The organism is Microbacterium horticulturae (genome assembly GCF_029094505.1).
GTDB lineage: Bacteria > Actinomycetota > Actinomycetes > Actinomycetales > Microbacteriaceae > Microbacterium > Microbacterium horticulturae.
Genome location: NZ_CP119108.1, coordinates 3,253,647 through 3,367,595, shown reverse-complemented (window position 1 = coordinate 3,367,595; position 113,949 = coordinate 3,253,647). Strand labels below are relative to the sequence as shown.

104 protein-coding genes and 3 pseudogenes (2 of these 107 running past the window's edge) are annotated in these 113,949 nt (G+C 67.6%); 52 read left to right on the top strand and 55 right to left on the bottom strand.

The genetic code is table 11. The features are described 5' to 3' along the window. On the top strand, positions 1 to 896 hold the final stretch of the coding sequence (locus PU630_RS15970) for a bifunctional copper resistance protein CopD/cytochrome c oxidase assembly protein (RefSeq protein ID WP_428982012.1). Its footprint begins 1,096 nt before the window's first position; the window shows 896 of its 1,992 coding nt (coding positions 1,097-1,992); the start codon falls outside the window, past its left edge; its stop codon occupies positions 894 to 896. Positions 897 to 1,136: 240 nt separating this feature from the next. On the opposite strand, the gene PU630_RS15965 is transcribed toward PU630_RS15970, so the two are convergent. Beyond that, on the bottom strand, positions 1,137 to 2,306 hold the full coding sequence (locus PU630_RS15965; RefSeq protein ID WP_275278048.1) for a hypothetical protein: 1,170 nt from the start codon (positions 2,304 to 2,306) through the stop codon (positions 1,137 to 1,139). Positions 2,307 to 2,428: 122 nt separating this feature from the next. Here PU630_RS15965 and PU630_RS15960 point away from each other — a divergent pair, with 122 nt between their 5' ends. After that, positions 2,429 to 3,787: an ATP-dependent DNA helicase gene (locus PU630_RS15960; protein ID WP_275278047.1), complete on the top strand. Its 1,359-nt coding sequence runs from the start codon at positions 2,429 to 2,431 to the stop codon at positions 3,785 to 3,787. 51 nt (positions 3,788 to 3,838) lie between these two features. On the opposite strand, the gene PU630_RS15955 is transcribed toward PU630_RS15960, so the two are convergent. Both PU630_RS15955 and PU630_RS15950 read right to left on the bottom strand, forming a co-directional pair. After that, the gene (locus tag PU630_RS15955; RefSeq protein WP_275278046.1) at positions 3,839 to 4,492 is read right to left on the bottom strand and encodes a biliverdin-producing heme oxygenase; all 654 of its coding nucleotides are present in this window, start codon (positions 4,490 to 4,492) and stop codon (positions 3,839 to 3,841) included. Between the two features lie 361 nt (positions 4,493 to 4,853). After that, positions 4,854 to 5,159, bottom strand: coding sequence for a DUF2470 domain-containing protein (locus PU630_RS15950; protein ID WP_275278045.1), 306 nt, complete (start codon positions 5,157 to 5,159; stop codon positions 4,854 to 4,856). Between the two features lie 101 nt (positions 5,160 to 5,260). On the opposite strand from PU630_RS15950, the gene PU630_RS15945 reads away from it, so the two are divergent. Continuing rightward, positions 5,261 to 6,553, top strand: coding sequence for a serine hydrolase domain-containing protein (locus PU630_RS15945; protein ID WP_275278044.1), 1,293 nt, complete (start codon positions 5,261 to 5,263; stop codon positions 6,551 to 6,553). A 62-nt stretch (positions 6,554 to 6,615) separates the two neighbouring features. Then, positions 6,616 to 7,407 (top strand): annotated as a pseudogene (locus PU630_RS15940) (EamA family transporter); the annotation flags it as partial. 382 nt (positions 7,408 to 7,789) lie between these two features. On the opposite strand, the gene PU630_RS15935 reads toward PU630_RS15940, so the two are convergent. Genes PU630_RS15935 through PU630_RS15925 form a run of 3 tightly spaced genes read right to left on the bottom strand, consistent with a single transcriptional unit; the run spans position 7,790 to position 9,629 of the window. After that, on the bottom strand, positions 7,790 to 8,527 hold the full coding sequence (locus PU630_RS15935) for a hypothetical protein (RefSeq protein ID WP_275278043.1): 738 nt from the start codon (positions 8,525 to 8,527) through the stop codon (positions 7,790 to 7,792). Further along, entirely contained in the window at positions 8,524 to 8,994 is a 471-nt protein-coding gene (locus PU630_RS15930) for a DUF6114 domain-containing protein (protein WP_275278042.1), read from the bottom strand. The genes PU630_RS15935 and PU630_RS15930 overlap by 4 nt, the downstream gene beginning before the upstream one ends. Positions 8,995 to 9,032: 38 nt before the next feature. Continuing rightward, complete coding sequence (locus tag PU630_RS15925; protein ID WP_275278041.1) at positions 9,033 to 9,629, bottom strand: DUF6230 family protein; 597 nt, start codon at positions 9,627 to 9,629, stop codon at positions 9,033 to 9,035. A gap of 101 nt (positions 9,630 to 9,730) precedes the next feature. Here PU630_RS15925 and PU630_RS15920 point away from each other — a divergent pair, with 101 nt between their 5' ends. The 5 genes from PU630_RS15920 (at position 9,731) to PU630_RS15900 (ending at position 13,818) form a co-directional block, all read left to right on the top strand. Beyond that, positions 9,731 to 10,327: a TetR/AcrR family transcriptional regulator gene (locus PU630_RS15920; protein ID WP_275278040.1), complete on the top strand. Its 597-nt coding sequence runs from the start codon at positions 9,731 to 9,733 to the stop codon at positions 10,325 to 10,327. Between the two features lie 280 nt (positions 10,328 to 10,607). After that, positions 10,608 to 11,096, top strand: coding sequence for a universal stress protein (locus PU630_RS15915; protein ID WP_275278039.1), 489 nt, complete (start codon positions 10,608 to 10,610; stop codon positions 11,094 to 11,096). 4 nt (positions 11,097 to 11,100) lie between these two features. After that, entirely contained in the window at positions 11,101 to 11,550 is a 450-nt protein-coding gene (locus PU630_RS15910; protein ID WP_275278038.1) for a fluoride efflux transporter FluC, read from the top strand. Beyond that, positions 11,547 to 11,921 carry a fluoride efflux transporter FluC gene (locus PU630_RS15905; RefSeq protein WP_275278037.1) on the top strand — a complete coding sequence of 125 codons (375 nt, stop codon included), beginning with the start codon at positions 11,547 to 11,549 and terminating at the stop codon, positions 11,919 to 11,921. Before PU630_RS15910 ends, PU630_RS15905 begins: the two co-directional genes overlap by 4 nt. A 19-nt stretch (positions 11,922 to 11,940) precedes the next feature. Further along, positions 11,941 to 13,818 carry a penicillin-binding transpeptidase domain-containing protein gene (locus PU630_RS15900; protein ID WP_275278036.1) on the top strand — a complete coding sequence of 626 codons (1,878 nt, stop codon included), beginning with the start codon at positions 11,941 to 11,943 and terminating at the stop codon, positions 13,816 to 13,818. Between the two features lie 13 nt (positions 13,819 to 13,831). Here PU630_RS15900 and PU630_RS15895 read toward each other — a convergent pair whose 3' ends face one another. After that, entirely contained in the window at positions 13,832 to 14,605 is a 774-nt protein-coding gene (locus PU630_RS15895; RefSeq protein ID WP_275278035.1) for a helix-turn-helix transcriptional regulator, read from the bottom strand. Positions 14,606 to 14,682: 77 nt separating this feature from the next. Between PU630_RS15895 and ilvD the strand changes: the two genes are divergently transcribed. Then, positions 14,683 to 16,596, top strand: a complete 1,914-nt coding sequence (ilvD, locus tag PU630_RS15890) for a dihydroxy-acid dehydratase (RefSeq protein WP_275278034.1) — start codon at positions 14,683 to 14,685, stop codon at positions 16,594 to 16,596. Between the two features lie 122 nt (positions 16,597 to 16,718). After that, complete coding sequence (locus PU630_RS15885; protein WP_275278033.1) at positions 16,719 to 17,333, top strand: YdcF family protein; 615 nt, start codon at positions 16,719 to 16,721, stop codon at positions 17,331 to 17,333. A gap of 81 nt (positions 17,334 to 17,414) precedes the next feature. On the opposite strand, the gene PU630_RS15880 is transcribed toward PU630_RS15885, so the two are convergent. After that, the gene (locus PU630_RS15880; protein ID WP_275278032.1) at positions 17,415 to 17,855 is read right to left on the bottom strand and encodes a MarR family winged helix-turn-helix transcriptional regulator; all 441 of its coding nucleotides are present in this window, start codon (positions 17,853 to 17,855) and stop codon (positions 17,415 to 17,417) included. 66 nt (positions 17,856 to 17,921) lie between these two features. Here PU630_RS15880 and PU630_RS15875 point away from each other — a divergent pair, with 66 nt between their 5' ends. Together PU630_RS15875 and PU630_RS15870 are read left to right on the top strand one after the other, a co-directional pair. Further along, on the top strand, positions 17,922 to 19,517 hold the full coding sequence (locus tag PU630_RS15875; protein WP_275278031.1) for an FAD-dependent monooxygenase: 1,596 nt from the start codon (positions 17,922 to 17,924) through the stop codon (positions 19,515 to 19,517). Further along, on the top strand, positions 19,514 to 20,389 hold the full coding sequence (locus tag PU630_RS15870) for a cyclase family protein (protein ID WP_275278030.1): 876 nt from the start codon (positions 19,514 to 19,516) through the stop codon (positions 20,387 to 20,389). The genes PU630_RS15875 and PU630_RS15870 overlap by 4 nt, the downstream gene beginning before the upstream one ends. A gap of 33 nt (positions 20,390 to 20,422) precedes the next feature. Here PU630_RS15870 and PU630_RS15865 read toward each other — a convergent pair whose 3' ends face one another. From PU630_RS15865 to PU630_RS15825, 9 genes are all read right to left on the bottom strand, one after another. Further along, entirely contained in the window at positions 20,423 to 20,668 is a 246-nt protein-coding gene (locus PU630_RS15865) for a DUF2249 domain-containing protein (RefSeq protein ID WP_275278029.1), read from the bottom strand. After that, positions 20,665 to 21,492 carry a class I SAM-dependent methyltransferase gene (locus tag PU630_RS15860; protein WP_275278028.1) on the bottom strand — a complete coding sequence of 276 codons (828 nt, stop codon included), beginning with the start codon at positions 21,490 to 21,492 and terminating at the stop codon, positions 20,665 to 20,667. The genes PU630_RS15865 and PU630_RS15860 overlap by 4 nt, the downstream gene beginning before the upstream one ends. A 1,404-nt stretch (positions 21,493 to 22,896) precedes the next feature. Beyond that, the gene (locus tag PU630_RS15855; RefSeq protein WP_275278027.1) at positions 22,897 to 24,084 is read right to left on the bottom strand and encodes a M20 metallopeptidase family protein; all 1,188 of its coding nucleotides are present in this window, start codon (positions 24,082 to 24,084) and stop codon (positions 22,897 to 22,899) included. Then, positions 24,084 to 24,851 (bottom strand): ABC transporter ATP-binding protein, encoded by a 768-nt coding sequence (locus PU630_RS15850; protein ID WP_275278026.1) that lies wholly within the window; start codon positions 24,849 to 24,851, stop codon positions 24,084 to 24,086. Before PU630_RS15850 ends, PU630_RS15855 begins: the two co-directional genes overlap by 1 nt. Beyond that, positions 24,848 to 26,608: a dipeptide/oligopeptide/nickel ABC transporter permease/ATP-binding protein gene (locus tag PU630_RS15845; RefSeq protein ID WP_275278025.1), complete on the bottom strand. Its 1,761-nt coding sequence runs from the start codon at positions 26,606 to 26,608 to the stop codon at positions 24,848 to 24,850. Before PU630_RS15845 ends, PU630_RS15850 begins: the two co-directional genes overlap by 4 nt. Before the next feature lie 3 nt (positions 26,609 to 26,611). Next, positions 26,612 to 27,652, bottom strand: coding sequence for an ABC transporter permease (locus PU630_RS15840; protein ID WP_275278024.1), 1,041 nt, complete (start codon positions 27,650 to 27,652; stop codon positions 26,612 to 26,614). 5 nt (positions 27,653 to 27,657) lie between these two features. Beyond that, complete coding sequence (locus PU630_RS15835; protein WP_275278023.1) at positions 27,658 to 29,250, bottom strand: ABC transporter substrate-binding protein; 1,593 nt, start codon at positions 29,248 to 29,250, stop codon at positions 27,658 to 27,660. Positions 29,251 to 29,294: 44 nt separating this feature from the next. Next, positions 29,295 to 30,878: a hydantoinase/oxoprolinase family protein gene (locus PU630_RS15830; RefSeq protein ID WP_275278022.1), complete on the bottom strand. Its 1,584-nt coding sequence runs from the start codon at positions 30,876 to 30,878 to the stop codon at positions 29,295 to 29,297. Then, positions 30,875 to 31,990, bottom strand: a complete 1,116-nt coding sequence (locus PU630_RS15825) for an S-methyl thiohydantoin desulfurase family protein (protein ID WP_275278021.1) — start codon at positions 31,988 to 31,990, stop codon at positions 30,875 to 30,877. Before PU630_RS15825 ends, PU630_RS15830 begins: the two co-directional genes overlap by 4 nt. Before the next feature lie 73 nt (positions 31,991 to 32,063). Between PU630_RS15825 and PU630_RS15820 the strand changes: the two genes are divergently transcribed. Continuing rightward, a complete protein-coding gene (locus PU630_RS15820) occupies positions 32,064 to 33,539 on the top strand; it encodes a PucR family transcriptional regulator (RefSeq protein ID WP_275278020.1) in 1,476 nt (491 codons plus the stop codon). Between the two features lie 10 nt (positions 33,540 to 33,549). On the opposite strand, the gene PU630_RS15815 is transcribed toward PU630_RS15820, so the two are convergent. Further along, a complete protein-coding gene (locus tag PU630_RS15815) occupies positions 33,550 to 34,713 on the bottom strand; it encodes a CaiB/BaiF CoA transferase family protein (protein ID WP_275278019.1) in 1,164 nt (387 codons plus the stop codon). Positions 34,714 to 34,891: 178 nt separating this feature from the next. Between PU630_RS15815 and PU630_RS15810 the strand changes: the two genes are divergently transcribed. Next, entirely contained in the window at positions 34,892 to 36,793 is a 1,902-nt protein-coding gene (locus PU630_RS15810) for an alkyl/aryl-sulfatase (RefSeq protein ID WP_275278018.1), read from the top strand. On the opposite strand, the gene PU630_RS15805 is transcribed toward PU630_RS15810, so the two are convergent. From PU630_RS15805 to PU630_RS15770, 8 genes are read right to left on the bottom strand one after another with little or no spacing between them, the layout of a single operon-like run. Further along, the gene (locus PU630_RS15805; RefSeq protein WP_275278017.1) at positions 36,794 to 38,380 is read right to left on the bottom strand and encodes an amidohydrolase; all 1,587 of its coding nucleotides are present in this window, start codon (positions 38,378 to 38,380) and stop codon (positions 36,794 to 36,796) included. It abuts the gene before it with no gap. 7 nt (positions 38,381 to 38,387) lie between these two features. After that, on the bottom strand, positions 38,388 to 39,845 hold the full coding sequence (locus PU630_RS15800) for an amidohydrolase (RefSeq protein ID WP_275278016.1): 1,458 nt from the start codon (positions 39,843 to 39,845) through the stop codon (positions 38,388 to 38,390). Between the two features lie 8 nt (positions 39,846 to 39,853). Then, positions 39,854 to 40,879: an ornithine cyclodeaminase gene (locus PU630_RS15795; RefSeq protein ID WP_275278015.1), complete on the bottom strand. Its 1,026-nt coding sequence runs from the start codon at positions 40,877 to 40,879 to the stop codon at positions 39,854 to 39,856. Beyond that, complete coding sequence (locus PU630_RS15790; protein WP_275278014.1) at positions 40,876 to 41,520, bottom strand: FMN-binding negative transcriptional regulator; 645 nt, start codon at positions 41,518 to 41,520, stop codon at positions 40,876 to 40,878. The genes PU630_RS15795 and PU630_RS15790 overlap by 4 nt, the downstream gene beginning before the upstream one ends. Beyond that, positions 41,517 to 42,347 carry an HTD2 family dehydratase gene (locus PU630_RS15785; RefSeq protein WP_275278013.1) on the bottom strand — a complete coding sequence of 277 codons (831 nt, stop codon included), beginning with the start codon at positions 42,345 to 42,347 and terminating at the stop codon, positions 41,517 to 41,519. Before PU630_RS15785 ends, PU630_RS15790 begins: the two co-directional genes overlap by 4 nt. Beyond that, entirely contained in the window at positions 42,344 to 43,573 is a 1,230-nt protein-coding gene (locus PU630_RS15780; protein WP_275278012.1) for a CaiB/BaiF CoA transferase family protein, read from the bottom strand. The genes PU630_RS15785 and PU630_RS15780 overlap by 4 nt, the downstream gene beginning before the upstream one ends. Continuing rightward, positions 43,570 to 44,550, bottom strand: coding sequence for a hydroxymethylglutaryl-CoA lyase (locus PU630_RS15775; protein WP_343075845.1), 981 nt, complete (start codon positions 44,548 to 44,550; stop codon positions 43,570 to 43,572). The genes PU630_RS15780 and PU630_RS15775 overlap by 4 nt, the downstream gene beginning before the upstream one ends. Then, on the bottom strand, positions 44,547 to 45,827 hold the full coding sequence (locus PU630_RS15770; RefSeq protein ID WP_275278011.1) for a hydroxymethylglutaryl-CoA reductase, degradative: 1,281 nt from the start codon (positions 45,825 to 45,827) through the stop codon (positions 44,547 to 44,549). Before PU630_RS15770 ends, PU630_RS15775 begins: the two co-directional genes overlap by 4 nt. A gap of 183 nt (positions 45,828 to 46,010) precedes the next feature. On the opposite strand from PU630_RS15770, the gene PU630_RS15765 reads away from it, so the two are divergent. Continuing rightward, positions 46,011 to 46,859, top strand: a complete 849-nt coding sequence (locus PU630_RS15765; RefSeq protein ID WP_275278010.1) for an alpha/beta fold hydrolase — start codon at positions 46,011 to 46,013, stop codon at positions 46,857 to 46,859. An 89-nt stretch (positions 46,860 to 46,948) separates the two neighbouring features. Beyond that, positions 46,949 to 48,871 carry a helix-turn-helix domain-containing protein gene (locus tag PU630_RS15760; protein WP_275278009.1) on the top strand — a complete coding sequence of 641 codons (1,923 nt, stop codon included), beginning with the start codon at positions 46,949 to 46,951 and terminating at the stop codon, positions 48,869 to 48,871. On the opposite strand, the gene PU630_RS15755 is transcribed toward PU630_RS15760, so the two are convergent. The 11 genes from PU630_RS15755 to PU630_RS15705 form a co-directional block, all read right to left on the bottom strand. Further along, a complete protein-coding gene (locus tag PU630_RS15755) occupies positions 48,858 to 49,280 on the bottom strand; it encodes a cupin domain-containing protein (RefSeq protein ID WP_275278008.1) in 423 nt (140 codons plus the stop codon). The genes PU630_RS15760 and PU630_RS15755 overlap by 14 nt on opposite strands. Positions 49,281 to 49,291: 11 nt before the next feature. After that, positions 49,292 to 50,068: an ATP-binding cassette domain-containing protein gene (locus tag PU630_RS15750; RefSeq protein ID WP_275278007.1), complete on the bottom strand. Its 777-nt coding sequence runs from the start codon at positions 50,066 to 50,068 to the stop codon at positions 49,292 to 49,294. Then, the gene (locus PU630_RS15745) at positions 50,065 to 50,934 is read right to left on the bottom strand and encodes an ABC transporter ATP-binding protein (protein WP_275278006.1); all 870 of its coding nucleotides are present in this window, start codon (positions 50,932 to 50,934) and stop codon (positions 50,065 to 50,067) included. The genes PU630_RS15750 and PU630_RS15745 overlap by 4 nt, the downstream gene beginning before the upstream one ends. Beyond that, on the bottom strand, positions 50,931 to 52,508 hold the full coding sequence (locus tag PU630_RS15740; protein ID WP_275278005.1) for an ABC transporter substrate-binding protein: 1,578 nt from the start codon (positions 52,506 to 52,508) through the stop codon (positions 50,931 to 50,933). Before PU630_RS15740 ends, PU630_RS15745 begins: the two co-directional genes overlap by 4 nt. A 7-nt stretch (positions 52,509 to 52,515) precedes the next feature. Further along, positions 52,516 to 53,490 (bottom strand): ABC transporter permease, encoded by a 975-nt coding sequence (locus tag PU630_RS15735; protein WP_275278004.1) that lies wholly within the window; start codon positions 53,488 to 53,490, stop codon positions 52,516 to 52,518. Then, positions 53,487 to 54,437 (bottom strand): ABC transporter permease, encoded by a 951-nt coding sequence (locus PU630_RS15730; RefSeq protein WP_275278003.1) that lies wholly within the window; start codon positions 54,435 to 54,437, stop codon positions 53,487 to 53,489. Before PU630_RS15730 ends, PU630_RS15735 begins: the two co-directional genes overlap by 4 nt. 169 nt (positions 54,438 to 54,606) lie before the next feature. Next, positions 54,607 to 55,731 (bottom strand): N-methyl-L-tryptophan oxidase, encoded by a 1,125-nt coding sequence (solA, locus tag PU630_RS15725; protein ID WP_275278002.1) that lies wholly within the window; start codon positions 55,729 to 55,731, stop codon positions 54,607 to 54,609. A gap of 122 nt (positions 55,732 to 55,853) precedes the next feature. Continuing rightward, positions 55,854 to 56,255, bottom strand: a complete 402-nt coding sequence (locus PU630_RS15720) for a periplasmic substrate-binding domain-containing protein (RefSeq protein WP_275278001.1) — start codon at positions 56,253 to 56,255, stop codon at positions 55,854 to 55,856. Between the two features lie 74 nt (positions 56,256 to 56,329). Beyond that, complete coding sequence (locus tag PU630_RS15715) at positions 56,330 to 58,273, bottom strand: helix-turn-helix domain-containing protein (RefSeq protein ID WP_275278000.1); 1,944 nt, start codon at positions 58,271 to 58,273, stop codon at positions 56,330 to 56,332. Positions 58,274 to 58,311: 38 nt separating this feature from the next. After that, positions 58,312 to 59,091, bottom strand: a complete 780-nt coding sequence (locus tag PU630_RS15710; protein WP_275277999.1) for an enoyl-CoA hydratase/isomerase family protein — start codon at positions 59,089 to 59,091, stop codon at positions 58,312 to 58,314. Next, positions 59,079 to 60,356, bottom strand: a complete 1,278-nt coding sequence (locus tag PU630_RS15705; RefSeq protein WP_275277998.1) for a CaiB/BaiF CoA transferase family protein — start codon at positions 60,354 to 60,356, stop codon at positions 59,079 to 59,081. The genes PU630_RS15710 and PU630_RS15705 overlap by 13 nt, the downstream gene beginning before the upstream one ends. A 124-nt stretch (positions 60,357 to 60,480) precedes the next feature. Between PU630_RS15705 and PU630_RS15700 the strand changes: the two genes are divergently transcribed. The 7 genes from PU630_RS15700 to PU630_RS15670 are packed head-to-tail and all read left to right on the top strand — an operon-like array spanning position 60,481 to position 67,770. Beyond that, positions 60,481 to 60,717, top strand: a complete 237-nt coding sequence (locus PU630_RS15700; RefSeq protein WP_275277997.1) for a hypothetical protein — start codon at positions 60,481 to 60,483, stop codon at positions 60,715 to 60,717. Further along, positions 60,710 to 62,518: an ABC transporter ATP-binding protein gene (locus tag PU630_RS15695; RefSeq protein ID WP_275277996.1), complete on the top strand. Its 1,809-nt coding sequence runs from the start codon at positions 60,710 to 60,712 to the stop codon at positions 62,516 to 62,518. The genes PU630_RS15700 and PU630_RS15695 overlap by 8 nt, the downstream gene beginning before the upstream one ends. Continuing rightward, positions 62,515 to 64,248, top strand: a complete 1,734-nt coding sequence (locus PU630_RS15690) for an ABC transporter ATP-binding protein (protein WP_275277995.1) — start codon at positions 62,515 to 62,517, stop codon at positions 64,246 to 64,248. Before PU630_RS15695 ends, PU630_RS15690 begins: the two co-directional genes overlap by 4 nt. A gap of 28 nt (positions 64,249 to 64,276) precedes the next feature. Next, positions 64,277 to 64,942, top strand: coding sequence for an MptD family putative ECF transporter S component (locus PU630_RS15685; RefSeq protein WP_275277994.1), 666 nt, complete (start codon positions 64,277 to 64,279; stop codon positions 64,940 to 64,942). Continuing rightward, on the top strand, positions 64,939 to 65,583 hold the full coding sequence (locus tag PU630_RS15680) for an MptD family putative ECF transporter S component (protein WP_275277993.1): 645 nt from the start codon (positions 64,939 to 64,941) through the stop codon (positions 65,581 to 65,583). Before PU630_RS15685 ends, PU630_RS15680 begins: the two co-directional genes overlap by 4 nt. Positions 65,584 to 65,602: 19 nt before the next feature. After that, positions 65,603 to 66,310: an energy-coupling factor transporter transmembrane component T gene (locus tag PU630_RS15675; protein WP_275277992.1), complete on the top strand. Its 708-nt coding sequence runs from the start codon at positions 65,603 to 65,605 to the stop codon at positions 66,308 to 66,310. Further along, positions 66,307 to 67,770: an ATP-binding cassette domain-containing protein gene (locus tag PU630_RS15670; protein WP_275277991.1), complete on the top strand. Its 1,464-nt coding sequence runs from the start codon at positions 66,307 to 66,309 to the stop codon at positions 67,768 to 67,770. Before PU630_RS15675 ends, PU630_RS15670 begins: the two co-directional genes overlap by 4 nt. A 500-nt stretch (positions 67,771 to 68,270) precedes the next feature. On the opposite strand, the gene PU630_RS15665 is transcribed toward PU630_RS15670, so the two are convergent. After that, a complete protein-coding gene (locus PU630_RS15665) occupies positions 68,271 to 69,134 on the bottom strand; it encodes an SDR family NAD(P)-dependent oxidoreductase (RefSeq protein ID WP_275277990.1) in 864 nt (287 codons plus the stop codon). Positions 69,135 to 69,433: 299 nt separating this feature from the next. Beyond that, positions 69,434 to 69,808: a YoaK family protein gene (locus PU630_RS15660; protein ID WP_275277989.1), complete on the bottom strand. Its 375-nt coding sequence runs from the start codon at positions 69,806 to 69,808 to the stop codon at positions 69,434 to 69,436. A 625-nt stretch (positions 69,809 to 70,433) separates the two neighbouring features. On the opposite strand from PU630_RS15660, the gene PU630_RS15655 reads away from it, so the two are divergent. Then, complete coding sequence (locus PU630_RS15655; protein WP_275277988.1) at positions 70,434 to 71,753, top strand: YibE/F family protein; 1,320 nt, start codon at positions 70,434 to 70,436, stop codon at positions 71,751 to 71,753. Between the two features lie 16 nt (positions 71,754 to 71,769). On the opposite strand, the gene PU630_RS15650 is transcribed toward PU630_RS15655, so the two are convergent. Both PU630_RS15650 and PU630_RS15645 read right to left on the bottom strand, forming a co-directional pair. After that, positions 71,770 to 72,597: a M56 family metallopeptidase gene (locus PU630_RS15650; RefSeq protein ID WP_275277987.1), complete on the bottom strand. Its 828-nt coding sequence runs from the start codon at positions 72,595 to 72,597 to the stop codon at positions 71,770 to 71,772. 2 nt (positions 72,598 to 72,599) lie between these two features. Continuing rightward, the gene (locus PU630_RS15645) at positions 72,600 to 72,983 is read right to left on the bottom strand and encodes a BlaI/MecI/CopY family transcriptional regulator (RefSeq protein WP_275277986.1); all 384 of its coding nucleotides are present in this window, start codon (positions 72,981 to 72,983) and stop codon (positions 72,600 to 72,602) included. Positions 72,984 to 73,078: 95 nt separating this feature from the next. On the opposite strand from PU630_RS15645, the gene PU630_RS15640 reads away from it, so the two are divergent. The 9 genes and pseudogenes from PU630_RS15640 (at position 73,079) to PU630_RS15600 (ending at position 85,329) form a co-directional block, all read left to right on the top strand. Then, complete coding sequence (locus tag PU630_RS15640; protein WP_275277985.1) at positions 73,079 to 75,157, top strand: cytochrome c oxidase assembly protein; 2,079 nt, start codon at positions 73,079 to 73,081, stop codon at positions 75,155 to 75,157. Next, positions 75,154 to 77,409 (top strand): heavy metal translocating P-type ATPase, encoded by a 2,256-nt coding sequence (locus tag PU630_RS15635; protein ID WP_275277984.1) that lies wholly within the window; start codon positions 75,154 to 75,156, stop codon positions 77,407 to 77,409. Before PU630_RS15640 ends, PU630_RS15635 begins: the two co-directional genes overlap by 4 nt. Positions 77,410 to 77,456: 47 nt before the next feature. Beyond that, positions 77,457 to 78,113: a DUF5134 domain-containing protein gene (locus PU630_RS15630; protein WP_275277983.1), complete on the top strand. Its 657-nt coding sequence runs from the start codon at positions 77,457 to 77,459 to the stop codon at positions 78,111 to 78,113. Positions 78,114 to 78,135: 22 nt separating this feature from the next. Continuing rightward, a complete protein-coding gene (locus PU630_RS15625; protein ID WP_275277982.1) occupies positions 78,136 to 78,843 on the top strand; it encodes a YcnI family protein in 708 nt (235 codons plus the stop codon). Beyond that, the gene (locus PU630_RS15620) at positions 78,840 to 80,495 is read left to right on the top strand and encodes a copper resistance CopC/CopD family protein (protein WP_275277981.1); all 1,656 of its coding nucleotides are present in this window, start codon (positions 78,840 to 78,842) and stop codon (positions 80,493 to 80,495) included. Before PU630_RS15625 ends, PU630_RS15620 begins: the two co-directional genes overlap by 4 nt. Before the next feature lie 336 nt (positions 80,496 to 80,831). Beyond that, positions 80,832 to 81,865 (top strand): annotated as a pseudogene (locus PU630_RS15615) (IS110 family RNA-guided transposase). 216 nt (positions 81,866 to 82,081) lie between these two features. Next, complete coding sequence (locus PU630_RS15610) at positions 82,082 to 82,543, top strand: hypothetical protein (protein ID WP_275277980.1); 462 nt, start codon at positions 82,082 to 82,084, stop codon at positions 82,541 to 82,543. Positions 82,544 to 83,523: 980 nt separating this feature from the next. Continuing rightward, positions 83,524 to 84,186, top strand: a complete 663-nt coding sequence (locus tag PU630_RS15605; RefSeq protein ID WP_275277979.1) for a ParA family protein — start codon at positions 83,524 to 83,526, stop codon at positions 84,184 to 84,186. Positions 84,187 to 84,249: 63 nt separating this feature from the next. Beyond that, positions 84,250 to 85,329, top strand: coding sequence for a DNA N-6-adenine-methyltransferase (locus PU630_RS15600; RefSeq protein WP_275277978.1), 1,080 nt, complete (start codon positions 84,250 to 84,252; stop codon positions 85,327 to 85,329). Positions 85,330 to 85,368: 39 nt separating this feature from the next. On the opposite strand, the gene PU630_RS15595 is transcribed toward PU630_RS15600, so the two are convergent. Next, positions 85,369 to 85,833, bottom strand: coding sequence for a hypothetical protein (locus PU630_RS15595; protein ID WP_275277977.1), 465 nt, complete (start codon positions 85,831 to 85,833; stop codon positions 85,369 to 85,371). Between the two features lie 287 nt (positions 85,834 to 86,120). Here PU630_RS15595 and PU630_RS15590 point away from each other — a divergent pair, with 287 nt between their 5' ends. Next, positions 86,121 to 86,291 (top strand): hypothetical protein, encoded by a 171-nt coding sequence (locus tag PU630_RS15590; RefSeq protein WP_275277976.1) that lies wholly within the window; start codon positions 86,121 to 86,123, stop codon positions 86,289 to 86,291. An 83-nt stretch (positions 86,292 to 86,374) separates the two neighbouring features. Here PU630_RS15590 and PU630_RS15585 read toward each other — a convergent pair whose 3' ends face one another. The 8 genes from PU630_RS15585 to PU630_RS15555 form a co-directional block, all read right to left on the bottom strand. Continuing rightward, positions 86,375 to 86,947, bottom strand: coding sequence for a hypothetical protein (locus tag PU630_RS15585; protein ID WP_275277975.1), 573 nt, complete (start codon positions 86,945 to 86,947; stop codon positions 86,375 to 86,377). A gap of 675 nt (positions 86,948 to 87,622) precedes the next feature. Next, a complete protein-coding gene (locus PU630_RS15580) occupies positions 87,623 to 89,497 on the bottom strand; it encodes a zinc-ribbon domain-containing protein (protein WP_275277974.1) in 1,875 nt (624 codons plus the stop codon). Beyond that, positions 89,497 to 90,660: a TniB family NTP-binding protein gene (locus PU630_RS15575; protein ID WP_275277973.1), complete on the bottom strand. Its 1,164-nt coding sequence runs from the start codon at positions 90,658 to 90,660 to the stop codon at positions 89,497 to 89,499. Before PU630_RS15575 ends, PU630_RS15580 begins: the two co-directional genes overlap by 1 nt. 98 nt (positions 90,661 to 90,758) lie before the next feature. Then, entirely contained in the window at positions 90,759 to 92,621 is a 1,863-nt protein-coding gene (locus tag PU630_RS15570) for a hypothetical protein (RefSeq protein ID WP_275277972.1), read from the bottom strand. Continuing rightward, complete coding sequence (locus PU630_RS15565; protein WP_275277971.1) at positions 92,605 to 93,360, bottom strand: TnsA-like heteromeric transposase endonuclease subunit; 756 nt, start codon at positions 93,358 to 93,360, stop codon at positions 92,605 to 92,607. Before PU630_RS15565 ends, PU630_RS15570 begins: the two co-directional genes overlap by 17 nt. Positions 93,361 to 94,045: 685 nt before the next feature. After that, positions 94,046 to 94,201: a hypothetical protein gene (locus PU630_RS15560; RefSeq protein WP_275277970.1), complete on the bottom strand. Its 156-nt coding sequence runs from the start codon at positions 94,199 to 94,201 to the stop codon at positions 94,046 to 94,048. A gap of 288 nt (positions 94,202 to 94,489) precedes the next feature. Further along, on the bottom strand, positions 94,490 to 95,236 hold the full coding sequence (locus tag PU630_RS17445; RefSeq protein ID WP_428982011.1) for a glycosyltransferase family 2 protein: 747 nt from the start codon (positions 95,234 to 95,236) through the stop codon (positions 94,490 to 94,492). A gap of 26 nt (positions 95,237 to 95,262) precedes the next feature. Beyond that, positions 95,263 to 95,976 (bottom strand): hypothetical protein, encoded by a 714-nt coding sequence (locus PU630_RS15555; protein ID WP_275277969.1) that lies wholly within the window; start codon positions 95,974 to 95,976, stop codon positions 95,263 to 95,265. 625 nt (positions 95,977 to 96,601) lie between these two features. Between PU630_RS15555 and PU630_RS15550 the strand changes: the two genes are divergently transcribed. The 3 genes from PU630_RS15550 (at position 96,602) to PU630_RS17455 (ending at position 98,291) form a co-directional block, all read left to right on the top strand. After that, positions 96,602 to 96,967, top strand: a complete 366-nt coding sequence (locus PU630_RS15550; RefSeq protein WP_275277968.1) for a hypothetical protein — start codon at positions 96,602 to 96,604, stop codon at positions 96,965 to 96,967. Positions 96,968 to 97,592: 625 nt separating this feature from the next. After that, complete coding sequence (locus PU630_RS15545) at positions 97,593 to 97,985, top strand: hypothetical protein (protein ID WP_275277967.1); 393 nt, start codon at positions 97,593 to 97,595, stop codon at positions 97,983 to 97,985. Positions 97,986 to 98,135: 150 nt separating this feature from the next. Further along, positions 98,136 to 98,291, top strand: a complete 156-nt coding sequence (locus tag PU630_RS17455) for a hypothetical protein (RefSeq protein ID WP_487345449.1) — start codon at positions 98,136 to 98,138, stop codon at positions 98,289 to 98,291. On the opposite strand, the gene PU630_RS15535 is transcribed toward PU630_RS17455, so the two are convergent. Further along, entirely contained in the window at positions 98,267 to 98,491 is a 225-nt protein-coding gene (locus PU630_RS15535) for a hypothetical protein (protein ID WP_275277966.1), read from the bottom strand. The two genes, PU630_RS17455 and PU630_RS15535, sit on opposite strands and share 25 nt — an antisense overlap. 200 nt (positions 98,492 to 98,691) lie before the next feature. Here PU630_RS15535 and PU630_RS15530 point away from each other — a divergent pair, with 200 nt between their 5' ends. From PU630_RS15530 to PU630_RS15505, 6 genes are read left to right on the top strand one after another with little or no spacing between them, the layout of a single operon-like run. Then, complete coding sequence (locus tag PU630_RS15530; protein ID WP_275277965.1) at positions 98,692 to 99,780, top strand: adenine-specific methyltransferase EcoRI family protein; 1,089 nt, start codon at positions 98,692 to 98,694, stop codon at positions 99,778 to 99,780. After that, positions 99,758 to 100,780: a DNA adenine methylase gene (locus PU630_RS15525; protein WP_275277964.1), complete on the top strand. Its 1,023-nt coding sequence runs from the start codon at positions 99,758 to 99,760 to the stop codon at positions 100,778 to 100,780. The genes PU630_RS15530 and PU630_RS15525 overlap by 23 nt, the downstream gene beginning before the upstream one ends. Before the next feature lie 2 nt (positions 100,781 to 100,782). Further along, a complete protein-coding gene (locus tag PU630_RS15520) occupies positions 100,783 to 101,340 on the top strand; it encodes a hypothetical protein (protein WP_275277963.1) in 558 nt (185 codons plus the stop codon). An 8-nt stretch (positions 101,341 to 101,348) separates the two neighbouring features. Further along, on the top strand, positions 101,349 to 102,530 hold the full coding sequence (locus tag PU630_RS15515; RefSeq protein ID WP_275277962.1) for an AAA family ATPase: 1,182 nt from the start codon (positions 101,349 to 101,351) through the stop codon (positions 102,528 to 102,530). 44 nt (positions 102,531 to 102,574) lie between these two features. After that, positions 102,575 to 103,834: an McrC family protein gene (locus PU630_RS15510; protein WP_275277961.1), complete on the top strand. Its 1,260-nt coding sequence runs from the start codon at positions 102,575 to 102,577 to the stop codon at positions 103,832 to 103,834. 8 nt (positions 103,835 to 103,842) lie between these two features. After that, the gene (locus tag PU630_RS15505) at positions 103,843 to 104,949 is read left to right on the top strand and encodes a PIN domain-containing protein (protein ID WP_275277960.1); all 1,107 of its coding nucleotides are present in this window, start codon (positions 103,843 to 103,845) and stop codon (positions 104,947 to 104,949) included. Between the two features lie 409 nt (positions 104,950 to 105,358). On the opposite strand, the gene PU630_RS15500 is transcribed toward PU630_RS15505, so the two are convergent. Further along, positions 105,359 to 107,176: an ATP-dependent nuclease gene (locus tag PU630_RS15500; protein WP_275277959.1), complete on the bottom strand. Its 1,818-nt coding sequence runs from the start codon at positions 107,174 to 107,176 to the stop codon at positions 105,359 to 105,361. A 311-nt stretch (positions 107,177 to 107,487) separates the two neighbouring features. On the opposite strand from PU630_RS15500, the gene PU630_RS15495 reads away from it, so the two are divergent. Then, positions 107,488 to 108,021 carry a DUF1643 domain-containing protein gene (locus PU630_RS15495; protein ID WP_275277958.1) on the top strand — a complete coding sequence of 178 codons (534 nt, stop codon included), beginning with the start codon at positions 107,488 to 107,490 and terminating at the stop codon, positions 108,019 to 108,021. 10 nt (positions 108,022 to 108,031) lie between these two features. Here PU630_RS15495 and PU630_RS15490 read toward each other — a convergent pair whose 3' ends face one another. Continuing rightward, positions 108,032 to 108,235 (bottom strand): hypothetical protein, encoded by a 204-nt coding sequence (locus PU630_RS15490; protein ID WP_275277957.1) that lies wholly within the window; start codon positions 108,233 to 108,235, stop codon positions 108,032 to 108,034. A gap of 199 nt (positions 108,236 to 108,434) precedes the next feature. Here PU630_RS15490 and PU630_RS15485 point away from each other — a divergent pair, with 199 nt between their 5' ends. After that, positions 108,435 to 109,940 (top strand): hypothetical protein, encoded by a 1,506-nt coding sequence (locus tag PU630_RS15485; RefSeq protein ID WP_275277955.1) that lies wholly within the window; start codon positions 108,435 to 108,437, stop codon positions 109,938 to 109,940. On the opposite strand, the gene PU630_RS17440 is transcribed toward PU630_RS15485, so the two are convergent. After that, positions 109,937 to 110,110 carry a helix-turn-helix domain-containing protein gene (locus tag PU630_RS17440; RefSeq protein WP_428981966.1) on the bottom strand — a complete coding sequence of 58 codons (174 nt, stop codon included), beginning with the start codon at positions 110,108 to 110,110 and terminating at the stop codon, positions 109,937 to 109,939. The genes PU630_RS15485 and PU630_RS17440 overlap by 4 nt on opposite strands. 82 nt (positions 110,111 to 110,192) lie before the next feature. Further along, positions 110,193 to 110,531, bottom strand: a pseudogene (locus tag PU630_RS17435) (recombinase family protein); the annotation flags it as partial. Between the two features lie 675 nt (positions 110,532 to 111,206). Between PU630_RS17435 and PU630_RS15475 the strand changes: the two are divergent. The 6 genes from PU630_RS15475 to PU630_RS15450 all read left to right on the top strand — a co-directional run. Continuing rightward, positions 111,207 to 111,482 (top strand): hypothetical protein, encoded by a 276-nt coding sequence (locus PU630_RS15475; RefSeq protein WP_275277953.1) that lies wholly within the window; start codon positions 111,207 to 111,209, stop codon positions 111,480 to 111,482. A 463-nt stretch (positions 111,483 to 111,945) separates the two neighbouring features. Next, positions 111,946 to 112,275: a hypothetical protein gene (locus PU630_RS15470; RefSeq protein ID WP_275277952.1), complete on the top strand. Its 330-nt coding sequence runs from the start codon at positions 111,946 to 111,948 to the stop codon at positions 112,273 to 112,275. Positions 112,276 to 112,471: 196 nt separating this feature from the next. Then, on the top strand, positions 112,472 to 112,972 hold the full coding sequence (locus PU630_RS15465) for a hypothetical protein (RefSeq protein ID WP_275277951.1): 501 nt from the start codon (positions 112,472 to 112,474) through the stop codon (positions 112,970 to 112,972). 151 nt (positions 112,973 to 113,123) lie between these two features. Beyond that, the gene (locus PU630_RS15460; protein ID WP_275277950.1) at positions 113,124 to 113,408 is read left to right on the top strand and encodes a hypothetical protein; all 285 of its coding nucleotides are present in this window, start codon (positions 113,124 to 113,126) and stop codon (positions 113,406 to 113,408) included. A gap of 270 nt (positions 113,409 to 113,678) precedes the next feature. Then, on the top strand, positions 113,679 to 113,852 hold the full coding sequence (locus PU630_RS15455) for a hypothetical protein (protein WP_275277949.1): 174 nt from the start codon (positions 113,679 to 113,681) through the stop codon (positions 113,850 to 113,852). Positions 113,853 to 113,861: 9 nt separating this feature from the next. After that, positions 113,862 to 113,949, top strand: partial view of a hypothetical protein gene (locus tag PU630_RS15450; protein WP_275277948.1) — the 5' portion only. Its footprint extends 71 nt past the window's final position; 88 of the gene's 159 nt are visible here — the first part of the coding sequence; the start codon lies at positions 113,862 to 113,864; its stop codon lies beyond the right edge, outside the window.

Sequence of the window (113,949 nt, the reverse complement as noted above, 5' to 3'; positions counted from 1 at the left end):
TCGTGTGCGCGTTCGGCGCCTTCTTCTACCTCGCCGGCGTCCGTCGGCTGCACCGGCGCGGCGACAAGTGGCCGGTTCAGCGCACGGTGTTCTGGCTGCTCGGGCTCGCGCTGCTGGCGTGGGTCACCTGCGGGCCGCTGAACGCGTATCAGGACTACCTGTTCAGCGTGCACATGATGGGGCACATGCTGCTGACGATGGCGATCCCCATGCTGCTGGTGCCGGGCGCCCCGGTGACGCTCGCGCTGCGCGCCATCGACAAGCGCCACGACGGCACGCGTGGCGCCCGCGAGTGGATCATGTGGGCCGTGCACAGTCCGTACGCGAAGGTCATCACGAACCCGATCGTGGCGGCGGCCATCTTCGCCGGGTCATTGTGGATCTTCTACTTCACCGACCTGCTGCGCTGGGCGATGTACGACCACCTCGGCCACGAGTGGATGATCGTGCACTTCCTCATCTCGGGCTATCTGTTCGTGCAGTCGCTGGTCGGCATCGACCCGGTGCCGTCGCGGCTGCCGTACGCGATGCGCATCGTCATCCTCATTCTGGTGATGGCCACGCACGCGTTCTTCGGCATCACGATCATGATGCACAGCGGGCTCATGGTCGCCGAGTGGTTCGGGTCGATGGGGCGCACCTGGGGCGCGACGCCGATGGCCGACCAGTACGTGGGGGGCGGCATCGCCTGGTCGGTGGGCGAGATCCCGACCCTGATCCTCGCGGTGATCGTGGGCATCGAATGGGCGCGCAACGACGAGAAGGTGCAGAAGCGCCGCGATCGGCACGCCGACCGCACCGGCGACGCCGAGCTGGTCGCCTACAACGAGCGGCTCGCTGCAATGGCCGATCGCGACGCGCGCGCGGCCGAGCGCGAGGCCCGGCTCGGATCCTGAGCCCTGGCCTCATGAGGTGCTCGGGCGCCCCCCTGGCGCCAAATTCATATGAACTCGGGCGCCCCCTGGCGCCAAATTCATATGAATCTGTCCCACGCACATCAAACTGCCGACGGTTTGATGTGCGTGGGACGGTTCCATATGAATTCGGAGGGGTGGTGAGGGGGGCGACGGTGGCGAGCGCGCGTGAGGGCAGTGAGGGGATGCCGCGGGCCGGTGGCCGCGCCGGCCGGCCTCAGATCACGAGCCGGGTTCGCTCACCCGGATCGAGGCGGCGCCGTTCGCGCTGATGTCGATGGTCCCCACGAGGGTGAACGGCACATCCTCGTCGAGGTGCGTGATCGACCCGTCGTAGATCGACTGGATGTCGACCACGATGTGCGCCTTGCCGTCGGTCTCGGGGATCGCCCACCCTTCGCCTGACGGTACGACGTCGACCTTCGGCGCCTGGTCGATCGACCAGTGCGGCAGCCCCGCGAGCCGGTTGTGCACGACGTAGCCGAACGGGCAGCCGGTCGGCTGCAGCACCTGCTGCGTCGCGCACTGCTCGAGGAAGTCGTCGACGCGGTCCTGCACGACGGCGACGAACTTGTCGGTGGGCTGAGTCTGCACCTCGACGGGCACATCCTTCATAGGGGCGTCCGAGAGAACGGCCACGCCCTGGGAGTACGAGATCGTCGTGTCGACCCGTATCGAGTACACACCGGGCGAGAACACGAGCATGGGCACGGGGTCGGCCGGGTCGACGGCGGTCCCGGCCAGGGCGACCTGCCGCTTGTCGAGGCGGAAATCGTTCACCTGGAACGTCATCGAGCCGTGCACGCTGAGGTCGATCACCGCCAGCGGGCTGCGGGCGAAGCGCCACACCGGCACGAACCCCGCCCAGCCGTCGGAGGCGATCTCGAACGTCGTGACGCCGGCGTACCGGCCGGCCTTGTACGTCACCGCGACGGCCGTGTCGCCGTCGTCCTCCGGCGTCTCCGAGACGATCTGCACATCGGTGAGGCTCGACAGCGCCGACTGCCGCAGCAGCACCTCGGAGGAATCCTTCGGCAGGCCGGCCTTCTCGAGATCGGACCGGTCGATCGCGACACCCGGCACCTTCAGCGCATCGGCGGCGTGGCCGTTCGCCAGCAGCGACAGATAGTGCTGCACGAATGCCGACGGGCTGTAGAGGGCGCGGTAGACGAAGAAGCCGCCGACCGCCAGCGCCGCCAGCAGTACGGCGACCGTGAGTCCGACCGCGATGAGATCGCGCACCGGGTGGGCGTTGCGCGGGGGGATGCCGGGGGCCGGCGACGCCTGCGTGTGAAGCGCAGGCGGGGGCATGGTGGTGGCGCCCGCCGGCATCGCCGGTGGGCCGGAGGGTGTGCCCGGGGGCTTCGCGGCGTCCAGCGCCTCCTTTTCCACGGCTCCAGTCTAGGAAAGAGGCCCGGTCCGAGCCTGGGGAATGACGCAGAACGCCGCACACGTGGGACGCGGTTGTGGAGAACCGGGCGGGATGCGGCATCCACCCCCGTACCATTGATCGGGTGACCGCTCCCTCCCTCTCCGCCGAGCAGGAGGAGGTGTTCCGCCTCATCGAAGACACCCGTGACCACGTGTTCGTGACCGGTCGCGCGGGCACCGGCAAGTCGACGCTGCTGCAGCACCTCGCCTGGAACACGCAGAAACAGGTCGCGGTCTGCGCCCCGACCGGTGTCGCGGCGCTGAACGTCGAGGGGCAGACCATCCACTCGCTGTTCAAACTGCCGATCGGGCTCATCGGCACCAAAGACGAGCCGCAGTCCGACGCGACCCGCAAGCTGCTGAACGCGATCGACACGCTCGTGATCGATGAGATCTCGATGGTGAACGCGGATCTGATGGATGCCGTCGACCGGGCCCTGCGCACGGCGCGGGGCCGGCGCGCCGAGCCGTTCGGCGGTGTGCAGGTCGTCATGTTCGGCGACCCGTACCAGCTCGCTCCGGTGCCGCCGCGCGGCGACGAGGCACGCTATGTGAGCGACCATTACCGGTCGTTCTGGTTCTTCGACGCGCATGTGTGGGCGGGGGAGGCCCCCGACTCTTCGGGTCTGCTCGATCTCGGGCGGCATGGCGCCGAGCTGCACATCCGCGAGCTGCGCGACATCCATCGTCAATCCGATCCGGGGTTCAAGGCGATGCTCAACGCGGTGCGGCACGGTCACGTGACCGCTGACATCGCGAAGGTGCTCAACGACACCGGCGCACGGCGCCCGCCCGAGCAGGTCGCGGGAGAGCCGCCGATCATCACGCTCGCCACGCGCAACGACCGGGTCACGGCCATCAACCAGAAGCATCTGAACGCCCTGCCGGGGCGCGCGCAGACGGCGATGGCCGACGTGAGCGGCGACTTCGGGCGCGGCGACGCCTATCCCGCCGACGTCGAGCTGCAGCTGAAGATCGGGGCGCAGGTGATGTTCCTGCGCAACGACGTCGCGTCGAAGGGCGGGCCGCCGCGCTGGGTGAACGGCACGATCGGCACGGTGACGCGCATCGCGGGCGACACCGTGCGGGTGGACGTCGACGGCGAAGAGCACGACGTCGAGCCCAGTGTCTGGGAGAAGTTCCGCTACGCGTACGACCCGCGCACGAAGGCGCTGACCCGCGACATCGCGGCCGAGTTCACGCAGTTTCCGCTGCGGCTGGCGTGGGCGGTGACGATCCACAAGTCGCAGGGCAAGACCTACGACCGCGCGATCATCGACCTCGGCGCGGGAGCCTTCGCCCCCGGGCAGACGTACGTGGCGCTGTCGCGGCTGACCTCACTCGACGGGCTGTACCTGACGCGCCCGCTACGGCCGCGCGACATCCAGGTCGACCCGGACGTGCAGCGGTTCATGGCCGGGGTGCGGGCGGGCGCGGTCTGAGGACTTGATGCGGGTTTGCGGCTGCGGCCCGCGCGTCTGGCGGACCGGGACTCAGGCGACGAGCTCGTCCTTCGCGGCGGCGAGGTCTTCGAACAGCTCGGTGTTGAAGCGGTAGGCCAACAGCACCTCGTCGATGACGCGCTCGCGTTCGACGTCGTCCCAGGGGGCGGCATCCAGCTGTTCCCGGTACACGTTCTTGAACTCGGCCGGATCGGCGATGTCGTCGAAGAGGTAGAAGCCGATGCCGTTGGTCTCGAAGCCGAAGCGGCGCTGCATGACGCGCCCGATGAACAGCCCGCCCGACAGGTCGCCGAGGTAGCGCGTGTAGTGGTGCGCGACGAAACCGCCGGCCCACACGGCGCCGACCTGTGAGATCCGCTCGACGTAACGGCGGGTGGCCGGCAACGGAGCGATCTGGTCGCGCCAGTCGGGCCCGATGAGGAACTCGAGGTCGGCCTCGATCGCGGGCAGCCGGGTCAGCCGGTCGCTGATGAAAGGTGCTGCGATCGGGTCGTGGCGCATCCGCTCGGTCGCGGCTTCGAGGGCTGCGTAGACGTACCAGTGCTGCACGACGAGGGCGATGTAGTCCTCGCGGGTGCCTTCGCCGCGGAGCAGGTCGGACATGAAGCCGGAGTGCTCGCTGCCGGCATGGGCAGCACCCGAGCGCTCGCGCAGTGCGGACGAGAAGGAGATCGGCTGCGACATGCCTTCAATATAGCTGAAGATAAGGGTTACCTAAGCTAATTCTCCTTTGGCCCGCGCAGGAGTCGGCTCCGCGGCATCCCGTCGTCCCTGCTTCCGTCGTCACAGATGACGGTTCTGAGCGACGAAAACGGTCATCTGTGACGACCGAATCGTCGCTCCGATCTTCCGTCGTCACAGATGACGGTCCCGCTCCGAAAAATCGGCAATCTGCGACGACCGAACGAGAGGGACACCGGTGTGCCGGCGCGCGAAGGGTGCCGAGTGCGCGCGGCAGATGGCGATGGATGCGCGGCCCGGCACCGCGGCCCGGCAGCGGCGCGCGCGCCTGGCTTCAGTGCGAGCGCGGCGCCCGCGCCGGGTCTCAGTGCGAGCGCGGCTCCACGCCCAGGCGCGCGCACGCCTCGCGGTAGACGAGCACGACGGCCTTGCGCACGGCCGGGCGCTCGGTGATCGGGCCGCCGGGCCAGGGGACGCGCACGGTGGTGGCCGCGGCATCCACCCCCGTCGCCTCCCACTCACCGGCCTCGCCGTCCAGCCCGATCATGCGTGCGGAGACAGCATCGGGCTCGCCGAACGCGCGCACGATGAGCAGATTGTCATCGGTGTGATCGCCGTTCATGTGGGTCAGGATTGCTGTTACGGCGTCAGTGTCGAAGACATGGGGCATGCCGAAAGCCTACGTAATTGCGCGTCACCTGCGCCCGGCGAGCACAGAGCCGGCGCGCAAGGTGTGTTTGAATGCTTATTGCACGATCACGGGGGGTGAGGATGCAGATCCGCTCCGGAATGAAGCGCGCGACGGCCATCGTCGCCGCCGCGGTCGCGCTCACCCTCGGACTGGCGTCCTGCTCGGGCGACGCCGCTGCCGGAGGTCTCGCGACTCTCGCGCCCGACAAGACATTGCCCTCCGACACGCAGAAGGCGCTGCAAGGCGCGGTCGAAGACGCGATGACCGCCACGGGCTCATCGGGCGCGATCGTCGGCGTCTGGGTGCCGTGGAGCGGCAGCTGGCAGAAGGGCCTGGGAACCGTCTCGCCCGACAGCAAGACCCCGGTCGACGTCGACATGACGTTCCGTGCCGGCCCGATCACCCGTGCGATGACCTGTGACGTGCTCTACGCGCTCGATGACAAGGGAACCGTCAAGCTCGACGACCCCGTGACCGACTATGTCGGCGGGATGCCGCGGTTCACCGACGTGACGCTCCAACAGTTGTGTGACGGCACGAGCGGGCTGGGGTCGTACGACACCATGCTCGGGGGCCAGTCGGTGACGAACCCGACGCGCGTGTGGGACCCGCGTGAACTGGTCGGCTACGGCGTCGGCGAAGTGTCGGGCGAGGTCAGGCCCGGCGTCTCCTACCGGGATTCTGACGCCGGATACCAGCTTCTCGGCCTCGCGCTTGAGCGGGCCAGCGGCAAGACCATGCGCGAGCTGTACGAAGAAGAGGTCTTCGATCCGCTGGACATGACGCACACGGAGCTTCCGGGAAGCGCCGCAGGCTTGCCGGTCGTCGATTCGTCGACCGCGCTGCACGGCTTCTACCTGGCCTCCAAAGACAAGTCGGGCGCGTACGAGTGCGCGAAGCAGACCGATGTCAGCGAGGCGTCGGCCAGCTACGGCGGCTCGGATTCGGGTGTCGTGAGCAACATCACCGACCTCGCCACCTACGTTCACGCGCTGGCGGCCCGCACCCTCGTGAAGAGCAAGACCCGGTTCGCCGAGCCACTGCCCGTGTCGTCGTCGGCACCGACGTGGTTCACGACCAGCGGAGGCGCCGTGCAGGTCGGCAGCTTCATCGGCGGGTACGGCTCTGTGCGCGGCTACCTGACCGCCGCATTCTCCGACCCCCACAGCGGGCTCACTGTCGCTGTCGTCCTCAACAACTCGTCGGCCGGTGCTGACGTCGTCGCGGCGCTGGCTCGCGAACTCGCTGCCATCGCGGTGAAGGCCCCGGCGGCGTCGGGGGAGAAGGCCGTGGCGGTGGGCTTGCCCTGGACCGCCGAGCAGTCGCACGACGTCGTCGCCGGCGAAGCTATCTGCTCAGCACCCAAGAAGTGAGCGCGTCGACGCGCTCGAGCGCGTTCTGGGCCACGGGGCTCGTCGTCGTCGGCGAGCTGTGCATGGATGCCGGCGCCGCCATCGCCGTGCTCGTCTTCCCCTCCGTGGGGCCGCTGGGCATGGTGATGCTGCGCCTCGTGTTCTCAGCGCTCGTGCTGCTGGTGCTGACCCGCCCGCGGATGCGCGGGCGCACGCGATCGGACTGGCTCGCCGTTCTCGGCTACGGCGTCGTGCTGGCGACGATGAACGGGCTGTTCTATCTCGCCTTGCAGCGGCTGCCGTTGGGCGTCACCGTCACGATCGAGGTGCTCGGGCCTCTCGTGCTCTCGCTCATCATCAGCCGCCGAGCGAGCGCCTGGCTCTGGGCGGGGATCGCATTCATCGGCGTGCTGTGCCTGGGCGGCGGAGGATGGGACCGCATCGACCCGCTCGGCGTGCTCTTCGCGTTGGGCGCCGCGGCGAGCTGGGCGTTCTACATCCTGGCGGCGTCGCGCGTGGGGCGGCGGTTCGCGAAGCTCGACGGCCTCGCCATCGCCATGGGCATCGGTGCGCTGCTGTCGCTGCCGTTCGGCATCGTTTCCGCGGGCTCGGCGCTGTTGCGCCCCGAGGTGCTGGGCCTGGGCGCCGCGGTCGCATTGCTGTCGAGCACGATCCCGTATGCGTTCGAGCTCATCGCGCTGCGCCGGCTGCCGGCATCGGCGTTCGCGGTGCTGATGAGCATGGCGCCGGCGACCGCGGCGCTGGCGGGCTTCGTGCTGCTGGGACAGGATCTCGTCCTGTTCGAGCTGATCGGCATCGCGCTGGTGATCGTCGCGGGCGTGGGCGCGGTGCGTTCCGGGGTCTCGGAGGCCGCGGCATCCCCCACCGAACCCCCGGTCGTGACCGGCCCTCTGACCCTGCCGGGTGCGATGGTCGCCGATCCCTCCGGTCCGCTGGCCGGCCTCAACGGGCCGCTCACCGGGCCGATCGAGACGCTCCCGCCGCCCGACGATCCCGAGGAGCCCTTCGCCCAGCCCCTGGCGTGAGACGGTGGGCCGGGCCCGGCACCGTGCGGCGGTCGGTGAGAGTGCAGCGGGTGGACGAGGGAGCGGGTGGTTCCCTACCTCTCGTCCACCAGTTGCACTCTCACGGGTTGGACGGGCTGGGCGGGTTGGGCGGGTTGGACGGGCTGGGCGAGGCGGCCGGGGTGCGGTGTGCGGCGGTGACGGGCGGGATGCCGCGGGCCGCCGCATCCCGTCACTCGTGCATCTGCTGGTCGGTGTTCGTGTAGGTGATCGAGTCCGCGCTCGAGCCGACGAGGCCCAGCGTGACCCGCAGCAGCTTCGGGGTGATGCCGTCGGCCGGGGGCGGGGTGTCGGCTCCGAGGGTGTACGACTTTCCGCCCGCGGTGGTCGCCGTGAGGGAGTTCACGTACACGTTCACGTTGCCCTCGAGCGTCATCGTGTCGGCGGTCGTCACGAGCTTGGGTCCGGTCGCCGCGCGCACGGTGAGGCTGAATCCCGTGATCGTGATGCGGTCGGCCCGCAGGCGGATCGCCGCGATCTTCTTGCCGTCGGCGAGGGTCAGCCTGACCAGCGCGATGCCCTTCAGTCCCGAGAACGACAGCGAATCCGAGCCCAGCTGCGCCGGAGGCTGGGTGAAGATCTGGCTGTCGTCGTCCTTGATGAGCGACCAGGTCTTCGGTGCGGCGTCGGCGTCATCCTTCGGCGCGTCTGAGTCGTCGCCCTTCGCGCCGGTGCCGTCGTCGTCACCCGGATCGGCGGTGGCCGACGCACTCGGGCTCGGCGTTGCGGTCGCCGACACACTCGGCGTCGGGGTGTCGCTCGGCGCGGGCGTCGGATCGTCGCACGGCCAGATCACCGGGATGCAGATGTGGGCGGATGCCGGAGCCGCCGTCGCCATCGACGTTCCGGCGAGAAGGCTCCCGACCACCGCGGCCACCCCGACCAGTGCACCCGCCCGTCGGCGGCTCATGCGTCTGCGCCCGCCGTCGGGGCCGTCTCACCCGCACCCGCGCCGGCCTCACCCGCACCCGCGCCGGCCTCACCCGCACCGGCCGCGCCTGCCTCGGCCTTCGCGCGCTTCGCGGCCCGCGGCATCCATGCCACCACCATCACGCCGCCGACGCAGCCCAGCAGCATTCCGAGCACGAATCCGCCGAGGTTCACGCCGACGAGCGAGTAGACGGCCACGACCAGCGCGAGCACGCCGTAGAAGATGTGGTGCGCGGGCATCGCGACGGCCAGCGCGCCCAGCAGCACGAGCGCGATCGGGATCACGGTCGCCTGAAAGCCCTCGATGCCCAGCTGCACCCGGATATGGCCGAGGTCGAGTTGCCCCGAGAAGAACATCTCGACCCCGGAGAGCATCACAAGCACGCCGCCGATGAACGGGCGGCGCCGGCACCAGGCGACGAATCGCGACCACGCCGTGGAGGTCACGGTGTCACGTCGTCGCTGCTGCCGGTGCGTCACGGTGCTCAGAAGCACCCCTTCGACCCGTCCGTGAGCTTCAGCGACATGCCGCTGAGCGTGAACACCGATGCCTGGGTGCTCCATGCCGTCTGCTCGAGGTTCTTGATCGTGACGGTGTCGGCGTCCTGTGCGAAGTCGCCGGCCGATCCCTTGGCCTTCGTGTTGACGGTCGACGCGTCCACGCCGATGCGGATGTTCTTGAACTCGGAGTCGCCGCGCAGACCGGTCATGCCGATTTGGAGGTCGGATGCCGTGGCCGGCGTCTTGCCGCCGCCCGCGGTGATCAGCAGGCCCACTTTGCCGAGCGGGGTGTCGGTGATGACCGACTGGCACAGGTCGGTGAGCGTCGCCGACTTGATGTTCGCGATGGCGACGGCGTGGTTCGCGCCCTCGGTGTCTTGTGCGACGCCGGCGTACTGCGAGAACCCGGAGCCGTCCAGCTGCGAGGCGCTGATCTGGAACTGCGTGCCCGACACGGCGAACGAGACGGGTACGGCTCCCTGGGCGACGCCCGATGTCAGCAGGGTGACGGCCGCGGCGACCGGAACGGCGGTGAGGATGACGCGCCCGTGGTGCGAACGGGCGAAGCTGCGGAACGACATCGGACCTCCTGGTTCTGGCGCGACGTCGTCGTCGCGTCCGGGGACGAGCCTAGAGGCGTTATTGACAACTAGTCAACAAGCCGGAGCATTAGGCTCCTTTCATGTCCGAGGACCGCCGCCGCCGGCTCACCCCGCAGGAGCGTCGGGCGCAGCTCGTGGCGCTCGGCGTCAACTTTCTGGCATCCCGTCCCCTCGACGAGCTCACGATCGAAGAGCTCTCGGAGCAGGCCGAGGTGTCGCGGGGCCTCGTCTTCCACTACTTCGGTTCGCGCCAGGGGTTGCACCGCGAGGTGGTCCTCACCGCGCGCGACAGCCTGCTGCGCGCCAGTGAGCCCCGGCCCGAGCTGCCTGCGCTCGAGCGGCTGCACGACACGCTCGCCCGCATCGTCGTGTTCGTGCGCGAGCACCGCGGCACGTTCTACTCGCTCGTGCGCGGCGTTGCCAGCGGCGACCCGGCGATCCGCGAGGTCATCGACCAGTCCCGCGACGAGAACGCGCGTCGCCTGCTCGACGTGTTCATCGAGCTCGGGATGCCGCAGACCGAGCTGCTGCGCGTCGCGCTGCGCGCCTGGGTCGGGTTCACCGAGGAGGTGCTCGTCGAGCTCGCGGTGGAGGCCGAGCGCCCCGTCGAGGAGATCGTGGACTTTCTCGAGCGCAGCGTGCACGGCGTGGTCGCCGCCGTCGGTCGCGGGCGCTGACCCGCTGCCCGCGGCATCCCGGCCCGTCCGATCGGTGAGAGTGCAACGGGCGGACCAGAGAGAGGGAGACAACCGCATCCTCGTCCGCCCGTTGCTCTCTCACGGGCAGAGGGGACGGAAGGCGGGATGACGCGGCCCGGCGTGTGGCACACTGGACCCAGGCGGTGGTGGGGCTCACCGCGAACAACCTCGGCGCCGCCGACAACGGTCCCTGTCGCAGACGCCGCGCGTGCACGGCGTGCTCGGCGACGGGACGGGAGCGCGGATGCAGGAGGACACCATGGCAACGATCCTCGTCGGAGTGCAGAAGGGCCTGCCCGACGCCGTCCTGCGCGAGGCCGCGCGCCTCGCACACGACCTCGGCGCCGATCTCGTCTGCGCACACGTCGACCTCGAGCGATACACCGTGGGCGAGCAGCTCGACGGCACGGCCGTGACCCGCTCGATCGACCCCGACCTGCCCGACGAGCGCGAGGGCGAGTTCGACGCATCGCTGGCCGCACACATCGACGACGTACTCGCCGGCAGCGGGGTGGAGTGGACCGGCCGCGAGCTGGCCGGCGACCCCGGGCACGCGCTCGGGCGGCTCGCCGAGGCGGTGAATGCGCGATACATCGTCGTCGGCACCCGCGAGGCGACCATGCGCGAGACGCTGCGTGAGTTCTTCCAGGGGTCGGTGGCCAGTCACCTCGCGCATCGGCAGCATCGGCCGGTGCTGGTCGTTCCGCTGAAGCCGGTGGCAGGCTCCGAGCCGCTGCCCTGGGAGTGACCGCGTGACATCGCCCGCGAACACGCGACCCCTGCATCTGCGCTGGTCGTCGGTCGGCCTCGTGGTCGCCGGCGGCTTCATCGGCACGCTCGCACGCTACCTGCTGTCGATCGCCCTGCCCGAGTGGGGTGGGATGCCGTGGCCCATTCTGCTCATCAACGTCGTGGGTGCCTTCCTCTTGGGCTGGCTCCTGGCGGCACTCGCCCGGCGCGGTCCCGACGTCGGACGTCGCCGCGCCGTGCGCCTGTTCGCGGGCACCGGCGTGCTCGGCGGGTTCACGACGTACTCGACGTTCGCCGTCGGCACCGACGGGCTCTTCGTCACCGGCGACGTCTGGCCCGGCGTGCTCTACGCCGTCGCCACCGTCCTCGTCGGAGCCGCGGCATCCCTCGCCGGCATCCTCCTGGGGGCCCGTGATACGCGCGCACGTGGCGTCGAGGATCCCGACTCGTGACGGGCATCTGGCTTGCGCTGGCGGTCGCGCTCGCCGGCGGTGTGGGCGCGGCGTGCCGCATGACGCTCGACGGCGTGATCAAGGAGCGGGTGCGCGTGCCGTACCCGCTCGGCACGACCGTCATCAACGTGTCGGGGTCGCTCGTGCTCGGCTTCGTCACGGCCATGGCGGCAGGGCTGGGCCCGTGGGCCGTGGTGCTGGGCACCGGCCTGCTCGGCGGCTACACGACCTTCTCGACCGCGAGCTACGAGACCGTGCGTCTCGCGCAGGAAGGCCGCTGGCGCGTCGCGGTGGCAAACGGATTCGGGATGCTGGTGGTCGCGCTCGCCGCGGCGGCGCTGGGCCTGTGGCTCGGGGGGCTCGCCGCCTGATCTCATATAGATTGCCAGGGTGCCGATCTCTTCTCCGTCCCGGTGGACGTTGCGCCTCGCTGCGGCCGCGACGCTCTGTGTTCTCGCCTCTTCGCTCTCCGCGTGCACCGCCACGAACGAGCCCGATACGGCGGCACTGCGCAAGGCGCTCGTGTCGGGAGACTTCAGCCATGTGCGGCTGAGCGGCGCATCGGCGTCGCAGGCGCAGGAGGAGTACTCCGGCATCGTGAAGGGCCTGGGCGATATGAAGCCCACGGTGAAGATCGACGCCCCCGACATCGAAGACGACCGCGGCACCGCCGTTGCCCACTGGAGCTGGCCGGCCGGTGCACAGAAGTGGACCTACACGACCACGGTGAAGACGACGAAGAAGGACGGCGAGTGGTACGTGGACTGGTCGCCGGCGATCGTCCAGCCCGACCTTCACACCGGTGACGTGCTGCGTCGTACGACGCAGGCTCCTCCGCGCGCAGACATCCTCGGCAGCGATGGCGACGCGCTGATCACGAGCCGTCCGGTTGTGACCTACGGCATCGACAAGAGCCACATCACGCTGGACCAAGCGCTCGCATCGGCGCGCGAACTGGCGCCGCTCGTCGGAGTCGACGCCGACGACTTCGTGGGGCGGGTGAAATCGGGTGGCGAGAAGCAATTCGTGCAGGCGATCACCTATCGCGAGGCCGACGTCCCGTCGGGGGCGGCCCATGCAACCGACATCACCGGTGTGCTTGCGATGCCGGGTTCGATGCAGCTCGGGCCGTACCGGGGGTTCGCGAGTCCACTGCTCGGCGCGGTCGGCCCGGTCACCGCAGAGATCATGGAGAAGAACCCCGGTAAGTACGAGGCGACCGACACGGTCGGGCTCAGCGGACTGGAGCAGCGCTACGACGAGCGCTTGAGGGGAACGGTGGGCGTGCAGATCAGCCGGGTGCCGCAGGCCGGAGACCCGACCACGCTCTTCACGGCAGAGCCGAAGCCCGGAGAGCCGCTGCAGACGACCCTGGACGAACACCTGCAGACCATCGCCGAGTCAGCGCTGAAAGACATCGGTCCCGCCAGCGCCCTGGTGGCGATTCGCCCGAGCGACGGAGCGATCCTGGCGGCGGCCAACGGTCCGGGAACGGGCGCGTTCAACGCGGCGATGAACGGGCAGGTGCCGCCCGGGTCGACGTTCAAGATGTTCGACACGCTCGCACTCCTTCGCGCCGGATTGACCCCCGACTCGAAGGTCGACTGCACCGACGAGGCCGTCGTCGACGGCTACAAGTTCGTGAACGACTCCTGGTATCCCTCGTCCGCAACCGGAAAGATCCCGCTGAAGACGGCGATCGCCCAGTCGTGCAACACCGCGATGATCAACGCTCGCAACAAGATCGGCGACGTCACCGACGCCGCCCAGAGCCTGGGATTCGGCATTGCGGACGTTCCGGGCGTCGACAGTTTTCCGGGTCAGATCCCCGAGGCCGGGTCTGTCACCGAGGCCGCCGCCGACGTGATCGGCCAGGGCAAGGTGCTCGCCTCGCCCGTGGCCATGGCCGCCGGCATCGCATCGATCCAGGCCGGCCACACCGTCGTTCCGACGCTGTTCCCCTCGCAGCAGGGAAAGGTGCCCGACTCCGTGACGCCCCTGAGCACCGAGGAGGCCCGGCAGCTGAAGACGATCTTCCGGCAGCCGGTCGTAGACGGCACCGCCGTCGTTTTGAAAGACGTGCCCGGCACGCCCGTCATCGCGAAGACCGGCACCGCCGAGTTCACGCAGGACGGAAAGTCCGAGGTCCACGCGTGGATGGTCGCGGCCCAAGACGACCTTGCGGTGGCCGTCTTCGTCGACACGGGCAGCAGCGGTGCCGACACCGCGGGCCCCATCGCGAAGGAGTTCCTGACCGCGGCCCGCTGAGCCTGTCTCCGGGCTACACCGGCGTGTAGAGCACGACCTGCAGGTCGGGGCGGTCGGACGGGCGCAGCTGATGGTGCTCGAACGTCGCGGCCCGGCCGTCGGGCAGGTGGAACACGCGCTCGCGGGACTCGAAGCCGCCGATGTCGTACGACTCCCACCCGGCACGGAACTCCGGGCTCGCCTCGACGAGCGCCTGCACGAGCTGCGCCACATGCGGCCCGGGCGACCGGGCCACCTCGGCGCGGAACTCGGCGAGAAAGCACCGGCTGGTGACATCCCAGTCATCCAGCAACTGCCGCACGTACGGGTCGGTGAACACGAGCCACAGCAGGTTGCGCTCGCCGCGGGCGACGTCGGCGATCGGCGGATACAGCCGCTCATACGCCGCGTTCCATCCGGCCATGCCCCAGTCGGGCGCGAGCGCATAGGCCGGATGGGGGAGGGCGTCCATGAGCCGCTGCACGTGTGCCGGCGCCTCTTCGACCCGCGCCGGGCGTGGCGGGGCGTAGCCGGCGAGATCGAGCACGTAGCGTCGTTCGGCTTCGGTGAGCCGCAGGGCATCGGCGACCGCGAGCAGCACCTGGCGGGAGGGGTGGATGTCGCGGCCCTGCTCGAGCCACGTGTACCAGGTGATGCTCACCCCCGAGTCGACACTGACCTCTTCGCGGCGCAGCCCCGTGGTTCGTCCGCGCGTGCCCGGCGGCAGGCCGAGCGCTGTGCGGTCGAGCCGTTCGCGGCGCGAACGCAGGAACGCACCTAGTTCACGACGCCGCGGATCGACCACCATCACACCAGGCTAGTGGTGTCAGCACTAGTACCAGCGGCGTCTGCCGCGGCATCCCACCACCACCCCATAATCAGGGAATGCCCGTACTCCGCTCCCGCACTGTCACCCATGGCCGCAACATGGCCGGCGCCCGCGCGCTCATGCGCGCCTCGGGCGTCGACGCCGGCGATTTCGGCAAGCCGATCATCGCTGTGGCCAACAGCTTCACCGAGTTCGTCCCCGGTCACACGCACCTGCAGCCGGTCGGCCGCATCGTGTGCGAGGCCATCAAGCAGGCCGGCGGCATCGCCCGCGAGTTCAACACGATCGCCGTCGACGACGGCATCGCGATGGGGCACTCGGGCATGCTCTACTCGCTGCCCAGCCGTGACCTCATCGCAGACTCGGTCGAGTACATGACGAACGCGCACCAGGCCGATGCGCTCGTGTGCATCTCGAACTGCGACAAGATCACGCCCGGCATGCTGCTGGCGGCGTTGCGTCTGAACATCCCGACCGTGTTCGTCTCGGGCGGCCCGATGGAGTCGGGCCGTGCCGTGCTGCAGGACGGCACTGTGCGCACCCTCGACCTCGTCGACGCGATCAGCGAGGCCGTGAACGAGAGCATCTCGGATGCCGACATCCTGCGCATCGAAGAGTCGGCCTGCCCCACGTGCGGCTCGTGCTCGGGCATGTTCACCGCGAACTCGATGAACTGCCTCACCGAGGCCATGGGCCTCGCGCTGCCGGGCAACGGGTCGGTGCTGGCCACACACACCGCCCGTCGCGCGCTGTATGAGCGGGCCGGTTCCGTGGTCGTCGACATCGCGCACAGGTACTACGACGACGATGACGACTCGGTGCTGCCGCGCAACATCGCGACCCCCGAGGCGTTCGACAACGCCATGGCGCTCGACATCGCGATGGGTGGATCGACCAACACGATCCTGCACCTGCTCGCCGCGGCGCACGAGGCCGGCGTCGCCTACGGGCTCGACGAGATCGACGCCGTCTCGCGCCGGGTGCCGTGCCTGGCGAAGGTCGCGCCGAACGTCGCGGGCGATCGCACCTATTACATGGAGGATGTGCACCGGGCCGGCGGCATCCCGGCCATCCTCGGCGAGCTGCGCCGTGGCGGGCTGCTGCACGAGAACGTCCACGCGGTGCACGCGCCGTCGCTCGGCGAGTGGCTCGACGCGTGGGACATCCGCGGCGGCGCGGTCAGCGAGGAGGCGCGCGACGTGTGGTTCGCCGCTCCCGGCGGCAAGCGGTCGTCGACCGCGTTCAGCCAGTCGGAGCGGTGGCTGGCGCTGGATGAGGATGCCGCGGGCGGCTGCATCCGCGACGTCGAACACGCGTACTCCGCCGACGGCGGGCTCGGCGTGCTGCGCGGCAACATCGCCGTCGACGGCGCCGTCGTGAAGACCGCCGGCGTCGACCCGTCGATCTGGACGTTCTCTGGGCCTGCGGTCGTGTGCGAGTCGCAGGAAGAGGCGGTCGAGAAGATCCTCAACAAGCAGGTGGGCGAGGGCGATGTCGTCGTCATCCGCTACGAGGGGCCCAAGGGCGGACCGGGCATGCAGGAGATGCTGTACCCCACCTCGTTCTTGAAGGGCCGCGGTCTGGGCAAGAAGTGCGCGCTCATCACCGACGGCCGGTTCTCGGGCGGTACCAGCGGCCTGTCGATCGGTCACGTCTCGCCCGAGGCCGCGTCGGGCGGGGTGATCGCGCTGGTCGAGGACGGCGACACCGTCTCGATCGACATCCCGAGCCGCTCGCTCGTGCTCGAGGTGCCCGACGAGGTGCTCGCCGACCGGCGTCGCGCGCTGCTGGCGGCCGGCGGATACCGGCCGCGCACCCGCGTGCGCGAGGTGTCGGCGGCGCTGCGCGCGTACGCCGTGATGGCGCAGTCGGCCGACAAGGGCGCCGTGCGCGACGTCGATGCGGTGGAGCGCGCCATGGCACGGGTCGCGGCCGACGACGCGCTCGTGGAGGACGTCGCGAACGCCTGACCGGGTCGGCCGCTCGTTCGCACTGATTCTCGTTCGTTGAGCGAGCGAAGCGAGTCGAAACGTCTGCCCCGGTGCGGCGTCATGTCGACTCGTCGCTTCGCTCCTCGCTCAACGGACGGTGCATGCGCGCCTACGCTGGTCTCGTGCGCGCCCGACTGATCGCGATCCCGCTGGGGGTGCTCGGCGGCGTGCTCGCCTGGGGCGAGTACCTGAACTGGCGGGCGAGTCGGCGCGAACTCGGGCCGGGTGTGCCGCACCCGCGCAGCGAAGCGGTCGTCGTGCTCGGCTTCGGCAACAAGGGGCGCCGCGCGAACCTCGTCAATCGGTATCGCGTGCGTGCCGGCATCCGGTCACTCGATGGGCCAGATGCCGTGCTCGTCGTCTGCGGAGGAGCGGTCGAGGGCGACGACCCCGAGGCCGACGTCATGGCACGCTACGCGCGCGACGCTCGGGGCTACGCCGGCCGGCTGCTGCGCGAGCGGGCGAGCGGGACGACCGAAGAGAACATCCGCAACGCGATCCCGATGATCGAGAACGCCGATGTCATCAAGGTCGTGTCCGACCCGCTGCACGCGCTGAGGGGGCGGACGTACCTCAGGATGCTGCGTCCCGACCTCGCCGCACGACTCGTGCGCGGTCGCGAGTACCGCTTCGGCGAGCTGACCTGGCTGAAGCCGTTCGCCGCCGTCGCGGGGATGATCGGGCTGCGCCGGGTGCGGCGCGAAGCGGCCGAATGACGATGACGTGCCGTCCTTTGGGACGGGATGCTGCGCGCCGGCGTGCTCTCGAGATCAGTGGGTCGCGTGGACCTTCGGTCGTCAGCCGGGCTGCACCTGGCTGAGGGTGCTGCGCAATTCGGTCACCGTCTCCGTTCCGAGCCGCCCGCCCAATTCGTCCTCGAGGTCGTGGAGAATCCCGAGGGCGACGTGCCGGCGCCGGACGCCGGCACTGGTCAGGCTGACCAGGGTGCTGCGCGGGAAGCCCGGACCCGGCGCGCTGCGCAGCAGACCCTCATCGATGAGCTGGGTGACGGAACGGTGCATGGTCTGCCGCGTCACATCCGCCCTGCGCGCCAGCTCAGAGATGCTCAGCGCCGTGTCTGCGTCGAGATGACTGAGCACGGTCGCGTGGGCCGGTGTGATCGGGTCGACGCCGGCTGCCGCCAACCGCGCCAGGAACTCGTCGCCGAACCAGCGTGCCGCTCGGTGCAGAAGCGCAAGCAGGGGCAGGTCGGCGTCGGGCTGCAACTCAGCGCTCATCGTGCACGTCTCCTTCGCGGGTGTATTCTGCAGTGTCAGTATAGCTAACACTGGAGGTGCGAAGGGATGACGACTTTCGATGAGGATGTCCTCGTGGTGGGGGCCGGTCCGGTCGGTCTGATGGCCGCGTCGCTCCTGGCCCGGTCGGGGGTGAAGGTTCGGCTGGTGGATGCCGCAGCCGGCCCCGCGACGACGAGTCGAGCACTGGGCGCGCACGCCCGCAGTCTCGAGATCTACGACCAGCTCGGGCTGCTCGGCGAAATCGCTCCCCACGGAACGCGGGTCAACGCGTTCATACGCCACCAGGGTGGTCCCGCGAATCGGGTCGATTTCCGTTTCGACGGGTTGCCGACGCGATTCCCGTTCATGTTCAACATCGATCAGGTCATCATCGAGCGCGTGCTTCGAGCGGACGCCGCGGCAGCCGATGTCGCCGTGGAATGGAGCACGAGACTGGAGTCGTTCGAGCAAGACGACGAGGGCGTCACGGCCGTGCTGTGTGGGGACGGCGACTCGGGCGGTGGCGTGCGTGAGACGGTGCGCACGCAATACCTGTGGGGCTGCGACGGCGGACACTCGACCATTCGCAAGTCGCTCGGGCTGCGGTTGGAGGGCGAACCTGCCCACACCTGGCTGATCGCCGACGCCATAGTGCACACCGACCTCGACCGCGACGGCGTGCACTGGCTGTTCCCCGGTGACGGCGCGCTCATGCTGTTCCCCTTCCCCGAACCGGGCAAGTGGCGGCTGCTGGACACCAAGGGCGAGGGCGATCCTGACCGCCCCGACCAGATCGCCCGGCAATTCTCCGAGAAGCTCTCTCGGGCGTTGGGAGACCAGACCATCGTCGAGCGTCCCAGCTGGACATCGAAGTTCACCATCCAGCAGCGGGCCGTACCGGCGATGCACGTCGGACGCTGCTTCGTCTCCGGCGACGCGGCGCACGTGCACTCCCCGGCATCCGGACAGGGCCTGAACACCGGCATCCAAGACGCGTACAACCTGGCCTGGAAACTCGCCATGGTCATCCGGGGTGACGCCGATCCCGAGTTGCTCAGCACCTACGACGCCGAACGCGTACCCATCGGCCGCGCTCTGCTCTCCTCGACGAGCGAGGTCATGGAGAACGCCATGGTGCCCGCGGACGGTGATGACGTCGACGTGCGCGAGACGGATCGCGATTTCGCGCGTCAGCTGATCCGCAACATGTCGGGCCTGACGATCGGCTACCCCGACAGCCCGCTCACCGTGCCGGCCGGCGGAACCGCCCAAGGGCCTCGACCCGGCGAGCGGCTCACTCAGGTCTCTGCTGAAGACGCCCAATCGCCCGGCTGGACGATGTTGCGCGCGGCGCTGCGGAACCCGGGCTGGCACCTTCTCGTCTTCGCCGGCGGTGGGATCGACGCGGTCAACGCCGCGATGCCCGCGTGGGTGGACGAGGTGACGATCAGCCGCCGCCAGGATGCGGCGGTGCGGGACCTCGACGGCTGCGTCCACGAGACCCTTGCTGCCCGGGCCGGCGACTGGATCCTCCTACGGCCCGACGGATACGTCAGCGCCCGCGGCACCGGTGAGGAGCAGCTGCGCGCCGCCGTCGAGGTGCTGGCAGGTGTGCACGGCCAGACGCGGACGGGCCTGCGTACCAGAACGGTGGACGCGTGAACGAGGCCGGTCTGCCGAGCAACTGGGGGCGTTGGGGTGCCGAAGACGAGATCGGCACGCTCAATCTGATCGACGACGCCGCACGAGCTCGGGCTGCGGCCGAGGTCCGCGAGGGCACCTCGGTGAGTCTCGCACGGGCGACCGCGCCCGCGCCGCTGACGACCGGTCTCACGCCCGTCGGAAGCCCCGCGACGGTACCCGCCGCGGTCATGCAGGTCGTCAACTTCAACGGCATCCGCCCCACAGCCGTGACCGATTCACTGCTCGTCAACACCCACAACGCCGCTCTGACGCATCTCGATGCGCTCTGCCACATTCCTGCCGGAGACAAGGTCTACCCGGGTGTTCCGCTCGAACAGGCGATCACCCCCACGGGCGTCCGTCATGGCTCCGCCGACCACGCCGGCAAGGGCATCGTCACCCGGGGAGTGCTTCTCGACCTGGCGCCTCGGCGTGGCAGCATCCCCGCCGATCACCGGGTCAGTGGAGCGGATCTGGATGCCGCGCTCGACCGCGCCGGCACCTCGGTGCACCCGGGCGATGCGATCGTGGTGCGCGCCGGCTGGGACGTGAACCAGCCGATGGGGCGGCCGGTTCCCGGCCTCGACCTGAGCGCCGTCGCCTGGCTCGACGAGCACGGCGCGGCGCTTTACGTCGGCGACATCGGCGACGCGCGACCCCCGGTCTTCCCCCTGCCGATGCATCAGGTCGCGCTGGCGCGGCTGGGGCTTCCGCTGATCGACGCCGCCTGCCTTGATGAGCTCGCCGACCTGTGCTCAGCACGGCAACGATGGAGCTTCATGCTCGTCGTGGCGCCGCCGCGCATCACCGGCACCGCGGGCCTCGCGGTCAATCCGATCGCGGTGTTCTGAGCGCGGCGCGCGAGGCGCCCCGCCGATGTCGGGTCAGGCAGTAGCAGTGCGCGTGATGCGTGCCCGCCAGAGCTCGGGGCCCGACTCGAGGTCTTCCCAGCCGGAGGTGCCGGGGCGTTCGGCCTGCAGCATGTAGTGGATGCCGCGCGGGTCGTGATTGGCCACGAGCACGAAGCTCGCCTGGTCTGTCAACGCGTCGAACGCGCCCATCGCCATGTCGGCGCAGCTCATCTCGCCGCGCACCCGGGCGTCGACGATCTGCTCCTGAGAATCGGTCATGCTCTCTCCTCTCGCCGGACGGCCACGATCGCGATGGCGGCGATGTGGTCTTCGTTGCGCTTGAATGCCGCGCGCATCGTCAGCATGCGCCGGCGGACGTCGGCGTCACGCAACACGTTCCGCGCGATGCGCAGCGTGCCGCGTACCCCCTCGTCGGCGACCAGGCGTCGCAGGTGCAGCAGGCGCATCGGCGCATGTTCGAGTCGCTGGACGTCGAATCCATGCGCGGCGAACAGAGCGCGCCACTCGGGTGTGGTCTGCGGGCGGGTATTGACCTTCTGCGAACGCACCAGCGAGAGCCGCACGTCGTCAGCCTGGGCTGGGGTGATGTCGTCGGGCACCAGGGCGAGCTCGTGCACCGCATAGCAGCCACCCGGCCGCAGGATGCGCGCGACTTCATCGAGGATCTCCCCTCGGTGCGCGTTGGTGTGCATCGTGAGCATCGCCTCGGTCAGCACGACGTCGCATGAAGCGTCGGGCAAGCCGGTGCTCTTCGCATCACCGACGATGACGCGCCCGCGCTCGCCGATAGCGTCGGCGGCGAGAGCCGCGGCCGACGCGTCGTCTTCCACGCCGATGTACGACGCGGGATGCCCATCCAGCAGCATCCGCGCCGTCAACCCCAGACCCGGGGCGAGCTCGACGACGTCGGAGCCGCCCAGCGGCAGCATCCCGACCAATCGCTTCGTCAGCTTCACTCCGCCCGGGCGCAGCACCTTCTTGCCGACCCTGGCCAGCAGCCAGTGCGCGGGCACGGCGTCGGCGGGGCGATCGCCGAGTGGGATCCCGGACGAGCGAGGGGTGGATGCCGCGGCATCGGTCATGCTTCCACGCTAGCGGCGGCTGCGGGCTCGAGGGCCGGAGAGGGCGACGAAGGTCACGGGGGCCGTGCTGGCAGCGTGGGCCCGCCCGGGGCGCATTCGATCCGACGCCAGCAACGCAAAAGACTCGCTGCGCCGCCTACGGCGACACATCGAGTCTTTGGATGTGGATTCTCACACAAGTTGAGACCGCATTGATCAATTCGCAGAATGTTGAGACTGGTGGCTTCGGATCCTCGGCTCCTCATGTCGTAGGCCCAATTCGCACGGTAGTTGAGAATTACACGAGCCCAAATCCCAGATCAGCGGCAAGAGTTGTAATACTCATACTGCCCGGTTGTCGGCATCTGCATGGTTGCAATGGGTTTCCCGTCGGCGGGCTGGCGGATGTTGACAAACGACCACTGGGATGGATGGGCGATTCACTGACGGGCTGCTGCGGTATGGGGTCACCGAATGGCTGAGGGAACACCCGGCTGCTTGAACTGCGCATGGACGGGTATGGAGCATCTGGAACTGCCTGCCGGATGCCGGGTTTTCTTCTCGTCCGACCACCACTTCGGGCACGCTCGCATCATCGAGCTGTCCAACCGGCCCCACCGGACCGTCGACGAGATGAACTCTGACATCATCCGTCGCACAACACCCTGGCCACCGACGACGACGAGTTCATCGCCCTGGGAGGCTTTTGCCTGGGCACCTTCGACGCGTCCCCGGCCGCGGCGGCGCCCTCCACAGTCGGAAGTACCTGGTCCTCGACCCGATGAACCTGCTGCGGGGCGTGTTCGCATGGGCGGCCGCGGAACTGGGTCGTGCGCTCGCATTCAAGGAGTTCTCGACGTCCGCCGGCCGGTCTGTGAGGACCAGGTAGTTCTCCTGACGCGTGTTGCATCGGGGGAGGCCCTCGATGTTATCTTCGACCGTCAGGGACAACCTCCGTCCCGTTCTGCTCGTCGATGTACCCCTGGAAGGCGAACCAGAATGGGGATGTTAAACGCACGAAGCGCGGGACGGTCGTCATTCGGCCAGGGTAGAGGCCGCCACCGGCGCGGGCACGCTGCATAGGGCGGTCATGAACTTCGGAACCTATTTGGTCACCGCGGGGTCGTCATCCTCATCGCCGCCGTGCTCAGCCTCGTGCTGGGGGTCGCGCACGTCATGCGCGGAGGCTCACCCGCCGGCGCCATGGCGATACTGTTCGGCCTCATCTTCATCGCCATTCTCACTTCAGCGATGACTGCCCGTATACGAGCAGGTGCCCCGATACGGGGGAGGGGGTGCACTTCTCAAGATGCACCATCGAGTGTCTGCTCGCTTCCCGTAGTTCGTCTGTGAGCATGTCTGGAACTTCGGAACATGCCCTTTCGGCGCGCGAAAACGATGAGTGGAGCGCGCATTCCGCGTCGGTCAGCTGTCCGCAGTCCGCTCCAGCCGTCGCCACGCCAGCTGCGCCATGATCGCCGCCTGGGTTGCCAGCAGAGTGTCATCGAACCGCGCGCGGTCGGAGTGCAACGGCGCGGACCCGCCTTCGGGCTCCACACCGAAGAAAACAAGAGTCCCCGGGATCTCCTCGAGAATGTAGGCGAAATCCTCCGACGCCATCGAGGGCTCGGCCAGCCGCACGACGTCTTCCGGCCGTTCATCGAGCAGGCTCAGCACCCATTCCGTCTCGCTGGGATCATTGACCGTGACCGGGTAGGAGTCGATGAACTGGACGTCGACGCGGCACCCGTGCGCTTCGGCTATCGCCGTGACCAGTGCGGGCAAGTCGGTGCGGACGGTTTCCAGCGCGGTCGGAGACAGCGTGCGGATGTTCGCCTCGAGGTCGACAGTTCCTGCCAGGACGTTGCCCGCCTCGGCATCGGAGTGCAACCGCGTGATGGAGATCACGGCAGGATCGGTCGCGGCGATCCGCCGCGCGGCGAAGGTCTGGACGGCGAGGATGATCTCCGCGGCGACCGGGACGGGATCGACAGCCTGGTGAGGACGCGCGGCGTGCCCGCCCGTTCCGCGCACGCTCATCTTCATTCCGCTCGCGCTGGCCATCATCGGTCCGGGCCGCGTGATGAGCCGACCACGTGGCGTCTCGCAGTCCACGTGCGTCGCGTATGCGGCCACCGGACGGGTGCCGGATGCGGTTACCAGGCCCTCTTCGATCATCATGCGTCCTCCGGCGAAGCCTTCTTCTCCGGGCTGGAAGGCGAACACCACGGTGCCGGCAAGCTCGTCGCGGCGGGTGGCGAGCAGCCGTGCTGCTCCGAGCAGCCCCGCCATGTGCAGATCGTGCCCGCACGCGTGCATGGCGCCGTTGTGCGACGCGTAGGGCACTTCGGACCGCTCCGCGATCGGCAACGCGTCCATGTCGGCCCGCAGCAGCACTGCCGGCCCGGGGCGGGCGCCACGCAGCACGGCGGTCACCGACGACAGTGATCGCCCGGTCATGATCTCCATGCCAAGCCCGGCGAGTTCGCGAAGGATGACCTTCTGCGTCGCGGGCAGATCCAGCCCGACCTCCGGCTGCGCGTGCAACTCCCGGCGCACCGCGACGAGGCGATCCGTTAGCATGCGGGAGTCCGCGTCGAAGATGTCATCCATCACAGCTCCATCCTTTCGCCGAGCACCGGCACCGATTCGAGCAACTCCGTTGTGTAGGGGTCGCCCGGGGTCTCGGTGAGAGATTCCGTGGGCCCCGACTCGATAAGCCGTCCGCCACGCAGCACGCAGATCTCGTCGCTGATGTAGCGGACCACGGCGAGATTGTGCGTGATGAAAAGCATCGAGAGCCCGAGCTCGGCCTGCAGTTCACGCAACAGGTTCAGGATCGCCCCCTGCACCGAGACGTCCAGGGCGCTGGTCACCTCATCGGCGACGAGCAGGGTGGGCTCCCCGGCCAGCGCGCGTGCGATGGTGACCCGCTGCCGCTGGCCCCCCGAGAACGCCCCGGGACGCTCGCCGGCACGATCCGGATCGAGATGGACCTGGGTGAGCAGTTCGCGTACACGCGCGATGCGCGCAGGCTTCGACCAGCGCCGGCCGGTCGCGCGCAGAGCCTCCGCGATCGAGTCACCCACCGGCATCCGCGGATCCAGCGCAGAGAACGGGTCCTGGAAGACGAGCTGCACCTGGCGTCGCGAGCGTCGCGCCGCAGCCGTGCGCCCGATCGCCGAGACGCCGTCGATGCGGATGTCACCCTGTGCCGGTTGCACGAGTCCGACCACGGCCGCGGCGATGGTGCTCTTGCCCGACCCGGATTCGCCGACGAGACCCACGGTGCGCCCGGCGCCCACCGTGAGGCTCACGTCCTCGACGACCGGAGTGTGCCCGTACCGGATGTGCAGGTGCTCGATCTCGAGCGCGTTCATGCGGGCACCTCGGAGACGGCGGCGATGTCGGGAGGTATCACCGGGAGCGGACGGCTGCGGTCCGAGCGCATGTCGGGAAGGCAGGCGATGAGTGCGCGCGTGTAGGGATGCTTCGCGTCCTGCTGGATCCGCCGCGCGTCCACCTCCTCGACGATGTGCCCGTCCTTCATCACCAGGATCCGGTCGCAGAACGCCGAGACGAGGGCGATGTCGTGTGAGATGAAGACGATGGCAGCCCCCGTCTCCTCCTGGGCGCCGCGCAGCACCCGCATCACCTGGCGCTGGACCGTGACGTCCAGAGCGGTCGTCGGCTCGTCGGCGATGATCAGCCGAGGGCGAGCAGTCATCGCCATCGCGATCATGGCGCGCTGCCGCATGCCGCCGGAGAACTCGTGTGGATACTGCGAGAGCCGTCGCCGGGCGTCGGCGATTCCCACCGCCTCGAGGGCGTCCATGGCGCGACGGCGCGCCTGGCCGACGGACATGCGCATGTGCACTTCGGGGACCTCGGTCAGCTGGCGGCCGATCGTCAGCGCGGGATTGAGCGAGGTCAGCGGATCTTGGAAGACCATACCGAGCTCCACTGCGAGGCGTGCGCGACCGGACGCCGACAGGTGGGTCATGTCGATGTCGTCGAAGGTGTGCCCCGACGTCGTGACGACGGCGGGACCTTCGAGCAGGCCGGCCATCGCCATCGCGGTCAGGGACTTCCCCGATCCCGACTCACCGACGATTCCGACGGTCTCACCCGGCATGATCCGCAGGTCGACTCCGTGCACCTGCTCGATGAGGGTCCCGTCCGGCGCCGGGAACGAGACGTGCAGGTCCGCCATGCGTGCTATCGAACCGTCGACGGCGCCGCGACCGCCATGGGCGGGTATGACTCTGCGACGACGGCCTGCAACGGCAGCGAGGGCCTGAGCGCGCACCGCACGGCCGCCGGCACCCGGGATCTGGGCGAACGCCTCGCTGATGAGGGTGAACACGACGCCGGCCAGCACGATGGCAAGGCCCGGCCCCAGCGCCGCCAGCGGATTCACGTAGATCCGCTGCGTCCCCTCTTGCAGCATCCGGCCCCAGTCGTACTGCGGAGCCTGCACACCCAGGCCGAGGAACGAGAGCCCGGCGAACGACAGCAGTGCGACGCTGGCCGCCGCGGCGGCGTTGACGACGAGCGGCGCCAGGATGTTGGGCAGCACATGGCGGAACAGGATGCCGATGGGGCCGACGCCGACCACGCGCGCGGCGCGCACGTAATCGCGACCGGAGACGGACGAGGCCAGGTTGTAGACGAGTCGCGCGTGTCCGGGGATGCCGGCGATGCCGATCGCCATCATGGCCGTCGTGGCGCTCGCGCTCCAGATGACCGTGAAGAAGAGCACCAGCAGCAGCCAGGGGAAGGCGAGCAGGATGTCGAGCAGGCTCATCAGAAGCCGCCGCGGCGTGCGCGGCAGGATAACCCCGACCAGGCCGATGACAAGCCCTCCCACGAAGGCGATGACCGTTGCACCGATCGCCAGGACGAGCGAGAGCCGCGTGGCGGTCATGACCCGCGCAAGGATGTCGCGTCCCAGCTCATCGGTTCCGAACGGGTGGGCCGCGCTCGGGGAGGCGAGGCGTGTGCCCACGTCCACGGCGTCGGCGGCTGCCCGGAAGATGATCGGACCGAAGATCGCCGCGAGAACCAGCAGGAGTGTGCCTGCTATCGCGAGGATCGTCACGGCGCGCGGCCGTCCGCGCGTTGTCTGCACTGCCATGTCTCAGCCCTCCGTGATCGATGACCGCGGGTCGATGGTGACGAGGATGATGTCGACGACGAGATTGACGCCCAGCACTATCAGCGCGTACACGATCACCGCCCCCTGGACGACGGGATAGTCCTTCGCACTGACCGCGGATACCAGCGTGGTTCCCATTCCGGGCACGGCGAAGACAGTCTCGATCAGCACGGTGCCGGCGGTGAGCCCGGCGAGCACGAGACCGCCGACCGTGAGCGAGGCGGTCACGATGTTGGGCAGCGCGTGGCGGAGGTGGATGAGCCGCGCCGGGAGCCTCTTGCTGCGTGCCGTGGTCATGTAGGTCATCCCCAGGACCGCGACCATCTCGACCTGGACGATGCGGGCCAGATACGCCATCGGACCCAGCGAGAGTGCGAGCACGGGAAGCACCGCCTGGGACAGGTCGCCCCAGCCGGCCGCGGGCAACCAGCCCAGCGTCACAGCGAAGAGGGCCACGAATCCGACGCCGAGAAGGAAGTCGGGGACGGCGATGAGCACGCCCAGGATCGCCGACAGTCCCATGCTCCCCGCCCTCCGACGTCCGGATCGCGACCAGACCGCGGCGGCGATGCCCACCGGCAGCGCCCCGAGCACGGCGACGATGAACGACACCGCGCCGAGTGTGAGCGTCACGGGGAAGCGCTGGGCGAGGATGTCCGCCACCGGCCGATGGGTGCGGATCGAGACCCCGAAGTCCCCGCGCAGCAGACCTCCGACATAGTCGACGAACTGCATGCCGAGGGGCTTGTCGAGTCCGAGCTCGCTGCGCGTCGCCGCGACGAGCTCGGGGGTCGCATCCGGTCCCAGCACGGCGCGCACGGGGTCGCCGGGAATCAGGTGGATGAGGAAGAAGGATGCCACCACGACGACGATGAGGGCGATGGCCAGTCGACCGATCCGACGCAGCAGGAAGGCTGCCCGAGGGGACAGCCTTCCTGTGCGCCGACGAGCGTCCGACCGCACCGCGAGAGCGGCCGTGGTCGTGTCACGGACCTCGGTGGTCACGAGCGTCGGATCGGCCATCGTGGCTACTTCAGCATCCGGATGGTGGTCGGCTGCAGCTCGTTCGGCTTCTCGAACACCGCGCCTGACTGGTAAGTGGGCAGGGTCTGGTCGGTGAGCGGGAAGACGTCGACCCGGTCGATGAGCTCCTTCTCCGCATCCTGCCAGATCGAGCACGCCTCATCGGCATCGGCGGTCTTCTTCGCCTTCGCCGCCAGGGCGTTGTACTCGGGGTTGTCGACGAACATAAAGTTGAGTCCGCCCTTTTCAGGCGTCGCCCCGGCGAAGAACGTGGAGAGCACGACGGGACCACCCGGTGCTATCTGGATCCATCCGGTGTCCCAGTCGAAGGTCGAGTACAGCTGGTCCGACCAGTCCGCCGCGTCGTTCGCCGACAGCTTTGTGGTCACACCGAGCTGGTTCCACGTCTTCTGCACGAGTTCGGCGGCAGCGGCGTGCGACGAGGTCGCCGCGTCGTAGATGAACTTGATGGTCAACGGCTTTCCGTTCTTGCTGCGCTTGCCGTCGGCTCCCTTCGACCAGCCCGCTTGATCGAGCAGCTGGGCCGCCTTGTCGAGGTCGGTGTCCGGCAGCGTCCAATTCGGCTTGTCCGCCACGCAGAGGAACGGGCTCTTGGTGATCAGTGATACGGCCGGAATCTCGGCGTCGTCGGCGACCACGGGAGCTATCTCCTCACGGTTCAGGGCGAGCGTCAGCGCCTCGCGCACGAGCGGATCGCTGAAGGGTCGCCCGTCCCGCTCGTTGAAGAGCATCTCGCCGACGGAGTTGCGTACATCCGCCGAGCTCAGTCCCGCGGCATCCAGTCTGCTGCGATCGGCTCCCGCTACCGATGCTGCGTTCAGGTCGCCGGACAGCAGCAGGTTCGCGCGCGTGCTCTCGTCCGGGATCACCTGCAACCGAATCGTGTTGGGCAGGCCGACGGTGTCGCTGGTGACGTCGTCCGGTCCCCATGTGTAGTCGTCGCGCTTGGTCAACGTGTATGTGTCGCCGGCCTTGACCGATGTCAGCTTGTACAGGCCGGTGCTGTTGGCCCCGTCGGAGAGTGTGGAGGTGTCCTTCAGTCCGGCTGCGCACACCATCGCTATGGTGCCGACGTTGACGGCGAGGAAGGGGTTCGTCTCTTTGCTGGTGACGGTGAGGGTGTTGCCGTCGGCGGTCGCCGACACGCTCTCGTCGATGGATGAGCCGTACGAGAATGTGGCGTTGTCCGGGTCGGCATTGTAGTTCAGGTTGTCGGCGGCTGTCTGGGCGGTGAACTTGGTACCGTCGTCGCAGGTGATGCCGTCTTTGATCGTGAAGGTCGCGGTGGTGCCGTTCTCGGTCCAGTCCGAGGCCATCCAGGGGACCTGTTTGCCGTCCGGGTCGATGTACATGAGGCTCTCGTACGTCAGCGCGACGAAGTCCCACGTCTCGAATTGAACGGCCTTGAACGGGTTCAGATCGCCGGGGTCGTTTCCGACCGCGAGCGTGAAAGTGCCGCCGGAGACGTACTCGTCCTTTCCGCCGGTTCCGGTTCCGGTCGACCCGGAACACGACGCGAGCGACAACGCGAGAGCGACGAGTCCGGCGGCCACCGGCAGAGCGATACTGCGCTTCATTGCATTTCTCCTCATTCGGGTGGTGATGGTGCAGGTCTTACGGATCAGGGGAGGGCGGGCATCGTCGTCCCGAGCCGGGACAGCGGGCCTGCGGCCTTCACGGAGACGTTGACGGCCGGATGCGTGGTGTACGAGATGGGTGTCTCGAGGACCTCGACCACCTCGACCTTGAGCGGATCGGCCCCGGCCTGGATGGCCTTCGCTATGGCGGCCTCGGAGGCGGCCTCAATGGCGGCCTCTCGATCCTCGATGTCGGCAATGTGCTCGGCTCGGCCTCCGGCCAGAGAGATTGCCGCACCCACCGCGTTGGCGACGCCGGCGTGGGCGGGCCGGATCACCTCGGTGGCGATGCTCAGCTCGTCGGGGACGAGGAAACCGCCTCCGCCGACGACGACGAGTGGCAGATCCATCCGGCCGAGGGACAGCTGTTCGACGGCCGCTTCCAGACGGTCGGCGACGAAGGCGAGGGAAGCGGCCAGCGCGTCCCGAGTGCGCCCGTCCACCGTGGGCAGTGACCTCCCGGGAATGGGGCTGGAATTCAGAGCCGCAGCGTCTGTCAGGGTCGGTATGGAGCCTCCGAACAGCAGTCCTTCGCGGTCGATGCGGTATCCGACCGACCCCGGCCCGACCCGTCCGCTTGCCACATCGACGATCGTGCCGCCACCGATGCCGACGGAGAGGATGTCGGGCATACGGAAGTTCGTCTGCACGCCACCGATCTCGCGCGGCAGTGTGGATTCCCGCGGGAAGCCGTTGACGACGACGCCGAGGTCGCTGGTGGTGCCGCCCACGTCGACGACGATCGCGTCCTGTGCACCCGACAGGTAGGCGGCGCCGCGGATGGAATTCGCCGGTCCGGACCCGATGGTCAACACCGGGAAGTTCTCGGCGAAATCCAGCGACATCAGAGTGCCGTCGTTCTGCGCGAAGAACGTGACGGCATCCAGCCCCTGCTCCTCGACGACGGCCAGTAGGGCATGGGTGACGTCGTGCGCGACACGGTGCAGCGCGGCGTTGAGCACCGTCGCGTTCTCGCGCTCGATCAGCCCCGTGGGGCCGATGTCCTGGCTGAGGAAGATGCGCGCGTCCGGGCCGATGTGGTCGCGGATGATCGCGTCGACCTCGCGCTCCTGGTCGGGGTACGACGGGCTGAAGACTCCGGTGACCGCCACCGCATCGAAGCGACCTTCTATCGAGTCGAGGAAGCGCAGCAGTCCGTAACGGTCGAGTGGCATGATCGGTGTCCCGTCGAGCATGTGACCGCCGCCGAGCATCGCCGACCCGGCGAGCACGTGGTGCGAGAGATCGTCGGGCCAATCGCTCAGCGGGGGCCACTCCGTTCCGGAAGGCGCCCCCAGACGTACCACGGCGACCCGAGCGAGCGAGCGGCGCGCCACGATGGCGTTCGTCGCATGGGTGGTGCCCAGCATGACCCGCTTGACGGCGTGTCGTCGGTCGTCGATCTCGTCCAGCACGCGGGCGACACCGGCGCGGATGCCGCCGACGACGTCTGCGGTCGTCGGCTGCTTGGTCGCCGCCAACACGGTTCCGTCCTGGTCGAGGACGACGGCGTCGGTGTTGGTGCCGCCGACGTCGACGCCGATGGATAGTTCGCGCTCGTGGGTCACCGGGTGCTCTTCCGCTCGAAGGGGACATAGGGCAGGTCGTAGCCGAATGCTCGCGGGCCGGCCAGCTCCAGGCCACGATCCGTGCGCCACAGCGGGTCGCACGCCCAGGCGATGACGGCGACGCGCTGACCGAAACGGATCATCTCGGTGGAGATGGCGTGCCCGGTCTCGGCGTCGAGGATCGAGATAAGGTCAGGCACGCTGGCCAGCACCTCACCATCCTCGAGGGCGACCAGGTTCTCGTTCTGCAACTCGATCCGCTGCAGCCGGCCCCGATCGGAGCCGGTGCCCGCTATCGTCAATGAGCCGCGGACGAAACCGCCCTCGGTGCGCCGGGCGACGTCGACGATCTTGCCGGTGATGAGTGTGTCGGCGCCGAGGACGTCGGCCACCGCGGAGACAGGACTCGAGGCCGTCAGCAGTGCCTGACCGACGGAGACCGCGCGGCTGATCGTTCGCGGGATCACCGCTCCGGGCGCGGTATCGGCGCTCAGCGGGTAATGCGCGGCCATGACGATGCCGCCGGAGGCGACCACGCCGGCCCGAGCGTGCCGCTCGAGCCACTTCAGATCGATCGGGCGCCGTACTTCCACGTTGCCGACCACGTCGGCCTGCACCGAGAACTCGCATCGCACGCCGGCGACGTTGGGCGAGATCATGGTCGCTTCGGGAAAGGCGCGACCCATGCCGTCCGCATCCAGCACCTTCACGCCCAGGCGCGCCGCCCAGCCCAGTGGGGACACCCCGTTGCTGCCACCGATCTCGGCCGGCATGATCGCCGTGATCTTGCGTCCCAATGTGCGCTGCGCCTCTCGCAGCAGCGTCTCCGGCTGCGCCGTGGACGACAGCATCTCGATCCCGACAGTGGGAGCACCCACGCCCGACATCATGATCACGGCGTCGTCCTCCGACAGCTCTTCGACGCCGATGAGCTGTACGGGTCCGAAGTCGCGCAGCGTGCGCTCCACGATGCGCGACGCATTGTGCACGGCGCCGCCGCCACCGGTGCCGAAGATCGCTGCACCGGCCGCAAGCGCCGGAACGTCCTCCGGGCCGACCTCGGTCAGGGCCGGTACGAGCGTGGGCGTCGACCCATCGGGATGAGGAACCATGCAACGACCATAGAAAGCCATCACGCCCAAGACAATGTGTCCACAACACTGAGAAATCCTCTAGATTGTGCTCGTGCCACAACGCACGATCGCTGATCTGCTTCGCCAGTCCGACCGACTCGGACTGCGCCTGGTCGCCGGCCCGGCCGACGCCGAGCCGGTGACGGCCGTGGAGGTCTTCGACCTCGCGGCGCTGCCCGCATCCACACGCGGAACGCTCGCCATCGTCAGCGGCGACATCCCCGCCCCGTATCTCGTCGACGTGGCCCTGCGGCGAGCCAGTGCGCAGCGGCTGGCGGGGATCGTGTTCCCGCGCGGATTCACGCTCGCCGTGACCGCCGCTGCTCTCGCTGACAGCGGAAGTGTGGCCGTCCTCACATCCGAGGGGGAATCGGCGCCCGATCTGGCCGTGGCCATCGACCGGGTCCTCGTCGGCGGCGCGGCGGAGGCGATGACCCGTGCCGGTTTCGCCGTGGAGCGCGCCATCGTGGCGGCCGATGGGGCCGCGCCGACGCCCGAGAGCATCCTCGCCGCCGCCTCGGACGCACTGGGGGTGACCCTCGCGATGGACGACGATCCCGGCGCGGCGTGGACCGACACCTCGGCGATCTTCGTCGGAGAGGTGCCGATCGCGCGGGTACAGGCGCTGGAGCCAGACGAAGCGGCGGCCACGGCGATACCGGTGATCGCGTCGCTGGTGTCGCGCTCGATCCAGCGGCAGATGCGCGACAGATTCGGCCCGAACCAGTCGCGGGCAGACCTCATCGTGGAGTTGACGATGGCCGAGGCATCCCGCGTGGATGCATTCATCGCTCCGGCCGCCCGACTCGGCCTTCCGCTCCAGCTCGCGCACGCTGTCGCCTGGATGCGTCCGCGGCATCGCTCGGATCCTGAGCTGCGTCCGCCACGCAGCATCCAGCCCGCCGTGGAGCTCTTCGCGATGCGGCTCTTCGACGACCGCGGCGAACTCTGGCACATCGCTCACATCCAGGATGACGCGTTCATCGTCTGCACCGAGGAACATGGTGCCGGCGATCATCAGCGACGACTCCGCGAGACCGCCGCTCTGGTCCAGGAGTACGCGATATCGCTGGCGGGCCCCGAGTGGACGTACACGCTCGGACTCGGTACTCCGCAGGGAGGACCCGGCGGTCTACGACAGTCAGCCGCGGAGGCTCGCGTCGCCGCCGACACCGCCGTCGCCGCCGGTCGTCTGGGAGGCGTCGAGACGACGGACGTGACCGGGCTCCGCCGGGTGCTGCTCGACTTCTACACGTCGCCCACGAGCCGAAGTCTGCTCGATGACGTGCTGCATCCCCTCGACGAACTCGGCGGCGAGCGGGCGATGACCGAGATCCGGACGCTGCTGGCGTACTTGAGCACACGGAACTCGCTGGCCGAAGCAGGGCGGATCCTGATGCTGCATCCCAACGCCGTCGCGTATCGGATGCGGCGTATCCGGGAGCGTCTCGACCTGGATCTGGATGACCCGGACATCCGTTTCGCGGTGGAGCTCGCCTGCCGCGTGAGACTGCTGGCCGAAGCGTGAGCGGTGGCTGTCACAGACCCAGCTGTGCGCGCAGTGCGTCCGAGTGCTCGCCGAGGCGCGGCGCACGGGGCAGCCGTCCGGTGTTGTTGACCCCGAGTGCGGACCGGGCGATCGAGATGCCCTCGTCCTCGTAGACGAGATCCAGAGCCGCCGACTGCTCACCGCGTGCCGCGTCTTCGGGCGTCCGCACGCGCGCAACCAGCACGCGCTCTCGGCGAAGTCGCTCGACGAGCTCGTCGAGCGGAAGACGCGCCGTCACCTGGGCGAGAACCGCTTCGAGCTCGGCTCGACCCTCAACGCGATCGGCGTTCCCACGCCAGCGCGGACCGCCCAGTTCGTCCTCCAGGTCGAGAGCCCGCACAAGCCGGGCGAACATGGCATCGTTCGTGGCACCGAGCACGACGTGGCCGTCCGCGGCGCGGAAGGACCGATACGGCACTATCGACGGGTGCGAGCTGCCCCACGGCCGCGCCGGTGGCCCGCCCGCAGAGGCTGCCGCTATCACGGTTCCCAGCGAGCTGATCGCCGTGGCGAACAGCGAGACCTCCAGCCGGCGCCCGCGTCCGGTCCGTTCACGCTCCAGCAGCGCGGAGAGCACGCCGTTGATCATCGACATCCCGGTGGCGATGTCCACCATCGCCACCCCGGAGCGCACCGGATCGGCGCCCTCGTAGCCGGTGACGTACATCAGTCCCGACTCCGCCTCCACGGTGACAGCGGTCCCCGGGTCGGCCGACAGCGGACCCGTGGACGAGAAGCCACTGATCGAGGCGTAGACGACACGTGGATGACGTGTGCACACGCGTTCCGGCCCGACGCCGAGCCGCTCGGCCACACCGGGGCGGAAGCTCTCGACGACGACATCCGCCGTGCCGATGAGTGCGTCGACGACCTTCCGGTCGGCCGGATCGGTCAGATCCAGAGCAATGCTGCGCTTGCCGCGATTGATGGCGTGGAAGTATGCGCTCGCGCCGTGCACGAACGGTGGCGCCCAATGCCGCGTCTCGTCGCCGATGTCGGGCTGCTCGACCTTGATGACATCGGCGCCGAGCTCGGCCAATGTCATGGTGGCGTAGGGCCCCGCCAACAGACGAGTGAAATCGATGACTCGGATGCCGCGCAAAGGTCGGAAGACGTCTGCATCTTCGTGCGCCTCGTTCTCACGCCGCTGCATGGTCCTCCTCGCGCTCGCGACGGGACGGCGCCGCAGCCGTGTCAGCGACGATAACGGGATCCGCAGCTCTGGCGGCATGGGCTTTTCGTACATATCGGGCGGTCTTCAGGCGGTCGATGGACCATGGGACCCGCGACGCGCGTCGTCGTAGCCTGGCTGCGACGAGAAGGAGGACGACGTGAGTTCTCACCGTGGGGCGGCGGCCGCGACGACGGTCGCGAGCAACCGGACCGCCGCCGCCGCTGACTGGCTCGCCGACGATCGCGACGATGTGGAAGCCGGGCGCGGCTTCCTCGCGACGACCGACCCGCTCACCCTTCGCGATGAGCGCGGTCACGTGGTCTGGGACCTCACCGCATACTCGTTCCTCGACCAGGATGCGCCCGACACCGTGCACCCGAGCCTGTGGCGGATGGCGCGTCTGAATCGACGGCACGGCCTGTTCCGGGTGACCGAGCACATCTACCAGGTGCGCGGCTTCGACATCTCGAACATGACCGTGATCCTCGCCGAGAACGGCTATATAGTGATCGATCCGCTCACCACCGTCGAGACGGCACGCGCCGCGATGGATCTGGTGCGCACCCAGTTGGGCGACCGCCCCGTGACGGGGATGCTGTACACCCGTTCGCACATCGACCACTTCGGCGGCGCGGGCGGGGTGATCGATGGTGAGACCGCCACTCGGATTCCCGTGATCGCGCCGGAGGGGTTCGTTCACCACGCTGTCGTCGAGCACGTGAACTCGGGGGTCGCCGTCAGTCGCCGTTCGCAGTTCATGTTCGGCAGGCGCCTCCCGCCCGGACCACGTGGTCAGGTCTCGGCGGGGCTGGGAATCACGCTGCCCTCAGGCCGGATCAGCCTCGTTGAACCGAACACCATCGTTGAGCGCACCGGCGAGGAGCTCCGGATCGACGGCGTGCGGATGGTGTTCCAATTCACGCCGGGCGCAGAGGCGCCGACCGAGGTGAACATCCATCTGCCCGACCTGCGGGCGCTGTGCATGGCTGAGACGGTCGCACACCACATGCACAACCTGTACACGCTCCGCGGCGCGCAGGTACGCGACGCGCTCGCGTGGAGCCGGTACCTCGATGAGGCCATCCAGCTGTTCGGGGACGATACCGACGTCATGTTCATCAGCCACCATTGGCCGGTATGGGGCCGGCAACGTGTGCGCGAAAGGATCGCGGAACAACGGGACCTCTACCGCTACATCCACGACCAGACCTTGCGATTGGCCAACCACGGTCTGACCCCGACCGAGATCGCCGACGTCCTGACCCTGCCGCCGGAGCTGGACCGCGCCGGCAATCGTGGAAATTACGGTTCGCTCAGTCATAACACGAAGGCCGTCTACCAGCGCTACCTCGGCTGGTACGACGCGAACCCCGCGAATCTCGACCCGCTTCCCCCGGCGGAGCTCGGGCGGCACTACGTCGCAGCGCTCGGTGGCCCCGATGCTGTCTGCGCCCTTGCGGCAGAAGCTGTGGCGCGCGGCGAGTTCCGCTGGGCTGCCGACGTCCTCAAGCACGCCATAGCGGCCGGGCCGTCGCATGCGACGGCCCGGCACCTGCAGGCAGACGTCTTCGAGCAGCTCGGCTACCGGAGCGAGTCGGGACCGTGGCGCAACTTCTACCTCCTCGCGGCCGCAGAGCTGCGCGGCGATGCCCCTCCTGCGGCGACGTTCCAGGCTTCGAACGCGGAGATGGCGCACGGAATGGACATGGGACTGCTGCTCGACTTCGTCGCCATCCGGGTGAACGGCCCGCGCGCGGCCGGGCGCAGCATCCACTTCACCATGTGCGTTACGGACCGCCCCGATCAGGACCGTCAGGTCCGGCTCGAGCGGGCCGTGCTGTGGCATGGGCCCGTCAGGATCGACGCCGAAGGGCCGTGCCTGATCGCGGCGCACGAAACGCTCGCGCGATTGTCCCTGGGCTCGCTCACGCTGGAGGGTGCCCTCGCGTCGGGCGAGGCACGGATCGACGGCGAGGCCGGGCCGGTTCAGGAGCTGTTCGGGCTTCTCGACGATTTCGCCGGAGACTTCTCGATCACCGACCCGCACGCCGCGCCGTGATCAGCGTGCGAAGACGCGCTCTCCCCGGATCCAGGTCTCGGCGACCCGGACGTCCGCGATCTCGTCTTCGGGAACCGTGAACACATCCCGGTCGAGCACGGCGAAGCTGCCGTCGAAGCCGGGCGCTATCACGCCCACGCCCGCCAGCGGGGAGAGCAGCCGCGCACGGCCGGTGTACAGCAGCACCGCCTGCGCGACGTTGATCGCGGCATCCGGGCCGAAATCCGCGCCGTTGTACGCATGGCGCCGCACAGCTGCCTCGATCGAGAGCATGACATCATCGGCGCCGCTCCACGCGGTGGCCGGGCGGTCCGATGACAGCGCCAGCGGCTCGATCGCGCCGTACAACCGGCGGATCGGATAGGCATCGGCCCGCGTGCGCAGTGCCTTCTCATACCCGTCGTATTCGGCGAAGAAGAAGACCGTGTGCGTCGCGATCCCGAACGTCATCCGCGCTTCGCGCAATCGACGCACATACGCGTCCGTGACGACCGTCGCATGTTCGATGCGCACCGAAGGGATGCCGTCGAGCCACGGCTCGTCGCCTCCGAACAGGTCCACGACACGATCCAGCGCCTGATCACCCATCGCGTGCACCGCCAATTGCACGCGGTTGCGGCGGGCCCACTCCGCCGCCGCGCGCACCTCGTCGTCACCGACCAAGCGCAAGCCGTGGTCGCACGAGTCGGGATATGGTTCGTGCACCCACGCCGTGCGGTTGGAATAGGCGCCATCCAGGACCACCTTGACTCCCGCGACGCGCACCTGTCCGTCACGGTCGGTGGCGTGCAGATCCACCAGCGGTGCGGACGGGTCCCACCCGGGGTACAGCGCGACCCGCGTTCGCATTCCGGCCGCCGCCGCACGGCGGAACACGGCAAGCGGATCGTCGATGCGTGTGGAGAGAAGATCGCACACGGCCACGATCCCGCGGGAGGCGAACTCATCGGCGATCGTCACCAGCGCGGCGACCATCTCCTCATGGCGTGGCGACGGAATGTGCTGGGCGACCGCCTGCACCGCCGCGATCTCGGTGAGCACCCCCGACGGACTGCCGTCGGCATTCCGTTCGAATCGGGCTCCGGCCGGGTCCAGTGTCGCAGCCGCGATCCCGGCGATCCGCAAGGCAACGGAGTTGCAGACCGCGGAGTGCGCGTCACAGCGCCACACGAGCACGGGCTGATCGGTCGAAACCCGGTCGAGGTCCGCCGCGGTGGGCATCCGTCCGCCGGGGAACTTCGTGTCGTCGAATCCTCGGCCCAGGATCCAGGTGCCGTCGCCGGCGCCGACGTCGGGGTGCTCGCGCAGCCGCGTGACAAGCTCGTCGATGGATGCCACGACCGGCGGGAAGCACTCGACCTCGGTACCGTGAGCGACCATCAGTGCCGGATGCGTGTGACTGTCGATGAGTCCGGGAAGCACCGTGCGTCCACCCAGATCGGTCGACGGCTCACCCGCGACCTCGGCCGCATCACCGACCCAGCCGAATCGGCCGTCCACGACACGGAAGGCGGTGGCGAAGTCGTCTTCGCTCGCACCGGTGAACACCTTCGCGTGGGTGAAGAGCTGTGCGTTCGTCGTCGTCATCCCGGGTTCACAGCCCGCGCCAGGTGAACTCGCCACCGCGCAGTGTCGCCGCCACCGGCATCGCGCGCACCCCGTCGCGATCGCACGCGTAGGGATCCCGTTCAACGACGACGATGTCGGCGGGCTCGCCTGCCGCGATGGTCGTACGACTGCTCGCGGTGAGTGCGACCCCCAACGGCAGGCGCTGTTCAGGATGCCACGCCTCGCGGTCGCCGCGACTTCGGGAAGTGGCCGCCGCGATCGAAACCCAGGGGTCCAGCGGGGCAACCGGCGCATCTGAGCCGAGTCTCAGCTCGGCGCCGGAATGATGCAGCGAGCCGAACGCGAAGGCACGGGCCGTGCGACCAGCCCAGTGCGCGTCCGCCACGTCACGATCGTCCATCGCATGTTCGGGCTGCACGCTGGCGGTCAGACCGAGCTGCGCGAAACGCGGGAAGTCCTCTTCGCGCACGAGCTGCGCGTGCTCGATCGTCCCGTGCATCCCGAGCTGCTCAAAAGTGTCGAGCACCTCACTGTTGGCGCGATCGCCGATCGCGTGCACGGCGGCGCCGAGCTTCGCCTGCTGAGCGCGGGCCAGCAGGCGGCGCAGTTCCGGGATCGGGACGCTCTCCACCCCGCACGCGTGCGCGGAGGACGGATCCAGGCCGGGGTACGGATCCCAGCACCACGCCGTGCGGGTGTTCAGCGAACCGTCGACGACGATCTTGAGTCGTCCCATCGTGACCAGACCGGACGGCTCCAGGGGCTCACCCGTGCGGCGGCCGTCGCCGATCACCTGCTCGAGCCGATCGGGCCAGACGGCGGCCTCGACACGCAACGCCGTCACGCCGGCCGCGACGCGCGCCGGCCACTCGGCCGCGTTGTCGGCGTTCTCGAACTCGACGATTCCGACGATGCCGCGGCGTGCCGCCGCCTCGGCCGCTTCACGATATGCGTCCACGGGCAGCGCCGCGGACTGGTCGATGACCGCCAGCGCGCCGATCCACGGCCGTTCCCGGACCAGACCGGATTCGTCGAGGCGCAGCCCCAGGCGCGCCGCGGCGCGGGTGTTCATCCATGCGCAGTGCAGATCACCGCTGATGAGCACGACCGGGATGTCGGAGACGACCGCTTCCAAATCTGCGAGTCGCGGGGGCAGCGGCCACAGTCCATCGCGGAAGCCGTAGCCGATCAGCATTCCGTCCAGAAGCGGCGCGCCTTCCGCACGGGCCGCTCGCACGATTTCGAGGACATCCTCGGCACTGTGGGTGCCGGTCAGGTCCACGCGCCGACGACGGATGACGTGCTGCGTGAAGTGTACGTGGGCATCCCAGAGCCCGGGGCCGACGAAGCGCCCCTGCATGTCGACGAACTCTCCGGCGGCGGTTCCCGCAGGGCGGATCCGGTCGATCCGCCCACCGTCGATCACGATGTCGACGGGGTCGCCCCCGCCATAACGGCGTGCATTGCGCAGGGTCAGTGTCATCATTCTCCTCAGACGGGAACGGGTGCCGTGGTCATGCCGTAGAGATCCTTCGGGTCCTCAGGCGCCGCGACGAGATCGATCTCCTTCGCGAGATCGGTGCCTGCGACGCTGTCGCGCAGGAACCGCAGAGCGGAGAAGTCCTCGATCGCGAAGCCGACGGAGTCGTAGATCGTGATCTGCGCCGCGTCCGTGCGTCCGGGGGCAGCGCCGGTGAGTACTCGCCAGAACTCGGTGACGGGGAAGTCGGCCGCGACGTTCTGGATCTCGCCCTCGATCCGCGTCTGGGGCGCATACTCGACGAACACGGGCCCGCGTCGAAGGATCTGCGGGTCGAGTTCGGTCTTGCCGGGGCAGTCGCCGCCGATGGTGTTTATGTGCGTTCCGGGCACGACATCGGCGTCGGTGAGCACCGTGGCGTTGGTCTTGTCCGCGGTACAGGTCGTGATCACATCCGCTCCGCGTGCGGCCTCAGATGCCGACGCACACACCTCGATCTCAAATCCCGCGGGTGCCAGGTTCCGCACGAACTTCGCCGTGGCGGCCTCATCGACGTCGAACACGCGGAGCTGCTCGATGCCGAGCACACCACGGAACGCGAGCGCCTGGAACTCCGCCTGGCTTCCCGCGCCGATCATGGCCATGACCTCGGCGTCGGCGCGAGCCAGTCGACGAGCCACCATCGCCGACGTGGCAGCGGTACGCAGGGCCGTGAGCAACGTCATCTCCGAGAGGAACACCGGATAGCCGTTGTGCACGTCGGCGAGCACCCCGAACGCTGTCACCGTCTGGTACCCGCGTGCGGGGTTGAAGGGATGCCCGTTGACGTACTTGAACGCATACACGTCGGGGTCGCTGATGGGCATCAGCTCGATCACTCCGAACGGCGTGTGGCTCGCGATGCGGTGCGTCTTGTCGAACGACATCCAGCGACGGAAGTCTGCTTCGACGTATTCGGTCAACCGGACGATGAGGGCCTCGGGTCCGTGGCGGTGCACCCAGCGCACCATGTCTGCCACTCCGACGAACTGTGTCATCGCCCGTGCTCGAGTCGGTCGGCGTTGACGCGCGTGATCCTGTCGGCGAGAGCCGCATTGCTGTACGGTCCCTCGGCACGCAGGGCATCGACGATGTTGCGGACGACGCCGGGAGACTTGTCCTGGCTCATCTTTTCCTTCGCTTCGAAGCGAGTGACCCGCATTCGGAACCCGACCGTCCCGTGAACGATCCGGGCTGCGTACTCCGCATTCTCGAGCGTGCCGTTCATCCGGAACGGCACGGGCAGCGCATCCTCGAAGCGATCCACGAGACGCTCCAGAACGGAGAGGTTGTCCTCGTCCGAGAGGATCTCGGCCACGCCATACAGGTGGGCGACGGCGAAGTCCCATGTGGGCACCGCCGGCGAGGTCCGGTACCAGCCGGGCGAGATGTACCCCTGCGGGCCCGAGACGATCACGAGCGTCTCATGCGCGCCGAGCTCGTGCAGGCGCTCGTCAGGACGCCCGACGTGGCTGAGAAGCACGATCCCATCGGCCTCCTCGTCGAGCAGCATGGGATAGTGCGATGCCACGATCCCGCGACCGGGCACCGAAGTGATCATCGTCGCCCACGGATTCTCCCGGACAAGATCGCGGATGCGCTCCACATCCTCCAGGGCGTAGTCGGGGTTAGGCCTCATCTGTTCTCTCCGCTCCATGTCATCACGGCTGTGGCGACGACGATGTCGTCGTCGTCCACCGCCGTGATCCGGGTCGTGTCGTCCTCGGTTCGGCCGGCGAATCGAATGCGGCGGTCCACCAGAACCGGCGCCACCGCACGCACGGACAGCGAGGCCGCCTTCCGCCCCGGCTCATGCCGACGCGCGGCATCCATCAGCAGGATACGAGTGAGCGGCCCGTGGACGAGTAGATCGGGCAGCCCCTCCTGCTCGCGCGCCCAGGCGCGGTCGTAATGGATGAGGTGGGTGTTGAAGGTGAGCGCCGAGAAACGGAAGAGCTGACGCGCATCCCATGCGCCGGCATCCACCCACTCTGCGGCCGCGGCGGCTTGGAGATCACGACGCGGGGCACGAACCGGCGCATCCGCGTCGTTCTGCTCGAGGAAGACGTCGTGCCACACGCTGCGCACAGCCGCCTTCCCATCGACCGCATACTCCCGGACGAGGTCTGCGAAGATGAGACGCCCGTTCGACCCGTTCTTCTCTACGACCTCGCCGAGCGAGGTCGTCTGGGTGACGCGGGCGCCGAGGGGGATCGGCCGCAGAAACTCCGTGTCCTCTCCGGCGTACATCCGACGCGGCAGGTCGAACGTGGGCATCACGCCGTCGCGAGCGGGCGTGCCGTCCGGGCGAAGATCGGCCAACGCGACCGCGAACGGGAAGTACACCCCCTCCCATGCCGGCGGCAGCCGATCCCCCGGGCGCAATGGCGCCTCGTCCGCAGCGAACGTGCCCCGGTAGGCCTCCGCCGTGGACGCGTCGATCGACTCCGTGCGCCGAACGCTCACGGCAGCACTCCCGCGGCCCGCAACTCGGCGATGCGCCGAGCGTCGTAGCCGGCCAGCTCGATCAGGACCTGATCGGCGTGCTCGGCGAGCCGATTGGCGGTGCGGGCCGGCGTCGCCGGGGTCGCGCTGAGTTTGATCGGCTGACCGAACATTCGCAGAGTGCCCAACTCCCCATAGTCCGCCTCCACGATCATGTCGCGCTCGGCCGTCCCGGGGTCGTCGACCACCTCACCAATGTTCTTGATCGCCGTCAGCGGCACCACATCACCGGCCATTTCCTCGAGCTGCGCCTTCGTGAACCCGGCCAGCCAACCGGCGACGATCGGCTTCACCTTCCGCTCGTAGACCTCCGGATCGATCCGCTTGCGCATGGTGTCGATCTCCGGATCGTCGGCGACGTCGGGCGTTCCGAACAGTCCGCATGCGGCCCGCCAGAGCTTGTCGGTGTAGGCACCGAAGAACACCTGCCCGTCGGCGCAGTCGAACAGCTCATACGGGCGCACCCAGGTGTGCTGGTTGCCGTGCGGTTCGGCGACGGCCCCCGTGACGGTGTAGTCGACGACCGCCGTCTCGGTCAGCGCCATGATGCTGTCCACCTGGGCGATGTCAACGAGCTGGCCTTCACCGGTGGCCTCCGCGTGTCGGAGTGCGGCGAGGGTCCCGATGACCGCGAACATCGTCGCCGACAGGTCACCGATCGTCGCCCCCACCCGGACGGGGGGCCGATCGGGATATCCGGTCATCGACCAGAGACCGCCCGCTGCCTGAGCGGTGTTGTCGAAGGCCGGGCGGCGACTGCGTGAGCCGGTCTGGCCGTAGCCGGAGACGGCGGTGTACACGATTCTCGGGTTGACCTCCCGCAACACCCCGTAGCCGACGCCGAGCTTGTCCATGGTTCCCGGGCGGAAGTTCTCGAGGACCACGTCGGCGGAGCGCACGAGGTCCTTCAGCACCTGGACGCCTTCGGGCGTTGCCAGATCGAGCCCCACACCGAGCTTGCCGCGGTTGTACTGCGCGTAATACGCGCTGAACTCTTCGTCACCGTGTGTGAGGTAGGGAGGGAAGCTGCGTGAGACGTCCGGATCGCGCGGGTTCTCGATCTTGATCACGGTCGCCCCGAAGTCGGCGAGCATCTGCGCCGCATAGGGGCCTGCGAGCACCCGAGACAGGTCGAGCACCACGACGCCGTTCAGTGCTCCGGGCGCGGTGGTGATCTCGTTGGTCATTGCATCGTCTCCTTCGGCGTTATGGACGCGGTCTCGCCCGCCCCGGCCGCGGCCAGCGCGGTGGCCACGTTCGAGGGGGCGCGGACGCCACGGATGCGGGAGAGCCACAGCGTGGTGGCCGCCAGCGCGTGCACGTCGATCCCCGTCTGGATGCCGAGTCCGTCAAGCATCCACACGAGGTCCTCGGTGGGGAGGTTACCGGTCGCGCCCTTCGCGTACGGGCAGCGTCCGAGACCACCCACCGCCGCGTCGAACTCGGTGACGCCCGCCTGCAAGGCGGCGTACACATTCGCGAGCGACTGCCCATACGTGTCGTGCAGGTGCAGCGCGAGATCTTCCACCGGGACTCCGGCGGCGATCGTCTCTGCCACGACCCGGGTCGTCAGCCCGGGTGTCGCGACGCCGATCGTGTCTCCGAGGGCGATCGTCGTGCATCCTGCATCGTGAAGCCGCCGCGCAGCCGTGGTGACGAGGTCGACGGCCACCTCCCCTTCCCACGGGTCGCCGAAGGCCATCGACACGTAGCCTCGTACGGGCATGCACGCGGACACCGCGGCGACGACGACCTCCTCGGCTCGCACCAGGGCGCCTTCACGGGTCGTGTTCAGATTCGCCTGTGCGAACGTGTCCGTCGCACTGACGACGACGGAGACCTCGCGCAATCCCGAGTCCCGCGCCCGCTGCAGCCCCTGCAGGTTCGGCACGAGCGCCACCCTCCGCGCACCCGCGGGCGCCTCGACGCCGGCCGCGACCTCGGCGGCGTCCGCCAGCTGTGGGATCCATGCGGGAGGCACGAAGCTGGTGATCTCCAGGTCTCGGACGCCCGCGTCGAACAGCCTGCGACACAACTCGATCTTGACGTCCGCGGGGATGATGTCCGCCTCGGCCTGTAGACCGTCGCGGGGGCCTACTTCGAAGATCCTGACGTGAGCCGGCAGACCGGCTTCCGGCTCGGTACGCGGAATCGGCATCGTCATGCGCCGGTCGCTCGACCGCGCAGCTCGGCGAGCACTTCGCGCGCATCTTCGACACGGATGCGATGCTCGGCGACGATGCGCTCCGCCACAGTCGAGATCTCGTCGACCGTGGCCCCGGCACTCGCCGCTATCGTGCGCGCGTGCAGCGTCATGTGCCCGCGCTGAATTCCTTCGGCGGCGAGTGCTCGGCACGCAGCGAGGTTCTGGGCGAGTCCGACCGAAGCGATGACTGCCGCGAGCTCCTGGGCCGTCTGCACGCCGAGCAGCTTCACCGCCGCCTGTGCGGTCGGGTGTGCGCGGGTCGCGCCGCCCACAAGTCCGACCGCGAGCGGAACTTCGAGGGTGCCCACCAGATCACCGTCATCGTTCTTCTCGAACTGCGACAGAGCGCGGTAGTTGCCCGTGCGCGCCGCATGTGAATGACACCCCGATTCGACGGCGCGCGTGTCGTTCCCGGTGGCAAGTACGACGGCCGTGATGCCGTTCATGATGCCCTTGTTGTGCGTCGCGGCGCGATACGGATCGGCTTCGGCGAAGGCGCTCGCGGCCACGATGTCGTCGACCACCTGCGCCCCGCCGAGCAGTTCCGCATCGAAGACGCCTCGCGCGCGGGTGAGGCGCTGGTCGGCCTTGTTGGTGAGGATGCGAAGAAGCGTGCGGGTGCCCGCGATCTCCGCGATCCGCGGGGCGATGGCCTCGGCCATCGTGTTGACGGCGTTGGCGCCCATGGCGTCGCGGACATCGACGTGCAGATGGAGGATGACCTGAACGCCGGCACGCGTCGGCACCGCGCGGACGGTCACGTCGAAGGCGCCGCCGCCGAGCGAGACGAGCATCGGATCCTGCGCATTGGCCAGGGCGAGCAGTTCGCTCTTCGCCTCGAGGAGTGTGAAGCGGGTGGCGTGCGGGTCGTCGGCGTCGAGGACCTGGATCTGTGCCATCATCACGTCGCCGGTGTACGACGTCGTGAAGCCGCCATGCCCGCGAGCGATCCGCGCCGCATTCGATGCTGCGGCGACCACACTCGGCTCTTCGGTGGCCATCGGGATGAGCCGGTCGGCACCGTCGATCGTGAAGTTCGTCGCGACCCCGACCGGGATGGCGATGGTGCTGATCACGTTCTCGATCATGTGGTCGGCCTGAGCCAGGCTCAGACCGGCATCGGGCTGAAGTGCCGCGAGGTCGTCGGGATGAAGTCGCGCTGCGTCGGTCACGAGTTGCAAGCGCTCAGCGGGTGAGTGATCGCGCAGTCCCGCGATCCGGCTGTTGACGGGCATCGGCCACCTTCCTTCGCATACCGCGACCGATCCTCGGCGTTGCGGCTCACCACGAGGTTAAGAGCGCGTTACGCCTGCGACGATGGGCGAATTACTCATAGCCGGACTGATCGTGTGTGCATTCATCACACCCATTTGCCCCTGGTTGGCTCCTAGACTCGATCACGAGCAAAGGAGGCGCCGATGCCCTACGCCGAGTCCGACGGGATCCGGATCTACTACGAGACGTTCGGGGCGGAAGATGATCCGTTGCTCGTGCTCATCTCCGGCGGTGGCGCCCAATTGCTGAGCTGGGACGAGCGATTCATCGCACTGCTCACGGACGCGGGGGTGCGGATCGTGCGCTTCGACAACCGCGACACCGGCTTCTCGCAGCGCTTCGGCGGCCCCACCGACATCGACGGCGGATACGGCCTCTCCGACATGGCCGAGGATGTCCTGCGGGTGCTCGATGATCTGGAGGTGTCTGCCGCGCATCTGGCCGGACACTCGATGGGCGGCATGATGGCGCAGATGCTCGCCATCGAGCATCCCGAACGTGTGCGCAGCCTCGGCCTGCTCTCGACCATCCCCGGTCGCAGTTCGCGCTATGTGCTGCACGGCGAGCGTCCGGAGCTGCTTCGTCCGCCGCACAGACTCACCCGCGAACAGGCGGTCGCCTTCGCAGAGGCCGCCGTCGCGGCATCCCCCCTCCATCGGTACGACCCGCAGGTCGCCTGGCATCGCGCCCGCGCCGGCGAGGCCTACGACCGCGGGTACGCGCCGGAGGGTTACGCACGACAGTGGGCCGCCCTACGACGCGCGCCCGAGCGCCTGGAACGACTGCGCGGCCTGAGCCTGCCGACCCTGGTGCTCCATGGCCGCGAGGACGACGTTCTGCACTGGCATGCCGCTGTGGACATGGCCGAGGCCATCGCAGGGTCGGAGTTACAGGTGCAGCCGGATATGGGACATCTGATTCCACATGAGCTGTGGCCGGAGTTGGCGCGCGCTCTCGTGCGGACGGTCAGACGCGCCGACGACGCTGCCTGAGAGGTGACGGCCTGCACCCGGGAGTTGATATGAACGTCGCCATGCCGGACACTGAAATCCCTGCGATGCCGCCGACGAGGAGGCAGCATATGGACGAGGATCCACGAGCCGACGCGATAGCGATCCTCATCGAGGCCGCACACGATGGGGATCGCCTCACTCCGCGAGCGGTGAGCGATGCGCTGCACCTGCTCGGACTCACGGGAACGACGGCCGACGACGTCACGGATCGGGTGCACCGCGCCCAACGTGAAGTGGCGCGCCTGCGGCGCCGCGAACATGAGCTGTCGGCGCTGTTCACCAGTGCGCGCGAGCTGGCCGAGCTGGCCGACAGCGATGCGGTGCTCGCCCGGCTCGTACAGCGCGCGCACGAGATGATGGGCGTCGACGTCGCCTACCTGTCGGAGTTCGATCCGGTCACCCGGGAACTCCGCGTCCGTGCCACCAGCGGATCGGTCAGCCCGTCGTTCCAGGCGCTGCGTGTGCCTCCGGGACGAGGCCTTGCCAGCGTTGTGGTCGAAACGCGCAGCGCCCGGTGGGCATCGGACTACTCCGCGTATGCCAGAGAGCGTCATGACTCGGGCATCGACGACGCGGTCTCTGCGGAGGGTCTCGTCTCACTCATGGGTGTTCCGATGCTCACCCGCGACGATGTGCTCGGCGTCCTGTTCGTCGCCAATCGGGAGGAGAAGTCCTTCACGCCCGAAGAAGTGGCTCTTTTGTCGGCGCTGGCCGACCACGCGTCGGTCATCCTGCAGACCACCCGAACTATGCGTGAATTGCGCGAGTCGGAAGATGCATCCCGTCGCACGCTGGAGAGCTTGACCGCGCACCTCGTGGAACGCGACCGGGCCAACACCGTGCACCAGGAGCTCGTCCAGGCGGTGCTCGCCGGCGGTGGCTTCGGCCCCGTGGCCGAGACCCTCGCCTCGGGATTGGGCCGCGCGGTGGCCATCCTCGACGCTCACGAGCAGATGATCGCCGCGGCGGGCCCGCCCTTGCCGGAGGGGATGCTTCGGCTCGATGAGGTCGTGCGCGCCGCCATCGCCGACAGCCGCCGCTCCGGGCACTGTGTGGCGATCGAGGGCGAGGGGGTGCGTGCGGTGGCCGCCCTGTCTGCAGGGGCACAGCACTTCGGCGCGCTTCTGCTCGGCGACGGCGATTTCGAGCTGGGCGCCGTTGACTTCCGGACCATCGAGCGTGCGGCGCAGGTGGGCGCGCTGCTCGAGCTGCAGCAGGAGGCGGCATCCGGAGCCGATCACCGCGTGCGCAGCGAACTGCTCGCCGACCTGCTCGACGATGTGCCCGAGCGTCGCGGCGATGTGGAGCGTCGGGCACGGCGGCTCGGTGTCGATCTGTACGCCCTGGACAGCCTGCTGCTGCTGGCAGTCCCCGGGGATCAGCAGTCCGTGGCTGCGCGGGCACTGTCCCGGCGACTCGACGAGTGGGCGCTGGTCGGGGAGTATCGCGGTTATGTCGTCGCCGCTTTCGCATCCGACCGACCGCACCCCGACATCGAGACGCTGCGCGCGCACGTCGCGCGAACGATCCAGCATCCCGTGTTGGCCGTCGCATCTCCCGAAAGGACCGGCGAGCTGCAGGGCGCATTCCTGGGCGCGATGCGCACGGCGCGCCTGCTGGCGGCACTGGAGGTGCCCGAATCGTCTGTGCGGACTGAGGACTTCCTGCCGTACTCGGCCGTGCTGGACACGGATGCGCGGTCTCTGTCCGCATTCCTCGATGACACGATCGGAGCGGTGCGCCGATACGACGCGGAGCGCAATGCCGATCTGCTGGGCACCTTGCGTGCGTTCGTGCGGAGCAACGCCAGCCCCACCCGCACCGCCCGAGTGTTGAACTTCCACACCAACACGATCCTGCAGCGCCTGGACCGGCTGGATCAGGTTCTCGGCACGGACTGGCGCGACGAGGAGCGGATGTTCCGGATCGGTATCGCGGTGCGTCTGGACCAGCTTCGCGAAAGGCTCCGGCGCGACCTCAGTCGTCCGTGAGTGCGAACATCTCTTCTCCCGCTTGCACGAAGGGGTTGCCGCTGGGCGGCCCGAACACCAGGATCAGGTCGGCGGGTGCGTCGGACTCGTTGCGCACCCCGTGCAGGTCTCCCGACGGCGCATAGAGAGCGTCGCCACGACGCAGCACTCGACGGTCGTCATCCGATGTCACGACCACCTCTCCTGCGGTGACGATGTAGATCTCGTCCGAGCTCTCGGTCGAGCAGCTGTCCGGATCGCCGGACAGGTGAAAATGCTGCCCCTCCTCCGCACCCGGTTCGAGGTGATAGAGCATCACCGAGGTGGGCAGGTGGGTGGTCTGCTTGAAGTACCACTCGATGCCGATGCGACCTTCGCCGCGATACAGCTTCCAATCATGGGCGTTCTGCCCCAGGCGTTGAACCCGCATGGCGCTCTTGTTCACGTGCGGTAAAGAACGGGCATGGACTCCAGCAGTCCCTGCGTGTATGGATGCCGCGGCGCGGTCATGACCTGCTCGCCGCTGCCGGATTCGACGATCCGCCCATCGTGCATGACCGCTACGCGATGGGCCATGTGGTGGACGACCGAAAGGTTGTGCGTGATGAACAGGTACGTGACCCCGGTCTCCTCCTGCAGCCGGACGAGAAGGTTCAGCACCTGCGCCTGCACGGAAACGTCCAATGCAGAGGTCGGTTCATCCAGTACGACGAACTCCGGTTCGGCGACCATGGCGCGTGCTATCGCGATCCGCTGCCGCTGCCCGCCGGAGAACTCATGCGGGTAGCGTGCGACCACGTCGGAGGGAAGTCCGACGCGTTCGAGCGATTCGAGGATGCGACCACGCCGCGCTCCAGTGCGGACTCCCGCGGCGATGAGTGGCTCGGCGACAGACCGCGCGATGGTGAATCGCGGGTCGAGCGAGTCGTTCGGGTCCTGGAAGACCATCTGCACTCGGCGGCGATGACGCCGCAGTGCGGGCCCGCGCAGGTTCGTGACATCCGCTCCGTCGAAGTCGATCCTGCCGGCAGTGGGGCGCCGCATGAGCAGGACGGCCCGTGCGAGCGTGCTCTTGCCCGATCCCGACTCGCCGACCAGCCCGAGGGTCTGGCCCCGGCGGACGTCCAGACTGACGTCGTCGAGCGCGGTCATGGCCTGCTCGCCGTGGCCGAACCGTTGTGTGAGACCTTCGACCTGCAGCACGATGTCCTCACTCATGATGCCTCCTCCAGCTCCGGTGGAATCTCGGCGAAGTCGTTGTCTGCCGGGATCACGGCCAGCGACGTGCGCGGCGGCACCGACGGACGCGGAATGCTCTCCAGCAGCGCGCGAGTGTATGGATGCCGCGGCTCGGCCAGAACGCGCTGCGACGCGCCCGATTCCACCACGCGACCGCGGTACATGACGGCGACGCGCTCGCACAGCTGGTCGATGACGCCCAGGTCATGACTGATGAAGAGAACCCCCATGCCCGTCTCGTCGCGCAACGTGCGGATCAGTGCGAGGATCTGCGCCTGCACGGTGACATCGAGCGCCGTGGTGGGCTCATCAGCGACCAGCAGCGCGGGCCCGGCGGCGACGGCGATGGCTATCACCACACGCTGTCGCTGCCCGCCCGAGAGCTGATGGGGGTAGTAGTCCAGACGCCGCTCGGCGTCGGGCATGCGCACCAGCTTCAGAATCTCTAGTGCTCGCGCGCGGGCACGGCGTTTGTCGGCAGCGCCGTGGATGCGCAGGACCTCGGCGATCTGCGCGCCGATGCGCATGCAGGGGTTCAGAGCCGACATCGGCTCCTGGAACACCATGGATGCCGTGGCGCCCCGGACCTCGGCCCAGTCGCGTTCAGTGGCATCTTTCATCTCCGTGCCGCCGACCCGCATGCGGGTCGCGGTGACCCGGGCCGAGTCGGGCAACAGGCCCATCATCGCCAAGGCGATGCTGGACTTGCCGCTGCCCGACTCTCCGATGACGCCGACGATCTCTCCCTGCCCGACGCGCAGGGAGACGTCGATGACCGACGCCGCGGCGCTGCCGTACGCGATGGTCAGGCTCTCCACGTCGAGAGCGTCGGCGGGGGTGCTCATTCGGTCAGCCAGCTCTGGGCGAGGTGGAACCGCGAGTAGTACGTGTCGCTCTTGTATCCGTGCAGCCGGTTGCTGTCCCACACCTCGTAGTAGACGGGAACCGCGGCCGGCACGAATTCGAGCACCTTGTCCGCCGCCTCCTGGGCGAGCTCGTCCACGAGCTTCGCGTACGCGTCGGGATCGGCGGTCTTCTTCGCCTCTTTCAGGAGGTCGCGTGCGTGCTCGGCATCGGGATTCCCGTCCCAGTGGTTGTACACACCGCCGGGCAGCAGGACCGGCTCGAGGTAGAAGACCGCTGATGCGCGCGGGCTTCCGGGAATCGCCACGAGATCGGTCCATGACTCGCCCGAGGTGAACACGGGTGCAATTTCGGCCAGCGGCGTCGCCTCCAGCTTGAGGGTGATCCCTGCCTCGGCCAGCTGCTGCTGCATCATCTCGTAGACCGGATGGTGGGCCTGGGCGACGTCGCCCATATAGCGCAGGGTGATCTGCGGATTCGGCTGACCGGCCTCTGCCAGCAGCTTCTTCGCCTCGGCGACATCATGCGTGTAGTACGGCAGACCGTTCGCGTCGGGCGCCCCGCGGTCGCCTGCGGGCGGTACGAAGGAGATACCGGCCATCCCCATCATGGCGGTGTCCACGAGCGCCTTCCGGTCCAGCGCGAGCGAGAAGGCGCGACGCACACGAAGGTCGGACAGCGGGCCCGACTCGGGGTTGATGTAGATCGCGAGGTTCTGCCGGTACGCGGCATCCCCGAGCGTGTATCCGGCCTGCTCCGCCTGCGAGGCGAGGGTGCCGTCGAGGAAGGATGCCGCTTGGACGCTGCCCTGCTGCACGGCCGCGAGCATCGTGGATTCGTCGGGGTAGAGCTCGAAGACCACCGTGTCGATGTACGGACCGGACTCCCCCCAGTAGTTCGTGTTCTTCTCGAACGTCAGGCTGACACCTTGCTTCCAGTCCTTCAGCTGGAACGGCCCCGTGCCGAACGTCTGCGTCTGACGCTGTTCGTCCGTGGCCTTCCCGTACCCGTCCTTGCTCACGATGTAGAAGGTCTGGCGCGCCGACACCGCGTCCAGGAATGTGCCGTCGGGCTGGCTGAAGTGGAACGTGACTTCGAGATCGCCGGTCTTCTCCACACTGTCCACGCTCGACAGATAGGTGGCGTTGGCCGCGCCGGGCTTCATCCGCTCCTGGAAGGAGTACACGACGTCGTCGGCGGTGAACGGGGTGCCGTCCGCGAAGGTGACGCCCTTGCGCAACTCGAACACCCAGGTGAGATCGTCGGGCTGCTTCCACGATGTCGCCAGGGCCGGGATGACCTTGCCGTCATCGTCCTGCGCCAGCAGGGTGTCGTAGGCGACGGCGTTGATGGTCTCCGCGGCGACCGTCGTGGCCACCATCGGATCGAGTCCGCCCGCGTCCGGCTCCGCAGGAATACCCCAGGTGAGAGTGCCGCCGGGAACGGGCGTGCCTTCGTCGGCGCCGGAGGGCGAGGGTCCGGAACCGGCCGCGCACCCGCCGAGCATGACGGTCACGGCCACCAGGGCCGCGCCCCACGCGAAGAGCTTCTTCATTGCTGTCTCATTTCTGTGATGGTGTGAGGGAGATGTCTGGATCGGTCCGCGAGGATGCCCCCACCAGAGGGTTCGACGACCGTTCGCGCGCCGTGCGGCGCCGGCGCCCGAGCGAGAACGCCGGTTCGCGTCGCGGTGCCAGGAAGTCCTGCACTCCGTCGGCCAGCAGGTTCCACGCCGCCGAGAGGAGCACGATCACCAGGGAGGGAAGGATGATCAGGAGCGGCTGCAGCTGCATGAACCGGGTGAACTCGCTGATCATGCGACCGGCCGAGGGCGCCGGCGCCTGAACGCCCTGGCCGAGATAGCTCAGCGCCGCTTCGATCAGGACGACCTGCGAGGCAACCGACGCAAATTGCACGAACAGCGGAGTGAGGACATTCGGCAGGAGGTGCTCTGCCACCACCCGCGATCCGCGCACACCACTGATCCGTGCCGCAAGCACGAAGTCCCGCTCGCGCAGAGCGATCACCGGAGCCCGCATGACGCGGGCGAATCCGGGCGCGTAGATGAACCCGAGTGCGAGGATCAACGGCCAGGGTCCGTTTCCGATGACCACGCCCACGACGAGCGCGACCAGGATCGCGGGCAGGGCGAGGAGCACATCGACGACGCGCATGATCACCGCATCCACCCATCCGCCCACGTAGCCGGCGATCAGACCGAACGCCGTGCCCACCGCCGCGGCGAGCAGGGCCGCCGCTCCCGAGATGAAAAGACTCGTCCGGGCTGCCAACGCGAGACGGGTGAAGGTGTCGCGGCCGAGGTTGTCCGTGCCGAGGATGTTCTGTGCGGTCGGGCCGCTCAGCGGCGGCCCGGCGGTGGCGACCGGGCTGTAGGGCGGCCACAGCGACATCCACCCCGCGAGGATGAGGATGACGGCGATGATGCCGGCTCCGCCCCAGAACGACGGACTGAGCCGACGGCGTGAACGGCGAGCCGGGGTCACCGTCGATTGCGCTATGGCCTGGGTGACAGTCATCGTGTGTGAACCCTCACTCGTGGGTCGATGAGCGGATAGACGAGATCGACGACGAAGTTGATGAGCACGTAGATCGCGCCGATGAGGAGGACTGTCGCCTGGATGATCGGGTAGTCGGACGCACGGATGCCGGTCAGCAGGAGCGAGCCCATGCCGGGCAGGGCGAAGACCGCTTCGATGACGACCGTTCCGCCGACTAGGGCGGCCAGTTCGATGCCGACGACCGTGGTGACGGGAATGAGCGCGTTGCGCAGCGCGTGGCGTCCGACGAGGCGCCCGGGAGAGGCGCCCTTCGCACGAGCGGTACGGACGAAGTCCTGCCCCAGCGTGTCCAGGAGTGACCCGCGCGTGTAGCGAGCGAGCACGGCCGCCATGACCAGGCCGATGAGGAAGGCGGGCAGCACCAGCATCCCCAGCGCACGTAACGGGTCGCCTGCCGCACCGGCATATCCGATGATCGGCAATCGCAACGTCAGCGAGTTGACCAGGATGAGCACGGTGCCTAGGACGAACGGCGGCGCCGCCATGAGGACGAACGAGGTGCCGCGGACGACGCCGTCCGCGGCACCTCGGTGACGCGTTGCCGCGAGGATGCCCGCGGGGACGCCCATCAGGATGCCGAAGACCGTGGCCAAGGTGGCCAGTCCGAGGCTGACCGGCAGCCGCGCGGCGATCAGGCTCGAGACGGAACTGGGAACGGTGAGGGCGCGTCCGAAGTCACCGTGCAGGACGCCACCCAACCAGACGAAGTACTGCGTGATCCACGGCTGATCGAGCCCGAGCTCATGACGCAGCTTCTCCAGCGCGACCGGATCGGGGTTCGCCGGATCGGCGAAGGCGGCGAGGGGATCGCCGGGGATGATCCGCACCATCGAGAACACGAGGACGGACAGCACGAGCAGGACGAAGAGGGAGGTCAGCACCCGCGAGACGATGTACCTGGGCATCAGGCGCTCCCCTGGCCGCATCCGGCAAGACCACGAGGTGGAGCCGGACGCCCCCGACGATCGCCGAAACCGAGGAGAGTCACCCTTGACATAGCCGCCACGCTAGTGAGCACCTCACGTACGCTTGAACGGGGCAACCGCCTACAGAACCGGGATCATGATGGATGAATCATCCATGGCTAGCCGGAACGGCGAATGCTGAGATGTCGTCCGTGGCCCGGCCGTCGAGCGCAAGCTCAGCCAGCACCCTGCCGACCGCGGGGGTGAACTTGAACCCGTGCCCCGCGCACAGCGCGAGCAGGATGTCGGGATGGGCCGGCAACGGACCAAGCGCGAACCGACGATCCGGCGTGAGTGCGTACTGGCACGTCACTGTGCGCACTCCGGGACCGGCACCCGGAATCAGCCCGTGCACGAAGGCGTCGAGTTCGGCCGTCAGTGCCGGATCGGGGACATAGCTGCGCTCCTGCGGTGCCATGCGGTTCTCGGACACATCGCGTGCGGCCTTCACCGTGGGTTCGCCGTACGTCGGGAACCCGTAGTAGCACTGCTCGTCCTCCCAGATCCACACCGGGAAGCGCTCCCGATCGTAATCATCGGGCTGCTCGGGGTGGAAGTACGTCACCTGCTCCTGCATGACGTCAAGGGGGATCGAGCTGCCCAGGGGCTCGAGCAGTGCGTTGGTCCACGCATCCGTCGCCAGGACGACCTTTCGCGCGTGCACATCGCCGGCCGTGGTGTGTACGATCACACCGTCTTCCACAGGCGTGAGCCGGTGGACCGTTGTGCGATCGCGGATGCTCGCGCCATGTACCCGCGCGCGCAGCTGCAGAGTTGCCACCGTGCGAGCGGCGTGGACGATGCCCGTGTCGGCTGTGTAGACGATCTCGACGCCTTCCGGAACGCGGAACTGAGGCCAGCGAGCTCGCACCTGCTCGGGCGTGAGCAGTTCGAAGGGGACGCCGGCCTCGCCCAGAGCCGCGGTGAAGTCGGATGCGGAGTACGGGCCGCGCACGGGCAGGAAGACCAGCCCGCCGGTGACTGTGAGCAATCGCTCTCCGGATTCCTGCTCCAGGTCCGCCCAGTCGCGATAGGCGGATTGTGCGAAGCGCACATAGGCGGCGGCGCCGTATGACGTGCGCACGATCCGGGAGGTGTCGTGCGATGCGCCGCGCACGTGTCCCAGGTCGAACTGTTCGAACGCGACCACGCGCGCGCCGCGGCGCGCCAGATGATACGAGGCGGCGCTGCCGAGAGCTCCCATACCGACAACCGCGACCTCGAACGTCTCCATGCCCCGCTGCTCCTCTCACCGCCGTCTGCAGGTCAGTATGGTCGGCGCGAGAAGGCGCTCCTATGGGCGGAAGTTCCATGGTGCGCAGGCCGGAGTGTGTCTCCGCCATGCAGCGGCGGCCCTCATTCGCCCAGCGATATCTTCAGATAGTTCTGGAACGACGGAAACCTGGGCACGAAGTAGTTCGTCACGTTGCTTCCTCCCAGGAACGCGCTGCGTGTGTAGAAGAGCGGAACCGTCGGGGCATCCTGCATGATGCGCTGGTCGATGTCGCCCCACATCATCGCCGCCGCGTCGGGATCGGCCTCTGCGAGCGCTGCCTTCATCATGGCGTCGACCTCGGAGCTGCTGTAGCGCGAGAAGTTGCTGCCTCCGTCGATCACGCTCGAGTCGTAGCGCAGTTGGATGCTGGCTGCTCCACTGGGGTAGTCGGGCACCCACCAGCTCAGCAGGAGGTCGTAATCGGGATTGCCGCCCATGACGTCGCCGTACATGGCTGTGAAGTCGAGAGGGTGGATGTTCACGGTGATGCCAGCCCGATCCAGTCCCTGCTGCAGGAGTTGTGGTCGGACCTCATCTCCGCCGTGGTGCGTACCGCTCACCGCGGCGATGAGCTCGCGGCCGACTGACTCGCCCGCGCGTCGGCCCGAATGGAGCGTCTGAGACGCTCGAGCCGTACCGCGGACTGCAGGCGGAAACGAAATTCGGGGACGTCCATGTCCTCAGACAGCAGTGAGCGCACCCGCTCCAGCCGCTGCTGCACGGTGTTGACATGGATATGCATCCGCTCGGCGACGATGCCCCTGCTCTCACCGCTGTCGAAAAACGCCGCGAGCGTGTCGAAGAGCACGGTCCCGCGCTGCGCATCCCAGGAGAGGACCGGACCGATGACGTCGCCGATGAACGTCTCTACAGTGCGCGGGTCGTGCGGCGCGAGCGCGTGGTACGGGGCGAATGCATCCGAGGACACCGTCGCGGCGGCCACGCCCAGAGCCGGAAGGAAGTCCAGATCTGCCGTCAACCTCGCCACCACGGAGCGAAGGTCGGTCGGCAGCATCCCGTCTCGCACACATGCGACGGCGACGATCGCCGGGTTCCGCAGAGCATCGGCCATCACTTGCCGCACGCGCTCGGTCGCCGCAAGGACGTCGCCGGTCGTCCACGCGATGACCAGGACCCGTCCGACGAGCGCGACCAGGCCCCCTTCGCCGATGGCGCGCTCGGCGATCTGCACCGCCGTGGATCCGTGCGGACCGAGTTCGGAAACCGCCACCCCGGTGAAATGCGTCGGTGGTGCGATAAGCGCGGGATCGGACCGGGCATCCCCGCCACCCTCGATGGTCGCCGACAACCATCGGGCACGGCGCTCGGCGCGGATGGCCGTGACCGCGTCCTGTTTGAACGACACGAGTGCCGCCACGTGCGCGGCCCGTTCCAGCGTCCGCCGCGCGACGTCATCGGGGAGTCGCTGAGCCTCTTTCGCGATGATGGCTCCCAGGACGCGATCGGCCCCGAGGATGGCCGTGACCAGCCAGACGTCGTCGCCGGACCGGATGTCGGCAGCATGTCCGCTGGACTGACTGCGGTTGATGGCACCGACCAGTGCCGCCCGCGGTGGCAGGTCCTCGTCGTCCGCTCCGAGACCGACGTCCAGCGGTCGCCCGCGAGCATCCAGTGCGAGCACGCGTCCCCCCAGCCGGCGGGCGAGCGTGGAGACCACGTCGACGACGGTCCCCCCGGAGATGACGGCACCGGTGAGCTCTTCGTGCACGACCCCGGCCAGCTCGGTGGCGGCGAGGTGCCGTTGCAGTTCGAGATACGACTGTTCGGCGTGCTCCTTCGCCGCCTCGGCCACGGCCAGCACCCGCGCATTGTGGAGCACCGCAGCGGCGTGATCGGCGAAAGCGGACAGCAGCAGGACTTCGTCGGGCGAGGACTCGTACGGGAACCTGTTGCACGCGAACAGGGCACCCAGCACTTCATCCCCCACGGCGAGCGGCACGCCGAGGAAGGAGACGAGCCCCTCCGCGCGCACGGCGTCATCGATCTGCGGATCGTGCGGCGCGTCATCCATCGCGTCATACCGTGCCACCCACACCGGCTCGCGCGTGCGAGCCACCATGCTCGCCAACCCGAATCCCGCGGGCACGAGCAGATCTCGGAACTCGGGCGTCACGGTGCCTTCCGAGTAGCGGACCCGCAATTGTCCGGAATCAGCCTCGAACTCGGACAGGTAGGTCACGTCGGTGCCCATCAGCGCGTGCGCCCGCTCGACGAGACGATGCAGGACCTCCCCGACATCCCGCAGCCGGACCAGCTCGCGAGCGGTCGAGAAGAGCGCCTCCAGCTCGGTCGCGCGCCGCCCGAGCCGAGCCTGGCGTGATTGCGCATCGTGCACCGCGGCGAGGATGGCGTCGCGATCTGGGGTGTCGAGCCCTTCGATCTCGCTCCGCAGGGTATCGGGAGTCCGGCCCGGTTCGGAACCGGCCGCGTCGAGAACGGCGCGCGCGAATGCGACCGTCTCCCGCGCTTCCGCTGTCATCGCCAATCACCCCTGCCGTGATCCCCGCTTTGGGGAGTCTACGACGCGTGCGAGGGGAACTCTGCTCGCCGTCGTTCCGCGAAAGCGGCCAGCCCTTCGCGAGCATCCGCGCTGGTGAAGGCCTGTTGCCCGAGCACGGCCTCCTGCCGGAAGGCGTCCTCCGTCCGAAGATCGGCCAGCTCTCGCACGGCGCGCTTGATCGTCGCCATCGCCGTCCAGCTCTTCGCGAGCAACTGGTCCGCGAGCTCTCCGGCCCTTTTCATCAGCTCGGTGCCGGTGACGACCTCGTTGACCAGACCCGCGCTCCTGGCTTGTTCCGCATCGATCCGACCACCGCGCAGCATGAGGTCCATCGCCCACGGGTACGGGATCTGACGCACCAGACGCACCAGTGTTCCTCCGGCGGGCACGACGCCCACGCCAGCCTCGGGCAGTGCGAAGGTCGCATGCGCGGCTGCGATGCGGATGTCGGTCGACAGCATGATCTCGAATCCTCCCCCCAGACAGAATCCGTTGATCGCCGCGATCACGGGCTTGTCCAGACGCGAGTGCTTCTGATGGGCGGCATCCCACTCGCTGATGTCGAAGCGACCTTCGGTCAGGGCCGGAATCGACTCCTCCAGGTCAGCGCCGACGCAGAACGCCTTGGGACCGGCGCCGGTAAGGATCGCCACCCCAATGCGTGGGTCATCTCGCACCTGTGCGAATGCCTCACCTAGCTGCTCGTACATCGCCAGCGAAAGAGCGTTGAGCTTTTCGGGCCGGTCGATCGTGATCACGCCGATCCCATCGGAGCGCTCCAGCGTCACCCCGCCCATGCGATCGTCCCGCTTCGCCGCAGTCGTTCGATCTCGTCAGGCTCCATGCCTGCGAGATCCTGTAGCACCCGCGCGGTGTGCTGGCCCATCGCCGGCGCCGCCCCCCGCGTCCGCGGCGGCGTAACGTCGAGCTTCACCGGAGAGCCGAAAGCCCGCAGCGTGCCGAACCCGTCGTACTCGGTATCTACGATCATGTCGCGCGCCGCGATGTGCGGATCCTCGACCACTTCACCGATGTCCTTCACAGCACTCAGTGGCACGAGATCGCCGGCCAGGCGCTCGAGCTCGTCCTTCGTGCGGTCACGGAACCACCTCTCCACGATCGGCCGCACCCGTTCGCGATAGACGTCCTCGTCAAAGCGCGCCGCCATCATGTGCAGACCGGGGTCGCGCTCGAATTCCCCAGGCTCCCCGAACAGCTCGCACGAGATCTTCCAGAATTTGTCCGTGTACCCGCCGAAGAACACGAACCCGTCCTTGCAAGCGAACGCCTCATAGGGCCGTACGAAGGGGTGCTGGTTTCCCAGCGGGCGCGCGACCTTGCCCTCCACTGTGTAGCTGACCACGGCATTCTCGGTGAGGGTGAGCACCGAATCCTGCTGGGATATATCCACGAGCTGACCCTCGCCTGTACGCTCCGCATGCCGAAGAGCGGCCAGCACCCCGATCACGCCGTACAGGCTGGCACTGAGATCGCCGATAATCGTCCCCACACGGATGGGTGGCCCGTCGGGGGCCCCGTTCATCGACCACAGGCCGCCAGTCGCCTGCGCACTGTTGTCATAGGCCGGCCGGGCACTGTACGGACCATGCTGACCGTACCCGCTCAGCGCCGCATAGACCAGGCGCGGGTTGATCTGTCGCAGCCTCTCGTATCCGATTCCCAGGCGGTCCATCGTGCCGGGGCGGAAGTTCTCCACCACCACATCGGCCTGTGCGACCAGACGCTCAAGCGTCGCCGCGCCCTCGGCGTGTCGCAGGTTGAGCGTCACTCCCAGCTTGTTCCTGTTGAACTGCGCGAAGAACCCGCTCATCTCAGCGCCGTCGTCACCGCTCATCATCGGCGGGAACGTGCGTGTGTAGTCGGGATCGTCCGGGTGTTCCACCTTGATGACCGTCGCCCCAAGGTCTGCCAGGACCATCGAGCAGTACGGCCCCGCCACCACTCGAGTCACGTCGACGACGACCACGCCGGCGAGCGAGCCTTGTGCCGCATCGTGCCCGCCCAAGTCCGCCAAACGAGCACGCAGGTCTTCGTCGATCATCGTGTGCCTCCAGGCGATGCAACGGGCAGGGTGCTCCCAGGTGGCACGGGTACGGGCGTCATTCCGAGGTTCCTCTCGTCGATGAGATCGGAACCGATGCTCTCAGCTCTCCAATTGCCTAGATATGGGTACCGAAGACATGTTGGAACCCTCCTCCATGTCATCCGCGCACATGCCTCCCGTCGGCAAGGAAGTGCCGCGTTTACCACGCGACGAAGCGGCAGTAGCGATCGCGCTGCCGCGTGGGGTGGTCGCCCTCGGCGAGGGAAAGGGTGTCATGGTCTTCGCACCGGAGGCAGTGTGTACTATTGATAATTATTCTCAACAAGCCCGGGAGGAGCGGACGCATGTCGATGGCTGAAACACAGACCGCGGGGGAGCCGGCGATGACGGGCCGGGCGGCAACGAGTGGATCCCGGGAAGGCTTCTTCGACGCCGTGCGCAGCAGTCTCGCCGCCATCGTCGTGTTGAGTGTCATGGGGGCGGCGAGCAGCGTCATCCCGTTCATCGCGATCGTCGAGTTGTCGCGCGTATTGCTGTCCGCGATCGACGGTGCGCAGGTGGACGCCGCTCGTGTGTGGGCGATCGTGCTGGTGGCGCTGATCGCGATGGTCGTCAGCTTCGGCACGGCGTTCCTGTCCGGTGTCGTCGGGCACTTCGCCGATGCAGAGCTGCAGCACTCGCTGCGCTGGAGGATCATCCGCCATCTCCAGCGCCTGCCGCTGGGCTGGTTCGACCAGCGCAGCTCGGGGTCAGTGCGAAAGCTCGTGGAGAACGACGTCGTCGCGCTGCACCAACTGGTGGCGCATTCCATCCAGGACATGCTGACCGCGATCACGGTGCCGGTGATCAGCCTGATCTACCTGTTCGTCGTGGAGTGGCGGATGGCGCTGGCCGCCCTGGTGCCGCTGGTGCTGATCGTGCTGCTGTATCCGCTGATGATGCGGGGCGTCGGTGAGAAGTACGCACAGTACGACGCCGCCACTCATGCTCTCTCCGGCGCAACGGTCGAGTTCGTGCAGGGCATCGCGGTCGTGAAGCGGTTCGGACAGGTCGGGCGCAGCCACCGCCGCTACCGGGACGCGGCCGGCGAGTACGTGCGGTTCGTGGGGGAGTGGACGCGGGAGACCGCGGTCGTGTTCACGATCGTGGAACTGCTCGCCTCGCCTGTCGTCGTACTGGCCTGGCTGCTCGTGGCCGCTGTGTGGCTCCTGGCGAACGGTCGCGCCTTCCCGATCGACGTGCTGCCTGGGCTCCTCCTCGGGCTGGGGCTGACCGCGCCGCTGATGAAGCTCGGCGCTTCCGGGCAGTTCCTGCGCAACGCGACCAAGGCACAGCAGTCGCTCGCGGCGTTCTTCGCCCTGCCGCCGGTGCCGGCCCCGACGCAGCCGGCAACGCCGGCCGGACACGACCTCGTGGTGACCGACGCATCCTTCAGCTACGACGGCGAACACCGGGTGCTGCATGAGATCGCGGCGAGCTGTGCCCCCGGCACCGTCACCGCGCTGGTCGGCGCCTCGGGCTCGGGCAAGTCCACCCTCGCGAAGCTCGTTCCGCGGTTCTACGACGTCGACGCCGGCGCAGTCGACATCGGGGGCGCGGACGTGCGCCAGGTCCCTCCCGGCGAGCTGTACCGGCAGGTCGGGTTTGTTTTTCAAGACGTGCAGCTGCTGCGCGCGAGTCTGCGTGACAACATCCGCCTGACCCGCCCCGGCGCCTCTGACCAGGAGGTGGAGGCCGCCGCGCGTGCCGCGCAGATCCACGACCGCATCGTGCGCTTCGAGCGCGGTTACGACGCCGCGGTCGGCGAGGACGCGAACCTCTCCGGCGGGGAGGCCCAGCGGGTCACGATCGCCCGCGCGTTGCTGGGCGACGCGCCGATCCTCGTGCTGGATGAGGCGACGGCGTTCGCCGACCCGGACTCGGAGGCGGCGATCCAGCAGGCTCTCTCGACCCTCGCGGCCGACCGCACCGTCCTCGTGATCGCCCATCGGCTGCACACCATCGTCGGTGCCGACCAGATCCTCATGCTCGACGGCGGGCGGATCATCGAGCGCGGCACACATGGCGAGCTCGTCGCGAGCGAGGGACGGTTTGCCTCGCTGTGGGGCGACTACCAGGCCAACCATGCCCGTTCACTCCCGGAGGGAGCGCAGCGATGATCCGGCGAATGCTGCACTACTGTTCGCCTCGTGCCCGGCACCTGGTGATCGCGGAGCTGAGCGTCGTCGTGGTCGCCGCGCTCCTGCAGGGGTTCGCGTTCCTGCTGCTGGTCCCGCTGCTGCGTTCCCTGTTCCTCGGGAACCTCGACGCGGCATGGGGGTGGGTGATCGTCGTCGCCGGCGCCGCGGTCGGCTACGTCGTCGCGTCGTGGTTCGCGAGCCAGATCGGCATGAAGGCCTCCACCGCCGTGCTCGGCTCCCTGCTGGAGCGCCTCGGCGACAGCGTCGTCTCGCTGCCGGTGGCCTGGTACTCCACCGACCGCACAGGCCTCATCACGGGCCTTGCCACCCAGGGGGCGATGTTCGTCTCCACGATGCCCTACGCGATCCTGCGGCAGATCCTCGCCGGCTTCATCGCGCCCGCGACCGTGCTGGTCGGGATGTACGTCTTCGACTGGCGGCTCGCGCTGGCGATGACGGTGATGGTGCCAATCATCGCGCTCGGCTACCGCTGGCTAAGCCGTCGCATCGGCCGCGGCGACAAGGCGCACTCCGTCGCCGTGGCCGACGCGTCCAACCGCGTCGTCGAGTTCGCCCGCGCCCAGCCCGCGCTGCGCACCGCGGGGGAAGGCTCCATCGCGGACCGCCTCGTCGACCAGGCGCTCGAGCGTCAGCACCAGCAGTACCGGGGGCTGCTGGTCACCGGCGGCGCCGCGATCGCACTGTTCGCGGGCCTCGTGCAGCTCTCCATCACCGTGCTCCTGATCGTCGGCGCGTTTCTCGCCGTCGGCGGAGCAGTGGACATCGCGACACTGATCGCGCTGCTCGTGCTCGGGGTGCGGTTCAACGAGCCGATCGTCACCGCGGGCGACCTCGGCGGTGGCATCGCGGTGGCGCGCACCACGATCGACCGCCTGGATGAGCTCGCAGCGGTGGTCCGGCTGCCGGAGCCCGAGCAGCCGACCGAGCCGATGGATTTCGGCGTCGAGTTCCAGGGCGTCACCTTCGGTTACGGCGGCGAGCCGGTCCTGCAGGACCTCTCCTTCACCGCCCCGGCCGGTGGGATGACCGCGATCGTCGGCCCGTCCGGCTCCGGCAAGACCACGATCACCAAGCTCATCGCCCGCTTCTACGACCCCGAGGCCGGCACGGTGCTCATCGGCGGCATCCCGATTCCCCAGCTCGGCACCGCCCTCGTCGAACGCGCCGTGGCCCCCGTCTTCCAGGACGTCTACTTGTTCGACGACACGATCCTGAACAACGTCTGGATCGGCAACCCCGACCTTTCCCGGGACGAGGTCATCGCCGCCGCCACCCGGGCTCGCGTGGACGAGATCGTCGACCGACTTCCCGGCGGCTGGGATGCGCGCGTCGGCGAAGGCGGCTCCAACCTCTCCGGCGGCGAGCGGCAACGCGTCTCCATCGCCCGCGCCCTGCTCAAAGATGCTCCGATCGTTCTGCTGGATGAGGCCACGTCCGCGCTGGACATCGGCAACGAGATCTCGATCGGCGACGCCATCGACGCCGCTCGCGTGGGCCGCACGATGATCGTGGTCGCGCACCGGCTCCAGACGATCATGACCGCGGACCGGATCATCATGCTCGACGGTCACGGCGGCATCCGCGAATCCGGCACCCACGCCGAGTTGCTCGCCGCAGGCGGGCCCTACGCCCGCTACTGGCGCGAGCGTGTCGACGCCGCCGGCTGGCAGCTCGCTCCCCACGACTGAACCCGCACCCCCCTGAAGGGACCTCACCATGACCGATGAACCCGTGCCCGTCCGCACCGCCGCGTCGCCACCCGGCGCGCGGCGCGCGGAAGTCGAGCCTGCGCGGTTCTCGTTGCGGTTCTCCGCACGTGACCTGCTGAGCGTGGCGATCTTCGCGGTGATCTATTTCGTGATCGTGTTCGTTGTCGCGATGCTCGGCATAGTCAGCCCGCTCGTGATGCTGATCACCCTGCCGCTGAGCCCGATCGCGGCCGGCGTCCCGTACATGCTGTTCCTCACCCGTGTCCGCCACGCCGGCATGGTCACCCTCTTCGGCGTGGTCGTCGCCCTGATCTTCCTGATGATGGGTCACCCCTGGCAGAGCACTCTGATCACCATCGCCGCGTCGCTCGTCGCGGAGCTGGTCCTGGCGGCCGGAAGGTACGAGTCCAAGTGGGCGGCGATCTGGGCCTACACCGTGTTCTCGGTCTGGTTCATCGGACCCTGGGTGCCGTTCTTCCTCGACCGCGACGCCTACCTGCTCGCGGAGAGCAAGGGCACCATGGGCTCCGCCTACATGACCCAGTTCGCCGACACCGTCACCATCCCGGCGGTGCTGATCATGGTCGCCGCCTCCATCGTCTGCGGGTTCCTCGGCGCGCTGCTGGGCACCGCGACGCTGCGCAAGCACTTCCGCAAGGCGGGCCTCGCATGAGCACCGAAGCGCAAACCACCGCCCCGACGGACGCCGCTCTTCAGCGGCCGCGGTTCTCGCTGCGGTTCTCCGCCCGCGACCTGCTGCGGGTCGCGATCTTCGCGGTGATCTTCATCGTCGCGACCTACGTGATCGGGATGCTGGGTATCCTCTCCCCTCTGGTGTGGCTGGTCATCGTCTTGTTCCAGGCGATCGTCGGCGGGGTGACAGTGATACTGTTTCTCACCCGCGTCAAGCACGCCGGGATGCTGACCCTGTTCGGGATCGTGGTCGCCCTCTTCTACCTGCTCAGCGGCAACACGCTGCTCAGCACGGCCGGGATCATCGTCCTCGCCCTGATCGCCGAGCTCATCCTCTGGGCCGGCCGCTACCGGTCGAAGTGGGCGACGATCTGGGCGTACACGGTGTTCGGGCTGAGCTTCTTCACCCCGTTCCTGCCGCTTCTGACCGACCGGCAGGCCTACTTCGCGTCCTCGAGCTGGACGCAGATGGGCGACGACTACGTCCGCGCCTCCGACACGCTCCTGTCCACCCCCGTGATCGGGAGCCTGGCCGGCGGAACCCTCGTCGCATCGTTCCTCGGCGGGCTGCTCGGCTCGGCGATCCTGCGCAAGCACTTTGTCCGCGCCGGCCTCGCCTGAGGTCCAGACCCTGCCGGCGGTGTCGCTGCGCCGGCTGGGTCTGGACCCGCGCACCAAGATCGTCCTGGTCATCGCGTGCAGCATCGCCGTGATGAGCCCCGCCGGGAACCGGTTCGTCCCTTACGCGCTGCTGCTCGCCATCGGCCTCGCCGTGTGGGAGGGGGAGTGGCGTAGGGCTGCCGGGCTGCCGATGGTCGCCGCCGCGATGTGGATGCTTGGCTGGCTTCTGCCGGTGTGGTGGCCCAACCCCCTCACCGCGATCATCTCCATCGCCTGCGTCTACCTCATCCGGTTCCTCGTCGCGATCGGCGTCGGTGCGCACCTCATCGCCACCACCTCGTCCACGCAGCTGGCGGCGGCGTTCCGTACCTGGCGGATCCCGCGCCCGATCTCGGTCACCCTCGCCGTCATGCTGCGGTTCTTCCCCGTTGTGGGCACCGAGGCAGCCGCGGTCCTCGACGCGATGCGACTGCGCGGCCTGATCGGGGTCCGTGGCTTGATGCGCCACCCCGTGCTCAGTGTCGAGCGGTTCACGGTCCCGATGATCGCCGCGAGCCTGCGCGCCAGCGAAGACCTCTCCGCCTCCGCAATCCTGCGGGGACTCGGCTCGCACCGCATCCCGACCTCCATGAACGCGCCCCGCTTCGGCGCCCCCGACCTGGTCCTCGTCCTGCTGGTCGCAGCTCTCGCCGCGGCGGCCCTGCTCCTTCCCGCGCCGCTGACATGATCCGCCTCGACCACGTCAGCTGGACCTACCCCCACGCCGAGACCCCCAGCTTGCGCGACCTGGATCTGCGCATCCGCCCCGGCGAGTTCGTCATCCTCTGCGGGGCGAGCGGCTCTGGGAAGTCGACCGCCCTGCGGCTCATGAACGGACTCATCCCGCACTTCCATGACGACGGTGTCCTCACCGGAACCGTCACCGTCGACGGGATCGTCACCGCCGACGCGGAACTGGATGAGATCGGCCTGGTCACCGGGAGTGTCCTGCAGCACCCCCGCCGCCAGTTTTTCACCGACACCGCGCCGGAGGAGATCGGCTTCGCGATGGAGAACTTCGGTGTCGCGCCCGAACGGATCCGGCATCGGGTCGCCGAGCTCGTCGACACCCTCGCCGGGCACCTGCCGACCGGCCAGAGCCTGCAGGAGCTCTCCGGCGGCCAGCAGCAGCAGGTCGCGATCGCCGCCGCCCGCGCCCACGAACCCCGCATCCTGCTGCTGGACGAACCCAGCTCCAACCTCTCCACCGACGCCGTTCACCGCCTCACCGACACCCTCCGGACACTAAAGGACGAAGGCGTCACGATCGTCATCGCCGAGCACCGGCTGCGCTATCTCCAGGACCTCGTCGACCGGGTCCTCGTGATGCGCGACGGGACCATCGATGTCGAATGGACCGCCACCCAGTTCCGTGCCGTCCCTGACGAGGACCTCGCCCGCGAAGGCCTCCGCGGCATCGCGCGGTCCGTCCAGCTGCCGGAGATCCCGGCCGCCGGCGCCAGCGCCGCCCACCCGATCGCGTCCGAGCGAGTGCCGTCCGCCGCGCTCGAGCTCGCCGGGATCCGGTGTCGGTTCGGCGGCCGTCTCGTCCTCGACCTCGACCGCGTCGCCTTCGCCGCCGGGGAGGTGACCGCCATCCGCGGAGTCAACGGCGCCGGCAAATCCACGCTCGCCCGCATCATCACCGGCCTGCAGCGCAGCTCCGGCTTGGCCTGGCTGGACCAAAAGCGGCTGTCCCGTCGCGGCCGCCAACGGGCGAGCGCGATCGTCATGCAGGACGTGCAACGGCAGCTGTTCACCGAGAGCGTCGAGGCTGAGATCGAATTTGCCGACACCAATACCGAACAGGTTCCCGCCGGCGCAGAGGTACTCGCCGCGCTCGACCTCGCCCACCTCGCTGAACGTCACCCGCTGTCCCTGTCCGGTGGCCAGCAGCAACGTCTCGTCGTCGCTGCCGTGCGGGTGGCCGGGCGGCACATCGTAATCTTCGACGAACCCAGCTCCGGCGTCGACCGCCGCCACCTCCAGTCGATCTCCGAACAGATCCGCCAGGTCGCCGCCGATGGCGCCGTGGTCCTGCTCATCAGCCACGACGAGGACCTCCTCGCCATCGCGGCTGACCGCCAGCTCTCCCTCACTCTGCTGAGAACCGCTGCATTCAGCAACCGGCTCCCCACGCGTATGTGAGCCTCTTCGAAGGAGGCGCGCGACGGGACGTGCGACAACGTCGACGACTGGAACTCCCTGCTTTGCCACACAGTGGACGCGCATGCAGCCTTGCCTTCGCCGTGGTGAGCGCCCGCTCCCGCCACCGTCGCGCCCGGTGGGGCGCGACCGCGTCCCCGAGACTCAACGCCTGTTCCCGTCGCGCCCGACAGCTTTGCCACAACTACCTGCGATAGCGGGTCAGGTCGGAGCGCGCTCGTGCCTGGCGACTCCGCGCGCAAGCAGTGTGGATGGACAGACACCACTCCCCCCTCAACAGCCGATGACAAGGGAGGACACTGGATGAACGTCATCACCGTGACCGAGCGCGAACTGGTCGTGGGGCTCGAAGTCCGGCTCTAGGTCGAGCAGCCGGGAGTAGAACGCCCTGGCCGCCGCGGTCTCGCCGCTCGGCACGTGGACCTGGAGGGTGATCCTGCGGTCCGCGGTGCGGTCGGATGCCCGGTCAGGTCAGCGCCGTCTCACGCGGTGATGTTCGCGCTGTCGCCCCCGGTGGCCGCGAAGCTCGTGCCGGAGACCATCCGTGCGCCCTCGGAGGCCAGGAAGACCACGAGCGGGGCGACATCCTCCGGCTCGACCCAGGGCACCCCGAGCGGGAGCTTGCCCCGCTGCGCATCAGCCGCCGTCTTCTCGTCCTCCGCCACGTCGCCGGTGGGCTCGTGGCCGCCGGTGCGGATGATCTGCGCGTAGCGGTCCTCGTGACGGGTCAGGGGGGTGTTGATGAGCCCGGGAATCACTGCGTTGACGGTGATGCGGTGCTTGCCGAGTTCCAGAGCGGCGGATTTCATCAATCCGATCAGCCCCCACTTCGAGGCTGAGTACCCGGATCCGTCGAGGGTGCCGTGCTGGCCCTGTGTGGAGGAGGTGATGATGATCCGCCCGCTGCCGCGCTCGATGAGCAGCGGTGCAGCGGCCCGGAGGACGTTGGCGGTGCCGGTGAGGTTGATGTCGATCTGGTCGTCCCAGAGCTCGTCGCTGATGTCCAGGAACGAGGCGAAGCCCTGGATGCCGGCGTTGGCGAAGACCACGTCGATGCCGCCGAAATGGCCGACGATCTCATCGAAGCCCTGCTTCACCGCCGCGCGGTTACGTTGGTCGAAGACCACCGGCAGCCAGACAGCGCCGGCCTTCTGAACGAGCCTTCCCGTCTCGGCGAGGTCGGCCTCGGTCGCGGGCTCGTAGTCCATCACGGCGCTGGCCTGCGCGGCGATGTCCGCACCGGCGACGTCGTAACCGGCTTTGGCGAAGGCGACCGCTGTGGCGCGGCCGATGCCGCGGGCCGCGCCGGTGATGACTACGACCTTCTTGTTCTGGTTCTCGCTCATGACATTTCCCTTCTCGTTCTAGTCCATTGTCTGGTTCGTCATGAAGTCCGACTCCTGAGCGCCCGCGCCTCGCTGTGTCTGGCCGCTGCGAGCAATCCCGCACCGAGGCCCATGCACGCCCCGGCGACAAGGAGCGCTGAAGCGCCGGACGACCCCTTCATCAGCAGCGCACCGATTGCGGCGCCGGCTCCTCATGGACACGACCGATCCGGCGCGGCGCACCCATCTCTCATCGTGGCCGTTTGCGAACGGGGAGTCGAGGGCGAAGTTGACCAGGGCGGAGGTGATCACCACGGTGGTCACGCCGGAGATCCGCGCCCCGCGCAGCCACAGCCCGGGTGCCCATCGCAATCGCGCGTACCGCGGTCAAGCCGAGCAGCCACCCGCCGTGGAGCGATTCCAGCAGCAGCCAGACGATCCCCCAGCGCCGTACCAGGCCTGAGCGTCAGGTGCGTACTCGGCAGCCGCGTCGCATGCGTCCGTCCGCGCACGATGCGCCCTGCGACGACTGTCCCGGCGAGGAAGCCGGCCAGCGCGAGGGCGTTATTCAGCAGCGGCACCTCGCCGGAGCTGGTGAGCCCGAAGCCGACGAAAAGTACGTTGCTGGTCATGCTCCCGGTGAACACGTGGTCGAGCGCGAGGTAGCTGACCGCGTCCACGACCCCGGTCGCCACGGTCAGTGTGAACAGGCCCGCCAGGTGGGCGCGTCGGAGTCCCTCGGGTTCATCGTCTCAGTCGAAGAGCCGCAGGAACACGTTGGTCTGTCGTCGTGGCTGGCGCGGTAGTTCGCGAGGCCCGAAGAGTTGTGCAGTCCCCGCCGTACCGCAATCGCATCAGCGGGAGCTCATCGCTGTTGGCAAGTTCGGCTGACACGTACGCGAACGCACCGCGGAAGCGGGTCTCGATTCTGCGGATCTGCGACCGGTTCTCTCTGGGGCGTGCGGTGAGCCGTTGGGACAGGGACGTCTGAGCGGGCGCGACGCAGGAAGGGGATGTCGTAGTGAGCGGGTCTCCAGTTGTCTTGGATCGACCTGCCCAGCCACGACCAGTCACCGGTGTTGACGCGATACCCGGCGCGTATCCAGACTTCCGACTGACTGCCGGAGCAGCACGCGATGGCCCCTGGCCCGATCGGCCCGGGGAAGAGCAGTTTCCGGTGCTGTCGCCGCGGCGTAGAGCGATCATCCGAGTAACGTGTGACGCGCTCACCCGGAGGTACAAATGAGTCACACTCATTCCCACGCCCGCTCGCAAACTGTCCGCACTGCGGTCGCGCGTGTGCCGAGGAACGTCTTGTTGGTGGTCCTCTGCACCGTGGCGGTCGCCACGATGATCGGGCTCATCGCGCTGTGGCCGCACGGCGGCCGCGCGACCGTGTCATCCGACGCCGCACAGTTCGCGGCCAAGGGGACGACGTTCCCGAACGCCGAGATCGTGTCGATCACCCCGCAGTGCCCGGATCTGGGAGAACCATCCTCTTCCCAGCCCGATACGGAGACCTCCGCGTGCGAACTCGCAGAAGTCAGGATCCTCAGCGGTCGACGGGCGAACACGACGGCCACCGTAGAGCTCCAGGGACCGTTCGCCGGCGCGGGACTGCGGCCCGGGGACACCCTGGAGCTCATGGTCAGCCCGCCGGTGGCCGGCATCGACTCGTCGGATACCGGTGGCGTCGATCCGGAGGTCTCCGTCTTCGGGATCGTGCGCACCGCACCCCTTGCGCTCTGGGTGGGGTTGTTCGTTCTCGTCGTGGCGGCGGTGGGCTTGCTCCGCGGAGTGCTCGCGCTGGTCGGTCTCGCCTTCAGCGGTCTCATGATCGTCGCTTTCATCCTCCCCGCGCTTCTGGGCGGCGGCTCGGGGATGGCGGTCGCGCTGACAGGCGCCTCAGCGATCCTGTACGTCGTGCTCTACCTCGCCCACGGTCTCTCCCTGCGCACGAGCGCCGCTCTGGCCGGGACGCTCGCCGGAGTGCTGATCACAGCCCTGATCGCGCAATTGGCCGTCGGCACCAGCCGGCTCAGCGGAATCGGGGACGAGGAGGCGAGCTTCCTGGCAGGGATGACCTCACACATGAACTTCCAGGGACTGCTGACCTGCGCAATCATCATCGCCGGGCTCGGGGTGCTGAACGATGTCACGATCACTCAGAGTTCGTCCGTCTGGGAGTTGCGCGCGGCGGCTCCGCATCTGCCCCGCCGCCACATCTTCACCCGCGCGATGCGGATCGGTCGCGATCACATCGCGTCGACCATCTACACGATCGTCTTCGCCTACGCGGGCGCATCGTTGAGCGTGCTGCTCCTGCTGTACATCTACAACCGGCCGCTGCTCAGTCTGCTCAGCTACGAGGACATCGCGACCGAAATCATCCGCACCCTGTGCAGCGGCATTGGGCTCGTCCTAGCGGTGCCGATAACGACCGCGATCGCCGCACTGCTGCTTCCGGCCGACACCCCCCGGGAGAACCGAGAGGGCGAGCAGGACGCCCTTGCTGATGTGCCTCCGGAATCCACCTCCACCGCCGAGTGGCTGCGGGCGCTGAAGGCGCCCCCAGATGCAGCGGAAGAGGCACCCGCTTCTCCGACAACTGCGAGAGTTACGCCCTCATCCCCCGGGTGATGGTGCCAGCTGAGGCTCAAGCGTCGGCAGTGCATGCGCGACCAACCGAGGAGTACACCGGCGGCAGCGATGCGGGCCTCGACGACGACCTCCAACGGCGATGCGTCAGACGCTCGGCACGCAGATCCATGTACGCATCCCCTGTCTCCTTCGCCAGCCGTGCCAGCGCGTTGGCCAGGTGCACTGCGCCGGCCTTGTGTGCCGCGTCATCGTCGGCGATGAGTTCGATCAGCAGCGCGGTCGCGCCGCGTAGCCGTCGAGTGGCAGCGTTGCGTGGCAGGCACGCGATATTCAGGTCGGCAAGGCGCTGTGCGAGGTGGTGGTGCTGCCTCAGGTGCGCCTTCTCATGCGCGACGACAGCGTGCAACTGTGCTGGGGTGAGCAAGGAGACAAGGCTCGTGGTGACCACGACGATGCCACGAGCGCAGGGGATGCTGCATGCGAAGACCTCGTCGGATCGACAGACCCTGAGCTCCGTGCGCGTATCCAGCAGCCGCGCGGTGTGTGGCAGCGCGAGCACGGCGCCGCGGTTTCGCCTGGACGCGTCCGCGACATCGTCGCCCCCGGCGACGACGAGCGTGCCAGCGCCGCCGACCGCAGCCAGCGCCGCCCACCCCGCGACACTGATGACGACGGCGAATTGTCCGGCACCGGCGGTGACCGTGAGGGTGGCCACCACAGCGGCGACGACAGCCGCGGCAGCTGAGAGCAGGCCGCAGAGGAAGGCGATGTGCCACAGGCTCAGAGCCAGACGTGGACGGCGAACCTGCCATCGCCCGAGGGTGAGCACGCGCGGGCTGAACCAGGCCGTGCCAATCGCGAAGAAGAGGAGAAGAACGGCCACGATCACGGCTTGCGCTCTCGCTTGCCGGGTCGCAGTGCCGCCCGCAGCAGCTCCGCGTCGCCCTGGTCGAGGTCTCCGGCGAACTTGAGGAGAACGGCGCGACGGTCTTCGTTCTGCTCGAGCGCCAGCAGCATGGCGGCGCTCGCGCTCTCCGCCTCGCTCTGCGCTGCCGCGAAGCGGACTCTCCGTGGCGACTGCTGGAGACGCACCACGTGTCCCTTCTCGTACAGGCGGTCCAGCGCCGTCAACACGGTCGTTCCGGCCGGGGTGTCTCCTTCGAGCCGTTCACGCACCTCGTTCGCGCTCAACGGGGCGTCGCTGCGGCGCAGAACAGCGAGGACCGCCGCTTCGAGCTCGCCGCGTTGCCGCGTTCGGACCCCGGCCATGTGAACCTCCCGTCGATGATTCTACAAGTTGTGGAGTACTGTGTCCTCGACCGCTTAGACTACAAGTCGTAGAGCTATGCGGGAAGGATGAGTGCATGAACAAGACCGCGGCGACCCGTGCCGCCGCCGCGACACCCGACTCCAGCGAATTGCCTGCCTACGAACGCGCCACCATCTCTCGCAATCGTACGGTCGTCATCGCCGTTGCCGCTGTAGCAACCGTCATCGCCGTCGCCGCGCCCGCGCTGACCACGATTCTGCTGGGTGCGGAGCCCTACACGAAGCTCTTCCGCGACTATCCGGGCGCGGTCACCGCCGTGACCGCGACGGTCCTGCGCACAGCGACGGATCTGGCCGGCTGGATCACGGTCGGCTCGCTCGTCGTACTGATGTTCCTGCTCGGGCGGCCCGGCCGGGGGCGGCTGGATGTGGATACCGAGCCGGAATGGCGTATTGCCCGGATCTCGGCGCTGTGCTGGATGATCTTGTCCTTCCTGATGATCGGGGTGGACGCCGCCGACGCCAATGGCGCCCCGCTGTCGCGCTTGCTGGTCCCTGGTGGGTTGAGCTATCTCGTCCAGGCCACCTACCTGCCCGGCGCCTGGATCGTCGTGTTTCTGCTGGCGACCGTCACCACTCTGGCTGTCCAGTTCGCGCAACGCTGGGCCGGGTTGCTGGCACCGCTCGTGATGTCGGCCGTCGCCATGCTGGCACCTGTCGTGGTCGGGCAGGTTCTCGTCGGGCCGGGGCACGACTACGGTTCGGATGCCGCAACCGTGCAGACGATCGCGGCGGCAGCGCTGTTCGCGCCGGTGGCACTGCTGGCGGCGAGAGTGTCCGCCGGGCGGCTCTTGCGACCCGTGACGCTGCGGCGCACGTGGCTGCTGGCGGCGGGATGCTGGGTGCTCGTGGTGCTGTGCGACATCGTCGACGCGGCCTTCCGACTCGCCGGCCCGGGAACGGGCAACCCTACGTGGGTCCTCGTCGGGCTGCGCGGGGTGGTCCTCGTGGCCGGCGGCGGCGTGCTGTTCAGCCTGTGGTGGCGCCGACGGCAGCTCACCGACCGCGTGCTGTGTCTGGCCCTGGGTGCCGGAGTGGTCATCGCCGCCGCTTACGCGGGTGCGAGCGCGGCGATGCTGCGTGTGCCGCCGCCGGTCTATTTCACTCCGACGAGCGTCGAGCAGCTGTTCTTCGGCTATGACCTGCCGAGCGCGCCCACGATGGCGACGCTCACGGTCGATTGGCGGCCGAATCTGCTGTTCCTCGCGATCGCAGTGGCTGCGGTGGGCGTTTACCTTGCCGCGGTCATCCGGCTGCGCCGCCGCGGCGATGACTGGCCTCTCGGGCGCACAGCATCGTGGATCGTCGGCTGGGCGATCGTCGTGGTAGCGACGAGTTCGGGAGTCGGCAAGTACGCCGGAGCGAGTTTCGCCGTGCACATGGCTGACCACATGACGCTGAACATGCTCGCTCCGGTGTTTCTCGTGCTCGGCGGCGTGATCACCCTGCTGCTGCGCGCCACCGCACCGACGAGGAGGACTGAGCCCGCAGGAGTGCATGAATGGCTCACGGTTGCCTTGCAGTGGGACGGAATGCGACTCGTGTTCCATCCGCTACGCGTGTTCATCGCGTACATCGCGACCTACTACGTGCTGTATTTCACGCCGCTGTTCGAGACGTTCATCCGCTACCACTGGGCGCATCGGCTCATGGACGTGGAGTTCCTGCTGGTCGGTTACCTCTTCTTCGCGCTCATCATCGGCGTGGATCGGCCCCCGCGGCCCCTCCCGCCGATCGGCAAGCTGGGCTTCGCACTGGCGGCGATGCCGTTCCACGCGTTCTTCGGCGTGATCCTGATGACCGCCAGTACGCCGGTCGCCGACAACTTCTATCGCACCGTTGCATCGGCGTGGATGGGGGACCTGATGGCGACGCAGTACGTTGGCGGCGGTATCGCGTGGGCCGGCGGTGAGATCCCGCTGTTGATCGTGGTCATCGCCCTCGGCATCCAGTGGGCGCGGCAGGACCAGCGCGAGGCGCGCCGCAAGGACCGGCACCTGGACACCGGTCTGGACGACGACTTCGACGCATACAACAGGATGCTGCAGGAACTCGAGACGCGATCGCACAGGCAGGCGACCCCGGCCCTGCTGGATCAGGAGGAATCACGATGAGCACATCTCTCGTCACCGCGGAGCCGACAGCGGCTCCGGTCGTCGAGCTGTCGGTCGGCGGGATGACCTGTGCCTCCTGTGCGGGCCGCGTCGAGCGTGCCCTGAACCGGCTCGACGGGGTGTCGGCGTCGGTGAATTACGCCACCGAACGGGCGTTGGTGTCCGGCCTTGCCCCCGAGCGCGCCGACGCTGCGGTTGCGGCGGTGCGCAAGGCCGGGTACGACGCGGCCGTGCGCGTCGACGGGGACGACGAATGGTCGCGCCGCGCGGCGCTCGAGCGCATCGGATCGTTGCGGCGACGTCTGCTGCTGGCCGCGCTGCTCGCGTTTCCGCTGATGGATCTCACTCTGGTGCTCGCCCTCGTGCCTCGGCTGCGGTTTCCGGGATGGGAACTGCTGTGCGTCGCGCTGGCGATACCTGTCGTCGTGTGGGCGGCGTGGCCGTTCCACCGGGCGACGCTGCGCAACCTCCGCCACGGCTCGGTGACGATGGACACGCTCGTTTCGCTCGGCATCGCCGTCTCGTTCGGCTGGGCGGTGGCGACACTGTTCTTCGGCGAGGATGCCGGCGGTTACTGGATCGGCTACGGTATGACCCCGGCGGGTGCCAGCTCGATCTACCTCGACGTGGCCGCGGGCATGACCACGTTCCAGCTGGCCGGACGCTACTTCGAGACCCGCTCGCGGCGACGGGCCGGGGACGTCCTCGATGGCTTGGCTCGGCTCGCCCCCGACCGCGCGCGCGTGGTCCGAGACGGCGTCGAGACCGTCGTTCCCACCGCCACCGTGCGCGTGGGAGAGCTGGTCGTGGTGCGCGCCGGCGAGACAGTGCCGGTCGACGGGACGGTCGTCGACGGGCGCGCGGGGGTGGACACCAGTTCGCTGACCGGAGAGCCCCTCCCGCGTGACACCGGCCCCGGAGACGACATCGTCACGGGCACCATCAGTCGGGACGGGCGCGTCGTCGTGCGCTCGACGGCCGTCGGCGCACACACGCGACTGGCGCAGCTGACGGCCATGGCCGAGCAGGCGCAGAGTTCGAAGGCGCGGGTGCAAGCCCTGGTCGACCGGATCGTGCGGTGGTTCGTGCCGGCCGTCATCGCGGCGGCGATCGTCGTGACCGCCGCGTGGCTTGTCGGCGGCGCCTCGGTCGGCCATGCCATCGGCGTCGGCATCGCCGTGCTGATCATCGCGTGCCCCTGCGCTCTGGGGTTGGCCACGCCGACCGCGCTCATGGTCGGCGTCGGGCGCGGCGCGCAGCTGGGCATCCTCATCAAAGGGCAGGCGGCGCTGGAGGCCTCCGGGCGCATCGACACCATCGTGCTCGACAAGACCGGGACCGTGACGCTCAGCACGCCCCGCGTGACCGGCGTCGAGGTGGCGCCCGGGGAAGATCGTGTTGCCGTGCTGCGGCTCGCGGCCGCGATCGAAGCCGGTTCCGAGCATCCCATCGCCGCCGCTATCACGACCGCCGCCGCAGGCCGGGTCACCGACCTGCCCGAGGTGCGCGACTACCGGACGCTGCCGGGCCGCGGTGCAGCAGGCCTGGTCGACGGTCGCGCGGTGAGCGTCGGCAGTGCAGGGCTGCTCGACGACCTGTGCATCACCGTGCCCGCCTGGGCGACGGACACGGTCGAGACCGCGGAACATGACGGGCGCACCGTCGTCTTCCTCGTTCGCGACGACGAGGTGATCGCCCTCTTCTGCATCGCAGACGATGTGCACCCGAGCGCGAAGGACGCGCTGGTCCGCCTGACGCGGATGGGACTGCACCCGGTTCTCCTCACCGGCGACAGCACGGCCGCGGCACGGCGCGTGGCCGGCGAGCTCGGCATCGACGACGTGCGCGCCGAGGTGCTCCCGGACGAGAAGGCCGACGTCATCGCCGCACTGCGCGGTCAGGGGCACCGGGTGGCAATGGTCGGCGACGGCATCAACGACGCGGCGGCACTGGGAACCGCCGATCTGGGAATGGCGATCGCCACCGGAACCGACATCGCGATCCGCTCCGCCGACATCATCCTCGTTCGCGACGACCTGACCGTCATCGCCGACGCCCTCGCCCTCGCGCAGCGCACACTGCGCACCATCCACGGAAACCTGGGCTGGGCGTTCGCGTACAACGTCGCAGCAATCCCGATCGCAGCCGCGGGATTGCTCAACCCGCTCATCTCCGCGGCCGCGATGTCGCTGTCGTCGGTACTGGTGGTGTGGAACAGTCTCCGGCTGCGCAGCGCCCGCCTGCACCGATAGTGCGAGGAGCAGCATCCAATTGTCTCTACGTGTTGTAGAGTTAACGCATGGTTTCCGACCCGACTCTCGCCTGGGCGCTCACCGTGTACTTCACGGCGACCGGTGTCTGTTCGGTCGCCGGGCTGATCTCCTCTCGGCGAGCCGTCGACCGTGGCTCGTATCTCGCGCATCTGCTGATGAGCGTGTCCATGGCGATCATGCCGTGGACGTGGTCGATGGCCGTTCCCACGGTGCTTCAGGTCGTCGTGTTCACCCTGGCCGCGCTCTGGTTCGTCGCGCTGATGGTGTTCCCTGCGCACGGCGGTGCGGGTTCCGGCCACCACGGCCCCCTCGCCCTCGGCTACCACGCTGCGATGATGATCTCGATGGCGTGGATGAGCGCCCTCATGACGATCACGATGCCGGGCGGCACGGCAGACCATTCACACGAAGCCGGTGAGATGCCGGGCATGGCGATGCCAGGCATGGCGATGCCGAACATGACCACGCCCGTTGCCGGCACTGCCGGGCAGCAGCCGGTGTGGGCGGTCGTCATCACCTTCGGATTCGTCGCGATGTTCCTCGCCGCGACCGTCTGCTTCCTCGTCACCCTCGTCCGCGGCGCGGGGCCCACGGTCGGCGCCCCGCTTCCACCCGTGATCCAGGCGCTGTCGAGCCTGGTCATGGCAGTCGGCATGGGAGCGTCCTTCCTCCTCATGTCCTGAACCCACGAAAGGAAATCACGCCATGACAGCATCCACTCCCCGACGCAGGCGCGGCGGCATCCTCGGCGGCATGCTGGCCGCCGCCGCCCTCATCGTCGCCGTCGCCGCTCCGGCATCCGCGCATGTGCGGGTCGACGGAGACGCCACCGCCGGCGGCTATGCGGTGCTCACCTTCCGTGTGCCCACCGAGTCGGAGACCGCCTCGACCACTCAGCTGAAAGTGACCTTCCCCGAGGACACGCCGATCACCTCCGTGTCCACCCAGCCGAAGGCGGGGTGGACCGCTCACGTGTCCACCGCGGACCTGGCCACTCCCGAGAAGGATGCACACGGCAACGAGCTCACCGCCTACGTCACCTCCGTGACCTGGACGGCGACCGGTACCGGCATCAAGCCCGGCGAGTTCGACACATTCGCCGTCTCTGTCGGCCCCATCCCCGACGTCGATGTACTCACCTTCCCCGCCGCGCAGACCTACAGTGACGGCACCGTCGTGAAGTGGGACGAAAGAGCGCAGGGCGACGCCGAGCCGGCTCATCCCGCTCCGACCCTCACCGTGGCACCCGCCGCGACCACCGAGACCGCCGCGGCCGACCCGACTCCCGCCGCGAACGGCGGCTCGAGCATCGGGCTGGGCGTGACCGGGATCGTCACCGGCGCGCTCGGTCTCGTCCTCGCCGTCATCGCTCTGGTGCGCAGCGGCCGCCGAAAGGATCCGGACGCGCCGTGATCGCCGCGACGACGCGGCGTCGGGTGAGCCGGGCGGGCTCGCACCGCGCCCGACTCGTCGCCGTCGTCGTCGCGCTGTTCGTGCTGTGGCAGCTTCTGGCGGGAGCGATGCCGGCATCGGCCCATGCCGTGCTGGTCACGTCCGACCCGTTGGACGGCGCCCGCCTCACCACGGCGCCGACCCAGGTGACCTTCACGTTCGACGAGACAGTGCAGTTGCCGGCCGACGGCACCACGGCTGTGGCAGACGACGGCACCGACGTCGCCCGCGGCAGCGGCCGGCTCGCCGCAGACGGGCGCACGGTGCTGGTGCCGATCGCGCCCGGTCTGCCCGACGGTGCGTATACCGTCGGCTACCGCGTGGTCTCCGCCGACGGGCACATCGTCGGCGGAGCCGTCCGCTTCGGTGTGAATGCCGATCCAGATGCCGCGCCGGCACCCGTCGAGGCATCCGGTGCCGATCCGCTCCAGGTGGTCTCGGGCGCCGCGCAGGGCGCTGTCTACCTCGGCATCATCCTCGCGATCGGAACGACTGCGGCGGCGTTGGCGATCTGGCCGGAGACGGTGCGTCGTCGTCGCGCCCGGGCCGCACGCTGGCTCGGATGGGCGCTGCTGGTCGGGGGAACTCTCGTTCGGCTGCTGCTGGCAGGCCCAGTCGCGACCGGAAGCGGCTGGGCGGGTGTCGTACGCATGGACGGCATCCGCACGACGCTCGCCGAACCGACCAGCCTCGCCGAACTCGTCCGCCTCATCGTGCTGCTCACGACGATCAGCATCGTCGTGCGTCCTGAACGCCAGGGACGCCTCACGCGACTGATCACCGCCGGAACGGCCCTTGCGGTGCTGGCCACCGTTGCCGTCGACGGTCATGCCGCCAGCGGTTCGGATGCATGGCTCGCCGTGCCGGTGACAGTGCTGCACCTGGCGGCGATGGCGTTCTGGGCGGGGGGACTCCTCATTCTCGTGACCCTCCTGGTCGGCCGGCTTGAGGCCACACCACGCGAGCTGGCTCGCCTGCATCGGTGGTCGATCGCAGCCTTCGCCAGCGTCGGCACGCTGCTGGCGACCGGCGAGTACATGGCGTGGCGACAGCTCGTGCCGCTGGCGTCGATCAGCGACACCGCATATGGGCGCACGCTGCTGGTCAAGCTTGCGCTGGTGACCATCGCCCTGGGTGCCGCCGTGGCCTCACATCGTCGGCTGCTACGGCACGCGCTCAGGCCGAGTCGACGCCGTGTGCGCGCGAGCGTCGCGATCGAGGCATCCCTCACCATCGCTGTCATCGCGGTGACGACGCTCCTCGTCGCGCTGCCGCCGGCACGCACCTCGTATGGCCCAGCCACGACGATCACTGCACCCGCCGGCGACGACATCGCGCAGATCACCATCGGCTCCACGCACACCGGAGTGCAGCACCTGACCATCGCACTGCGGGACCCCGACGGGAAGCCAGTACCCGCTCGCTCGGTCACCGGCACCATCAGCGCCGACACGCTCACGGGCATCACCCTGAAACTCAAACACGACGACGACACCACGTGGACTGGAGACGTGATCGCTCCCGTCAGCGGAGTGTGGACCATACAACTGTCCGTCGACCTCGGCGGTGCCGGAACATACGCGACAGCCGCCAGCTATCGAGTCTGGGGATGACAGTGAGCCGTCTGTAAGTCTCGTAGTGGCTGGCCTGGCGTCGGCTGGCAGGGTTGGTGTTGGTGCTCGGCTTGGTTGTAACTCGTGAATCGTCTGGCCCTTCTGCTTTCGAGCAGGGTGCCTTTCCTGGGATCTGTCCGGCCCGGTGGGTGCCGGCGCCGACCCTATCCACTTCGATGGCTTGATCAGAAGCTTGCCCGACCGTTAGCGGCGGTCGTGGCCCATTACAGGCCTGCCTCGAAGTGACCTTCCCGGGTCGACGCCAGCAGTGACGTCAACCCCGTGGAAAGGATCACAGTCACCATGACCATCGTTGCGAACGCATTCACGTAGGTCATCGGCGCGGATACGCATGCGAAGACGCCCACGCTCGCCGTCGTCGAGGCTCACACTGGCGCGAGGATCGACACCCGGGTGTTCTCGACGACACCAGCGGGACTGTCCCGAGCAGTCGCCTGGATCGGGCGTCGAACGGGTGGCTTGGCGGATGTGCTCATCGCCGTCGAGGGGATCGGGTCCTATGCTGCGGGGCTTGCCCGTTGCTGCCAGGACGCTGGCTTCCGGGTCGTGGAGTCGTTCCCCGACGCCAGCGCGGGAGCGGCGTGGCCGGCGCAAGAGCGACGAGATCGACGCAGAGCTCAACGCCCGCTCCGTCCTCAGCGTCGATACTGAGCAGCTCCGTGATCCGCGTCAGGACAAGAGAGTCCGCGCCGCGCTGCGGGTGCTGATCAGCGCTCGCGACCTCGTCAACCTCGAACGGACAAGGTCCATCAACGCCCTAATGGCGTTGTTGCGCACGGTCGATCTGGGAGTCGATGCCCGGACCTCCCTGACCAAGAACCAGTTCGCCGTCATCGGTGCGTGGCGGGCACGGCGGGAAGATCTGGAAGGCGACAGCCCGCCGTGAAGCGATCCGGTTAGCCAAGCGGGTGATTGCTTGCGACGAGGACCTCACCGGCGATCGGGACGAGATCACCGCATTGGTTGCGGCCAGCGATGGTTCCGCTCTGCTCGATGAGGCTGGCATCGGTGCTATCAACGTTGCCGTGATCATCGCGGCGTGGTCGCACCCCGGACGGGTCCGTTCCGAAGCCGCGTTCGCTGTGCTCGCCGGAGTGAGCCCCGTGCCCGCCTCCAGCGGGAACACCACCCGGCACAGGCTCAATCGCGGTGGCGACAGGCGCCTCAATCGCGCACTGTCATCGATCGTCCCGACACGGATCTCCCGCCATGCACCGACTCGCGCTTACGTCGAGCGGCGACGCGCCGAGGGCCGCACGGCGAAGGAAGTCCGCAGATCACTCAAGCGCCACCTCGCCCGACACCTCTACCGTCGCCTGACCCACGAAGACGGACTTGACAGGACATAGAAGCATCCCAGGTTCTCGGTCGCTTGTATGCGGGGAGCGGCTCTCGGGTAAGCCAGCCTGAGAAACCTAACTAGCGGTCCCATCTCTCTTGAGAATCCACACCGATTGCCCGCCCGGCGACCGGGAGAACTGGGGGCAGGGCACGATCTTTCGGACACCGCGCATAGAGGTGTCGATGCTGCGCACCTATCGCGGCACTGACGAAAGGTATTTTCCATGTCACTTGCACTGTTGTTCAGCACTGAACTGTCTACGACTGTCGACGGGGAGCGTCCTTGGTATCGCTTCACTGGAGACCGCGACGCACGCATTCTTGACGACGGGACCATGGTGCTCGGCATTGAAGATGGGGACCACACCGAAGAAGCCTCGGAAGTTGTCATGCAGTGGGCTGAGGCGAATGGGTTCTCGCTCGAGGGTATCTCGCCGAGGCTGGCGCTGACCGGCCTGCTCTGGACGACCATCATGCTCGCTGTTCAGGACGCTCCCGACTACGAGGACATCTGCGATGCCATGCGCGAGCGCAAGGGACCCGGGCCAGTGCCGGTCCCTGACTTCCGTCTCGCTATCGGCTCGGCGTTCGTCGCGGCCCGTCTCCTCGAAATCTTCGACCGTCCGCGCACCGACGAGGAGAACAAGGCCGCGTTCGACCGACGCACCGGCGGGCGATACGCATAAGTGACGCGGGCCTAGGCCTGGGGCTGCCCGTGTTACGGGCAGCCGCGTCGGCTCGGCCGAAGGAAGCATCGGAGCGGGAGGACACGGTTGAGAGGCGCATCCGCTGGTGCCCACTTCTAGCGCCGAACCAGATCCGGCCGTTCATGAAAGAATAATGTCGGCGCGTCTCCTTGCCGGGCGGGTGACTCGCACATGACTGGCGACTTCTGGGTGCGACAGGGAGCGAGCCGCTCGGCACACTTGACACCCCCATCCGCGCCGTGCGGTTTCTCGCATACCCCACTCGATCTCAGGGTATGGCGCGTCAAGGGGGTCAAGGGATATGAGTTGTGGCTCATCAGTGGCACCTATTTCGCGTCGCTGCTCCGGGTCGCATAGGCGAGAACCCGGCGTATCTCTTTGCCTCGGTCATCGTCGAGCCTGATCGTGGCGAGTGCGGCTCTTTGCCTGTAGAACCAGTGCGCGAGTGCTGATTCGCGGCCCTCATCCCCGCCTATTCGGGGAAGCCGGCCAAACGTGTCGACGAATTTCTTGAGTTCTTCTGCCCGTTGCTCCCAAGCATCATGACGGGGGTCCTCACTCCAGCCCGGAAGCTTCTCCAACGCTTCCCGCTTCTCGGCAGTAAGCCGAGTTGCACGCCGCTGCCGGGCGGCCCAGGCGACGACGGCCCGCGGGAATCCGTCGCTGAGCCTTGGCAAGCGCCCAAGCGTTTGGGCGGCCGCGGCGACTTGCCCATAGCGGGTCCACCAATCCGGCCGTGCGGGCTGGGGCATGTTCGGTGCGCATGTGTTCACGGAGGAGTCCATGCGCGGTCCTCGCAGGAAACTGTGACACCACCGAGCGGCGGGGTGCTTGCACTTGATCCGACACGAGCGCGACCGGCTCGGTAGCGTGACCAAGCGCGCGGTCAGCGGACGTTCGCGGCGGCGACGTCAGCACCGCGCTGGCGAGCGGCAGAGGCGGAAGGCAGGGGACAGGTCTTGAGGATCATCGTCGTTGCAGGGCAGAAGGGTGGCATTGGGCGAACGACGGTGACTTTGAACCTGGCGGCCATTGCCGGCAGGTATCAGCGGGTCATGGTGGTTGATGCCGACGCGCGGATGCAGGCACAGAGTTGGATGAGCGCCGTTGATGGCGAGACCGAATATGAGCTGCCTTGCGACTACACCGCGTCGGTAGACCCAGGAGCCCTCCGGCAACTCCGCAGATTGGAGGAAAGCTACGACTTGCTCTTCGTCGACACAAGCGCAGACACGGAGATCAACCCGGCTCTGGAGGCTGTGTTGGATGTGGCGGACCTTGCGATCGTGCCTTTCATTTCCGGCGCCGTGAATGTGGCTCCGCTGCGCCGAACGGTCGACGAGTATCTCCGCCCACGGGGACTATCATTTCGAATCTTGTTGAACATGATCGATGGCAGGAGCCGTTCCCAGGGCGCGAATCTCCGGCGGGTAGTGGAGAACGACTTGAACTCCCCGCTGTTCAGCAGCCACGTTCGTCTATCCCCAGGGCTTGCTTGGGGAATCGATAGAGCAGGGAGCCTGAGACCGCCTATTCCAGGCGACATCTCTGCGGCGACAGACTTCTTGCCGGTGGCGCTGGAGCTCCTGCACGTGTTGGAACGAGGTCGCCGGCATCCGTAGTGGCTGCTCTCGCGGCCTGGTAGTTGCCGAGGCTGACGGAGGGGATGCCGGCATGATGGTTGTGTGGTTGAGCTCGCCTTTCATCCCCTCGCCAATATTTACCCGTTGATGGCTGCGGATGAGCTTGCCGAGCTCGCCGAGTCGATCAGTCGTAATGGTTTGCGTGAGCCGGTGGTCTTGCATGCAGATGGGACGGTGCTTGATGGTCGAAACCGCCTGTTGGCATGTCGCGTTGCACGTGTGTCGCCGCGATTTGTGTCCTTCACTGGAACGGATCGGGAGGCGCTCGAGTTTGTGGTCGACACCAATTCGACACGCCGTCACCTCACGCAGAGCCAGCGTGCCCTCATAGCTGCACGGCTCGTTGGATTCCGGCATGGCGGCGACCGTACCGCGGCCAGCTCGTCGCAGAAGCCGCTCACGCATCATGACGCTGCCGAACGGCTCGGCATCAGCGAGAGGACTGTGCGCGACGGCAAGCTCGTCCTCGACCATGCTCCCGCGGATCTGGTTGACGAGGTGGAGAAGGGGCTGCTGGCGGTGCGGGCGGCAGCGGAGATCATTCGCGCCGCGGGCAAGGACCGGGCACTTGTGGCCGAGTATCACCGGCTCCGTCGCGCCAGCGGCAGCGAGGAGTGGTACACACCACCGCACATCCTGCGGCTCGTGGAGGAACTGCTCGGACACATTGACCTTGACCCGGCGTCCAACATGGGGGATCCGTGGGTGACCGCTGGTCGTCATTTCACCCGTGTCGATGATGGGCTCAGCCAGGCGTGGGAAGGAAGAGTGTTCCTCAACCCGCCGTGGAACAGTCAAGGCTCGCCAGGGAAATGGGTCGCCAAACTCGCGCAGGAATATGAGCAGGGAGCGGTGACGGAGGCCGTGTGCTTGCTGCCCGCTCGCGTGAACACCGCTTGGATCGACCGATTGGCGCCCTACCCGCGGGTGTTCGTGCGAGGGAGGTTGCGGTTCACTGACGCGGCGGGGGAGGCGCCTTTTCCCGTGGTGCTTGTCTACCTAGGGCCGAACGTGAGTGGGTTCACGGAGATCTTCAGCAGCGTGGGCCGCGTGTACGGGTTGCTCGTCCCCGGCGCGGCACAGCTGCACTCCCCGTCTCGAGTCGCCGCCGCCCATGAGTGAGCAGGGGCGGCGGCGGTCGATGGGCTTGGCGGGAGGCGGTTAGACGACGACGAAGAGTCCGCTCTCCGTCAGGAGTTCGTCCATCTCGATGACGAACTGTTCGAGGTCGGTGCGAGCTGCCAGGTCTCCCAGGACCTTGGCGAGCCGCAACTTCTCTCCGCGCATCAGCGACTCGGCGATGGCGACACGAAGCTCATCTTCCGTGAGCGCGATGTCGACGGTACGCCCGCCGGGCAGAAGAACATCCGTGCAGAGCCTGACCGCATCGTCGGGTGACCGGAAGCTCTCGAGAAGAGCGTATTCGTACAGCCAGTCGTCAAGTTCTGGGACTAGGTAGACTCGCTCACCCCCAAACGATGTCCCAGTGGGGAGGGGCGGCAGAGCCCCGGGAATGTTCCGCAATCCATGTTCGACCTCCGAAGCCGTGAGGAAGAGGGGCAGTGTGAGCTGGCTTTCTTTCGTGTCCATGGAGCCCCTATGCGCGTGGTCCCTGAGATTCGACATCGACGCAGTCTGGCGTGGCGAAACGTGGATGAAACGATGAGCGGGACTGCGGGAACTCGAGGGAGACACGCCACATCGCGCCGCGATGGTGGGACTCTCCGCCCCATCTCGGACGGACGCATCTACCCGTCGGCATCGACTTGAGGTGCCGCATTTCGACAACGGGTCGTTGTCGAAATGCGGGGTGATGGGCGATCGTACCGCCCAAGCCCTCCGGGGCTCTGGTGAGTCGGGGCGGGGAAAGCGGCGACGGCAAGATCGTGTGGTGCTCGAGGTAGTCTTTGCGGGTGGACGATCTGGACATCGCCGCACAACCTCGGTGCCCCCTCGACGGCGTGCTGATGCGGGACGACGATGCGGGCTGGCACTGCCCCGCATGCGGTCTTGTTGTGCGACATGACGAGACGATGACCCGTCCAGCCGATGCCGACGACATCCCCGGGATCCATGGCGGCTGACAGCCAGTCAGGTCTGCTCGCGAACACCAGGACAGGCGGGAGACGGTCGGCGCTCAGCGGAAGCCGACCGTCTCGGGCCATCGTTATGGGGTATGCGGTGCGGGGAGCGCGGCTGCCTGTTCGGCACGCGCCGTAAGCAGGTCGGCCTGCGCGGCGCGGAAATCCTCACGTGAGCGCGCGGCGCGGGCCTGGATGTATTGCATGTCGCGCTCCCATCCGTACTCGTCGAGGGAATTGAGTACGAGGTCGCCGTCGAAGTCGACGTATGGCGATCCGAGGAGTGCGAGGGCGTTGTCGATGTGCTCGAACCCGCGAAGATCAAGCTCAGCGCCGTAGAAGCCGCAGGCCTCGCGAATTACGAGATGGTCGCGCATGGGGGATAGCTCGTAGTTGACGATATCGGCATCAGCCGGCATCGAAGCGTCAATCAGCTCGACGAGGGCGGACTTGACGCGCTGTTCGGCCAGTGTCGTCCGACGACGACACTCTCCCAGGCTCCCTTCTAGACGAGCGATGTTCAGCCTCACTTCGGGGTTGGTGTGCACTGTGCGGCCAAAGCGACCGTCGCGAAGCCGCCCGGCTTCACGACGAGCGGCAGCGTCATTCGTGCGGGAAAGGTGCATGATGGTTGGTTTCCTTTCGGTCATGGTGTTCATGTACGCGGCGTGCCCTGAAAGTCGTGGCGCGAATGACCGCGCGGCGCAATACACGCGGTGAGCTCACCGACGCGGTGGCCCTTCCGTCGGCCCTTGTAAAAACGAGATGGCGGCGGGGACGGTGATGGATTGACTCGTATTCACGACTCATCCATGCGCAGTCCTTGCGCGGAACGTGGCCACGTACATCAGGGCAGACCGCCACCAGCCTGCCGGCGCCCAAACCCTCGGTCTGCTTGGGGCGGTCTAGGGCATTGCCATCGCAACACCGCTCGACGGGCAACTTCTGCCCTTCGGCCGCGTTACTCTGATCGCCGATGCAGACCGCTTCCCTCGCCGTGGATCAGTCCCACGCGACCGGTCCCGCTGTCGGTACTTGATGGGCGTTGTCGAGCGGGCCGGCGGCGTGGACAACGATATGTCGTCTCTGCCAAAACGCCGAGAGGCGGCCCCCATCGCCGACAGCCGAGCGTCCTGCAGCATGCTTCACGGTAATTCGGTCGGCAAGTACGTGGGATCATCACGATCGCGACTCTTCCGCGTCGCAGCCTGAAGACCGCGGTGTTGTGCGGCGTCGGGGTGCTATGTCGCGTAATGGTCGGCGGCAATTGGAAAACCGGCCGAGTGTCGTTGGGTGGGCAAGCGGCACGTGTGCCGCTTGCCCACCCGCGTCGGTCAAGAGCGCCGGTGAAGCGCACGCTCTTCGCGTGGGCACTCGGCGCAGCCTCCGGAGAGGATGCGGTGCGCGGCGGACCGATACACGCGGTGGCCGTTCGGGCAGAGCCAATGCCATTTCTTGTTTGACCCGGGGAAGACCTGGTCGGGAGTCGTCCAGTTCAGGTAGGGGTGCCATTCTGCGGCGATGCGTGGATGGGTGGCGGCGAGGTCGTTGAAACCGGGTAGGAGTCGGCGTCCGGCGCAATACGGGCACCCGCACCCGGCGACACGGCGTTCAATGGGCATATCGTATTCGTGTCCGCGCTCGCACCGCCATCTGCCTGGCTTCTTGCTGCCGGGACTGTAGTCGTGGGCCGTTCTGCCGGTGCCGGTGTCAACCCATTGCGCGGCAATGGCGGGGTGCTTCTCGGCAAGGCTTCCGCGCAAGGCCACGGAGGCGAGCCGTCGGCATTGCGGGCACGTGTACCCGGTGGCGCGTTGTTTAAAGGTGGCGGGGAACTCGTGCCCGGCAGCGCAGGTCCACCGGGTGCAGACGTCGGAACTGGGGGTGTGAACATACGGGTTGTAGCGGTGTACCGCACTGGGGGACAGCTCTGCGAATGCCCGGGGAAAGCGGGTAGCGAAGTCGTTCGCGCCGGCGAGGACTCGTCGGTTCTGGCAGACCGGGCAACCCTGGTCGTTCTGGGTGCGGTTGCTGGGCGTGGCGGAGAAGGGATGCTGCTTCTTGCACAGCCAGTGCAGCTTGTCGTGACTGCTCGTGGCGACCATTGTGGGGCTCAGAGCGCCGTTGCGTTGCCAGTCCCATTGCTTTACGAGGCGGGGAGCTTGGGAGGCGATGTCGTTGACTCCGGGAATGGCGGCCCCTGCCCGGGGGCAGCGGGGACACCGTGGTTCGAGGTCGGCGCTCGTGTGAGTGAACGTGTGTCCGTGGCGGCAGACGTGATGCCGACTGCGGGTGCCGGGAGCGAGCCGTTGATATGCCGCGCCCAGGTAGGTGTTTGCCGAAGAGGGCGTATCGCCGGTCTGTTCCAGGAACCGGGTGAACGGTTCCCGGTCCCGCATGTGCGGCAAGGCACGGACGGCGGCAGGGTGAACAGGAAAGTCGTGCGGATGGCCGGAGGCGAAGGGTTGACCGGTCCGGGCCGCTGTACGGGCGGCGGCGAAAGCGGGCCGCATCAGCAACCACAACGCTCGAGTCGTACCGGGCAATCGGCGGCCGGCGTGAGAGGTCACCGCGGCCTGCAATCGCAGATAACCGCGGCGGTACGTCTGGCGGGGGTCCAGCATCTTCCGGAGGAAATCCGGGTGGGTCAACTGGTGGATGAGCGCAATGCTCGTCGGAAAGACGTCCTCCTCGCTGGCCTGCAGTTCGTCGGTGAGATGACCGCTGACCAGCCCGAACAGGCGAGGGTCGACGCGTGCGGCCTGGCGGAGCTTGTCAAACCGGCGTGCGGCGCGAACGTGCTCCGCGGAGGTGGTGTGCTGGCGCTCGGGTGTCTCGGTGAACCCGAGCCAGCGTCGGTGACGGAAGCAGACCGGGGAGGTGAAGTGGGGGGCCTGCTCGACATGGTCACCTCCCGCGCACAGCGTGCACATCCAACGGTGCGGGAGCAGGTCGGTGCACTGCGCGCACATCTGCCCGTCGTGGTGGTGCACGCCCGCGTTGACAGCGTCGTATGGCCGCGACCTGTTCTTCTTGTGTAGGAGCGTTGGCCACTGGTCGGCGGTGAGGCCGTGAGTGGTGAGGACGCGGGTGGGCAAGTCGGCGGGCTCGCCGTTGATGGCAAGCACACGCCGGGTCAGCGAGTCGACGGTCTCCCGGTATCGCGGTCTGACCCGGAACGGGAAGGTGCGGTGCAGTTCGTCGGTCATCAGGCGTCCACCTCCCCCGTGAGCTTGCGTTTGGCAGCGTCGATGGCTTCCGAAGTGCGGGGGGTGAGATGCGTTTTCGACGCGGTCCGGGACCCGCGGGCACGGGTGTTCCTGCGGGCGGTCACCGAGGGCAGGTCCCGGCGGGCGTAGCGCAGCTCAGAGGTGTAATCCAGGGTGTACTCGTCCAAGACCGCCTGGGTGAATTCCTCCGGACCTTCGCCGCTGATGAGGCCGATGGCCGTGCCGGTAAGCAGACGTGAGAGCGCCCCGAGGCTCCCGCTGGTGCGTTGGTACAGATACTCGGCGAGGGGCTTCAGCGTGTTGGGGGCGCTGTCGAGCAGTCCACACTTCGTCTCGAAGGCGCGGATGACACCCCGCCAGGTCTTGCGCTGTTCAGGGTCGGTCCATTCGTACGGGGCGAGGGGCACAGCGGTGAACCTTCCCGACAACTGCTGACCGCGCGGCCCGACCATCAGGCCCGAAGTAGTCAGGTCGATGCCGGCGTACAGGAACGTTGCGGTCAGGTCGTTGGACAGGCCCTTGAGCACGTCGGAGGCTTCCCCGACACCCGGGGTGCGGCCGGCGAGGTTGTGAAGTTCATCGACCACGATGACCTGCGTGTTTGCGCGGCGCAGTGCCTGCACCACCTTGACGCGGAGGTCGTCGGCAGTGTCCCGCACCATCACGGACAGGCCGAGGAAGTCGGCGAACACCTTCATCAGCGTCTTGCCGGTGGCAGCGGCGGGGACCTCCACGTAGACCGCGGGGATGTGGTCGGCATCCTGCCACTCGGGGAACTGGACGGTGTACTGGTCGACGACCCACCGCATCAGCGCCTTCGCGGTCGTCGTCTTGCCCATCGTCGAGTTCCCGGTGAGCATCACGCCGGCATGGCCGGAGTTGCGGGCACTGTTGGCAGCGAGGGCCCGGACGAGTTCTTTCTTGCATCGCGCGATGGACGGGGTGTTGATGACCAGCCCGCCGGACAAGAACGCGATGCGTTCCGCGTCATGTCGGTTCCTGTCGGGTTCGGGCAGTGCGTCGTAACCGGCGCGGGTGAGGATGGGAGGCTCGGGGACGGGCGTCGTGAGGTAGGCCAGCAGCGATTCGCGGCGGTTAAGGGCCAGCGGGCCGGTGCCCGGCTGTGTGAAGTTGATCGTCATGCAGTTCCCATGCGCGGTGCCACCGGGTGAAGGTGACACCACGAGCGAGAAACGCCTGCCGCACGGCGACGGGAAGTCGCGCGTGCGGCAGGCGGGGGTTAGACGTTCGTGTAGTCGAAGTCGTCGTCCTCGTCGTCGTCCTCGTAGGTTGCCGACTCGACCGAGGGCAGGACGGGCGGTTCTGGTTGCAGCATCGGGGTGCCGGCAGCGGCCGCGTCGAACCGGGCGACATCTGCACGAGGGTCGTCGACGACAGGCGGGAGCAACGGCAGGTATCCGGCCTGGTCTGTGCCGCGCTCGCGACACTCGATGAACTTCCCCCGTGCAATCTCCAACCACACGACGCGCGGGTTGTACGGGTCGACCTTGACCGGCCACTTTCCCTTCTTCCGAGGGTCCGGGGACATCAGGTTTCGGTAAGGGTGCAACTCCTCCGAGTCGTACTGGCGGGTGTTGTGCGTCACGCCGATGTCGGTGATTGTTCGCCAATGGGGCTCCAGCGCGCTCAGGTACATTTCTCGGGTCCACGGGAGCCGGAACTGTGACACGGCGGATACAGCCGATGTGGCCGCCTGCGTGGGCGAGATGTTCACACGATGCTGACGCTCATCACGCAGTGACGCGTGGGGTCTGCGGTGATAGTCGCGCATTATCCAGTCATCCAGAAGCGCCCAGAGCATATCGATGGTGAGGAGGTCGTCGTTCTCGGGCTCCTTGCCGCGGTCGTTGACGTTCCCGGCCGTGTGACCGGGGAGCGTCTCCACGAAGCCGGACTCCAGGGACCTGAAGAACCGCTCCACGTGCGCCTTGTCCGTCGGCGTCCGCACCGCGGACAGGGTGATGTCGCCGCCGATAGCACCCGTTGCGTCGTGGACCGATGTCGCCAGATAGTCCTTGCCGTTGTCCATGTGGATGCGTCGCGGATGAATGTACGGCTGCTCACGGGCGAGTTCCTGGTACTCCTCCCAAGACAGGAGGGTGTGGTCCGGCATCTGGTCCTGCAGAGCCGCCCGAACCTCGGAGAGGTCTGGACGGTTTTGTCGTGGCGTCAGCGCTTGCGCAATCAGCAACACATGGTCCACGCCCTTGGTTGCCTTGATACGGAGCGTGAATGCAAGCACCATTCGGGTCGCGACGTCCAGCATCACGGTCAAGTACGGTCGTACCGTTTTCTTCCCCGCGTAGACGAACACGTCCAACTGGTGGGTATCCACCTGCACTTCGGCGCCGGGGAAGCGTTCCGTGTTCTTCGCGAACGTCTTGTCGCGGCGGTTGGCTGCCGACTGCCGGGTCGGTCCCGACGCGGTCAGGTTCCGCGCCTGCCCCAGAATATTCAGGTAGCGGTACATCGACGCGTCCGAGGGGAGTAGGACATTCGGCCCATGCTCGCGCCGCACCCGCTTCCGCACCTCTTCGATGACATATTTGCGAGTCTTTGTGGATTTGTTCACGGACTCGTTCAAGACATCGAGCAGGGTGTCATACACAGGACCAGGGATGTGCTTCCTGGGGTCATGCTGACGTATCCAACGACCATCGACAAGACCTGCCAGCCCGTACTTACGGTACGCCGTGAGCTTCCTCATGAACTTGGCCCGACTCATGCGCATACCGGCCTGCTCCATCTCGCACAGCTTTCGCGCCACACGAGTCTCTTGCGACGTCGTCAACAGGTCATACTCCGGGCGGCGGGACCCGTCGCGAGATACCCCTTCGTCCACCTCGCGGAGGTGAGCCGCCAACGCGCCCAGCCGTTGCCTCAGATGCGGGGCGAGCTCATCCACCAGTCGCGGGGAACGCTTAACAAACGCAGGGTCGGTGACCGCAAGGTCCGCGGGATGCCGGGTGATGGTCTTGCCAGAAGCATGACTGCGAAGCGTCACTTCCGTGCCCGTGACACGAAGAACGTCGTACGTTTGCCCGTGAATCTCGACGATGGTCGGGTCATTGACGGATGGCATCGATAGCCTCCATCCCGAACGTGGTCGGACGGTGCAGGGACGTCTGGTTGGTCAGACGAGTGCCGAGGTCGAACGTGTACGTGCGCGACCACAGCATGTGCAACGCAATTGCTCGCGCATCGGCGAGCCGCGCGGCTGGGACAGCAACTGCCAACTCGCCGAATGTGAGACCATCTCGGAACGCGGCGTCTACGAGCGCCGAGGCGTGCCCGGTGGGTGCGTAGACGGGGTTCTTAAAATAGGAGAGGAACTCCAGGTTCGTCCGCTGCTGCTCAGACAACTCGGTATGCACCCGGTATCCCCACCCGACAGCAGCACACACCTTCGCTGTCATCTCGAACTGGTCGCGCGCCCGCTCCACCCTTCGTGCCGGCTTCACATCGATGACGGTCTGTGACCCATCAGCGTGCATCGCCAGGTAGTCCGGGATGTGGGAGTGTTCCCCCACGGTGAGGCGCATCGGCTGACTCGACACCGCCATGATGTCCGCAGCGTGGTCGAGCAGCATCAGGACGCTTCGCTCCAGCAACGACTCGAACCACACCTGAGCCTCGGTGGCGGCGCACCAGTAATAGCCCTCGTAATTCACCCGGCGCTGATAGTTCTTCCCCGTTCGAATGCGCGCAGCCTGATAGAGACCACGCTGGAGGAGCGCTGGCGAGACAGCATCACGGAAACGCTCACCATCCCTTATCCACTCGACGGTCCCTGCAGTGTCAAATGCGTATTGTGACTTCATACGCATCCCCATGCGCAGTCAAGTAAGCGCGGCGTGACATCGGTCCGGCCGGACCCTGCAACAACCCGCTGCATCGCGTAAACGTACTACTGGCGCAATCCGCAAGAAGACGCGAGTCGTTCGTCCTCTCGTCGCAACTGCCGCTGACTATGAAGCAATGAGCGCGTTTCTGAAGAGTCTTCGGCCGTTGGAAATCGCCACTTCTATGCTGAAGCTCTCAAGCCTGGGGACCACCGCTTTCAACGGTTGGTGCGACCGCGGGACTGTGCCGCCTAGAGTACGCTGAGCCTTTCGAGAACTTCGCCGATCGGAAGGTTGCCGGGCAGCGTGACCAGAGGGTGAGGCTTCTGAGGTTTCGGCTCAACGGGGTTCGTCAGGTCAAGTACGAAGCGAAGGTTCTCGAAAGCCTGCTTCATGCGGGCGGTCTGCATCGGCCAGCGTGGGCATGGCCTGTGCTCGTCATTGTCGCTCGCCGTGTGCTGGTGGAGCGTCGCGTCGCACTCTGAACACATGTCGTCCGGCGCGGGCCGCGGACAGCCAGAAGCGCGGCAAGCCTTCCCTTCTCCATCCAGAGCGGCCTTTCGTGACAGCCATCTTCTCACGCTGCGCGTCAACGAACGGCCGCAGCTCTTCCACCTCAAATCGTCGGGAGATGTCGTAGCCGACGCGGTGGAGTGGTCTCCGGTCACGCGGCAGCAGCCCAATTGCCTTCTGGTGGCGGGCCGAGCTTCGCCAGCTCCTCCGTGAGCTCGTCATTCTTCAGCCAGTCAGCGAAGTTCGAGTAGTGCTTGACGCGGTCTTGTGCTGCGGTGCCTCGGAGGCGGTCGACACCACCCTGCATGGCGAAGATCTACTGGAGCGTGGTCGAGTGCTCCAGCGCGGCTCGAGCGAGCGCCACCGCTTCGGAGGGGTAGCCCGCACGGCAGAGGACGAAGTAGGCATCTGCGACCGGACTGTGCGGGCAATTACGCCGTAGAGCAGCAGGAAAGCATTCGCGTGTGGGTGAGCACGTCGAAGCTCTCAGCGTCGCGTAGATGTGCGACGCACTCTCGGTCCAGGCTTCGCAACGTCGATCTCAACCGTGGACGTGTCATGGTCCGCGAAGCAGTCACTAAGGCCGATGGGGAATTCACCCTAGACAGCGTGAAGAACCACCAGCGTCGCACGGTCGCCCACCCGGAGTAAACATCGAGATTCTGCGCGCCTCGTGCGAGTTGCGCTCTGCGCGACTCCTCGCCGATCGAACGACTCGTAACTGATCGACCATCGCTGTTAGCGCGCCGCAAGGATTTCCCGATATGTGCGACGGGCCTAACCTGAGATGGTACGGAATCTCAATTGAGGCAACTCGGTCCGACGGTAGTGACTCGACGGCGTGGATTGTGAAGTCGAGATTCCAGCCGTAGCGGGCGTTGAAGGGTCGACTTGACGCGACTACCGAGCGCCGGAATGCGCGTGCTGATCCAAGGTCCGTGAACGGCCAATTGTGAAGCGCGCGGCGAACGAGCCAGTCCCGTACGCCGCTAGATGCGCGATGCGCTGGGGTCCACCCCACTGAATGGGAAGCTCGTGTGCCGACGGTGAAGTCCACATCTCGGTTCAGAACCGGTCGTATCAGGCGCAGTGCGTCTGGCAGCGAGACGGTGGCATCGCAGTCCATGACGCAGACGACGTCGGTAAGCGATTGTTCGATGCCGAGCTCAATGCACTCTCCAACTCGGCGGGCGTTGCGGTTCTCGATGACTACTGCACCGCTACTAAGCGCGAGGCTTCCGGAGGCATCAGACGATCCGTTATCGACCAGAACTAGTGCAATGTCCGCGGGCGTCTTCGGAAGCAGGCGTTGCAGCGCTGCTTCCTCGTTCAAGAACGGCATAATAATCGTCGCGGCGGGCGTCTCGTTCAATTCTCGACGTCCTTGTCCGAGGGCTTGCTTGCTCTTCCCAACTTCTTCAGAGGCCCCCAAAATATGCAGAGATTGGTCACTAGAAACGTGATCACCCATAGACCCGCCAACACCCAGACGACGCAAGCAGGGACTCCCAACGACTGCTGCTCTACAAGCCCACCCCGGCCGAGCGCAAGTATCAACCCGGCGACCACTGCCGAGGTCGCGAGCATCAGGAACAACGCGACGCTCGCCATGCCTCCTATCCGGTTCTTCGCGAATTGCTGGCTGTGTGGATGGTCAGCGAGGAGGCTCTCCCACAGGAGTACGCCGCCGCTTTGCGGACTCGCCGGATCTGCCTTCTTTGCGTAACCTGCGCTCCAGACTTCCTCACGAAGACGCAGGAAGTGGCCGGCTCGCTCCATTCGGTTGAGTTCGCCTAGCCAGATCCCAAATGCGCATGAGACGAGTGCAGGGGTCAGTACGCCCGTCAAGAGCGTGACGGCCACACTTAGCCCGAGACGGGCCGCGCTGTCCATGTCATGGAGCCCGGTGGCTGCTGTCACGGAAGCTGCAATGACAATGCCAACAGTCGCGAGGGTCCACTGCAAGATCGTCTGCTGGTTCTGCTTCGCGGAGAGCGACTCAGCTCTTAACGACACGTACTCTTGGACTAAGAGCTCAGACACGTGGACCGGCACACGGTGCGCGCTCTCCTTGCCCTCCATGGCCGCAAGGATATCGTCGCAATGAACCCCGCTTATACACCGAGACGGGATTCATTCGACTAGGTTCGGGGCCTTGGCAGACGCGGAACGCCGGACAGCGGAATCGAACAGCATCGAGTCGAGCCGCTTCTGCCTCACTTTGCAGCCTCACCCGATGGAGCGAGGCTGATACTCATCAGGAATGAGAAACCTCCGCGTGTAGAGCCCACCCAAGGTTTGTAGTGGCTCCGACGGTCGCCGATCCCTTGACTTCACGAGTAAGAGTATGGCTCTGCCAGGGGTTTCTGTGGACTGCCAACTTCTTCAGTTATCCCTGGTCAGCTTTACTTTGTCGTATTGGCCGTTGCCGAAGGCTGCTGCCAAATCTGCGGGATAGATGCGGGGTTCGCAACAGTCTGAAGTGCGCGGGCTCGGCCCGTGAGCGCGGCGCGACGCTGGGCTCTTCCGATCTCGAGGGCGGCATGTCGTAAGCCCGCTATATCGTCAGCTAGGAGCGCTCACCACCCGGGCGTATTCCTGATCGGTCGTGACTGGGGAGGTGTCAATGAATAGCGCGATGCGTCGTCAGCGTGCCCTCATACTGGCGCTTGCCGCTGACGCTGACCGTCAGCTGCAAGACGTCGGGATGGCAGGCGGTGCCATTGCAACTCGAGCCTCGGTGCTCGTCGCCGCGGCCGGCCTCACCTCGGGTTTCCAGTTCTCGGCTCCATCACTAATCGCGGCTCTTCTGGCTGCATGCGCGGCATTGACCGGAGTTGCCCTGCTCATGATGCGATCCACCACTGAGGTGCCCATCGAGCAGGCGGAAGAGAGCTTCTGGAACGACAGTCCTGACGAAGCCCGGAGGAACCTGCTCCACTGGAAGCTCGGTGTGCTCCGCGAACGAGAGAGGGCGCTCGTAAGACGGCGACGCGTACTCGTAGTCGGATTCGTGCTGCTGGCCGGTTCGATTGTGGTTGACCTAGTCATCTCGACAAGCCAACTCTCATGAGGGGGTGAACAGATGAATGCGCAGAAACCGCCTCCTCCGCCACCGCCTCCACAGACACCTAATCGTGTGATCCGCGAAACGCAACGGCCGAAGGCCCCGCCACCGCCTACGCCGCGACCGCGTCCCAAGCCGTAGACCGATCACGACTGTGCAGTGCTCAGGGGCGTTTCGGTAACGGGTTCTGTGGCGCTGGCGCTAATGGCTCCTATGAGTTCAAATCCCACCGTCACCGCCACAGAGAGTCCTCTTCGACCAGGGAGTTTTCTGCGTTCGCAACAAGTCGCGCTGCACTGATGGTGCGCATCCCACGCGCGGCGGATAGTCCATCAGCGCGTTCCCGGGCCGCGCTCGGCTCGTGCCGTGATGACCGTCGCTAGCTGCCTCGTGATCGACGCCACGCTCGACAACGTGGTCTGGGTCGGGCTGCAGCCGGGCGGCGACCAGGCGTCGGGCGAGCTCACGCGGGTGCTCCGCGAGCGGGGCTCCGCCGCGTGCGCCTCCCACCTGCGCGGCGGCGCGGGGCCGGTCAGCTGGCCGCCTGCGGGCGCAGAGCTCGACCTCGAACTGGACGAGGAGGAGCGCGCGTTCGTGGTCGGCGGCCTGGACGCGACGCGCGTGTCCGCGCGTGTCCTCGCCGAGGCTGGCCACCTGCCGCCCTCGGTGCGCGGGCAAGCTCGTCGACGGGATGCTCAACGCCCACCGGCTCGCCGGCGCATTCGGGGGCTATGCCGACGACAAGCACGTCGCCGACCTTCGGGCGGCGGTGACCCATGCCGGCTGGGGGCTCTCGGGAGACGGGCGGCTTGAGCAGGCGGGCAACATCCACCTCGAGACCGGCGGTCGTGCCGCACTCGACGAGCAGCTCGAACGGCTGCGGCGAAACGTCGACGACGCAGCGGCGCTGCTCGGCGGGGCCAAGGAGCTGCTCGAGGTCGTCGCGAAGTTCGTCCTCGAAGAGGGCGGTCGGCTGCCGGAGCGCGCCAACTTCCTGGCGTTGGTCGCGCTGTCGTTCGAGTAGCTCGGGCTGAGACCGGCGGTCGTCGAAGACTCGGTCCCCGGCGGGGAGCAGGCCCGGACGATCTACCAGTCGGCGAAGACCGTCGCACTCTCGGTCGATGGGCTGCGGAACCTCCAGGGCACTGGCGACGGCAGGACGCTCCCCACCGGCGTGACAGCCGAGGCCGCGCGCTTCGTCATCCGCGAGGCGGTGCACGTCGCCGACCTCATGCTGTCAACGCGCGACCGCCAGATGGGGCGGCAGGCCGGCGCAGCGCCCTTGTCGAGCGCGTTCGGTCACGGCTACGCCGCCTCGCTCAGCAGCTGATTCACCCGGCTCCGGCTGACCCCGAGCGTCTCCTGGAGCTCCTTGATGGGCGTGCCGGCTGCGCGCAGCGCCTTGCACGCCTCAGCCCGCTTGGCGAGCAGCTCGGAGTGCTCGGCCTCGTTCGCCTCCAGACGTGCGACGATGTCCACTGCCTCTTTCAGCAGGGTCACTCGGGTCTCGGCGCGCTCGACGGCGGTCATGCGGACATTGTATAGCAGTCTGAGTGATCATGTACAATCGTCTGTACAAAAGCGTGCAACGAGCAGTATGATGAGGGCATGCCACAGCCCAGCTTGCGCCGCGCCTCCAAGGCGAAGTCGGACCCCCACCGTAGAGTCCCAAGCATGACGCGGTCCATCTCTTATGCGAAACCGCACCTCGAGCTCGACGGGGCAGGGCGATGACGCTCATCACCGCCGCGAACGGCAATCTGTCAGCGGCGAGGGGTGCGAAGAAGGACGAGTTCTACACGCAACTGGTTGACATCGAGAAGGAGCTCAGCCACTACCGGAAGCACTTCGAGGGCAAGGTCGTCTACCTCAACTGCGACGACCCGCGGATCAGTAACTTCTTCCGCTACTTCTCCGAGAACTTCGGGGCTCTGGGCCTCAAGCGGCTCATCGCCACGTGCTACCAGAGCGAGGATCCTGGCCAATTCAGCCGGAGCGACTCCTCGCGCGCCGTCTGGCTCGAGTACGACGGCGACAAGAGCGGCAGCCGCGTGCCTGACGCCAATGAGATCGGCGTGCGCCCGCTCAAGGGCGACGGTGACTTCCGGAGCGCCGAGAGTATCGAGCTGTTGCGCCAAGCGGACATCGTCGTGACGAACCCACCGTTCTCACTGTTCCGCGAGTTCGTTGCCCAGCTCGTCGAGCACGACAAGCAGTTCATCATCCTCGGGAACATGAACGCGCTCACCTACAAGGAGATATTCCCGCTCTTCCAGAACAACCAGATGTGGTACGGCCCGAGCATCCGGAGCGGTGACCGGGAGTTCCGTGTACCAGCCGACTACCCGCTTGAGGCTGCTGGGACCCGCGTTGACGCCGAGGGGAACCGGTACATCCGCGTCAAGGGTGTTCGCTGGTTCACCAACCTCGATTATGACGAGCGGCACCGAGACCTCGAGCTGACGAAGCGATACCGGGAGGCCGACTATCCGCGCTACGCGAATTTCGACGCAATCGAGGTCGGGAAGACCGCGGAGATCCCGTCCGACTACGCCGGCCTAATGGGCGTCCCCATCACGTTCATCGACAAGTACAACCCGGAGCAGTTCGAGATCGTCGGGTCCAGCAAGACCATGGGCCAGCCCATGTCCCAGATCGCCGAGAAGGGCACTTACCAGCAGGGCGGTCCGCGGTTCTACTTGCCGACCGGGCGCGGCTATCGACGCATGTACGACCGGATCGTCGTGCGGAACCGGCGCCTCACGCGCAGCAGCGAGGACCGGGGATCGGACGCGCGTGTCGTATCGCTATCTCGGTAACAAGACGAAGCTCGCGGACTGGATCGTTGGGGAGATCGCGGACATCCTCCCTGCGGGATCGAGCATTGCAGACCCCATGTGCGGGACGGCTTCGGTGTCGCTCGCGCTCGCTCGTGCCGGCTACCACGTCACGGCCTCAGATGCGCTCACCTTCCCGGTCATCCACGCCCGCACGCGGCTGCTAGCGAAGAAGGCTCCCGAGTTCGAGGCGTTCGGCGGATACGCCGAGGCACTCGAGTGGATGCGCGCCGCCGAGCCCCGACGAGGATACTTCTCCCGCGAGTTCGGGGCCGCGGGTGCCCCGGCCAACGGTCGGGCTCCGAGGCTCTACTTCTCCGCCGAGAACGCCGCGCACATCGACGGCGTGCGCGCAGGCATCCTCGAGCTCAAGGCGGCAGGTTCGCTCACCGAGCTCGAGCACAGCGTCCTGCTCCAGCACCTGCTGCTGGCGACGAACAAGGTTGCGAACATCAGCGGAACATACGGCTATTTCCGTAAGTCCCTGTCGAGCACGGCACTGCGTCCGCTCGCCTTCGAGCCGCTCGAGTTCGAGGACACGACCGGCGCGCACACCGTGCTGCAGGGCTCCGTTGAGGAATTGGCGTCGTCACTCGACACGGACGCGGTGTACCTCGACCCGCCATACACGAAGCGCCAGTATGCCGGGAACTACCATGTCCTCGAGACCCTCGCTCAGGAGGACGAGCCGGTGGCCGCAGGTGACGGCGGGCTGCGTCCGTGGATGGACAAGGCCTCAGACTTCTGCTATCGCCGCAGCGCCGGGGGGGCGTTCCGGGCCACCATGGAGCGGCTCGACGCTCGCCACGTGTTCATCTCCTACAGTGAGGACGGACAGGTGGCGGGGGAAGAGCTGCTGTCGATCCTAGGCGACTTCGGCAAGGTCACCGTGCACGAGCAGCCGCATCTCCGCTACCGGAGCAATGACCGAGTCAAGGACGGATCCGTGCTGGAACGTCTCTATCACGTGGAGGTCTTCTGAGCATGGCGCAGAAGCTGAACATCGAACGCATCTGGTGGCGAAACGTGCAACCCGGCGAGTTCTACAACATCGAACGCCACCACCAGATTCGCGGCGGTGGCGGTTCGCTGTACATCGAGGTCCCGGCGTCTATCGTGCCCGAGACGCTCGACTTCCTCGGGGTGGCCGGGACGAACGTGGACGCGCTGCCTGCGATCACGATTCAAGCCGGGGTCGCTGGTGTGCCTGGGGTCTCGGGACCGATCGAGTTCCAGCGCAAGGCCGGCGGCCGGATGCGGATCGCACGGCAGAACCGACAGCAGCCGAATTCGCAACGCCACCCGGCGTGGACCGTCGCTCGCGGATTCCCGTCGGCGCCCGACGATGTGAGGAACAAGGACGAGGCGCTCCCGTTCTTCCCCGAGGGCGGCCTGCGCATCTACATCGCGAAGACGGTCGAGGGTGACTATTACGCTGGCTTCACCAAGGGCGTCCGCCCCGGTGCCATGGCGAGGAACGATCCGGCATGGGATCTGTACACGCAGGGTAAGACCGTGGGCGGAGTGATCGATGCGGGTTGAGGTGGGGCGTGGCTGACAAGATCGACGAAATCTTTGCGTCGTGGGGCGCCGGGCGAAATGTGCTGCTCTACGGTCCGCCGGCAACCGGCAAGACGCGGCTCATCAGCCAACTGTTCCAGTCGCTGCAGAAGCCTCCGGACGGCAGCCGCGGCATCCTGTTCGATCCCAGCGATGCCGCGTCGCCGTTCAGCCGGCCCACGCAGCCGATCACGATCCCGCTCCCGGCGAAGGTCGTGTGGACGACGTTCCATCAGTCGTACGGCTACGAGGACTTCGTCCTGAGTCTGCGGCCGACTATGGACAGCGAGGGCACGCGGCTCGAGCCGTGGGCCGGTGTGTTCCTGGATGCGGCGCTCGAGCTCGCGGACGAGGACTCCGAGTACGAGTCCGTTGTGATCTTCATCGACGAGGTGAACCGAGGGAATGCGGCGCGCATCTTCGGTGAGTTCATGACCTTCCTGGACTTCGACTACCGAGACGGCGGCAGCGTGCCGCTCCCGGTCCCGCTCCGACAACTAACGTTCGCGGACGGCGCGAGCGAGGAGCTCCACCGCCCCGGCGGGGCGTCGACCACGATCCCCGACGGCTTCACCTTCCCGAGGCACGTCTACGTCGTCGCCACGATGAACAGCGTGGATCGAGCCGCGGTCCCGATCGACAGCGCGCTCGCGCGCCGGTTCGACCGGATCGAGATGCGGCCGGACCTCGACGCCCTCGCCAGTCATTGGCGCTTGAACGCGCCGGCGATCCCGACGCCGACTGAGGACAACTGGGAGACGCTGGGCCCGTTCGAGACCGCGTACCTCGTGCTCGATCGGCTCAACGTGGTCATCGCGTCCGACCTCGGCTCCGAGTTTGAGTTGGGCCACGGCCTCCTGACGCCGATTCCGGCGACGGCGACAGCCGCCGACGGATCGGAGCAGCCGATCGCCGAGGCCGATGCCTGGCGGAGCCTGTCGAAGACCTGGGACGACGTGCTCTTCCCGCAGCTCGAGGATCGTTACTCAGGACGGCCTGAGCAACTCATGGAGCTGCTCCACGTCGACACGGCACCCCCGACGGGCGACTACGCGTGGACTCTGCGGGCATCGAAGAGCGGGACTGCGGAGGCCCGCGCGCTCGCGCCGGTCCGGACGAGCGAGCTCCCGTTCGACACAATCAAGCGATCCTTCAGGTGGCTCGCGCGGTAGTCGCGTCGCCGCGCATCCGACTCCAGGAGTACGGAGCGCCGGCGGTGCATCGAGTCGATGAGATCGACATCATCGCCCTGACTGAGGCAAACAAGCGCTGGCGACGCGCGCTTGGTCTCGCGAGCGATCCGATCCGGGTTGAGGGCCTCGGCGACGATCGCGTGCAACTGCGCGCCGAGGCGGTCACCGGCGTCGTCAGGGTCGGACGCACCGACATCGAGATCGCCCCCAAGTTCCTCAGTGCGGTCGAGGGCAGCTGGCAGACCGTGCTCTGGCGCATCCTCTCCATCGTCGAGGGCGGGCACGTCGACGATGCGCTCACCGCTGCGCACGAGCTGGCCGAGTTCTCGCTTCCGGACCTCCTCGCCGAGATGTTCCTGTCGTCCTACGCGAGGGGGGCCGCGCGTGGCCTGCCTCGCGGCTACCTGACCGAGACGTCGTCCGGGCCGGTGCTCCGCGGGAGCCTCGACGTGACGCGCCTCGACCGGTGGATCGCACGCCCGTGGGAGCTCCCATACGTCGCCGACCTCCTCACCGACGACACCGCGCTGGCACGGCTGCTGCGGTGGACGGCGGACTGCCTCGCTGCAATCGTGAAGGCACCCGGCCGGTCGCGCGCGATGAGGGAGATCGCCGCTGGGCTGTCTCATGTCGACCGGAGGCCGCCTCATCTTCTCGACGCACAGCGGATCGTGCTGGGCACGCAGCACCAGGGGCTCGAGCCGGCACGGATCGTGGGACTCCTCCTGCTCGAGGGCGCAGGCGTTCATCACGCTGGCGGTGAGCACGCCCTCTCGGGCTTCCTCTGGAACTCCGATGCGATCTACGAGAACTACGTGTACTGGCTCTGCACCCGCGCCGCGAGCTCCCGTGGCGAGCTGGTGAGCAAGCATGCGACCAAGTTTGGTGAGGTCGTCGCCGGACGCGGTTCGCGACTCGAAACCACACCCGACGTCGTCTTTCGAGACCGTCAGGGCGCGGTCGTCGCCGTCGCCGACTCCAAGTACAAGCGCCTCGGATCGCGCCCGAAAGCGCCGGACACGTACCAAGTCCTCACCGCGGGCCACGTGCTGGGTTGTCGCCGGGTCTCTTTGGCGTACCCAGTGGCTGACCATGCAGAGCCGACTGTGTGGCGCGTGCCGTCTGCTCTGGGCAGCGAGGACATCGAGTTGACCGCACTGCCGCTCAATCTCATGTCGCTGACTCGCCCAGACGGGCCTCGACTCCTGATCGAGACGATTAGCGCCTGGCTCGACGGCGAGTTGGTCCTTCGCCCCGAGGCGAGCGCTGTCGGGGCGACATGAAACCCGTCGTGATCCTCGACTCCACCGCTGTGCACGGCCGCCGGCCGTTCACCCGCGTGGACAGCGCCCTCCTCCTCGAGCTCGCGCGCACCGACCGGATTCGACTCGTGGTACCCGACGTCGTACTGCACGAGCTTGCCCGCCAATGGGCGAAGGAGCTTGCGAACGCGAGCTGCAGCCTCGAGGCCGCGCAGACAGAGGTTAACGGCATCCTCGCGGACGCCGATGTTCCGGCGGTCTCGGCGGCCGCGGCACCGCCGCTGGATCGCACCGTCTTCTACGATGCCGCAGTGGCCATGTTGACGAGCAAGGGCGTTGAGATTGTGCCATGTCCCGACATTTCGGTCGCCGACCTCCTCGAGCGGGATCTCGCGGAGCGTAAGCCGTTCGCATCGTCCGGCAAAGGCTTCCGCGATGCATTGATCTGGGAAAGCGTGAAGACGGTCGTTACGCGGCTCTCGCCCACGACACCTGTGCTCTTCGTGACCAACAACGCGGACGACTTCTGCGTCAGTCGGAAGGACCGCACGCTCCATCCGGACCTGCGGGCCGAGCTGACAGGCCCCGAAGGCTTCGAGGTCGTGCCATTCCTCCGAGCACTGCTCGAGCACGCGGCGATCAAGCCGCTCGCGAACCTCCTTCGGGTTCTCACCGAGACGTTCACGATCGATCACGTCACCGGACTCACCGCAATGGTCCTCCGGGACCTCGAAGGCGCAGTGCCGGAGCCTGACTTCGACAGCTTCGACGATGTGCCGTACACGAGCCCATTTAGCACACCGCTGCGGGATGCGGTGTTCGACCAGATTCTCCCGGACCCAGGGACGATCGCCTTCGAGGTCTACCGAACGGGCGATGAGGGGGAGATGACCCTGGCGGTCCGGATCGATGCCGACTGCTCGCTCGAGGGGTTCATCGACCGCTCCGCATGGTCGCCGGACGGATACGGCTACTACGAGGACTGGAGCCGAAATGTGCTCAGAGTCCGCGAGCGGCCGCGACGTGCGCGTTTCATGTTGAGCGGGACATTCACCGAGACGACGATCGAGCACCTGGAGCTCTCGGTCGACGACGTCGAGGAAGTCACACTACTCACGCCGTTGGCCGGGAGCTGAACGCCCGATCCACCTGAACCCGCCACGCCGCGCTCACCAGGGCGGCTCGCCCGAGTTCTCACGCAGCGACGTCCCCCAGAAGTTCGGGTCGTCCTCGTCCGGCTCCTCGAGCGCATCCCCCCACATGGGCGATCGAACGTCGCGGCCACCCGCTCGTCACCGCAGAGCGCGCGGACGCACGCCTCGCACGCAGGGATGCCGAGGCGCAGCGCCTCGAGGACCCTGCCTCGGCCTCGTACCGCGTGCCAGCGACCTCCCGCGTCCTGTCCGGGCCAGACGGCGCAGGCGTGCAGCAGTTCGCCCGCGTCCCGCGACCAGTGGACGAGGACCCGATCGGTGACGATGCTCATCCCGGCACCCGCGCAGGGGGTTCTGACATTCGGCCCGTCTCCGGGCGTCGCTTCAGGACTCAGAGCGGCGACCGCTCCTGCTCGGAGACGATGCCGCGCAGCCAGTCGTCGAGCGGGCGGAGCGCCCGGGGCACCGAGGAGCGCGATCCCAGATGCTCTCGCAGGAGCACCACGGGCAGGTGCGGCTTCGCCTTCGCCGACGTCTTGCGGGTGGAGTTCCAGCCCTTGGAACCCAGCCACGATGCCAGTTCCTCCTTCCCCTGGGCGCCGGTCGCGAAGCGGTCCGACGTCGCCTTGTCGATCTGCTTCTCGCCGGTCGGCCCGAGCATCGCCGCGAGGCCCGGCTGTCCGATCGCGTCGAGCAGGAGACCCTCCAGATCCGACGACAGCACGAACGCGTCCCAGGGCTGGAGCGCGGCGTTCAGCTCGTCCTGCTGCGTCAGGGCCGCTGTCAGGGTCGTGACGTTCCGGTCCGCCAGCTGGTGGATTGCCCGCAGCTCGTCCGAGGTCGGCCTGCGCTCCTTCGCTTTCAGTATCTCGAGCAGCTTGCGCTTCCCGCCCCCTCCGGCCTTGTGAACGCCGTCCTTGTCGGTGATCATGTAGGCGCGGACGCCGAAGATCTGCGCCAGATGCAGGAGATGCGGGATCGTGTCGATGCTCGAAGCCTCGATGACGGCGATGCCCATCGCGTAGTGGCCGCCGGAGCCGCCCGTAATCCGCTCCAGCAGGTAATCGATCACCAGCTTGTCGCCGTACCCCTCGACGATGACGACGGCGTTCGCGAACACAAGCTCGCTGTTGGTCGCATCGCAGTACCGAGTGAGGCGGCCTTCGTCGGCGGCGGAGAAGTCTCGGCGTTTAGCCGAGTACGTCATCCCGCTCGGGCTCAGCGGCAGCCGGACGATCCGGCCGACCGAGAAGGAGTCCACCAGCACCGGACTGTGGGTCGTCACGAGGAGTTGCGCGTCCCTGGAGATGTCCCGCAGGATTTTTGCCATCGCACGCTGTGTCTGCGGGTGGAGGAAAGCTTCGGGCTCCTCGATGACGAACACGACCTTCCCCGAAGACTGTTTGCTGCGGGAGGCGACGTAGCGAAGGATCCCCAGCACCATCGCGGACTGGAAGCCCGTGCCGCGCTCCGCGATGGACACCTCGATCTCGTCGCGGCTCGTGATGACCGCTTGCTGCAGCATCCCTCGCAAGGCATACCGGGAGTCGGGCAGCTTGATCCCGAGCTCGCGTTCGCGGAAGGGAAGCTCTGAGGCGACGGCTTCGACGGATTCGCTCAGCACCTTGTGGACGAGCGTCTCCACCGGCGCGATGGCGTCATCGAAGTCCTTCTGGAGCTGCGTGCGCCTCGAGCCGCCCGACCGCACCAGGACGCCCTCGAGGGTCTCATAGAGCCGCACCAGCGACTGGTCGCTCTCGCTCTGGTCGGCTTCGCTGACGCGGACGGATGGGATCTTCACGAAGCTGAAGGACTCCAGCACCCGCTCGTAGAACTCGCGTGCGCGCGCGGACTTGCGGCTGGTCTGGTAGGTGATGTTCCCTGCGCGCGAACACGAGACCTTGACCGCGAAGACGCCTTTCGTGACGGCGTCCGCGAAGTACTCGGCCTCGTCCTCGCTGAGTCCGGCGAACTGCACCTGGATGCTAGACATCATCCGCGGACCACCGTGGACGTAATAGTCGTGCAGAGGCTTCAGCCGCTGCAGGTCGTCCCTACCCGGATCGGAGAAGAACGTTTCGAGTACGCGCAGAAGCGAGGACTTTCCCGCGTTGTTCGGCCCTGCGATGAGTTGCAGCTGAGCGTCGACCTCGATGCTGAGGCGCTCGAAACCGAGGAAGCGCTCGACATCCACCCGGTCTATGTGCACGTGACTCAACTTACCGGCGAGACGTCGACATTCAGCTCGTGTCCGGGCGGCTGCAGGTCAGCCGTGCCGAGCGAGCCAGCCCGCCTCGCCGGGAACGTCGAGTTCGGTGATCCGCCGCTGCGCGTCCGCCGGCAAGCCGACGTACATCTCGGCGAGCCGGCCCCAGAACACCGACCACGCCTTCGCCTCGGTCGGACGGCGCTCGGCAGCGCTTCGCCCGGCCCGCGCCCGTTGCGGTCGGCCATGCGGCCTTTCTCCGCCCATCTTGCGCCCGATGGCAGACTGACGGCCACGACAGAGCGGGGAACAGCATGGAGTACCTGGCCGGGCACGAGCCGACCTTTTGGGCACCCGATCCGAGCGAACGGACCCACCGGTTCGCGATCGGGCGCGCGGCGGCTTCGCGGCGCGACGCGACGCCGCTGGTCGCGGTCGGGATGAACCCGTCGTACGCGGACGACCGGGTCGCCGACAAGACCGTGAACCGCGTCATCCGCGCGAGCGTCGAGCATGGCTACTCGGGCTGGATCATGCTGAACCTCTACCCCGAGCGGGCGACGAGGCCGAAAGACCTGCGGCCGTACGACGCCGGGCTCTCCGCGGCGAACTGTGCGGCGATCGTCGAGGTGCTCGCCGTGCACGGTGCGACCGAGCTGCTCGGCGCGTGGGGCGGCCTCGTGCACGCGACCATCCGCCGCGCGAAGCGCGACGTGCTCGGGCAGCTCTCCTCGATCGGCGTCCGGCTGTTCAGCCTCGACCCGCCGACCGCCGGTGGCCAGCCTCGCCATCCGATGCCGCGCACGGGGCCGCTCCCGATGCTCGGCCCGAAGCGCTACCTGACGTGAGGGGTTGGCGCTACCGGAGGTCCGCGAACGGATCGATCACCGACTGGATACCGTGCTCCAGGCAGACGAACGCGACTCTCACGCCCGCGCCGTCCGCGCTCAGCGACGTATCGAGCTCGCAGTCGCCACCGCAGACGGCGCAGGTCCGATACCCGTCGTCGCGGGCGACGCGGATCTCGAGGCCCTCCGGGCCGTCGATGCGGTCGTAGTCCATCGCTCGAGGCTACGCCCGGCCTCGCGCCCGGCCCGACGAACCGTCCGACGTCGTCGCTAAGGTCGTTTCATGGATGAGGGGACGCCTGCGGAGCGATCCGCGCGCGCATTTCACGGAGCATTGGCATGAGCGTTCTGTACAGAGCGGTGTGGTCGGATTCGTACGCGAGCGATCGCACGGCGAGCGGCTCAGGGTGTGCGTGGCCGGCTGGACGCGCGAGTCGTCCGACCCCGAGCCGCTCGTCGACGGCGCCAGCGAGCTCGACGTCTCCCAGGGGCGGCATCGGCAGGTGAGCGTCCGGTCGATCGGGAATGACGCGTTCGAGGTCGTCTCTACGGATCAAGTCCCCGACGACCCGACCGAGTGGACGACCGCGATCCGCGTCGTCGCCGACGAAGACGGCGTACACACGCTCGTCGAACTGAGCATGTCCTCCGACGATCTCGCACGCAGAGTCTCCGTCGGCCGGCCGAAGATCGTGCGCGACCTCCTCGGCGCCGTCGAGAGACCCTATCTCGGCGGGAGCGGCGTGCCGACCGAGCCGCTGTCCGTGCCGGCCGCCGGCATCGCGATCCTGACCGAGATGCTCGCGAAGCCCGCCCGGACGCTTCCGATCATCGTCTGTGCCGAGCCGAACGGCGAGCACGACGGCTCTTGGCTTCGCGTGGCGGGGGCGATCGCGGCGCGCGCTGAGGGCATCGCCGCGGTGGTCACGCTCGATCGGACCGCCGTCGCCGCGTTCAGGCGCGAGTACGAGGCGCTCGCGATCTGGGACGGCGGCGTCCGGGTGTACGCGCCGGGGATCGTCGACCGGGACGCCGACGGATGGCGGCACCGCTACTACCTCCGCTCGAGGTTCGAGGAGTCGCCGCGGGCGACGATCGACCGCATCGTCTACTCGGTCGCGCAGCTGTCGACGAGGCGCCGCGTTCCTGGGGTCTTTCGCGCGTTCGGCGAGCAGGGCGGCCTACCCGCGGACGCGCTGGACGGGATGATCCCGGCGAAGGAGTTCGCGGATGCACACGAGCAGTGGGAGTTCGAGCTCGACGTGGCCCGCGACGAGCAGAGCTCGCTGGAGAAGGAACTCGCCAGCGCGAACGGACACCTGGCGCGGCTCAAGGACGCGCTGATTGGCCGCGGCTTGGCCGACCTGCTGTGGGGGACCCAGCACGAGGAAGCCGCGTCGATCCCAGACTCGGTGCAGGACTCGTCGGAGGCCGTCCTCGCGGCGCAGATGTACCTCTCCGAGTGGCTCGTGTTGCCGGACTCCGCGATCCGCGAGCTCGACGACATCGACACCGCGCCCGAGGCCTACAACTGGGGCAACAAGACCTGGCGCGGCCTCCGGGCCCTCGCGGCGTACGCGCAGGACCGTGCCGCGGGCTGGGACAAGGGCGGGTTCTGGGAGTGGTGCGCCTCGGGCCCTGCCCTCGGCTGGCCCGCCACGAGCAAGAAGCTCTCCATGACGGAGAGCGAAGGCGTGCAGACCGGCGGGAAGTTCAAGGGGACGCGCGTCTTCAAGGTGGACGCCGCGGTGGACACCTCCGGCGAGATCACCATGCTCGCCCACCTGAAGATCTCCGAAGGCGGCGGCAACCTCGCGCCCCGGGTCTACTTCTACGATGACACGAGCGGGCCGACTGGGAAGGTGCACGTCGGACTCGTCGGGCCGCACCATCTCGTCCCAAACAAGTCCACGAACTAGCCGATCGTCGTTGGCGGGCAGTCGTTGGCTGGCTCAGTCGCCGCGTCGCCTTCAGCGAGCACGCCGTGCACCGTGCCCACGGAGACGTCCAGCACGCGCGCGATGACGCGAATGGACTCGCCCTTCTCCCGCCTCGCGAGGATGATCGCGCGCTTGTCGTCGTCGATCACGCGGGGCCGCCCGCCGACCCGTCCGCGCAGCCTCGAGGCCGTTCTTGGTCTTGCGCGCGATGTCCCGGCGCCCGTCCTCGGCCAGCGTGAGCGCCAGGTCGAGGACCAGGCTGCGCTCGGTGTGTTCGCCGGCGGCGATGCCCTCGAGGACCCGGACGGCGGTGCCTTGCTCGAAGAGCGACTTGAGGACGATCAGCCCCTCGAGCAGGTTCCGGCCGAGCCCGCCCATCTCCTGCATCGCGAGCAGGTCGCCGTCGCGCATGAAGTCGAGCGCGGCTCGGAGGCCGGGGCGATCGTCTACCTTGAGCTTCCCGCTGACCTTCTCCTCGAAGACCCGCTCGCAGATCGGGTCCAGGGCGTCGTGCTGTCTCGCCGTCTCCTGCTTGGTCGTGCTCACCCGCACGAGTCCGATCAGCGCCATTCCGACCCCCACCGTTCAACAAATCCGTTCGTCTATCCAGGACCAGGCTGCTGGTTATTGAACGACTAGTTGAACGATGGTGCCTTCTGATCTCGTGATGTCGGGCGAGTTCCGAGGCGTTCTCGCAATCGACCGTTTTCTGAACGCGGGACCACTTCTGAGCGACTGAATGGATGGAGAACCTGACCATCCTGAAGATGCGGGGTTCGCAACAGTCCGAGTTGCGCTGGCTGAGCAAGAGAGGAACCGATCGGTCGGCTTGCGGGTGGCCGCGAGTTCGATGTCTTCACTTATCGATACCCTGCAGAGGTGCCAGCAAAGTCGGTCTCTGTTTCGGCCTCGACGCGGCCACCGTCGACGTGGTTCCTGCGTCCCCCTGCCGTTCTCGGATTTATCATCGCCGTGACAATTGCAGCGGCACCGTGGCTTGGGTTGGTTAGTGCCGCCATACTCCTCGCCATAGCCGTCCTGTGCTTCATTGCGACGTCTGCGTCGCTGCTGGGAGCCATGCCGTTGGTCCCGCTTCGAGAGCGCAGTCACCTCTTCCTACGACTTTCGTGGCTCGGTCGTTACGGGACGGCTGCCGTGGTCCTTGCATTGTCAACGTTCCTTGGCGGCCTCGCCGGCTCGCGCGCGATATCTCAAGGGGCGCCCCTTGATGCAAATGCTGCGCTCATGGGCCTACTCGGCGAGATCGCCAAGTACGCGGTGATCGTCGGCCTCTCTGTGTTCGCACTGTGGCTGACAGCGGATCTCTGGCGGCTTGGTCGCGACGGCCGGCGTGCCGGCGTTCAACGAGCACTTCGCTGGCTAGGAAGGCCGTATCTCGACAAGTGGGTGCATCACCCCGCCGTCACTCGGTGGCTCGATGTCCTTACGAATCCGGTCATGGGGGCGCTCACGATCATCGTGACTACGGGCATTCTCCTGTGGCCGCTATTCGGGACCTGATTGTGAGCCTGTAGCGCTCTGCTGTCCCCACGCACACGGAGAACGCGCCTGTGGGTCTGCCTGGGAATCCCGTGCGTTCAACCTCACGGCCGTACCGTCTTCGACGTCGGGGCGTGAGTCAACGCCATCCAAGGCGTCTGCGACGATCATGATTAGGTAATCGCCATAACTCACACCTTCGTCTCGTGCTCTGCTCTTAAGGAGACGACCCAACTCGATGGGGGGCTTAGCTAGGATCGCGTCCCTACCGTCGTGGATGTTCGGCAGCGTGTGGTCTCGGCCGGGACGGCGGATTGACGGCTCGGGTATGAACTCGGGTCGCGCGAGCTGCGCAGCCGCGAGCAACACCATGTACTCGCCGTTCGAGAACTTCAGGCGCCCAGCGTTTTCCCGTAGAAGTGCGCCAAGTTCTGGGGTGGGGCGAGCGAGGATCGCATCTCGTTGCCCCTTGCTGGGGCGGCCAATGTGGTCACTCATCGCCTGCGAGGATTTCGGCTTCGATCTTTACGTCACGGCGGGCGTTCGTACCGGCCAGGTCGAGGGGTGGCCGATCAACTGGCGTCCGGACGTTCTCGACCGCATCAGGAAGGTCCTCTCGCTGCCCGGCGTGGAGGGTGCGTGGCTGACGACGTGGCTCGAACGGCCATGGTTGCTAGATGAGCTCGAGGAGCTGTTTGGTCTCGGGGGAATGGTCGCGCATCGCGCGGAGCATCCCACAGTACGGACTCGCTCGGGCGGCGCCGTCATCAACGAGCGATTCGACGATGATGTCTCGTTCTCATCGTTCAGTTGAGCCTGGTGGAAGACACGAGCGCTGCAGCTGCTCATCGAGCAACTGCAACCTGCGCGTGTCGCATGGCTGGACGACGAAGTCAGGCGTCCGTTAGCGACGCCGCAACGGCTCCTGCTTCGCACCACCGAGGGCGAGGGGCTTCTCCCGGTCGACATGCGCCGGCTTGAGGACTGGGTGCATCTCGAAGGGAATGACCATGACTGATCTGCCATTCACTGAACGGTCCCCGACTGGGACCTACTACGTGATCACGCGCAGCCGCTCGGTGTACGAAGTCATCACTGATCCGGATCGGGCGCCTCGCGTCACTCGTTACCGCGTCGGTGAGAACGCGATGCTCCTCGATGGGCAGCCGCTCACGGGTGTTCGTGGCTTCAGCTTCGACTCGGTGACGGGGAACGGTGAAGTGCTCTGGTGGAAGGACAACATTGAAGACCGAGACGACCCGGGCGACGGCATCTACACTGGCACTCGGCGCCGGACATCGGACGTGGTGCTCGTCGTGCAAGTGGAGTCTGAGATGACCTCGATTGCGCCGCCAGGTCGGCCCTCGGAGTGGCCATCCGACGTCGTCAGGCGGATCCGAGATGAGGGCGCGGGCGCGCCGGTCGACCGAATCCGGCTCGCATTTTCTGACCTTGACCTCCCCCTCGTCGAAGCAGACTTCGATCGGGCGGCGTGGGGCCTAGATGTATAGAGCCATGGTGATGAACGAGTTCAGGACCGCAACGCCCATCGAGCGGAAGCGGAGGTGATCGGAACTATAACCGTCTGATCGGCCGGGGCGATCGGGTTGAAGGTCGGTGATGGGTTCTAACTAGCGGTACGCGTCCTCGATCGATGCGGGTATGTCAGCCAAGATCCTCGATCGCGTCGCACACGATGGTCCGCTGCAGTCGCTGACTCCGGAAGAGCTTCAGTTGGACCGGATGCCGTTGACCATGGACCCCCGCCCTCAACGCCACGTACGGGCATGGGTGCGGTTCGGGACTCCGGTCAAGGTCGACGCGATCGCCTGCCGCTGGACCTCGCAGGCTGTTGGGATCGAGCTTGAGGCCGGAGGGCGCAAGCATCGTTGCTGGGTGTGGGCGGGCGCTGTCGAAGAGATCGACCATGCACATGGGAGCGGATAGTGCAGCGCAGAGAGATGACGGGCAACCGCCAAGGAATGTTCCGACGCGGTGCCGCTGATGCACACAGGAGGGAAACGATGGGATCAGTCAAGCTGCGCGAGCCGGAACCGAGCTACCTCGAACGGCCGGTTGAAGACCCGAAGCGGGCGCGTGCGCGTGCTCGTCGTGACGTTCGTGAAGAGCGCGAGCGAAGGGCACGTTGCTCATCCGATCCGATGGCCCTGGCCGACGCTGAGCGGGAGGCGAACGATGGAACGCGCTGGTGACAACGTGAGCACGAATTCCCGCGACATCGTTCGTGCGCTAAACGCGGTGCTCGGGCCCACACTCGTCGCGGCACTGGCCGGCGCCGCGAACCGCGAGCTGCCAACGGAGTGGGTTCTCGACTATGGGTTGACGCCCGACATCCATGCTCAGCGGCGGCTGGCGTTTGCGTACCACTGATGGACGCGGGTGGCGGCCGCCGAGGGCCACCAGGTCGCCCGCCAGTGGTTCATCGGCGGCAATCCTCACCTGCACGACGAAACGCCCATCACCGCGA

What these genes read in the sequence shown, in the direction of transcription:
- PU630_RS15700 (WP_275277997.1), top strand. Translation starts at nt 60,481, where the DNA reads ATGGGTACCGAAGACATGTTGGAACCCTCCTCCATGTCATCCGCGCAC.
- PU630_RS15780 (WP_275278012.1), bottom strand. Translation starts at nt 43,573, where the DNA reads ATGACCAACGAGATCACCACCGCGCCCGGAGCACTGAACGGCGTCGTG.
- PU630_RS15730 (WP_275278003.1), bottom strand. Translation starts at nt 54,437, where the DNA reads ATGCCCAGGTACATCGTCTCGCGGGTGCTGACCTCCCTCTTCGTCCTG.
- PU630_RS15760 (WP_275278009.1), top strand. Translation starts at nt 46,949, where the DNA reads ATGGACGAGGATCCACGAGCCGACGCGATAGCGATCCTCATCGAGGCC.
- PU630_RS15705 (WP_275277998.1), bottom strand. Translation starts at nt 60,356, where the DNA reads ATGATCGACGAAGACCTGCGTGCTCGTTTGGCGGACTTGGGCGGGCAC.
- PU630_RS15745 (WP_275278006.1), bottom strand. Translation starts at nt 50,934, where the DNA reads ATGAGCACCCCCGCCGACGCTCTCGACGTGGAGAGCCTGACCATCGCG.
- PU630_RS15570 (WP_275277972.1), bottom strand. Translation starts at nt 92,621, where the DNA reads ATGCCATCCGTCAATGACCCGACCATCGTCGAGATTCACGGGCAAACG.
- PU630_RS15550 (WP_275277968.1), top strand. Translation starts at nt 96,602, where the DNA reads ATGGCAGGCGGTGCCATTGCAACTCGAGCCTCGGTGCTCGTCGCCGCG.
- PU630_RS17445 (WP_428982011.1), bottom strand. Translation starts at nt 95,236, where the DNA reads ATGCCGTTCTTGAACGAGGAAGCAGCGCTGCAACGCCTGCTTCCGAAG.
- PU630_RS15710 (WP_275277999.1), bottom strand. Translation starts at nt 59,091, where the DNA reads ATGGGCGGGGTGACGCTGGAGCGCTCCGATGGGATCGGCGTGATCACG.
- PU630_RS15840 (WP_275278024.1), bottom strand. Translation starts at nt 27,652, where the DNA reads ATGGCCGATCCGACGCTCGTGACCACCGAGGTCCGTGACACGACCACG.
- PU630_RS15635 (WP_275277984.1), top strand. Translation starts at nt 75,154, where the DNA reads ATGAGCACATCTCTCGTCACCGCGGAGCCGACAGCGGCTCCGGTCGTC.
- PU630_RS15495 (WP_275277958.1), top strand. Translation starts at nt 107,488, where the DNA reads ATGGAGTACCTGGCCGGGCACGAGCCGACCTTTTGGGCACCCGATCCG.
- PU630_RS15805 (WP_275278017.1), bottom strand. Translation starts at nt 38,380, where the DNA reads ATGACGACGACGAACGCACAGCTCTTCACCCACGCGAAGGTGTTCACC.
- solA (WP_275278002.1), bottom strand. Translation starts at nt 55,731, where the DNA reads ATGGAGACGTTCGAGGTCGCGGTTGTCGGTATGGGAGCTCTCGGCAGC.
- PU630_RS15895 (WP_275278035.1), bottom strand. Translation starts at nt 14,605, where the DNA reads ATGGTGGTCGATCCGCGGCGTCGTGAACTAGGTGCGTTCCTGCGTTCG.
- PU630_RS15595 (WP_275277977.1), bottom strand. Translation starts at nt 85,833, where the DNA reads ATGTCGAATCTCAGGGACCACGCGCATAGGGGCTCCATGGACACGAAA.
- PU630_RS15690 (WP_275277995.1), top strand. Translation starts at nt 62,515, where the DNA reads ATGATCCGGCGAATGCTGCACTACTGTTCGCCTCGTGCCCGGCACCTG.
- PU630_RS15835 (WP_275278023.1), bottom strand. Translation starts at nt 29,250, where the DNA reads ATGAAGCGCAGTATCGCTCTGCCGGTGGCCGCCGGACTCGTCGCTCTC.
- PU630_RS15735 (WP_275278004.1), bottom strand. Translation starts at nt 53,490, where the DNA reads ATGACTGTCACCCAGGCCATAGCGCAATCGACGGTGACCCCGGCTCGC.
- PU630_RS15815 (WP_275278019.1), bottom strand. Translation starts at nt 34,713, where the DNA reads ATGCAGCGGCGTGAGAACGAGGCGCACGAAGATGCAGACGTCTTCCGA.
- PU630_RS15855 (WP_275278027.1), bottom strand. Translation starts at nt 24,084, where the DNA reads ATGGATGACATCTTCGACGCGGACTCCCGCATGCTAACGGATCGCCTC.
- PU630_RS15640 (WP_275277985.1), top strand. Translation starts at nt 73,079, where the DNA reads ATGAACAAGACCGCGGCGACCCGTGCCGCCGCCGCGACACCCGACTCC.
- PU630_RS15775 (WP_343075845.1), bottom strand. Translation starts at nt 44,550, where the DNA reads ATGACGATGCCGATTCCGCGTACCGAGCCGGAAGCCGGTCTGCCGGCT.
- PU630_RS15585 (WP_275277975.1), bottom strand. Translation starts at nt 86,947, where the DNA reads ATGAACACCATGACCGAAAGGAAACCAACCATCATGCACCTTTCCCGC.
- PU630_RS15560 (WP_275277970.1), bottom strand. Translation starts at nt 94,201, where the DNA reads ATGCAGGGTGGTGTCGACCGCCTCCGAGGCACCGCAGCACAAGACCGC.
- PU630_RS15790 (WP_275278014.1), bottom strand. Translation starts at nt 41,520, where the DNA reads ATGAGGCCTAACCCCGACTACGCCCTGGAGGATGTGGAGCGCATCCGC.
- PU630_RS15950 (WP_275278045.1), bottom strand. Translation starts at nt 5,159, where the DNA reads ATGCCCCATGTCTTCGACACTGACGCCGTAACAGCAATCCTGACCCAC.
- PU630_RS15865 (WP_275278029.1), bottom strand. Translation starts at nt 20,668, where the DNA reads ATGACCGATTCTCAGGAGCAGATCGTCGACGCCCGGGTGCGCGGCGAG.
- PU630_RS15860 (WP_275278028.1), bottom strand. Translation starts at nt 21,492, where the DNA reads ATGACCGATGCCGCGGCATCCACCCCTCGCTCGTCCGGGATCCCACTC.
- PU630_RS15610 (WP_275277980.1), top strand. Translation starts at nt 82,082, where the DNA reads ATGTCACTTGCACTGTTGTTCAGCACTGAACTGTCTACGACTGTCGAC.
- PU630_RS15945 (WP_275278044.1), top strand. Translation starts at nt 5,261, where the DNA reads ATGCAGATCCGCTCCGGAATGAAGCGCGCGACGGCCATCGTCGCCGCC.
- PU630_RS15765 (WP_275278010.1), top strand. Translation starts at nt 46,011, where the DNA reads ATGCCCTACGCCGAGTCCGACGGGATCCGGATCTACTACGAGACGTTC.
- PU630_RS15920 (WP_275278040.1), top strand. Translation starts at nt 9,731, where the DNA reads ATGTCCGAGGACCGCCGCCGCCGGCTCACCCCGCAGGAGCGTCGGGCG.
- PU630_RS15565 (WP_275277971.1), bottom strand. Translation starts at nt 93,360, where the DNA reads ATGAAGTCACAATACGCATTTGACACTGCAGGGACCGTCGAGTGGATA.
- PU630_RS15755 (WP_275278008.1), bottom strand. Translation starts at nt 49,280, where the DNA reads ATGCGGGTTCAACGCCTGGGGCAGAACGCCCATGATTGGAAGCTGTAT.
- PU630_RS15630 (WP_275277983.1), top strand. Translation starts at nt 77,457, where the DNA reads ATGGTTTCCGACCCGACTCTCGCCTGGGCGCTCACCGTGTACTTCACG.
- PU630_RS15665 (WP_275277990.1), bottom strand. Translation starts at nt 69,134, where the DNA reads ATGAGCGAGAACCAGAACAAGAAGGTCGTAGTCATCACCGGCGCGGCC.
- PU630_RS15770 (WP_275278011.1), bottom strand. Translation starts at nt 45,827, where the DNA reads ATGCCCGTCAACAGCCGGATCGCGGGACTGCGCGATCACTCACCCGCT.
- PU630_RS15575 (WP_275277973.1), bottom strand. Translation starts at nt 90,660, where the DNA reads ATGACGATCAACTTCACACAGCCGGGCACCGGCCCGCTGGCCCTTAAC.
- PU630_RS15885 (WP_275278033.1), top strand. Translation starts at nt 16,719, where the DNA reads ATGCGCGCCTACGCTGGTCTCGTGCGCGCCCGACTGATCGCGATCCCG.
- PU630_RS15795 (WP_275278015.1), bottom strand. Translation starts at nt 40,879, where the DNA reads ATGACACAGTTCGTCGGAGTGGCAGACATGGTGCGCTGGGTGCACCGC.
- PU630_RS15955 (WP_275278046.1), bottom strand. Translation starts at nt 4,492, where the DNA reads ATGTCGCAGCCGATCTCCTTCTCGTCCGCACTGCGCGAGCGCTCGGGT.
- ilvD (WP_275278034.1), top strand. Translation starts at nt 14,683, where the DNA reads ATGCCCGTACTCCGCTCCCGCACTGTCACCCATGGCCGCAACATGGCC.
- PU630_RS15915 (WP_275278039.1), top strand. Translation starts at nt 10,608, where the DNA reads ATGGCAACGATCCTCGTCGGAGTGCAGAAGGGCCTGCCCGACGCCGTC.
- PU630_RS15580 (WP_275277974.1), bottom strand. Translation starts at nt 89,497, where the DNA reads ATGACCGACGAACTGCACCGCACCTTCCCGTTCCGGGTCAGACCGCGA.
- PU630_RS15535 (WP_275277966.1), bottom strand. Translation starts at nt 98,491, where the DNA reads ATGACCGCCGTCGAGCGCGCCGAGACCCGAGTGACCCTGCTGAAAGAG.
- PU630_RS15465 (WP_275277951.1), top strand. Translation starts at nt 112,472, where the DNA reads ATGACTGATCTGCCATTCACTGAACGGTCCCCGACTGGGACCTACTAC.
- PU630_RS15750 (WP_275278007.1), bottom strand. Translation starts at nt 50,068, where the DNA reads ATGAGTGAGGACATCGTGCTGCAGGTCGAAGGTCTCACACAACGGTTC.
- PU630_RS15800 (WP_275278016.1), bottom strand. Translation starts at nt 39,845, where the DNA reads ATGACACTGACCCTGCGCAATGCACGCCGTTATGGCGGGGGCGACCCC.
- PU630_RS15715 (WP_275278000.1), bottom strand. Translation starts at nt 58,273, where the DNA reads ATGACAGCGGAAGCGCGGGAGACGGTCGCATTCGCGCGCGCCGTTCTC.
- PU630_RS15685 (WP_275277994.1), top strand. Translation starts at nt 64,277, where the DNA reads ATGACCGATGAACCCGTGCCCGTCCGCACCGCCGCGTCGCCACCCGGC.
- PU630_RS15460 (WP_275277950.1), top strand. Translation starts at nt 113,124, where the DNA reads ATGTCAGCCAAGATCCTCGATCGCGTCGCACACGATGGTCCGCTGCAG.
- PU630_RS15520 (WP_275277963.1), top strand. Translation starts at nt 100,783, where the DNA reads ATGGCGCAGAAGCTGAACATCGAACGCATCTGGTGGCGAAACGTGCAA.
- PU630_RS15740 (WP_275278005.1), bottom strand. Translation starts at nt 52,508, where the DNA reads ATGAAGAAGCTCTTCGCGTGGGGCGCGGCCCTGGTGGCCGTGACCGTC.
- PU630_RS15530 (WP_275277965.1), top strand. Translation starts at nt 98,692, where the DNA reads ATGACGCTCATCACCGCCGCGAACGGCAATCTGTCAGCGGCGAGGGGT.
- PU630_RS15825 (WP_275278021.1), bottom strand. Translation starts at nt 31,990, where the DNA reads ATGGTTCCTCATCCCGATGGGTCGACGCCCACGCTCGTACCGGCCCTG.
- PU630_RS15470 (WP_275277952.1), top strand. Translation starts at nt 111,946, where the DNA reads ATGTGGTCACTCATCGCCTGCGAGGATTTCGGCTTCGATCTTTACGTC.
- PU630_RS15925 (WP_275278041.1), bottom strand. Translation starts at nt 9,629, where the DNA reads ATGTCGTTCCGCAGCTTCGCCCGTTCGCACCACGGGCGCGTCATCCTC.
- PU630_RS15645 (WP_275277986.1), bottom strand. Translation starts at nt 72,983, where the DNA reads ATGGCCGGGGTCCGAACGCGGCAACGCGGCGAGCTCGAAGCGGCGGTC.
- PU630_RS15880 (WP_275278032.1), bottom strand. Translation starts at nt 17,855, where the DNA reads ATGAGCGCTGAGTTGCAGCCCGACGCCGACCTGCCCCTGCTTGCGCTT.
- PU630_RS15680 (WP_275277993.1), top strand. Translation starts at nt 64,939, where the DNA reads ATGAGCACCGAAGCGCAAACCACCGCCCCGACGGACGCCGCTCTTCAG.
- PU630_RS15875 (WP_275278031.1), top strand. Translation starts at nt 17,922, where the DNA reads ATGACGACTTTCGATGAGGATGTCCTCGTGGTGGGGGCCGGTCCGGTC.
- PU630_RS15845 (WP_275278025.1), bottom strand. Translation starts at nt 26,608, where the DNA reads ATGGCAGTGCAGACAACGCGCGGACGGCCGCGCGCCGTGACGATCCTC.
- PU630_RS15850 (WP_275278026.1), bottom strand. Translation starts at nt 24,851, where the DNA reads ATGAACGCGCTCGAGATCGAGCACCTGCACATCCGGTACGGGCACACT.
- PU630_RS15625 (WP_275277982.1), top strand. Translation starts at nt 78,136, where the DNA reads ATGACAGCATCCACTCCCCGACGCAGGCGCGGCGGCATCCTCGGCGGC.
- PU630_RS15695 (WP_275277996.1), top strand. Translation starts at nt 60,710, where the DNA reads ATGGCTGAAACACAGACCGCGGGGGAGCCGGCGATGACGGGCCGGGCG.
- PU630_RS15555 (WP_275277969.1), bottom strand. Translation starts at nt 95,976, where the DNA reads ATGGAGGGCAAGGAGAGCGCGCACCGTGTGCCGGTCCACGTGTCTGAG.
- PU630_RS15490 (WP_275277957.1), bottom strand. Translation starts at nt 108,235, where the DNA reads ATGGACTACGACCGCATCGACGGCCCGGAGGGCCTCGAGATCCGCGTC.
- PU630_RS15475 (WP_275277953.1), top strand. Translation starts at nt 111,207, where the DNA reads ATGGGCCTACTCGGCGAGATCGCCAAGTACGCGGTGATCGTCGGCCTC.
- PU630_RS15935 (WP_275278043.1), bottom strand. Translation starts at nt 8,527, where the DNA reads ATGAGCCGCCGACGGGCGGGTGCACTGGTCGGGGTGGCCGCGGTGGTC.
- PU630_RS15670 (WP_275277991.1), top strand. Translation starts at nt 66,307, where the DNA reads ATGATCCGCCTCGACCACGTCAGCTGGACCTACCCCCACGCCGAGACC.